The organism is Micromonospora sp. USAFONa4, from assembly GCF_057197825.1.
In genome coordinates this window covers 2,901,898-3,016,119 of the sequence record NZ_CM170072.1, presented here as the reverse complement: position 1 = coordinate 3,016,119, position 114,222 = coordinate 2,901,898, and the positions used below count along the sequence as shown (strand labels likewise).

At 74.8% G+C, this 114,222-nt stretch carries 98 protein-coding genes (2 of these 98 cut by a window edge); 58 read left to right on the top strand and 40 right to left on the bottom strand.

Annotated elements, in window-relative coordinates:
- On the bottom strand, window positions 1–459 hold the 5' portion of the coding sequence (locus tag AC0OO9_RS13105; protein ID WP_484517443.1) for an Rv0361 family membrane protein. The gene continues 288 nt to the left of window position 1, outside the view; the window shows 459 of its 747 coding nt (coding positions 1–459); the start codon lies at window positions 457–459; the stop codon falls past the left edge of the window.
- A gap of 310 nt (window positions 460–769) precedes the next feature.
- Here AC0OO9_RS13105 and AC0OO9_RS13100 point away from each other — a divergent pair, with 310 nt between their 5' ends.
- From AC0OO9_RS13100 to AC0OO9_RS13070, 7 genes are all read left to right on the top strand, one after another.
- The gene (locus tag AC0OO9_RS13100) at window positions 770–1,243 is read left to right on the top strand and encodes a hypothetical protein (RefSeq protein WP_484517442.1); all 474 of its coding nucleotides are present in this window, start codon (window positions 770–772) and stop codon (window positions 1,241–1,243) included.
- Between the two features lie 46 nt (window positions 1,244–1,289).
- A complete protein-coding gene (gene sp36, locus AC0OO9_RS13095; RefSeq protein ID WP_018222171.1) occupies window positions 1,290–1,445 on the top strand; it encodes a Sp36 family protein in 156 nt (51 codons plus the stop codon).
- Window positions 1,446–1,521: 76 nt separating this feature from the next.
- Window positions 1,522–1,983 (top strand): RidA family protein, encoded by a 462-nt coding sequence (locus AC0OO9_RS13090; protein ID WP_421455638.1) that lies wholly within the window; start codon window positions 1,522–1,524, stop codon window positions 1,981–1,983.
- Between the two features lie 121 nt (window positions 1,984–2,104).
- On the top strand, window positions 2,105–2,932 hold the full coding sequence (locus AC0OO9_RS13085; protein ID WP_484517441.1) for an MBL fold metallo-hydrolase: 828 nt from the start codon (window positions 2,105–2,107) through the stop codon (window positions 2,930–2,932).
- Window positions 2,929–6,513: an adenylate/guanylate cyclase domain-containing protein gene (locus AC0OO9_RS13080; RefSeq protein ID WP_484517440.1), complete on the top strand. Its 3,585-nt coding sequence runs from the start codon at window positions 2,929–2,931 to the stop codon at window positions 6,511–6,513. Before AC0OO9_RS13085 ends, AC0OO9_RS13080 begins: the two co-directional genes overlap by 4 nt.
- 125 nt (window positions 6,514–6,638) lie before the next feature.
- Window positions 6,639–7,109 (top strand): hypothetical protein, encoded by a 471-nt coding sequence (locus AC0OO9_RS13075; protein ID WP_484517439.1) that lies wholly within the window; start codon window positions 6,639–6,641, stop codon window positions 7,107–7,109.
- A 30-nt stretch (window positions 7,110–7,139) separates the two neighbouring features.
- Complete coding sequence (locus tag AC0OO9_RS13070; RefSeq protein ID WP_484517437.1) at window positions 7,140–8,645, top strand: serine/threonine-protein kinase; 1,506 nt, start codon at window positions 7,140–7,142, stop codon at window positions 8,643–8,645.
- Here the strand turns inward: AC0OO9_RS13070 and AC0OO9_RS13065 are convergent.
- Window positions 8,622–8,969 (bottom strand): hypothetical protein, encoded by a 348-nt coding sequence (locus tag AC0OO9_RS13065; RefSeq protein WP_484517435.1) that lies wholly within the window; start codon window positions 8,967–8,969, stop codon window positions 8,622–8,624. The two genes, AC0OO9_RS13070 and AC0OO9_RS13065, sit on opposite strands and share 24 nt — an antisense overlap.
- Window positions 8,970–9,067: 98 nt before the next feature.
- On the opposite strand from AC0OO9_RS13065, the gene AC0OO9_RS13060 reads away from it, so the two are divergent.
- On the top strand, window positions 9,068–9,616 hold the full coding sequence (locus AC0OO9_RS13060) for a hypothetical protein (RefSeq protein ID WP_484517434.1): 549 nt from the start codon (window positions 9,068–9,070) through the stop codon (window positions 9,614–9,616).
- 212 nt (window positions 9,617–9,828) lie between these two features.
- A complete protein-coding gene (locus AC0OO9_RS13055) occupies window positions 9,829–11,634 on the top strand; it encodes an alpha/beta hydrolase (RefSeq protein ID WP_484517433.1) in 1,806 nt (601 codons plus the stop codon).
- 49 nt (window positions 11,635–11,683) lie between these two features.
- Here AC0OO9_RS13055 and AC0OO9_RS13050 read toward each other — a convergent pair whose 3' ends face one another.
- The 9 genes from AC0OO9_RS13050 to AC0OO9_RS13010 all read right to left on the bottom strand — a co-directional run bounded on the left by AC0OO9_RS13050 (window position 11,684) and on the right by AC0OO9_RS13010 (window position 22,932).
- Window positions 11,684–12,874, bottom strand: a complete 1,191-nt coding sequence (locus AC0OO9_RS13050; protein WP_484517432.1) for an acyl-CoA dehydrogenase family protein — start codon at window positions 12,872–12,874, stop codon at window positions 11,684–11,686.
- Between the two features lie 16 nt (window positions 12,875–12,890).
- Window positions 12,891–14,906 carry an acetyl/propionyl/methylcrotonyl-CoA carboxylase subunit alpha gene (locus tag AC0OO9_RS13045; RefSeq protein WP_484517431.1) on the bottom strand — a complete coding sequence of 672 codons (2,016 nt, stop codon included), beginning with the start codon at window positions 14,904–14,906 and terminating at the stop codon, window positions 12,891–12,893.
- Window positions 14,907–14,920: 14 nt separating this feature from the next.
- A complete protein-coding gene (locus AC0OO9_RS13040) occupies window positions 14,921–16,522 on the bottom strand; it encodes an acyl-CoA carboxylase subunit beta (RefSeq protein WP_484517430.1) in 1,602 nt (533 codons plus the stop codon).
- Window positions 16,519–17,658 carry an acyl-CoA dehydrogenase family protein gene (locus AC0OO9_RS13035; RefSeq protein WP_484517429.1) on the bottom strand — a complete coding sequence of 380 codons (1,140 nt, stop codon included), beginning with the start codon at window positions 17,656–17,658 and terminating at the stop codon, window positions 16,519–16,521. The genes AC0OO9_RS13040 and AC0OO9_RS13035 overlap by 4 nt, the downstream gene beginning before the upstream one ends.
- A complete protein-coding gene (locus AC0OO9_RS13030; protein WP_484517428.1) occupies window positions 17,655–19,415 on the bottom strand; it encodes an acyclic terpene utilization AtuA family protein in 1,761 nt (586 codons plus the stop codon). The genes AC0OO9_RS13035 and AC0OO9_RS13030 overlap by 4 nt, the downstream gene beginning before the upstream one ends.
- Entirely contained in the window at window positions 19,412–20,206 is a 795-nt protein-coding gene (locus tag AC0OO9_RS13025) for a TIGR03084 family metal-binding protein (RefSeq protein ID WP_484517427.1), read from the bottom strand. The genes AC0OO9_RS13030 and AC0OO9_RS13025 overlap by 4 nt, the downstream gene beginning before the upstream one ends.
- Window positions 20,207–20,259: 53 nt before the next feature.
- Window positions 20,260–20,862, bottom strand: a complete 603-nt coding sequence (locus AC0OO9_RS13020) for a TetR/AcrR family transcriptional regulator (RefSeq protein ID WP_484517426.1) — start codon at window positions 20,860–20,862, stop codon at window positions 20,260–20,262.
- 508 nt (window positions 20,863–21,370) lie between these two features.
- Entirely contained in the window at window positions 21,371–22,114 is a 744-nt protein-coding gene (locus AC0OO9_RS13015; protein WP_484517425.1) for a metallophosphoesterase family protein, read from the bottom strand.
- 140 nt (window positions 22,115–22,254) lie between these two features.
- Entirely contained in the window at window positions 22,255–22,932 is a 678-nt protein-coding gene (locus AC0OO9_RS13010) for a Crp/Fnr family transcriptional regulator (protein WP_089003062.1), read from the bottom strand.
- Window positions 22,933–23,147: 215 nt separating this feature from the next.
- Between AC0OO9_RS13010 and AC0OO9_RS13005 the strand changes: the two genes are divergently transcribed.
- The 6 genes from AC0OO9_RS13005 (at window position 23,148) to AC0OO9_RS12980 (ending at window position 28,612) form a co-directional block, all read left to right on the top strand.
- Window positions 23,148–23,810: an adenosylcobinamide amidohydrolase gene (locus tag AC0OO9_RS13005; RefSeq protein WP_421455596.1), complete on the top strand. Its 663-nt coding sequence runs from the start codon at window positions 23,148–23,150 to the stop codon at window positions 23,808–23,810.
- A gap of 56 nt (window positions 23,811–23,866) precedes the next feature.
- On the top strand, window positions 23,867–25,030 hold the full coding sequence (locus tag AC0OO9_RS13000; RefSeq protein WP_484517424.1) for a CapA family protein: 1,164 nt from the start codon (window positions 23,867–23,869) through the stop codon (window positions 25,028–25,030).
- A gap of 61 nt (window positions 25,031–25,091) precedes the next feature.
- On the top strand, window positions 25,092–25,880 hold the full coding sequence (gene nth / locus AC0OO9_RS12995; RefSeq protein ID WP_484517423.1) for an endonuclease III: 789 nt from the start codon (window positions 25,092–25,094) through the stop codon (window positions 25,878–25,880).
- A 103-nt stretch (window positions 25,881–25,983) separates the two neighbouring features.
- Window positions 25,984–26,607: a TlpA family protein disulfide reductase gene (locus tag AC0OO9_RS12990; RefSeq protein ID WP_484517937.1), complete on the top strand. Its 624-nt coding sequence runs from the start codon at window positions 25,984–25,986 to the stop codon at window positions 26,605–26,607.
- 70 nt (window positions 26,608–26,677) lie between these two features.
- Window positions 26,678–27,370: an NUDIX hydrolase gene (locus AC0OO9_RS12985; RefSeq protein WP_484517422.1), complete on the top strand. Its 693-nt coding sequence runs from the start codon at window positions 26,678–26,680 to the stop codon at window positions 27,368–27,370.
- Between the two features lie 63 nt (window positions 27,371–27,433).
- Complete coding sequence (locus tag AC0OO9_RS12980; RefSeq protein WP_484517421.1) at window positions 27,434–28,612, top strand: MarP family serine protease; 1,179 nt, start codon at window positions 27,434–27,436, stop codon at window positions 28,610–28,612.
- 4 nt (window positions 28,613–28,616) lie between these two features.
- On the opposite strand, the gene AC0OO9_RS12975 is transcribed toward AC0OO9_RS12980, so the two are convergent.
- The 3 genes from AC0OO9_RS12975 to eccCa form a co-directional block, all read right to left on the bottom strand.
- Window positions 28,617–29,387: a phosphatase PAP2 family protein gene (locus AC0OO9_RS12975; RefSeq protein WP_484517420.1), complete on the bottom strand. Its 771-nt coding sequence runs from the start codon at window positions 29,385–29,387 to the stop codon at window positions 28,617–28,619.
- 124 nt (window positions 29,388–29,511) lie between these two features.
- Window positions 29,512–30,906 carry a type VII secretion-associated serine protease mycosin gene (gene mycP / locus AC0OO9_RS12970; RefSeq protein ID WP_484517936.1) on the bottom strand — a complete coding sequence of 465 codons (1,395 nt, stop codon included), beginning with the start codon at window positions 30,904–30,906 and terminating at the stop codon, window positions 29,512–29,514.
- 86 nt (window positions 30,907–30,992) lie between these two features.
- On the bottom strand, window positions 30,993–34,955 hold the full coding sequence (gene eccCa / locus AC0OO9_RS12965) for a type VII secretion protein EccCa (protein ID WP_484517419.1): 3,963 nt from the start codon (window positions 34,953–34,955) through the stop codon (window positions 30,993–30,995).
- Between the two features lie 101 nt (window positions 34,956–35,056).
- On the opposite strand from eccCa, the gene eccD reads away from it, so the two are divergent.
- Window positions 35,057–36,457: a type VII secretion integral membrane protein EccD gene (eccD, locus tag AC0OO9_RS12960; RefSeq protein ID WP_484517418.1), complete on the top strand. Its 1,401-nt coding sequence runs from the start codon at window positions 35,057–35,059 to the stop codon at window positions 36,455–36,457.
- A gap of 34 nt (window positions 36,458–36,491) precedes the next feature.
- Here eccD and AC0OO9_RS12955 read toward each other — a convergent pair whose 3' ends face one another.
- A complete protein-coding gene (locus AC0OO9_RS12955) occupies window positions 36,492–36,998 on the bottom strand; it encodes an inorganic diphosphatase (protein ID WP_101413075.1) in 507 nt (168 codons plus the stop codon).
- A gap of 636 nt (window positions 36,999–37,634) precedes the next feature.
- On the opposite strand from AC0OO9_RS12955, the gene dacB reads away from it, so the two are divergent.
- From dacB to AC0OO9_RS12935, 4 genes are all read left to right on the top strand, one after another.
- Window positions 37,635–39,074 (top strand): D-alanyl-D-alanine carboxypeptidase/D-alanyl-D-alanine endopeptidase, encoded by a 1,440-nt coding sequence (gene dacB, locus AC0OO9_RS12950; protein ID WP_484517417.1) that lies wholly within the window; start codon window positions 37,635–37,637, stop codon window positions 39,072–39,074.
- 180 nt (window positions 39,075–39,254) lie between these two features.
- Window positions 39,255–40,325, top strand: a complete 1,071-nt coding sequence (locus AC0OO9_RS12945) for a zinc-dependent metalloprotease (protein WP_484517416.1) — start codon at window positions 39,255–39,257, stop codon at window positions 40,323–40,325.
- 10 nt (window positions 40,326–40,335) lie between these two features.
- Entirely contained in the window at window positions 40,336–41,328 is a 993-nt protein-coding gene (gene tilS, locus AC0OO9_RS12940; protein ID WP_484517415.1) for a tRNA lysidine(34) synthetase TilS, read from the top strand.
- A 104-nt stretch (window positions 41,329–41,432) separates the two neighbouring features.
- Window positions 41,433–43,073, top strand: coding sequence for a gamma-glutamyltransferase family protein (locus AC0OO9_RS12935; RefSeq protein ID WP_484517414.1), 1,641 nt, complete (start codon window positions 41,433–41,435; stop codon window positions 43,071–43,073).
- Between the two features lie 66 nt (window positions 43,074–43,139).
- Here AC0OO9_RS12935 and AC0OO9_RS12930 read toward each other — a convergent pair whose 3' ends face one another.
- Window positions 43,140–44,096 carry a GlxA family transcriptional regulator gene (locus AC0OO9_RS12930; protein ID WP_484517413.1) on the bottom strand — a complete coding sequence of 319 codons (957 nt, stop codon included), beginning with the start codon at window positions 44,094–44,096 and terminating at the stop codon, window positions 43,140–43,142.
- Window positions 44,097–44,246: 150 nt separating this feature from the next.
- Here AC0OO9_RS12930 and AC0OO9_RS12925 point away from each other — a divergent pair, with 150 nt between their 5' ends.
- The 4 genes from AC0OO9_RS12925 (at window position 44,247) to folE (ending at window position 48,287) form a co-directional block, all read left to right on the top strand.
- Window positions 44,247–44,384, top strand: coding sequence for a hypothetical protein (locus AC0OO9_RS12925; protein WP_192581456.1), 138 nt, complete (start codon window positions 44,247–44,249; stop codon window positions 44,382–44,384).
- Between the two features lie 102 nt (window positions 44,385–44,486).
- Window positions 44,487–45,062: a hypoxanthine phosphoribosyltransferase gene (gene hpt, locus AC0OO9_RS12920; RefSeq protein ID WP_366643717.1), complete on the top strand. Its 576-nt coding sequence runs from the start codon at window positions 44,487–44,489 to the stop codon at window positions 45,060–45,062.
- Window positions 45,063–45,558: 496 nt separating this feature from the next.
- Window positions 45,559–47,583, top strand: a complete 2,025-nt coding sequence (gene ftsH, locus AC0OO9_RS12915) for an ATP-dependent zinc metalloprotease FtsH (protein WP_484517412.1) — start codon at window positions 45,559–45,561, stop codon at window positions 47,581–47,583.
- A gap of 38 nt (window positions 47,584–47,621) precedes the next feature.
- Entirely contained in the window at window positions 47,622–48,287 is a 666-nt protein-coding gene (folE, locus tag AC0OO9_RS12910) for a GTP cyclohydrolase I FolE (RefSeq protein ID WP_121401600.1), read from the top strand.
- Between the two features lie 166 nt (window positions 48,288–48,453).
- Here folE and AC0OO9_RS12905 read toward each other — a convergent pair whose 3' ends face one another.
- Entirely contained in the window at window positions 48,454–49,218 is a 765-nt protein-coding gene (locus AC0OO9_RS12905; protein WP_484517411.1) for a hypothetical protein, read from the bottom strand.
- Window positions 49,215–51,764 (bottom strand): FtsK/SpoIIIE domain-containing protein, encoded by a 2,550-nt coding sequence (locus AC0OO9_RS12900; protein WP_484517410.1) that lies wholly within the window; start codon window positions 51,762–51,764, stop codon window positions 49,215–49,217. Before AC0OO9_RS12900 ends, AC0OO9_RS12905 begins: the two co-directional genes overlap by 4 nt.
- A 195-nt stretch (window positions 51,765–51,959) precedes the next feature.
- On the opposite strand from AC0OO9_RS12900, the gene AC0OO9_RS12895 reads away from it, so the two are divergent.
- Entirely contained in the window at window positions 51,960–52,517 is a 558-nt protein-coding gene (locus AC0OO9_RS12895; RefSeq protein WP_484517935.1) for a hypothetical protein, read from the top strand.
- Window positions 52,518–52,521: 4 nt separating this feature from the next.
- Here AC0OO9_RS12895 and AC0OO9_RS12890 read toward each other — a convergent pair whose 3' ends face one another.
- Genes AC0OO9_RS12890 through AC0OO9_RS12860 form a run of 7 tightly spaced genes read right to left on the bottom strand, consistent with a single transcriptional unit; the run spans window position 52,522 to window position 60,986 of the window.
- On the bottom strand, window positions 52,522–53,124 hold the full coding sequence (locus tag AC0OO9_RS12890; protein ID WP_484517409.1) for a hypothetical protein: 603 nt from the start codon (window positions 53,122–53,124) through the stop codon (window positions 52,522–52,524).
- Window positions 53,125–53,137: 13 nt separating this feature from the next.
- Window positions 53,138–54,304 (bottom strand): M23 family metallopeptidase, encoded by a 1,167-nt coding sequence (locus tag AC0OO9_RS12885; RefSeq protein WP_484517408.1) that lies wholly within the window; start codon window positions 54,302–54,304, stop codon window positions 53,138–53,140.
- Window positions 54,301–54,858: a hypothetical protein gene (locus tag AC0OO9_RS12880; protein ID WP_484517407.1), complete on the bottom strand. Its 558-nt coding sequence runs from the start codon at window positions 54,856–54,858 to the stop codon at window positions 54,301–54,303. The genes AC0OO9_RS12885 and AC0OO9_RS12880 overlap by 4 nt, the downstream gene beginning before the upstream one ends.
- The gene (locus AC0OO9_RS12875; RefSeq protein WP_484517406.1) at window positions 54,855–56,822 is read right to left on the bottom strand and encodes an MFS transporter; all 1,968 of its coding nucleotides are present in this window, start codon (window positions 56,820–56,822) and stop codon (window positions 54,855–54,857) included. The genes AC0OO9_RS12880 and AC0OO9_RS12875 overlap by 4 nt, the downstream gene beginning before the upstream one ends.
- Window position 56,823: 1 nt before the next feature.
- Window positions 56,824–60,246 (bottom strand): ATP-binding protein, encoded by a 3,423-nt coding sequence (locus AC0OO9_RS12870; protein ID WP_484517405.1) that lies wholly within the window; start codon window positions 60,244–60,246, stop codon window positions 56,824–56,826.
- Between the two features lie 49 nt (window positions 60,247–60,295).
- Window positions 60,296–60,658, bottom strand: a complete 363-nt coding sequence (locus AC0OO9_RS12865; RefSeq protein ID WP_357094710.1) for a hypothetical protein — start codon at window positions 60,656–60,658, stop codon at window positions 60,296–60,298.
- A gap of 13 nt (window positions 60,659–60,671) precedes the next feature.
- Window positions 60,672–60,986 carry a hypothetical protein gene (locus AC0OO9_RS12860; protein WP_121401588.1) on the bottom strand — a complete coding sequence of 105 codons (315 nt, stop codon included), beginning with the start codon at window positions 60,984–60,986 and terminating at the stop codon, window positions 60,672–60,674.
- A 343-nt stretch (window positions 60,987–61,329) separates the two neighbouring features.
- Between AC0OO9_RS12860 and folP the strand changes: the two genes are divergently transcribed.
- The 7 genes from folP to AC0OO9_RS12825 all read left to right on the top strand — a co-directional run bounded on the left by folP (window position 61,330) and on the right by AC0OO9_RS12825 (window position 65,961).
- Window positions 61,330–62,250, top strand: a complete 921-nt coding sequence (gene folP, locus AC0OO9_RS12855) for a dihydropteroate synthase (protein WP_484517404.1) — start codon at window positions 61,330–61,332, stop codon at window positions 62,248–62,250.
- Window positions 62,247–62,612, top strand: a complete 366-nt coding sequence (gene folB / locus AC0OO9_RS12850; RefSeq protein ID WP_151456509.1) for a dihydroneopterin aldolase — start codon at window positions 62,247–62,249, stop codon at window positions 62,610–62,612. The genes folP and folB overlap by 4 nt, the downstream gene beginning before the upstream one ends.
- Window positions 62,609–63,136, top strand: coding sequence for a 2-amino-4-hydroxy-6-hydroxymethyldihydropteridine diphosphokinase (gene folK / locus AC0OO9_RS12845; protein WP_484517403.1), 528 nt, complete (start codon window positions 62,609–62,611; stop codon window positions 63,134–63,136). The genes folB and folK overlap by 4 nt, the downstream gene beginning before the upstream one ends.
- Before the next feature lie 19 nt (window positions 63,137–63,155).
- Window positions 63,156–63,698: a DUF3180 domain-containing protein gene (locus AC0OO9_RS12840; protein WP_421455524.1), complete on the top strand. Its 543-nt coding sequence runs from the start codon at window positions 63,156–63,158 to the stop codon at window positions 63,696–63,698.
- 121 nt (window positions 63,699–63,819) lie between these two features.
- Window positions 63,820–65,034, top strand: a complete 1,215-nt coding sequence (locus tag AC0OO9_RS12835) for an ABC transporter permease (protein WP_484517402.1) — start codon at window positions 63,820–63,822, stop codon at window positions 65,032–65,034.
- A gap of 54 nt (window positions 65,035–65,088) precedes the next feature.
- Entirely contained in the window at window positions 65,089–65,403 is a 315-nt protein-coding gene (locus AC0OO9_RS12830; protein ID WP_151456512.1) for a hypothetical protein, read from the top strand.
- A 60-nt stretch (window positions 65,404–65,463) separates the two neighbouring features.
- Window positions 65,464–65,961 (top strand): hypothetical protein, encoded by a 498-nt coding sequence (locus AC0OO9_RS12825; RefSeq protein WP_311413186.1) that lies wholly within the window; start codon window positions 65,464–65,466, stop codon window positions 65,959–65,961.
- 12 nt (window positions 65,962–65,973) lie between these two features.
- Here AC0OO9_RS12825 and AC0OO9_RS12820 read toward each other — a convergent pair whose 3' ends face one another.
- Window positions 65,974–66,975, bottom strand: coding sequence for an ABC transporter ATP-binding protein (locus AC0OO9_RS12820; protein ID WP_484517401.1), 1,002 nt, complete (start codon window positions 66,973–66,975; stop codon window positions 65,974–65,976).
- Between the two features lie 2 nt (window positions 66,976–66,977).
- On the opposite strand from AC0OO9_RS12820, the gene AC0OO9_RS12815 reads away from it, so the two are divergent.
- The 4 genes from AC0OO9_RS12815 (at window position 66,978) to AC0OO9_RS12800 (ending at window position 71,778) form a co-directional block, all read left to right on the top strand.
- Entirely contained in the window at window positions 66,978–67,667 is a 690-nt protein-coding gene (locus AC0OO9_RS12815; protein WP_151456515.1) for an ABC transporter permease, read from the top strand.
- Window positions 67,668–67,840: 173 nt separating this feature from the next.
- Window positions 67,841–68,563 carry an ABC transporter permease gene (locus AC0OO9_RS12810; RefSeq protein WP_484517400.1) on the top strand — a complete coding sequence of 241 codons (723 nt, stop codon included), beginning with the start codon at window positions 67,841–67,843 and terminating at the stop codon, window positions 68,561–68,563.
- Between the two features lie 341 nt (window positions 68,564–68,904).
- The gene (locus AC0OO9_RS12805) at window positions 68,905–69,909 is read left to right on the top strand and encodes a glycine betaine ABC transporter substrate-binding protein (RefSeq protein WP_484517399.1); all 1,005 of its coding nucleotides are present in this window, start codon (window positions 68,905–68,907) and stop codon (window positions 69,907–69,909) included.
- Between the two features lie 156 nt (window positions 69,910–70,065).
- The gene (locus AC0OO9_RS12800; protein WP_484517398.1) at window positions 70,066–71,778 is read left to right on the top strand and encodes a hypothetical protein; all 1,713 of its coding nucleotides are present in this window, start codon (window positions 70,066–70,068) and stop codon (window positions 71,776–71,778) included.
- Between the two features lie 69 nt (window positions 71,779–71,847).
- Here AC0OO9_RS12800 and AC0OO9_RS12795 read toward each other — a convergent pair whose 3' ends face one another.
- A complete protein-coding gene (locus AC0OO9_RS12795; protein ID WP_357577915.1) occupies window positions 71,848–73,017 on the bottom strand; it encodes an NADH-quinone oxidoreductase subunit D in 1,170 nt (389 codons plus the stop codon).
- A complete protein-coding gene (locus AC0OO9_RS12790; protein WP_484517397.1) occupies window positions 73,014–74,174 on the bottom strand; it encodes an SAM-dependent methyltransferase in 1,161 nt (386 codons plus the stop codon). Before AC0OO9_RS12790 ends, AC0OO9_RS12795 begins: the two co-directional genes overlap by 4 nt.
- 224 nt (window positions 74,175–74,398) lie before the next feature.
- Here AC0OO9_RS12790 and AC0OO9_RS12785 point away from each other — a divergent pair, with 224 nt between their 5' ends.
- The 11 genes from AC0OO9_RS12785 (at window position 74,399) to AC0OO9_RS12735 (ending at window position 87,888) form a co-directional block, all read left to right on the top strand.
- A complete protein-coding gene (locus AC0OO9_RS12785; RefSeq protein ID WP_484517396.1) occupies window positions 74,399–75,352 on the top strand; it encodes a Rossmann-like and DUF2520 domain-containing protein in 954 nt (317 codons plus the stop codon).
- Between the two features lie 29 nt (window positions 75,353–75,381).
- The gene (gene panC / locus AC0OO9_RS12780) at window positions 75,382–76,230 is read left to right on the top strand and encodes a pantoate--beta-alanine ligase (protein ID WP_484517933.1); all 849 of its coding nucleotides are present in this window, start codon (window positions 75,382–75,384) and stop codon (window positions 76,228–76,230) included.
- 34 nt (window positions 76,231–76,264) lie between these two features.
- On the top strand, window positions 76,265–76,690 hold the full coding sequence (gene panD / locus AC0OO9_RS12775) for an aspartate 1-decarboxylase (protein ID WP_132238660.1): 426 nt from the start codon (window positions 76,265–76,267) through the stop codon (window positions 76,688–76,690).
- Between the two features lie 189 nt (window positions 76,691–76,879).
- Window positions 76,880–77,761: a septum formation family protein gene (locus AC0OO9_RS12770; protein WP_484517932.1), complete on the top strand. Its 882-nt coding sequence runs from the start codon at window positions 76,880–76,882 to the stop codon at window positions 77,759–77,761.
- 130 nt (window positions 77,762–77,891) lie between these two features.
- Entirely contained in the window at window positions 77,892–79,586 is a 1,695-nt protein-coding gene (locus AC0OO9_RS12765; RefSeq protein WP_484517395.1) for an L-aspartate oxidase, read from the top strand.
- Window positions 79,583–80,479, top strand: coding sequence for a carboxylating nicotinate-nucleotide diphosphorylase (gene nadC / locus AC0OO9_RS12760; RefSeq protein WP_484517394.1), 897 nt, complete (start codon window positions 79,583–79,585; stop codon window positions 80,477–80,479). The genes AC0OO9_RS12765 and nadC overlap by 4 nt, the downstream gene beginning before the upstream one ends.
- 32 nt (window positions 80,480–80,511) lie before the next feature.
- The gene (locus AC0OO9_RS12755) at window positions 80,512–81,270 is read left to right on the top strand and encodes a type III pantothenate kinase (RefSeq protein ID WP_421455491.1); all 759 of its coding nucleotides are present in this window, start codon (window positions 80,512–80,514) and stop codon (window positions 81,268–81,270) included.
- A 128-nt stretch (window positions 81,271–81,398) separates the two neighbouring features.
- Window positions 81,399–82,907, top strand: a complete 1,509-nt coding sequence (gene lysS / locus AC0OO9_RS12750) for a lysine--tRNA ligase (RefSeq protein WP_393170582.1) — start codon at window positions 81,399–81,401, stop codon at window positions 82,905–82,907.
- Between the two features lie 109 nt (window positions 82,908–83,016).
- On the top strand, window positions 83,017–83,367 hold the full coding sequence (locus tag AC0OO9_RS12745; protein ID WP_165947879.1) for a histone-like nucleoid-structuring protein Lsr2: 351 nt from the start codon (window positions 83,017–83,019) through the stop codon (window positions 83,365–83,367).
- A 461-nt stretch (window positions 83,368–83,828) separates the two neighbouring features.
- The gene (locus AC0OO9_RS12740; RefSeq protein ID WP_132238694.1) at window positions 83,829–86,360 is read left to right on the top strand and encodes an ATP-dependent Clp protease ATP-binding subunit; all 2,532 of its coding nucleotides are present in this window, start codon (window positions 83,829–83,831) and stop codon (window positions 86,358–86,360) included.
- Window positions 86,361–87,237: 877 nt separating this feature from the next.
- Window positions 87,238–87,888 carry a C39 family peptidase gene (locus tag AC0OO9_RS12735; RefSeq protein ID WP_484517393.1) on the top strand — a complete coding sequence of 217 codons (651 nt, stop codon included), beginning with the start codon at window positions 87,238–87,240 and terminating at the stop codon, window positions 87,886–87,888.
- A gap of 239 nt (window positions 87,889–88,127) precedes the next feature.
- On the opposite strand, the gene AC0OO9_RS12730 is transcribed toward AC0OO9_RS12735, so the two are convergent.
- Window positions 88,128–89,027 (bottom strand): HhH-GPD family protein, encoded by a 900-nt coding sequence (locus tag AC0OO9_RS12730; RefSeq protein WP_484517392.1) that lies wholly within the window; start codon window positions 89,025–89,027, stop codon window positions 88,128–88,130.
- Between the two features lie 142 nt (window positions 89,028–89,169).
- Between AC0OO9_RS12730 and AC0OO9_RS12725 the strand changes: the two genes are divergently transcribed.
- The 3 genes from AC0OO9_RS12725 to AC0OO9_RS12715 all read left to right on the top strand — a co-directional run bounded on the left by AC0OO9_RS12725 (window position 89,170) and on the right by AC0OO9_RS12715 (window position 91,134).
- Window positions 89,170–89,682, top strand: a complete 513-nt coding sequence (locus tag AC0OO9_RS12725) for a glycine cleavage system transcriptional repressor (protein ID WP_357578645.1) — start codon at window positions 89,170–89,172, stop codon at window positions 89,680–89,682.
- 23 nt (window positions 89,683–89,705) lie between these two features.
- The gene (locus tag AC0OO9_RS12720) at window positions 89,706–90,263 is read left to right on the top strand and encodes a peptide deformylase (protein ID WP_396888740.1); all 558 of its coding nucleotides are present in this window, start codon (window positions 89,706–89,708) and stop codon (window positions 90,261–90,263) included.
- A gap of 148 nt (window positions 90,264–90,411) precedes the next feature.
- Complete coding sequence (locus tag AC0OO9_RS12715; protein WP_484517391.1) at window positions 90,412–91,134, top strand: hypothetical protein; 723 nt, start codon at window positions 90,412–90,414, stop codon at window positions 91,132–91,134.
- A 265-nt stretch (window positions 91,135–91,399) separates the two neighbouring features.
- Here the strand turns inward: AC0OO9_RS12715 and disA are convergent, their stop codons facing one another.
- The 4 genes from disA to AC0OO9_RS12695 all read right to left on the bottom strand — a co-directional run bounded on the left by disA (window position 91,400) and on the right by AC0OO9_RS12695 (window position 96,037).
- Complete coding sequence (gene disA, locus AC0OO9_RS12710) at window positions 91,400–92,581, bottom strand: DNA integrity scanning diadenylate cyclase DisA (RefSeq protein WP_151454105.1); 1,182 nt, start codon at window positions 92,579–92,581, stop codon at window positions 91,400–91,402.
- A gap of 142 nt (window positions 92,582–92,723) precedes the next feature.
- Window positions 92,724–94,178, bottom strand: coding sequence for a DNA repair protein RadA (radA, locus tag AC0OO9_RS12705; RefSeq protein ID WP_484517390.1), 1,455 nt, complete (start codon window positions 94,176–94,178; stop codon window positions 92,724–92,726).
- Window positions 94,179–94,269: 91 nt separating this feature from the next.
- Window positions 94,270–95,058 (bottom strand): hypothetical protein, encoded by a 789-nt coding sequence (locus AC0OO9_RS12700; RefSeq protein WP_484517389.1) that lies wholly within the window; start codon window positions 95,056–95,058, stop codon window positions 94,270–94,272.
- A gap of 139 nt (window positions 95,059–95,197) precedes the next feature.
- Complete coding sequence (locus AC0OO9_RS12695) at window positions 95,198–96,037, bottom strand: UbiA family prenyltransferase (RefSeq protein WP_484517388.1); 840 nt, start codon at window positions 96,035–96,037, stop codon at window positions 95,198–95,200.
- Window positions 96,038–96,082: 45 nt separating this feature from the next.
- Here AC0OO9_RS12695 and AC0OO9_RS12690 point away from each other — a divergent pair, with 45 nt between their 5' ends.
- The 4 genes from AC0OO9_RS12690 to AC0OO9_RS12675 all read left to right on the top strand — a co-directional run bounded on the left by AC0OO9_RS12690 (window position 96,083) and on the right by AC0OO9_RS12675 (window position 100,008).
- Window positions 96,083–96,856, top strand: a complete 774-nt coding sequence (locus tag AC0OO9_RS12690; protein WP_484517387.1) for a methyltransferase domain-containing protein — start codon at window positions 96,083–96,085, stop codon at window positions 96,854–96,856.
- A gap of 44 nt (window positions 96,857–96,900) precedes the next feature.
- Entirely contained in the window at window positions 96,901–98,067 is a 1,167-nt protein-coding gene (locus tag AC0OO9_RS12685) for an acyl-CoA dehydrogenase family protein (protein ID WP_484517386.1), read from the top strand.
- 91 nt (window positions 98,068–98,158) lie between these two features.
- Window positions 98,159–99,247, top strand: a complete 1,089-nt coding sequence (locus AC0OO9_RS12680; protein WP_484517385.1) for a type III polyketide synthase — start codon at window positions 98,159–98,161, stop codon at window positions 99,245–99,247.
- Between the two features lie 2 nt (window positions 99,248–99,249).
- Window positions 99,250–100,008 (top strand): hypothetical protein, encoded by a 759-nt coding sequence (locus AC0OO9_RS12675; RefSeq protein WP_484517384.1) that lies wholly within the window; start codon window positions 99,250–99,252, stop codon window positions 100,006–100,008.
- A gap of 62 nt (window positions 100,009–100,070) precedes the next feature.
- On the opposite strand, the gene AC0OO9_RS12670 is transcribed toward AC0OO9_RS12675, so the two are convergent.
- Entirely contained in the window at window positions 100,071–100,766 is a 696-nt protein-coding gene (locus AC0OO9_RS12670; RefSeq protein WP_484517383.1) for a hypothetical protein, read from the bottom strand.
- A 327-nt stretch (window positions 100,767–101,093) separates the two neighbouring features.
- Here AC0OO9_RS12670 and AC0OO9_RS12665 point away from each other — a divergent pair, with 327 nt between their 5' ends.
- From AC0OO9_RS12665 to AC0OO9_RS12650, 4 genes are read left to right on the top strand one after another with little or no spacing between them, the layout of a single operon-like run.
- Window positions 101,094–101,579 carry a CarD family transcriptional regulator gene (locus tag AC0OO9_RS12665; RefSeq protein ID WP_007073334.1) on the top strand — a complete coding sequence of 162 codons (486 nt, stop codon included), beginning with the start codon at window positions 101,094–101,096 and terminating at the stop codon, window positions 101,577–101,579.
- Window positions 101,580–101,635: 56 nt separating this feature from the next.
- Entirely contained in the window at window positions 101,636–102,331 is a 696-nt protein-coding gene (gene ispD / locus AC0OO9_RS12660; protein ID WP_484517382.1) for a 2-C-methyl-D-erythritol 4-phosphate cytidylyltransferase, read from the top strand.
- 16 nt (window positions 102,332–102,347) lie between these two features.
- Window positions 102,348–102,830, top strand: coding sequence for a 2-C-methyl-D-erythritol 2,4-cyclodiphosphate synthase (gene ispF / locus AC0OO9_RS12655; protein WP_089003124.1), 483 nt, complete (start codon window positions 102,348–102,350; stop codon window positions 102,828–102,830).
- A gap of 10 nt (window positions 102,831–102,840) precedes the next feature.
- Window positions 102,841–103,866, top strand: a complete 1,026-nt coding sequence (locus AC0OO9_RS12650) for a tetratricopeptide repeat protein (RefSeq protein WP_132239895.1) — start codon at window positions 102,841–102,843, stop codon at window positions 103,864–103,866.
- Window positions 103,867–103,986: 120 nt separating this feature from the next.
- Here AC0OO9_RS12650 and AC0OO9_RS12645 read toward each other — a convergent pair whose 3' ends face one another.
- The 6 genes from AC0OO9_RS12645 to AC0OO9_RS12620 form a co-directional block, all read right to left on the bottom strand.
- Window positions 103,987–105,792, bottom strand: a complete 1,806-nt coding sequence (locus tag AC0OO9_RS12645; protein WP_484517381.1) for a thiopeptide-type bacteriocin biosynthesis protein — start codon at window positions 105,790–105,792, stop codon at window positions 103,987–103,989.
- Window positions 105,793–105,805: 13 nt separating this feature from the next.
- Window positions 105,806–108,718 (bottom strand): TOMM precursor leader peptide-binding protein, encoded by a 2,913-nt coding sequence (locus AC0OO9_RS12640; RefSeq protein ID WP_484517380.1) that lies wholly within the window; start codon window positions 108,716–108,718, stop codon window positions 105,806–105,808.
- 16 nt (window positions 108,719–108,734) lie between these two features.
- Window positions 108,735–109,862: a lantibiotic dehydratase C-terminal domain-containing protein gene (locus tag AC0OO9_RS12635; RefSeq protein ID WP_484517379.1), complete on the bottom strand. Its 1,128-nt coding sequence runs from the start codon at window positions 109,860–109,862 to the stop codon at window positions 108,735–108,737.
- A gap of 48 nt (window positions 109,863–109,910) precedes the next feature.
- Window positions 109,911–112,655: a lantibiotic dehydratase gene (locus tag AC0OO9_RS12630; RefSeq protein WP_484517378.1), complete on the bottom strand. Its 2,745-nt coding sequence runs from the start codon at window positions 112,653–112,655 to the stop codon at window positions 109,911–109,913.
- Between the two features lie 142 nt (window positions 112,656–112,797).
- A complete protein-coding gene (locus AC0OO9_RS12625; protein WP_484517377.1) occupies window positions 112,798–112,989 on the bottom strand; it encodes a thiopeptide-type bacteriocin in 192 nt (63 codons plus the stop codon).
- A gap of 297 nt (window positions 112,990–113,286) precedes the next feature.
- A protein-coding gene (locus AC0OO9_RS12620) for a homogentisate 1,2-dioxygenase domain-containing protein (protein ID WP_484517376.1) crosses the window boundary here: on the bottom strand, window positions 113,287–114,222 show its 3' portion. Its footprint extends 261 nt past the window's final position; only the last 936 of its 1,197 coding nucleotides appear in the window; its start codon lies beyond the right edge, outside the window — the gene reads right to left on this strand; its stop codon occupies window positions 113,287–113,289.

The following is a 114,222-nucleotide window of genomic DNA, read 5'->3' as shown; positions in this document are numbered from 1 at the left end:
CTTGAGAAACTCGTCGACCGCGACCGTCGGCTCCTTGGCCCCCGTGCCGCTGTCGGCGTCGCGCAGCGTCAGGAACGCGACGACGCCGCCGCCGGCGCAGAGCAGCAGGATCACGGCCAGGGCGATGGAGGCGATGAGCACGCCGCGCTTCTTCTTCGGCGCGGCGGGCGGCTGGTAGGGCGGGTACCCGGCCGGGGCCGGCGGGATCGACGGATCCTGGGCGGCGGGGCCGGGCGGAGGCGCGGCGGCCGTACCGGACGGAGGCGCGGCAGCCAGGCCGGGTGGGGTGGCCGGACCGGGTGGGGTGGCCGGACCGGGCGGAGGAGCGGCCGGGCCGGACGGGGTGGCCGGGTAGGGCGCGGCGGCCGGGTCGGGTGCGGCGGCCGGGCCGGGAGCCGCCGGGGAGCCGGGCTGGTCGGCCGGCGGTCCGACGGGGCCACCGCTGGGTGGTTGGGTCATCTCATCCCCCGGGTTGCGGCGTCGCCGCCTGACCGGGCGACGAGCGTGATCGAGCTGGCGGCGAGCCGGCGGAGCGCCCGTCCGACCGGAAGGGTAACGGTCGGTTCCCCGCTCCGGGGGGCGGCGGGTGCCGTCAGGTTCCTTACCGATGGTGTGTCGCATATGTGACTTTGGGTGATCGTCTGTGCGCGTCCGGTTGGCGTGTCTGTCGCCGCCGACCTACGTTCGCAGCGGCGCGGGGGGCGGGCCGGGCGGAGGGCCCGGACCCGCGAGTGATGACCTGACCAGGTACGACGTCCGGAGGCAAGGCATGCGCGACGTGGAAAACAATCCTCGGGCCCAGTTCCCGGCGGGCGACCGGGCGCGGCGGCCCGGCTTCCCGGGGGAGGCCGAGGGCGGCGTCGGCCTACCCGTCAACGAACGGTCGTACCGGCGGCTCGCCGAACCCGTCGAGGTGGTGCGCGCGCCCGCCCGGCCGGGGGCCCGGGAGGAGGAGGAGCCCGGCTTCGTCATCCACCTGCCGATCCGGGTCGCCGACCTGAGGGCGGCCACCGCGCTGGCCGGAACGGTCGCCACCTCGCTGAGCTTCCTCAACGAGCTGGACGCCGGCGAGACCACCGTCTCCAGCACCGACGACCAGAACAACCGGCACCGGGTCTTCTGCGACCTGCTGCTGCCGGACCGCTCCCGCTGCCCCCAGCCGTACGGGCACGGCGGCTCCTGCGGAGAGGTGCCGGCGCCCCCGGAGCAGCGTCCCGCGCCCCGCCCGTCCGCCGGACCGTAGGCTGTGCGTCGAGAAGTCGAACTCCAGCCAAGGGAGCCCTCCACCGATGCAGAAGTGGGAATACTCCACGGTCCCGCTGCTGGTCCACGCGACCAAGCAGATCCTCGACAACTGGGGTGAGGACGGGTGGGAACTCGTCTCCGTGGTTCCCGGTCCCAACCCGGAGCAGCTCGTCGCCTACCTGAAGCGGCCGAAGGCATGAGCGAGCGGAGCGAGCGAATCATCCTGAACGGCGCGTCGGGGGCTCATGACGTCGCCGAGCGCAGCGAGGTGGCGGCATGAGCAACGGTCCGCACGCGAAACTCGCCGAACTCGGGCACACGCTGCCCGAGGTGGTCCCGCCGTTGGCCAGCTACGTGCCGGCCGTCCAGTCCGGGCAGCACGTCTACGTCTCCGGGCAGCTGCCGATGGTCGAGGGGAAGCTGCTCGCCACCGGCAAGGTCGGCGCCGGCGTCTCCGCCGAGCAGGCCAAGGACCTGGCCCAGCAGTGCGCGCTCAACGCGCTGGCCGCGATCGACTCGCTGGTCGGCCTGGAGAACGTCGTCAAGATCGTCAAGCTGACCGGCTTCGTCGCGGCCTCCTCCGGGTTCACCGCCATCCCGGGCGTGATCAACGGCGCGTCCGACCTGTTCGGCGCGGTCTTCGGTGAGGCCGGCCGGCACGCGCGCAGCGCCGTCGGCGTGGCCGAGCTGCCCCTGGACGCCCCCGTCGAGGTCGAGGTCGTCGTCGAGGTCTCCTGACCCGCACCACCTCCCCGCGATCTTGTGTTCGGTGCCCGGCAAAAGCCGTGAACCGGGACGTATCAGAGGCGGAGCCTGCAAGATCGCGGGGAGTGGCCGGCGGGGCCGTACGATCGCAGCCATGACCGGGCACTTCACCGCGCCGGCGGCGGCGCTCGCCGACAAGTTGCCGGGTTGGGTGACGCTGCTGCGTGCCCCGAACCCTGGGCCGATGACGCTCGACGGCACCAACACCTGGGTGCTGCGCGCCCCCGGCCGGGAGCACGCCGTCGTCGTCGACCCGGGCCCGGCCGACGAGGGGCACCTGGCGGCGATCGCCGCGCAGGGGCCGATCGGCCTGGTGCTGATCACCCACGGCCACCCCGACCACACCGACGGTTCGAGCCGCCTGCACGAGCTGCTCGACGGGGTGCCCGTACGCGCCGCCGACCCGGCGCACACCATCGCCGGGGAGCCGCTGACCGGGCCGGGCGGGGAGCTGGACGGCCACGGGCTGGGCGTCCGGCTCGTGCCGACCCCCGGGCACACCGGCGACTCGGTCTGCTTCCTGGTCGAGCACGGTGACGAGCGGGTGGTCCTGACCGGCGACACGATCCTGGGCCGGGGGACCACCGTGGTCGCCCACCCGGACGGGCACCTCGGGGACTACCTGGCCAGCCTGGAGCTGCTCTCGACGTACCGGGGGACCCCGGCGCTGCCGGGGCACGGCCCGGCGCTGGCCGACTGCGGCGTCGCGGCGGACTTCTACCTGGCCCACCGCCGGGCCCGGCTCGACCAGGTCCGGGCGGCGGTCGCCGCGGGCGCCACCACCGCCGCCGAGGTGGTCGCGACGGTCTACGCCGACGTCGACCGGTCGTTGTGGTGGGCCGCCGAGTGGTCCGTCCGGGCCCAGCTGGAGTACCTGGGCCGGGAATCCGGCGGAGGCGCCGCGGGGTTGGAGCAAGCGTGACCTGCCCGGTGTGCGGAACCGTCGCCGTGCCCGGCGCGCGGTTCTGCCACAACTGCGGCGCCGCGCTGCCGGCCGCCGCGACGCTGCCCGCGGCAGAACGCCGCGTGGTGACGGTGCTCTTCGGCGACCTGTCCGACTTCACCTCCTGGTCGGAGGACCTCGACCCGGAACGCGTCGGCGCGGTCACCGACCGGGTGCTCGCCGCGCTGGCCGGCGCGGTGAAGACGTTCGGCGGCCACGTCGACAAGCTCACCGGCGACGGGATCATGGCGGTCTTCGGGGCGCCGGTCGCGCACGAGGACGACGCCGAGCGGGCTGTGCGGGCCGCGCTGTCGATGCAGCGGGCGGTCCGCCGGGTGCTCGACGACGAGCGGGGCGGCGGCGCGCCGCTCGGCCTGCGGGTCGGGCTGAACACCGGCGACGTGATCGCCGGCATCCAGGCCGCCATCGAGTACACGGTCATCGGCGACACCGTGAACACTGCCGCCCGGCTGGCCGACGCCGCCGCCGTCGGCGCGGTCTACGCGGGGGCGCGGACCTCCGCCGCCACCCGGCACGTGGCCTCCTGGCGGGCGTTGCGCCCGCTGCGGCTCAAGGGCAAGCGGGAGCCGGTCGAGGCGTACGAGCTGCTCGGTCTCCTGGACGCCCCGGGCACCCGGTCCGGCCTCGGCGACGAGGCGCCCTTCGTAGGCCGGGAAACCGAGATCGGCCGGGTCGCCGGCCGGCTCGCCGAGGTGATCGACCGCGCCGAACCCCGGGTGCTGCTGATGACCGCCGAGGCCGGGATCGGCAAGTCCCGGTTCGCCGCCGAGGTGGAACGCCTCGCCGCCGGCTACGACGTGGGCCCGGGCCGGTACGCCGCGCACACCGGCGCCCGGGTGCTGTCGGTGCGCTGCGCCGCGTTCGGCGAGCGACGCCGGCTCGCACCCCTGGCCGACCTCGTCCGGGCGGCGGTCGGCCTGCCCAACGACGCCGCCACCGCGCTCACCCGCCCGGCCGTCGAGGAACGCCTCCGCCGGCTCGGCCAGCGACTCAGCCGGTCGGGCGAGCCGGCGCCGGTCGCCACCGACCAGCTCCTGGCCCTGCTCGGGTACGCCGAGCTGCCCGGCGGCGGCCCGGCCGACCAGGGCGAGTGGGGCACCGCCCTGCCCGTCGACGCCGACGCCGTGCCGAACGCGGTCGCGGACCTGCTCACCGGGCTCGCCGGGGAGGCGCCCCTGGTGGTCGTCGTCGACGACCTGCACGACGCCACCGCAGAGACCATCGAGGCGCTCGGGATCACCCTGTCCCGGCTCGCCGGCCCGGTGCTGGTGCTGCTGCTCGGCCGGCCCGAGCTGGTGCGTACCGCCGGGGCGCTGACCCGGGTCGCCGACGCCGAGGTGCACGCCCTGCCGCCGCTGCGCGGCGCCGACGCGGCCCGGCTGCTCACCACCTACCTCGGCGGCGGCAGGCTGCCGCAGGCCGACGCCGACCGGCTGCTCGCCACCGCCCAGGGCAACCCGTTCTACCTGGCCGAGCTGGTCACCCTGCTGATGGAGCGGGGCGCGCTCACCACCGTCGCCGAGCGCAACTCCCCGCATCCGGGCGGCTGGCGACTGGTGCCCGGCTCGCTCGGCAGCCGCCTGCTCTCCCGCGACCTGGCCGCGGTGCTCGCCGCGCGCATCGACGCGCTGCCGGCGGAGGCCCGCTCCGTGCTGCGGGACGCGGCCGTCGTCGGCGACACGGTGCCGGACGGTGCGCTGGAGGCGCTGCGCGAGCAGCGGGCCGGCCGCGACGGCCGCCCGGCGGCGGTGGTCGCCGTCGAGCTGGAACGGGCGGTGGAGGAGCTGCTGCAACGCCGGATGCTGCACCGCACCCGCACCGGGTACGCCTTCGCGACCCCGCTGATGCGGGAGGCCGCGTACGCCGGGGTGAGCAAGGCCGAGCTGGCCGAGCGGCACGCGGCGCTGGCCCGGTGGGCCGCGGCCGGCCCGTCGGCGGGGGCGGGCGCGCCGGGCGGCTTCGCCGAGGCGGCCCGGGACGTCTTCGTGGCCCAGCACGTGGAACGGGCCGCCGCGCTGGCCGACGCGGTCGGGCTGCGGCCGGACGCGCCGGCGCGGGCCGTCGTCGGTCTGGGCGTCGCCGCGCTCGGCGGGGCCGCGCGCCGCTCGTTGCAGGCGGGTGAGCCCGCGCTGGCCGTGGAGTACGCCGAACGCGCGGCCGAGCTGGCCCGGGACGGGGTGCCGGCGGCCGACCGGGTGGTGCACGCCCGGGCGCTGCTCCAGGTCGGACGCCCCGCCGACGCGCTCGCCTTCGCCGAGAAGATCGCCGCCAACGCCGGCGACGAGTCCGCCGTCCGGGCCAGCGCGCTGCTGCTCGCCGGGCAGGCCCACCAGACCATGGGCGACCAGGCACGCGCGGTGGGCTGCTGGCAGGAGGCGTTGCAGGTGGCCACGACCGGGGGGCTGCCGACGCTGCGCGCCTCGGCGATGCGCCGCCTCGGCATGGCCGACTTCGTCGCCGGGCGGTTGGGGCAGGCCAGCAGCCGGCTCGCCGCGTCGTACCAGGTCAGCCTCCAGTCGCAGGACCGCCGGGGGCAGGCGTGGTCGTTGCAGAACCTGGCCTGGGTGACCACGACCCGGGGCGACTTCGCCGGCACCGACGCCGTGCTCGGCCGGGCCGCCCGGCTCTTCGCCGAGCTGAAGGACCCGTACGGGCGGGCCTGGCTGCGCGGGACCACCGCGTTCGCCCGGCTGCTCGCCGGCCGGCTGCGCGAGGCGTGCCGGATGGCGCAGGTCTTCCTGCCGTTCGGCGAGCGGGTCGGCGAGGCGTGGGCGGTGGGAACGCTGCGCGCGGTCGAGGCGTTCGCCACCGCCGAGCTGGGCGAGCTGGGCGAGGCGGACCGGGGGGCCCGTCGGGCGTACCGCGAGTTCGCCGCCGCCTCCGACGACTGGGGCCGCGGGTTCGCGCTGGTCGTCCGGGGCGTCGTGGCGCGCGGGCTGGGCGAGCCGGGGCACGCCGCCGACCTGCTCACCGACGCGCTGTCGTACGCGGAGCGGACGTCGCACCCGTTGCTCACCGGGATGGCCGGCACGCTGCGCGGCTTCGTGGCGCTGGACCTGGGCGACTGCGACACGGCCGAGCGGGACGCCCGGTCGGTGCTGACCGCCGTCGAGCCGCACAACCCGCAGGCGCCCGCCCAGGTGGGGCCCCGGGTGCTGCTGGCCACCGCCCGGCTGGCAGCCGGCGACTCGGCGACCGCCGTGGGGCTGCTCGCCCCGGTGGCCACCGCCGCAGCCACCGTGCCCTCGCTGCTCTTCTCCCGCCGCCAGACCATGGCCCGGTACGCGTCCGCCCTGCTCGCCCACGGCCAGTGCGAGCAGGCGCTGGACTGGGCCCGGCGGGCCGTCGCCGCCCCGGCGGAGGACGTGCGCAGCCAGGTGGTCGCCGCCCGGGTGCTCGCCGAGGCGCTCGCGGCCTGCGGCCGGTCCGCGGAGGCGCTCGCCAGCGCCGAGGAGGCGGTCCGCCTGGCGTACGCGACCGAGCAGCGCAGCGAGCGCGCCGCCGCCGACGCCCTGCGGGCGCGCCTGGCCACCCCCTAGTCCCGCGGACCCGGAACCGAAGGTCTGGCGGTTCTGGGGATGCGGTGTGTCGGGGATGGCCGATAGCGTGTCAGGTCCGAGGGGCGGTCCGTCGTGCGACCGCGTCGGGTCTGGGGAGGGCCGTGATGAGGTTGCCGCGTTCGGCCGCCGGATGGACGATCGCGGTCTTCGGCGTGCTGGCCCTGCTCATGGGCGCGGTCGGGCTGGTCTGGCCGGAGGCGCTGCTGCGAATGCTCGGCTTCGAGGTGCCAACGACGCGTGCGGTCGGCGACCACACCGGCACCTTCCTGATCGCCTCCTCGATGGCCTCGTTCAACATGGGGGTCTACTACCTGCTCGCCACCGCCACCGAGTGGCGGTCGTTCTTCCGCTTCACGGTGGTGTTCCGGCTGGTGACGTTCACGGTGTTCAGCATCGCGGTGCTGGCCGACATCGCGCCCGGGCGGTTTCTCGGAGTGGCCGTCTGGGAGGGCCTCGGCGCGGTGGCGACCGCCGTCGGGCTCTGGTGGGACGACCGTCGCGCGGGCCCGGGGGCGGTGGGCGGCGGAGGCGATTCCGCAGCCGGTGCCGTTCCGGCCGCTGATGCGGTTCACTGAGCCGTCGGTCCGGTTGGGTATTTTCGAGCTGTGACCGCGACCCCGCCCGGCGCCCTGCCGACGCCCATTGTGCCCGGTCTGACCGATCTGCACGTGTTTGCCAGGGGAGGCTACGCGACGATCTACAAGGCGACCCAGATCTCGGTGGGGCGCGAGGTCGCGGTCAAGGTGGAGAATCGCACCCTCGACAGCGAGCACGACCAGGCCCGCTTCCTACGCGAGGCGCGGGCCGCCGGGCGGATGTCGTCCCACCCGCACGTCGTCGACCTCTTCGACGTCGGGGTCACGGTCGACCAGCACCCCTACCTGATCATGGAGCTCTGCGACGGCTCGTACGCCGAGCGGATGCGGACCTCGCCGCTCGGGCCCGCCGAGGCGCGCGACCTCGGGGTCAAGATCGCCGACGCCATCGCCCACTCGCACGCCGCCGGCGTGCTGCACCGCGACGTCAAGCCGGCGAACATCCTCTACTCGCACTTCAACTCGGCGGTGCTGGCCGACTTCGGGCTGGCCGTGGTGGCCGAGATGCGTGACGCCTCGGTCGCCCTGGAGGTGCTCACCCCGGCCTACGCGCCGCCGGAGATGTTCAACCACAGCCCGCCGTCGCCCGCCGTCGACGTCTACGCCCTCTGCGCCACCCTCTACGCGGTGATGCACGGCCGCCCGCCGCGCTGGCAGTCCGAACGCAACCCCAGCCTGGTCACGGTGCTGGAGATGTTCCACCAGCCGGTTCCCGGCCTGCCCGGGGTGCCGGCCGAGATGATCGACGTGCTCCGGGCCGGGATGTCCAACGACCCCGGCGAGCGTCCCTCGGCCGTCGAGCTGCGCGACCTGCTGGTCGGCCTGCCGCTCGGTCCCGTCGGCTCCCCGGCGGCCGGCACGGGCATCCCGGGTCCGGTCAGCGGCGTGCCCGGCCCCGTCGGCCCGTACGGCGTGGACCACGCCTCCCGGCCCGCTCCGCGACCGCCGGTGGAGGACCTCCACCCCACGGTGCCCACCGCCGGCCAGCGGCGTCGGCGGCGCTGGTTCCTCGGCGGCGCCGGGATGGTCGCGTTGGCCGCCTCGGCCGGCGCCGGCGCCTGGCTGGCCGGCGCGGTCTCCAGCCCGGTCCCGTCGCCGACGGCCGGCGTGGCGGCGACGAACGCGGTGCTGCCCGCCTGCGCCCTGACGACCGCGTTGCCGGCCGGCGCGGGCTGCGCCGACGAGTTGGAGTGCTTCGGGCCGATGGAGGTGCGCGGCGCGCGGACCCGGGCGCCCCGGGTGCCCTGCGACGGCCAGCACACCTGGGAGAGCTACGCCGAGGGCAGGCTCCCCGACACCCTGGTCGGCGCCGGCCACGACGAGGTCAGCGCGGCCGCGGTGGTACGCGGGGTCTGCAACGAGACCACCTTCCGGCTCACCAGCGGGATCAGCTACGCGGACGGCTGGAACCTGGAGGTGCTGCCCCCGGCCGGGGCCGACGCCGACCGGACGTACCGCTGCCTGGCCGGGCGTGGGCTCGACGCGCTCGCCTCACCCACCCTCACGGGCCGCTGAGCCGCCGCGTCCCCGGTGGCGCTCCCGCATGGCGCGGACGGCCTCCCGGTGGTCCAGCGATTCCAGCGTGTCGGCGTCGACGCCGTACAGTCCCCCGACGGGCTGCCCCGGGCCGTTCGGCGTGACCGCCGGTTCCGGGCCGTCGTCCTGCCGGGCCGCCGCCACGGACACCGCCGCGATCATCGTCGTCAGTACGCAGAGCAGCGCCAACGCCACGCCGACGAGATCCTGGCGCCCCCACACGATCAGCGTCACCAGCAGGGAGGCCGCCACCAGCGCGGCCACCACCGCCTTCGCCCGTGCATCGGGCCTCGCAAGTCTCACCCGTCCAGGATGTCCGAGCGGGGCCCGCTGTCAACCGGGTCGCCGGCACCGGATGCAATGATCTTCACCGTGATCGTCGGCGTGGGAGAGGAGTGCCGGTGACCCGCGTCTTCCGGATCGTCGCCGCCGTGCTGCTGTCGGGTGCGCTGGCCGCGTGCGGGGCGGACGGGGCGCCGGAGCCGGCGACCGCGCCGCCCCCCGCGACCGCCGCCGCGCCGACGTCCCCGGCCGCTCCGTCGGCCGCTCCCGCGTCCTCGGCCGCCCCCGCGTCGCCGGCTACCCCCGCCTCGGCGGCCGCCCCCGCGTCGCCGGCTACCCCCGCCTCGGCGGCCGCCCCCGCGTCGCCGGCCGCCGGTCGTGGCGGGTATGCCAACCCGGACGAGGCGATCGCCGAACACCTGTCGGCCGTTCCCGGGGTCCGCTACCTCGGGCTGTGCAAGAACGCGAAGCGCGATCCCGCGGCGATCTGCGCCCTCCGGATGGGCTTCGTCGACCGGGACGAGGTCTACGGACTGGGCGCCCCGCACAGCGAGATCGTCGGCTTCCTGCTGCTGCGCAAGGGATCCGCCGGCTGGCGGGTGGCGGACGACTACGCGCCCGGCGGTGCGAAGGCCACACCGCCGGTGTGGATGGCCGGCATCGGGTGAGCCGGCGCGCCGGCTGACACCGGGCCACTGCACCTGGCCGCCGTCAAAAGCGTCGCCGTCAAAAGCGTCGACGGTGAACAATTCGTTACATCGGTCAGCGGTTTGTCGGATATGCGGCCGTTCGCCGGCCGGTAATCCTGGTCCGTCGTTCCTAGAGTGACGGAGGTCGAGCCACGGCTCGACCGTCCTGTCGCCCACCGGAAGGCGTCCACATGCCACGACGAAACCGGTCCCTCGCCGCCGCGGGAATCGCCGGCGTGCTCCTCGCCGGCGCCGCGGTCGCACCCGCCGCCGCCGCACCGTCCCCCGCTGGCGGGGACCGTCCGGTCACCTCCGACCGGACCAGCCCGCAGGAGGCCCGCCGGGTCGACCGGGTGCCCACGCCCGAACTGGACTGGTACGCCTGCTACGACTACGCCGAGTGCGCCACCGTCCGGCTGCCCCGCGACTACGACAAGCCGAACGGCCCGACGACCGAGGTCGCCGTGCTGCGGGTCAAGGCCCGCGACCAGCAGCGGAAGATCGGCAGCCTCTTCGTCAACCCGGGCGGCCCCGGCGGCTCCGGCACCGACGTCGCGCTCGCCGCGCCGTACTTCCTCGGTGACGAGGTGCTGGACCGCTTCGACATCGTCGGCGTCGACCCGCGGGGCGTCGCCGCCAGCCAGCAGGTCAGGTGCTTCCCCTCCGTCAAGGAGCAGACCCGGGCGTACGCCGGGCTGAACGTGGCGTTCCCGTTGACGAAGGCCGAGGAGAAGGCCTACGTGGCGTCCTCGAAGGCCGTCGGCAGGGGCTGCTCCACCACGGGCAGGCCGCTCACCGGCGCGATGTCGACCGCCGAGGTCGCCCGTGACATGGACGTGCTGCGCCGCGCCGTGGGGGACCGGAAGCTCACCTTCCTCGGCTTCAGCTACGGCAGCATCCTCGGCCAGTACTACGCCAACATGTTCCCGGACCGGGTCCGTGCCCTGGTGATCGACGGCGTGCTCAACCCCAACGAGTGGGTCGGCCAGGGCAGGGCGCGCAGCCTGCCCCAGGAGGACCGGATGCGCAGCGCGCAGGGCGCCTACAAGGCGCTGCGGGAGATCCTGGTGCGCTGCGACAAGGCCGGCGCGGAGGCGTGTGCGCTGGCCGAGGGCGATCCCGTCGCGTCGTTCGACCTGGTCGCGAAGCGGCTGCGGGCCAAGCCGGTGGTCATCGAGGACCCCGACCTCGGCCCGGTCACCATCACGTACGCCGACTTCATCGCGGCCAACCTCAGCATGCTCTACGGCCCGACGGGCTACGCCGAGGTCGTCGACCTCACCGCCGCCCTGCTGGTGCTCACCGACCCGGCGTCGTCGCCGGCCGCCCGCCGCCCGGCGACGGCCGACGTGACCCGCCAGGCCGTCAAGGCCCGCGAGCAGGCCCGCCGGTACGACTTCCCGTACGAGAACGGGTTGGAGACCTTCCTCGGCGTGGACTGCACCGACGCGTACCACCCGAAGGACGCCGGCTCGTTCCCGGCGCTGGCCGCGAACGCCGACAAGCGCGACCCGTACTTCGGTCGGCTGTGGACGTGGGTCACCTCGCCGTGCGCCCGCAAGAGCTGGACCGTGCGGGACGAGGACGCCTACACCGGCCCGTTCAACCGGCGGACCGCCGCGCCGGTGCTGGTCGTGGGCAACTACTGGGACCCGGCGACCAACTACCGGGGCGCGGTCAGCTCGGCCCGCCTGCTGCCGAACAGCCGCCTGCTCAGCAGCGACAGCTGGGGGCACACCGCGTACGGGACGTCGGCCTGCGTGACCGGCGCCGTCGACGCGTACCTGCTGCGCGGGGCGCTGCCGGCCAACGGCAAGGTCTGCGTGGGCGACGTCCAGCCGTTCGCCGAGCTGCCGGCCGAGCCGGAGGCGACCCGCCGGGCGGAGGCGTCGAAGGGCGCGCTGGCCGCCGAGGGCGCCCCCGTGCGGGGCGAGCCGAAGCGGCTCCCGCCGGTGGTCGCCCCGCTGCCGGCGGTCGGCACGCTGACCGTCCGCTGAGGACCCGGGGTGCGGCGGGCGATCGGGCGCCCGCCGCACCCCGGCCCGCTCAGTAGGACTTGTCCTGGCCGAGGACGTGCTGGGCGACGAAGTTGAGGATCATCTCGCGGCTGACCGGGGCGATCCGGCCGGCGCGCACCGCACCGAGCAGCGTGGCCACGCCGTACTCGGTGGTCATGCCGGCCCCGCCGAGCACCTGGACGGCCGTGTCGACGGCCAGCGCGGCGGCCTCCCCGGCGGCGTACTTGGCCATGTTGCCGGAGACCCCGGCCTCCAGGTCGCGGCCCGCGTCGTAGAGGGTGGCCGCCTTGTGGATCATCAGGCGGGCCAGCTCGACCTGCACGGCGGCGTGCGCGAGCGGATGGGCCACGCCCTGGTGGGAGCCGATGGTCCGGCCGCCCCAGACCTTGCGGGTGGCCGTGTACTCGCTGGCCCGCTCGATCGCGTACCGGCCGGTGCCGGCGCCCATCGCGGCGACCGTGATCCGCTCCGGGTTGAGCCCGGCGAAGAGCGCCGGCAGGCCGGCGTCCAGCGACTCGCCGACCAACGCGTCGGCGGGCAGCCGCACGTCGTCGAGGTAGAGCAGGAACTGGTTCTCCGGGGAGACGATCTCCATGTCCAGCTTGGAGCGGGTCAGCCCAGCCGCGTCGGTCGGCACGATGAACAGCGCCGGCTTCAGTCTCTGCGGAGTGGCATCCCCTGTGCCGGCCTGGCCGTCTTCGGCAGCGACGCGGGCCACCACCAGCACGTACGACGCCTCGTCGACGCCCGAGATGTAGCACTTGCGGCCGGAGAGCAGCCAGTCGTCGCCGTCGCGGCGGGCCACCGTGCCGAGCCGGTGGAAGTTGGAGCCGGCCTCCGGCTCGGTGATCGCGAAGACCACCTTCAGCGAGCCGTCCGCGAAGCCGGGCAGGAAGCGCTTGCGCTGCTCCTCGGTGCCGTGCCGGGCGATCACCGTGGCCGCGATGGCGGGGGAGACCACCAGCAGCAGCAGCGGGCAGCCGGCCGCCGCCAACTCCTCGCAGACGATGGCCAGCTCGGTGATCCCGCCCCCGCCGCCGCCGTACTCGGTGGGGATGTTGACCCCGAGGTAGCCCAGCCGGCCGGCCTCGTCCCACAGCTCGGTGGTGTGCTCGCCGGATCTCGCCTTGGCGACGAAGTATTCGTGGCCGTACCGGCGGCCCAGCGCGCGCACGGCGTCGCGGAGCTGGTCCTGCTCGGGGGTGAGGTCGAAGTTCATCGGGGGGCCTCCAGGATCACTCGGGGTTGACCACGGCCAGCACGGCGCCCGTGTCGACCTGCCCGCCGGCCGCGACCGGAAGCTCGGCGACCACGCCGTCGGCCGGGGCGAGCACGGGATGTTCCAGCTTCATCGCTTCCAGGGTCAGCAGCAGGTCGCCGGCCGCCACCCGCTGACCGACCTCGACGTGCACCCGGGTCACCGCGCCGGGCAGCGGTGCGACCAGGGACCCGGCCGCCAGCTCCGCCGTGGGCTCGGGGAAGCGCGGCAGCTCGGTCAGGCTCGCCGCCCCGTCCGGGCCGTCCACGAAGACGTCCGGAGACACCCGGTGTACGCGGTACGCCCGCCGCACCCCGTCGACGTCGAGCACCACCCGGTCCGGGGCGGCCTGGACCAGGCTCACCACCGGCGTCGGCGCGTCTGCCGGGGCCGCTCCGTCGGTGCGGGCGGTGGAGCCGGCGCCCGGCGAGGTCGACCACTCGGCGAGGCCGCCCGAGCGGTCCAGCCGGTAGCGGACCTCGATCTCGCCGTCCGGTCCCGCATAGCGGGTGACCTGCGGGAAGGCGGGCACGTTGCGCCAGCCCGACGGGAGGCCGGCGAGCACCGGCGCGGCGGCGCGGCGGGCGGCGGCGGTGGCCAGCGCGGCGGCCAGGGCCACCAGGGGGAGCTGGTCGGCCGGCAGCAGCGGGGCGAAGACCTCCCCGTGCCGGTCCAGGAAACCGGTGTCGATCTCCACGGCGCCGAACTCCGGGCTGCGCAGCACCCGGACCAGCAGGTCCCGGTTGGTGGCCACGCCGTGCAGCTCGGCCCCGGCCAGCGCGCCGGCCAGGGCGCGGGCCGCCTCGGCGCGGGTGGGCGCCCAGGCGATCACCTTGGCGAGCATCGAGTCGTAGTGGACGCCCACCTCCGAGCCGTCCACGACGCCGGAGTCGAGCCGCAGGCCGACCGCCCGGAGATTGCCGAACTCCCGGGCCACCCCCGGGACCGCGAACCGCTGGAGGGTGCCGGTGGCGGGACGCCAACCCTGCGCAGGGTCTTCAGCGCAGAGCCGCACCTCGATCGCGTAACCGCGCATCCAATGCGGGTCGGTGGCGCTCTCCGGCAGGGGCTGGCCCTCGGCGACGAGCAGTTGCAGCCTGACCAGGTCCAGGCCGGTGGTCAGTTCGGTGACCGGGTGCTCGACCTGGAGGCGGGTGTTCATCTCCAGGAAGTAGATCTCCCCGTCGGGCGCGAGCAGAAACTCGACCGTGCCGGCGCCCACGTAGTCGACGGCCCGGCCGGCGGCCACCGCCGCCTCGTGCAGCCGCTCCCGCACCTCGTGCGGAAGGACGCCGGGCGCCTCCTCCACGAGCTTCTGGTGCCGGCGCTGGATCGAGCACTCGCGTACGCCCAGGGCGGCCACCGTACCGTGCGTGTCGCCGAAGATCTGCACCTCGACGTGCCGGCCGCGCTCGACGTACCGCTCGACGAAGACCGTGCCGTCGCCGAACGCCGCAGCCGCCTCGCGGCGCGCGGAGGCGACGGCCTCGGCCAGCCCGGCGGCGTCGCGGACGATCCGCATGCCGCGCCCGCCGCCCCCGGCGGACGCCTTCACCAGCACCGGGAAGTCGGTGATCCCGTCGGCGTCGGTCCAGGTGGGCAGCATCGGCACGCCCGCCTCGGCGAGCAGGGCCTTCGCCGCCACCTTGTCGCCCATCGCGGCGATCGCCTTCGCGGGCGGGCCGACCCAGGTCAGCCCGGCGTCGGTCACCGCGGCGGCGAACTCGGCGTTCTCGGCGAGGAAGCCGTAGCCGGGGTGGACGGCGTCCGCCCCGGTCCGGCGGGCCGCGTCCAGGATCAGGTCGATGCGCAGGTACGTCTCGGCGGGCGTGTTCCCGGGCAGCCGGACGGCGTGGTCGGCCTCGGCGACGAACGGCGCGTCGGCGTCGGCGTCGGAGTGCACGGCCACCGTCTCGACGCCCAGCGCCCGGCAGGTGGCGAAGACCCGGCGGGCGATCTCGCCCCGGTTCGCGACCAGAAGTCTCGTGATCATGGCGTTCCTCGCGCTCACATGCGGAAGACGCCGAAGCCGTCGGCGCCCCTGACTGGTCCGTTGTGGATCGCCGACAGGCAGAGTCCGAGGACGGTACGGGTGTCGCGGGGGTCGATCACCCCGTCGTCGTAGAGCCGGCCGGAGAGGAAGAGCGCGCCGGACTGCGACTCGATCTGCTGCTCGACCATCATCCGCATCGCCGCGTCGGAGTCCTCGTCGTAGTCCCGGCCCCGGGCGGCGGCGGCCTGCCGGGCCACGATGGACAGCACGCCCGCGAGCTGCGCCGGCCCCATCACCGCCGACTTGGCGTTCGGCCAGGTGAACAGGAACCTCGGCTCGTACGCCCGCCCGCACATGCCGTAGTTGCCGGCGCCGTAGGAGGCGCCCAGGTTGACCGTCAGGTGCGGCACGGTCGAGTTCGACACCGCGTTGATCATGAGTGCGCCGTGCTTGATGATGCCGCGCTGCTCGTACTCGGTGCCGACCATGTAGCCGGTGGTGTTCTGGAGGAAGACCAGCGGGGTGTCGGCGGCGTTGGCGAGCTGGATGAACTGGGCCGCCTTCTGCGCCTCCTCGCTGAACAGCACGCCCCGGGCGTTGGCCAGCACCCCGACGGGATAGCCGTGCAGCTCGCCCCAGCCGGTCACCAGGGCGGTGCCGTAGGCCGGCTTGAACTCGTCGAACTCGCTGCCGTCGAGCACCCGGGCCAGCACCTCGCGCGGGTCGAACGGCACCTTCAGGTCGGCGCTGGCGATGCCGAGCAGCTCCTCCGGGTCGTACTTCGGTGGAGCCGGGAACGGGTTGCGCGGCGGCGGGCCCTGCTTGCGCCGGTTCAGCCGGCGTACGCACTGCCGGGCCAGCCGGATGCCGTCGGCCTCGTCCTCGGCGAGGAAGTCGGCCAGCCCGGACGTGCTCGCGTGCATGGCGGCCCCGCCGAGGGACTCGTCGTCGGTGACCTCGCCGGTGGCCATCTTCACCAGCGGCGGCCCGGCCAGGTAGACCTGCGACCGGTCCCGGATCATGATCACCTGGTCGGACATCCCCGGCACGTACGCGCCTCCGGCGGTGGCGTTGCCGAAGACCACGCTGACCGTGGGGATCTTCGCGGCCGAGAGCCGGGTCAGGTCGCGGAACACCCGCCCGCCCGGGATGAAGATCTCCGCCTGGGTGGGCAGGTCCGCGCCCGCCGACTCGACCAGGTTCACCATCGGCAGCCGGTTGGCCAGGGCGATCTCGCCCGCCCGGCGGGTCTTCGCCAGCGACCACGGGTTCACCGCGCCGCCGCGTACCGTCGGATCGTTCGCGACGATGAGGCACTCGACGCCCTCGACCACGCCGATGCCGGTCACCACGCTGGCGCCGACGGGAAAGTCGGTGCCGTACGCCGCCACCGGCGACAGCTCCAGGAACGGGCTGTCCGGGTCGAGCAGCAACTCGATCCGCTCCCGGGGCAGCAGCTTGCCCCGCTTGTGGTGCCGGGCCACGTACTTCTCGCCGCCGCCGGCGCGGGCCTGGTCGAGGGCCGTCTCCAGCTCGGCGAGGCGCTCCAGCAGCGCCTCCCGGTTGGCGCGGTGCCCCGGCGAGGACGCGTCGACCGCGCTGCGCAGTGTCGTCACAGGCCCATGCCCTTCGCGATGATCTCGTTCATGATCTCGGTGGTGCCGCCGCCGATGCCGAGGATCCGGGCGTCGCGGTAGTGCCGCTCCACCTCGGCGTCGCGCAGGTAGCCGTAGCCGCCGTGCAGCTGGAGCGCCTGGTCGACCACCTCGGCGCAGGCGGCCACCGCGACGTTCTTCGCCATCGCCACCTCGGTCACCACCGGCTCGCCCGCCGCCACCCGCGCCGCCACCTGGTGCACGTACGCGCGGGCCGCCTCGGCGCGGGTGTGCATCTCGGCCAGCCGGTGCCGGATCAGTTGTCGGCTCGCCAGCGGGCGGCCGAACGTGGACCGGTCCCGGCACCAGCGCACCGCCAGCTCGACGGAACGCTGCGCGATGGCGTACGCCTGGGTGGCCAGCGAGAGCCGCTCCGCGGCGAAGTTCTGCATGATCGCCAGGAAGGCGGTGTCCTCCGCGCCGACCCGGTTCGTCACCGGCACCCGGACGTCGACGAAGGACAGCTCGGCGGTGTCGGAGCAGTGCCAGCCGAGCTTCTCCAGCCGACGTCCGACCGTGAAGCCCGGCGTACCCTTGTCGATCACCAGCAGGGTCAGGGCGCCGGTGCCCGGCGGCAGGGTGCAGACGGCGGTGGTCACGAAGTCGGCCCGGACGCCGCTGGTGATGTAGGTCTTCGACCCGTTGACCACGTAGTGGTCGCCGTCGCGCTGGGCGTGGCTGCGGATGCTCGCCACGTCCGAGCCGCCGTCCGGTTCGGTGATCGCCAACGCGCCGATCATGGTGCCGGCCAGCGTGGGCCGGACGTACCGGTCGATCAGCTCCGCGTCGCCGGAGGCGACGATGTGCGGCAGCGCGATGCCGTGGGTGAAGAGCGCCGCGATCAGCCCGGACGAGCCGCCGGAGCGGATGATCTCCTCGGTCACGATGATCGAGTCGAGCAGGTCCCCGCCGCTGCCGCCGACCGCCTCCGGGAAGCCGATGCCGAGCAGGCCGAGCTTGGCGGCGGTGGCGTGCAGCTCCCGGGGGATCTCGCCGGCCCGCTCCCAGACGTCCAGGTGCGGCAGCACCTCCCGGGTGACGAAGGCCCGGGTCAGCTCCCGCAGTTGCCGGCGCTCCGGCGTGTCCACGATGGTCATCGGCCCTCCCGGGGCGCGCTGTCGTCACCAAGGCCGGGGGTGTCGTCGGCCGCTGGGCCGGGCGTGCTGTCGACTGCCGGGCCGGTCGTCAGTTCGGCGGGCAGGTCGACGAGCCGGGAGCGGAGCAGCTCGCCGAGCGCCTTGGCCTGCGGATCGAACCGGGTGGAGGCCGCCACCCCCTGCCCGAGCAGGCCCCGGACGACGAAGTTGACGGCCCTCAGGTTCGGCAGCTCGTACCGCTCCACGGTCAGCGGCGCGGTCTCCGGCAGCAGCTCGCGCAGCCGCGCGGTGGTCAGCCAGCCGCGCAGCCACGACCAGGTGGCGTCGGTGCGGGCCCAGACGCCCAGGTTGGCGTCGCCGCCCTTGTCGCCGGAGCGCGCCCCGACCAGCTCGCCGAGCGGCGCGCGCCGGGTGAGGTGTGAGGAAGGGCCCCCGGCTGTCGCCTGCGGATGTGCAGGGGGCGCTTCCTCAGACGTCGTCGGTGGGGGAGCGATCGGCACCCGCTCGCCGGAGGGGAGCACCGCGACGTGCGGCACCGCGTCCTGCGGCACGGCGTCGGCGGTGAAAACCCCGTAGGGCGTGGCGTCGCCGGGCAGCGTGGTCAGCGTGCAGCCGGGGTAAGAGGCCAGGGCCAGTTCCACCGCGGCGGCCGAGAAGGCCCGCCCGGCCCGCGCCCTGTCGCCGTCCCGCAGGTGTACGTGCAGCAGCGCGCTCGCCGCCTCGGTGTCGACCGCGTCGACGTGGTCGGTACGGGCCAGGGTGAACTCCAGCCCCTCCGTGCCGACCGCCGCCTCGATCTGGCTCCGCACCAGGGCCGCCTTGTCGGGGATGTCGAGCCCGCACAGGACGAAGGTCATCGAGTTGCGGAAGCCGCCGAGGTTGTTGACGCCCACCTTGAGGGTGCCCGGCGGGGGCGTGCCCCGGACGCCGCTCACCCGTACCCGGTCCGGCCCGTCGGCGCTCAGGGCGACCGTGTCCAGCCGGGTCACCACGTCCGGCCCGAGGTAGGCCGGGCCGCCCACCTCGTAGAGCAGCTGGGCGGTCACCGTCTCCACGGTGACCGCGCCGCCCGTGCCCGGGTGCTTCGTGATCACACAGGAGCCGTCGGGGTGCAGCTCGGCGACCGGGAAGCCGGGGTGCCGCCCGCCGTCGGGCAGCTCCGTGAAGAAGCTGAAGTTGCCCCCGGTCACCTGCGCCCCGCACTCGACCAGGTGACCGGCGACGGTCGCCCCGGCCAGCGCGTCCAGGTCGTCGCGGCCCCAGCCGAACCGGGCGATCGCCGGCCCGACCACCAGGGACGCGTCGGTCACCCGGCCGGTGACCACCACGTCCGCCCCGCCGTCCAGGCAGGCCGCGATGCCGTACGCCCCCAGGTAGGCGTTCGCCGTCAGTGCGTCCGGGCGGGCGAGGGCGTCGCCCTCGACGTACCCGACCCGGACGGTCAGGCCGAGCCGGTCGGCGAGCGAACCGATGGCGGTGGCCAGGCCTGCCGGGTTCAGCCCGCCGGCGTTTGTCACGATCCGTACGCCCCGGTCCAGCGCCGTGCCGAGGCAGCCCTCCAGTTGGCGGAGGAAGGTCTTCGCGTAGCCGAGGGAGGGGTCGCGCAGCCGGTCCCGGCCGAGGATCAGCATGGTCAGCTCGGCGAGGTAGTCGCCGGTCAGCACGTCCAGGTCGCCGCCGTCGAGCATCTCCCGCCACGCCGTGAACCGGTCGCCGTAGAAGCCGGAGGCGTTGCCCACCCGCAGCACGTCCCTCACGCCGGCACCCCGCTGGGGGCCGTCGGCGGGCGGCCGGGACCCGGTGGGCCGGCGAAGGCCTGCGCGACGTCCAGCCAGGCGTCGGCGACCGGGCCGGTCGCCGCCAGCGCCAGGTCCGCGCGGTGCCTCCGCTGGGTGACCAGCAGGCAGAAGTCGAGCGCGGGGCCGGTGACCCGGTCGGCGGCGTCGGCCGGCCCGTACGTCCAGGTGTCGCCGTCCGGCGCCGCCAGCTCGACCCGCACCGGCACCGTGGGCACCGGCCGGCCGTGGGCGGCGAAGCTGTGGCCGAGGGTACGGAAGCCGAGGTGCGCCACGTGCCGCAGCCGGGCAGTGCCGGGGCGGGTGACGCCGAGCGCGTCGGCCACGTCCGTGCCGTGCGCCCAGGTCTCCATGATCCGGGCGGTGGCCATCGAGGCGGCCGACATCCGGGTGCCGAACCAGGGCAGCTTCCCGCCCGCCGGCACGCGTGCCAACGCGTCGGCGAGCGTCGCCCGGCCGGCCCGCCAGCGGGGAAGCAACTCGCTCGGCGGGGCGAGGAACTCCGCCACTCCGACGTCGACGAGCCGGGCCGGGTCGGGGGCGGCGAGCACGACGGCGAGGAACGCCTCGGCGTCGGTGGCGGCGAGCAGCGCGACGTGGTCGGTCCAGGCGAGGTGGGCGATCTGGTGCCCGACGCTCCAGCCCGGGGACGGCGTGGCACGCCCCCAGCCGGTCGGCGGGCCGGTCACCAGGTCGTCGAGCTGCTGGGACTCGTCGGCCAGGTCCGCGAGCAGGTCCTTGAGGTCGACCATGGTGCCTCCGGGGGCTGGGCGGGCGGCCAGGGCGGGCCGGTCGGGGCGGGCGGTCAGGGGGTGAGCAGGATGGCGAGCTGGCGCTTCCAGGTGTGCAGCAGGGCGGCGCGGCGGGACGAGTCGTCGTTGAGCAGGTTGGCCACGCCGAGCCCGCGGAGCAGGTCGAGGGTCGCCTGCACCGCCTCGCGTACGCCCGGACGGCGTTCGTCCACGTCGAGCAGCGCGACGGTGAGCCGGTGCATCTCGCGGCCGACCCGGGCCTCCAGCGGCACCAGGGCCTCGCGCAGCTCCCGGTCGGTGCGCGCGGCGACCCACAGTTCGAGGGCGGCGACGAAGAGCGGGCCGGTGAAGGCCGCGCCGAGCAGGTCGATCACCCGGTCGAGCCGCTGCGGGCCGGGCGGCAGCGCCTCGGCCTCGGTGCGCAGCTCCTCCGCCCGCCGCTCCGCGAGGTGGGCGACGGCGGCCGTGACCAGCGCGGCCTTGGTGGGGTAGTGGTGCAACTGGGCGCCGCGTGAGACGCCGGCACGGGCCGCGACGACGGTGGTGGTGGTGCCGGACCAGCCGTGCTCGACCAGGCACTCGACGGTCGCCTCCAGCAGCCGTGCCTGGGTGGCGCGGCTGCGTTCCTGCTGAGGGACGCGGGTCGATGCGGGCACGGGGACAGCCTGCCGCCGCGGAAACAAACAGTCAAGACTGACTTTTTCTTGTCGGATCGGGACTGCGCGTGGCGGGTGCCGGCCGTGACGTTCCCGCCGCGATCGAACTGGTGACGGTCGGTGCCCACCGCGTGCTCGCGGTCAGATCGGCCGCGGCCGCCCCCCGGGCGTGCCGACGCAACGCCACCGTCGCCGCCAGGGCCGCGATCCGGCGTGTGTCGCCCTGGGGCCGGGGGTCAGGCAGTCGGGCCCTGTCGAGCTGCCCCTATGGATGGGGCAATCGCCCATGGTCAGGCCAGAGGCGCACTCGGACATTCGGACAGGTCGGTCGGTCCTATGGACGGGGCAGCTCGACAGGGCGCAGCGAGTGCCGTCCGCGCCCCGGGCTGGTCCCGGTCGATCACCAGGAGCGGGCGACGACCACGAGCGGGGAACCGGGAGCGGGGAACACCGGGGCGGGCGATCAGCGGGGCGGGCGATCAGCGGGGCGGGCGAGCGCCGGCGGTGCTCAGCGGCCGTCGCGCGGGGCGAAGACCGCGAGGGCCGTGGCGTCGCTGTGTCGGGAGCGCAGGTACTCGTCCGCCCAGTTGGCGGCGTCGGGAAAGCCCGACTCGGCGGCCACCCGGGCACAGGCGGCGTCCACGTCGAAGGGGGTACGCCGCAGGTCCACGCCGGGCCCGATGAGCGCCCAGTAGGCGCCGGGGCCGCCGTAGGGCATCCCGACGCTGCCCGGGTTGACGATCAGCCGCCGATCGGCCAGCCGGGTGAACGGCATGTGGGTGTGCCCGCAGACCACCGTTCCTACCTCGGCGGGGACGCCGGCGAGCACTTCCGCCCAGCGTTCCATCCGGGAGTCGACGAGCACGACCTCCTCGTCGTCGCGGGGGGTGGCGTGGCAGAACAGCACCGGACCGAGGCCGGCGACCTCCAGGGTGACCGTCAGCGGCAGCGCCGCCAACCGGGCCACCTGGTCGTCGCGCAGCTGCTCGGCCGCCCAGTTGGAGACGTCGACCGGGGAGAGGTGCCCGGCCCGGGCCTCCACCAGCTCGCGGTCCGCGTTGCCCCGGACCCAGCAGGCCCGGTCGCCCAGGTCGGCGAGCACGTCCAGTACCTCGACCGGCTGCGGGCCGGCCGCGATGTCGCCGGTGAGCACGATCAGGTCGGCGGCGGCCACGTCCGGCTCGGCCAGCACGGCCTCCAGCGCCGGCAGCGCACCGTGGATGTCGGAGAGAACGGCGACCCGGTTCAGCATCGCTCCAGACTGCGGGAGGGGTCGGGCCCAGGTCCAGGAATTCTGCGCCCGGCAGACGGAGAGACGGAACCGGCCCGGACCGACGAGGCGGTCCGGGCCGGGTGCGTTCCGGCAGCCGTGGACGGGCCACGGCCGGGAGGTCAGACGCGGGCGCGGCGGGCCAGGCGCTCCGGGTCGAGGATGATGATGCTCTTGCCGTCCAGGCGCAGCCACCCACGCGAGGCGAAGTCGGCCAGCGCCTTGTTGACGGTCTCCCGGGAGGCGCCGACGAGCTGGGCGATCTCCTCCTGGGTGAGGTCGTGGGTCACCCGCAGCACGCCGCCGTCGCGGGTGCCGAAGCGGCCGGCCATCTGGAGCAGGTTCTTGGCGACGCGGCCGGGCACGTCCGTGAAGATCAGGTCGGCCAGCGAGTCGTTCGTCCGCCGCAGCCGGCGGGCGAGCACGCGGAGCAGCTGCTCGGCGATCTCCGGCCGGTTGTTCAGCCACGGGCGCAGGGCCTGCTTGCGCAGCCGCACCAGTCGGGTATCGGTCACCGCGGTGGCGGTCGCCGTGCGGGGGCCGGGGTCGAAGAGCGACAGCTCGCCCACCATGTCCGACGGGCCCATCACCGCGATCAGGTTCTGCCGGCCGTCGGCAGCCCGCCGACCCACCTTGATCTTGCCGGACAGCAGGATGTAGAGACTGTCGCCGGGCTCGCCCTCGTTGAAGACGATCTCGCCCTTGCGGACCTCGAGCGTCTCCATCTCCTTGGCGAGCGCCTCGGCAGCCTCCGGGTCGACGCCCTGGAAGATCCCGCTGCGGGCCAGTACCTCGTCCATCGCGCACCTCCGCCTGCGCGTGCCGTCCGTCGGCCGGGTCCGCCGTCCGCTGATCCCTCGCGCGTCGCCAGTCTAGGCGCACGTGAGCAGCAATCAGAGGTGCACCCCTGGAAACTTGATCGTTGGGCGTAACCTGCCGGGCCTGATCAAGCAGTAAAATCGCGCGCCTCCGGAGGCCGATCATGCCCTCGGCACCCGGGTCGTAGGGTCACCACGTGCTGAGTGAACCCGTGCTGACCGCCCGCCAGGAGGACGGTCGGGACGTCCCGCTGCTGTTCTGGCGCGCCGACCGCCCGTTGCGCGCGGTCAGTTCCGCGCCGCTGGGCGGCGGGATCGGCGTCCGGCACTGGGTCGTCAACGCGACCGTGCCCATGTCGTACGACCGGGACGACCCCGCCGACCACCTGGCCGAACTCGCCGACCGGCTCGGCCTCGACGGGCCCGGGGTGGGCCTGCTGACCGGGGTGGACGTCGCCGAGGTGGTCGCCCGGACGGACACCGGCGTGCGGGCCTGGGCGACGGTCGGCCTGGGCACCCCCGTCCGGGCGGCGGAGCCCGCCCCGGCGGCGCTGGCCCAGCGGGTCGGCACCGTCAACATCGTGGTGTACGTCCCGGCGCGGCTCGGCGACGCCGCCCTCGTCAACGCGGTGGCCACCGCCACCGAGGCGAAGGCGCAGGCGATCGCCGAGTTGGGCGTGCCGGGCACCGGCACCCCGACGGACGCGGTCACCGTGCTCTGCCCGGTCGACGGCCCCGAGTCGGCGTACGGCGGACCGCGCTCCACCTGGGGCGCCCCGCTGGCCCGGGCCGTGCACGCCGCCGTGACGGCCGGCGGGGCGGGCACCGTGGTCCCGTGGTCGGACCGACTGGCGGGCTGAGACTCCGTCCGATCGGCTCTCGTTTCGGCGTTGCCCAGCCGATAAGGTCGCGCTCGATGTACGCTGCCGCCTCCTCTCCGCGTCGCCGGGCCGCACTCGCCCTCGGCGGACTGCTCGCCGTCCTGCTCACCGCCGGCTGCGGGGGGCCCGGGTCCGGGTCCGACGCGGTCTGGCAGCCCGGCGCGGGCGGCGGCAACACCGGCGCCCCGGTCCGCTCCGGCGAGCCCACGAGCACCACCCGGCCCGCCGAGCAGGCGATCTCGCTCTCGGCGACCGGCGACATCATCATGGGCAACGCGCCGAACCGGCTGCCCCCCAACGGCGGGAAGGGCTTCTTCGACTCGGTCGAGAAGGCGCTCGCCGCCGACCTGGTGATGGGCAACCTGGAGGAGCCGCTCACCGTCGACACAGGCACCGGCAAGTGCGGCCCGAACTCGACCCGCTGCTTCCAGTTCCGGGCCCCGCCGGAGTACGCCGCGCACCTGCGCGACGCGGGCTTCGACCTGCTCAACCAGGCCAACAACCATGGCTACGACTTCGGGCCGAAGGGCTACGAGAACACCCAGAAGGCGCTGGAGAAGTACGACCTCGCGCACACCGGGGCGCCCGACCAGATCACCGTGGTCGACGTCAAGGGGGTCAAGGTCGCGGTCGCCGGCTTCTCGTCGTACGTCTGGTCCAACAGCCTCACCGACATCGCCGCCGCGAAGAAGGTGATCACCAAGGCGGCCGGGATGGCCGACATCGTGGTCGTGCAGGTGCACATGGGCGGCGAGGGCTCGGAGAAGACGCGGGTCAAGCCGGGCACCGAGATGTTCCTCGGCGAGAACCGGGGCGACCCGGTCAAGTTCTCGAAGGCGATGATCGACGCCGGGGCGGACCTGATCGTCGGGCACGGCCCGCACGTGCTGCGCGGCATGGAGTTCTACAAGGGCCGGCTCATCGCGTACAGCCTGGGCAACTTCGCCGGTGGTGGCAACTCGCTGAGCAACGCCGGCCGGCTCGGCTGGGGCGGGGTGTTGAAGGTCTCGCTGAAGCCGGACGGGAGCTGGGCCGGCGGCTCGTTCGTCTCGACGTACATGAACTCCATCGGCAAGCCGACCATGGACAAGGACGACCGCGGGCTGGGCCTGATGAAGCAGCTCACCAAGAGCGACTTCCCGGAGACCGGGGCCGGCTTCGACGACTCGGGTGAGATCAGCGCGCCGCAGGGCGGCTGACCGGGGCGGCACGGCGCGTGGACCCGGCCGACCGTCGGCCGGGCGACGTAGGCTGGCCGGCGTGACCACGAGTTCCTCCGGCTTCACCGAGACCGACCTCGGGCGCACCCGTCGCGCCCGGCGGATCGGCCGGGCGCTGACCGACACCCACCCCGACGCGCACTGTGAACTGGACCACTCCAACGCCCTGGAGCTGGCCGTCGCGACGATCCTCTCCGCGCAGTGCACGGACAAGAAGGTCAACGAGGTCACCCCCAAGCTCTTCGCCCGCTACCCGAGCGCGGCCGACTACGCGGGGGCGGACCGGGCGGAGCTGGAGGAGCTGATCCGGCCCACCGGCTTCTACCGCAACAAGACCGACTCGCTGATCAAGCTCGGCCAGGCCCTCGTGGAGCGGTACGACGGCCAGGTCCCCGGCAGGCTCGCCGACCTGGTGACGCTCCCCGGCATCGGCCGCAAGACCGCCAACGTCATCCTCGGCAACGCCTTCGACGTCCCCGGGATCACCGTCGACACCCACTTCCAGCGGCTGGTCCAGCGCTGGCGGCTGACCGCCGAGACCGACCCCGTCAAGATCGAGCACGCGATCGGGGCGCTCTTCCCCAGGCGCGACTGGACCATGCTGTCGCACCGGATCATCTTCCACGGCCGGCGGGTCTGCCACGCCCGCAAGCCGGCCTGCGGCGCGTGCACGCTGGCGAAGCTGTGCCCGTCATACGGCACCGGCCCGACCGAGCCGGCGGCGGCCGCGAAGCTGCTCAAGGGCCCCCGGGCCCGGGACCTGGCGGTGGCGGCCGGGGTCGACCCGGAGCTGGTGCCGGTCCAGGCCGTCGTGGCGGCGGCACCGTGAGCGCGAGGAGTGAGCGGGTCTTGCGAGCCCCGCAGTCGCGAACCGAGGTATCGCCGTGAGCGCGAGGAGCGAGCCGGTCTTGCGAGCCCCGCAGTCGCGACCGGTGAAGCGCCGGCTCGTCGCCCTGCTCGTACCCGTGCTGCTGGCCGTCGCGGGGTGCACCGCCGGCAACGAGGAGAAGGATCCGGGCCCCACCGACCGGCAGAAGGCCGCCGCCAGCCGGCCGTCGCCCTTCCAGGACTGCTCCGCCCTCGGTACGCCGCCCGCGTCTGCCGCACCCGCCGCCCCGTCGGGGGGCGGGGGCCAGGCGCTGCCCGAGCTGACCCTGAACTGCTTCACCGGCGGCACCCCGGTCGCCCTGCGCGACCTGCGCGGCCCGGCGGTGATCAACGTCTGGGCCTCCTGGTGCCCGCCCTGCCGCAAGGAGCTGCCCGCCTTCCAGCGGCTCAGCCAGCGGGCCGCCGGTCAGCTCCAGGTGGTCGGGGTCAACAACCAGGACGGCCGCGAGGCGGCCCAGGCCATCGGCGAGGACTTCGGCGTCCGCTTCCCGGTGCTGGTCGACCAGGGTGAGCGCCTGAAGCGGGAGCTGAACCGCAAGGCCATCCCCCTGACCGTCTTCGTCGACGGGCAGGGCCGCATCCGGCACGTGGACTCCAGCGGCGCCCTCGACGACGCCCGGCTGGCGGACCTGGTCCGCCAGCACCTCGGCGTGGCGGTGCCGGCATGAGCCGTCCGGCACCCGCCACGGGGCGCGGAGGTGCGGGCACGGGCCACCGGCGGGGCGCGGGGGTGCGGGCGTGAGCCGGCGTCCGCCGGGCTGGTTCGACCCGCTGCTGACCCGGCTCGGCAGCGCGCGCAGCGAGGACTTCACCCGGCTGGTCACCCCGGAGAGCGGGGGGCGGGAGAGCGCGGTGCTGGTGCTGCTCGGCGAGGAGCCCGGCGCCGGCCCGGACGTGCTGATCCTCCAGCGGGCGGCCACCCTGCGCAACCACGCCGGTCAACCCGCCTTTCCCGGCGGCGCGGCCGACCCGGAGGACGCCGACGCCCGGGCGACCGCGCTGCGCGAGGCGAACGAGGAGGTCGGCCTCGACCCGACCAGCGTCACCGTCCTGGCCGAGCTGCCGAAGCTCTGGATCCCGGTCAGCGACTTCGTGGTCACCCCGGTGCTCGCCTGGTGGCACGCGCCCCACCCGGTGCATCCCCGGGAACCGGCCGAGGTGGCGCACGTGGCCCGGCTGCCGGTCGCCGAGCTGGTCGACCCGGCGAACCGGATGCGGGTCCGCCACCCGAGCGGCTGGATCGGCCCGGCCTTCTCGGCGCGCGGGATGCTGGTCTGGGGCTTCACCGCCGGGGTGCTGGCCGCCCTGCTCGACATGGGCGGCTGGGCCCGGCCGTGGCCCCGCGACCGGGTCGTGGACCTGCCGCCGACCGCGGCCACCCCGGCGCCCTCGGCCGGCACCGACGCGGTCGACGAGACCCCGGTGCGCTGACCGGACGGTCACCTTCCGCAAGCGATGGTCATCTCGCGAGCCCGGTGCCCGTACGCTTGACGCGTGTCCGCCGTGGATCTCGTACTGCTGCTGCTCATGCTCGTGTTCGCGATCAGCGGATACCGCCAGGGCTTCGTCATCGGGGTGCTGTCGTTCTCCGGCTTCTTCCTGGGCGCGCTGGTGGGCCTCCAGCTGGGGCCGCTGCTGGCACAGCAGTTCGTCGACAGCGGCACCCGGGTGCTGATCTCCCTGGTGGCGATCTTCGGGCTGGCGGTGGTCGGCCAGGCGCTCGCCGGCTGGATCGGTTCGCACCTGCGCAAGACGATCACCAGTGACGTCGCCAAGCGGGTCGACGACGTCGGCGGGGCATTCGTCTCGCTCTTCGCCGTCCTGCTGGTCGCCTGGCTCGTCGCGGTGCCGCTCGGCTCGTCGTCGCTGCCCTGGCTGGCCTCCTCGGTGCGCAACAGCGCGCTGCTCACCGTGGTCGACCGGGTCCTGCCCGACCAGGCGCAGCAGCTCTCCACGGCGCTGCGGGACACCGTCGACACCAACGGCTTCCCCGACGTCTTCGGCGACCTGGCGCCCACCCGCGCCCGTCAGGTGTCCCCGCCGGACCCGGCGCTCGCCGGCTCCCAGGTGGTGGTCAACAGCCAGCGTTCGGTGGTCAAGGTGCTCGGCTCCGCCCCGAGCTGCTCGCGCCGGATCGAGGGCTCCGGCTTCGTCTACGCCGACGACCGGGTGATGACCAACGCCCACGTCGTCGCCGGGACCCGGTCCACCGTCGTCGAGCTCAACGGCGACCGGTACGACAGCAAGGTGGTCGTCTACGACCCCGACCGGGACCTGGCCGTCCTGCACGTGCCCGGGCTGCCCGGCCCGTCGATGCGCTTCGCGGCCGGCAACGCGGGCAGCGGCGCGGACGCGATCGTGCTGGGCTTCCCGCTCGACGGGCCGTACAACGCCCAGTCGGCGCGGATCCGGGACGTCGACCGGATCACCGGGCCGGACATCTACTCCGGCGGCAACGTGACCCGGGAGGTCTACACGATCCGGGCGCTCGTGCAGAGCGGCAACTCCGGCGGCCCGCTGGTCTCGTCGAACGGGCTGGTGCTCGGGGTGATCTTCGCGGCGGCGGCCGACGACCCGAACACCGGCTTCGCGGTGACCGCGGCCGAGGCCCGTCCCGTCGCCCTCGCCGGCGCCGAGCGCACCCGCGCCGTCGGCACCGGCGAGTGCACCTGACCGGTCAGCTCCCCGTACCCGTCGGCCCGCGACCCGTGGACGACGCCGGGCGGCCGGGCGGGTCGGCCCGCCAGACGGTGAGGGCGGCGGCGGTCGCGGCCACCACGGCCGCGCCGAGCAGCCAGCCGGCCAGCACGTCGCTCGTCCAGTGCACACCGAGGGCCACCCGGCTGAACCCGGTCACCAGGGCGAGCAGCAGGGCGACCGCCCACACCAACCGGCGCCCGGCCGGCCGGGCGTACGGGAGGAACACCACCAGCAGCACCCCGGCGGCGAGGGCGGCGTTGAGCGCGTGCCCGGACGGGAAGGCCAGGCCGGGCGCCTCGGCCACCGGGTCCGGCAGGTCCGGCCGGGGCCGGCCGACGAGCAGCTTGAGCAGCGGGCTGAGCAGGCCGCCGACGGTCATGGTGACGGCCACCCAGACCGCCAGCTGCCGGGCGCCCCGGCGGACCAGCCAGAGGACCAGGACGAGGGCCCCGACGCGCAGCGGCATCGGGGCGAACACGTCGGTCCAGAGGGTCATCAGGCGTACCCACGCCGGGTGGTCGGCGGCGTAGCCGACCAACGCGTCGGTGACCGCCGTGTCCAGCCGGCGCAGCGGGGACCAGTCTCCCAGGACCAGGACGGCCAGCAGCGTGAACGGCACCGCGACCAGGAACGCGGCCGCCGCGGCGAGGGTCAGCCGCAGGCCCCGGGCGTGGTCCGGGTGCAGGCGGCGGCCCCGCCACGAGGAGCGCGGCGGGGCGGCGAGCGTACGCGGGCCGGACGGGCTCATGACAGTGGTCCTACCCGGGACACGGCCCGGTCAGACCCGTTCGGGGGCGTCCACCCTGGGCCGGTCGCCCGCGCGGGACGACGGCGGCTCCTCCCGGCAGGGCGACGACGACCGGGCCGGCCGGTCAGGGCGCCGGCGGGCGACGCCACGTCCCGGTGGTGCGCCGGGGCGAGGCCAGCGGGGTCCACTGGCGGAACCGGCGCACCATCAACGCCGCCCCGGTCAGCAGGGCGACGAAGAACGCGGCCCCGGTCCACAGCTGCTCCGGCGTGGTCTCCTCCTGCGCGCCCGCCGGCTGCGCCGCCCACCGGGACTGCTGGCGCGGCACCGTGAAGCCGCGCGGGTCGCCGCCGACCCCCGCCACGTCGGGCTGCGCCGCCCCCGGGGCCGGGCCGAACCCGACCACACCCGGCGAGGACTCGTCGTCCAGCGGGTTGCGGCCCACGGGACTCACCTCGGCGTCCAGCGCGGCGACCGGGTTCACCATGCCGTACCCGAAACGGTCGTCCCGGCCGGTGGGGCCGATGTCGCGGGCGGTGGCGAGCAGGCGGTTGACGACGTCGCCGGCGGACATCTCCGGGTAGCGGGCCCGCACCAGGGCGGCGGTGGCGGCGACCAGCGGCGCCGCGAAGCTGGTGCCCTGCACCCGCCAGTAACCGCCCGGCCGGGCCCCGACCAGGCCGGTCGCGGGGGCGGTGAGCACGGTGGCCCGCCCGGTGATCGAACCCGACCAGAGGTTGTCGCTGTCGCGCTCCGACCCGGCGACCGCGATGACGCCCGGCTCGCGGGCCGGGTACCAGACCTTCGCGTTGGACGAGTTGCCCAGGTTGCCGGTGCAGGCGACCACGACGACGTCCCGGGCGAAGGCGTAGTCGAGCGCCGCCGCCAGGGCGGGGCTGTCGCCGCTGCCGCCGAGGGACAGGTTGATCACGCGGGCGCCGTTGTCGACGGCCCAGCGCACGCCCTTCGCGACGATCAGGGCGTCGTCGTAGCGGTTCTCGGCGTCGAGGACGCGCACCGGGAGGATCCGGGCGTCCGGCGCCAGGCCGACGGCCCCCCGCGCGTCGTCGTTGCGGCCGGCGATCAGCCCGGCCACGGTGGTGCCGTGGCCGACCGGATCGGGGTCGCCGGCGGCTCCCCGGGGCGCGACCAGGTCGAGGCCGGGCAGCACCTGGCCGGCCAGGTCGGGATGGGCGGCGTCCACGCCGGAGTCGATCACCGCGACGGTGACCCCCCGCCCGGTCGAGCTGCGCCACGCGGTCTTCGCCTGCAACACGTCGAGCTGCCACTGCTCGTCGCGGACCTGGTCGGGGCGGTTCTTGCTGTCGGGCGCCGCGAGCGCCACCGGGACGACGACGGCCGGCGGGTCGAGGACCGGCCGGGCGGCGGGCTGCGGAGGGGCGGCGTCGGCCGCCGTGACCGGACCCGCGACCGACACGACGGCGGCCGCCAGACCGAGCAACGTACGTCCGGCGATCCGCCGAGCCGCTGGCGGACAGCTGTGCCGCACGGTCGTCACATCCTCAGGCATTCATCGCGACGCAAACATGACGATCGGAGATTACCGGTTCCTCGCCGCCTTGCGGGGCGTTCCCGGGACACCGGTCACGGCGGCGGCAGATGGGCCAACTGGACGAGGCGTACGCCCTCGCGCCGGGTGACCAGCCGGCCGCGGCCCGGGGGCAGCGGACCGGGCCGGACCGGGCCGACCAGCGCCCCCTCCTCCGGGCTGCCCGCCATCACCAGACCCGAGGTGGAGAGCTCCCGCAGGCGCTGCACGAGCGGCTCGTACTGGGCCCGTCCGGCGCCGCCCGAGCGGCGGGCGAGCACCAGGTGCAGCCCGACGTCCCGGGCGTGCGGCAGGTGCTCCTCCAGGGCGCGCAGCGGGTTGGAGGGCCCGCCGGCGACCAGGTCGTAGTCGTCGACCAGCACGAACAGCTCCGGCCCGGACCACCACGACCGCTGCCGCAGCTGCGCGGGCGTGACGTCGGGACCGGGCACCCGCCCCGCCATGTAGCCGGCGGCGGACTCGACCAGGTCGGTGGTGTGCGCCGCGGCGGAGCCGTAGCCGATCAGGTGCGCCGACGCCGACTCGGTCAGGTCCACCAGGCTGCGGCGGTAGTCGACCAGGATGATCCGGGCCTGCTCCGGGGTGAACCGGGTCATGATCGAGATGGCCAGCGCGCGCAGGAACGACGACTTGCCGCACTCGGCGTCGCCGAAGACCACGAAGTGCGGCTCGGTGGCGAAGTCCAGCACCACCGGGCGCAGGTCCGCCTCGGCGATCCCCACCGGGATGCGCAGCCCGGTGGCCGCGGCCAGGTCCAGCTCGGCGTACGGGAGCACCGGCGGGAGCAGCCGCACCGGGGGCGCGACCGGGCCGGCCCAGCCGCCGACGGACCGCTTGACCAGATCCGTGGTGTCCCCGCCCGAGGCGGCGAGCTGCGGCAGCGCGGTGAGGAAGTGCAGGCTCTCCGCCGTGACGCCCCGGCCGGGGGTCTTCTCCGGCACGTTCGCCGCCGCCCGGCGGGCCACCAGCGAGTCGGCCGGGTCGCCGAGGCGCAGCTCCAACCGGGAACCGAAGAGGTCCCGGATCGCCGGCCGGAAGTCCAGCCAACGCACCGCCGTCGCCACCACGTGCACCCCGTACGACAGCCCCCGGGTGGCCAGGTCGGTGATCAGGGGCTCCAGGTCGTCGTACTCGCCGCGCAGCGTGGCCCAACCGTCCACCACCAGGAACACGTCGCCGAACGGGTCGGCCCCGGGCTGGCCGGTGCCCGCGAGCGCGGCCCGGCGCTGCCGCCAGGCGGCCATCGACTCCACGCCCAGCTCGGCGAAGCGCTGTTCCCGGTCGACAAGCAGGGTCGCGATCTCGCCGACCGTACGCCGGACGGCCGTCGGGTCGGCGCGGCCGGTGACCCCGCCGACGTGCGGCAGGTCGCGCAGCGCGGCCAACCCGCCGCCGCCGAAGTCGAGGCAGTAGACCTGCACCTCGGTCGGGGTGTGGGTGAGCGCCAGGGCGCAGATCAGCGTGCGCAGCGCTGTCGACTTGCCGCTCTGCGGGCCGCCGACCACCGCGACGTGGCCGGCGGCGCCGTCCAGCGCCAGCCAGAGCACGTCGCGGCGCTGCTCGAAGGGCCTGTCGACGACCGCGACAGGAACCTGGAGCGCGCCGTGCAGCTCCGGGTTGCCGAAGGTGAGACCGCGCGTCGGATCCACGCCGACCGGCCCGAGCAGCTCGTCCAGCGCGGGCGCCCGGCCGAGCGGGGGCAGCCAGACCTGGTGGGCGGGCGGCCCCTGCCCGGCGAGCCGGTCGACCATCAGCTCCAGCAGGCTCTCCGTGCCGCCCTCGTCGGCCGTCGCGGGCAGGGCGGGCGGCCCGACCGGCTCCGGCTTGGGCACGAGATGGGTGGAGAAGGCGAGCAGGCGCGGGGCCCCGGTGCCGCCCGCGCCGGGCGCCGCACCGCGCCGGCGCAGCGCCCCCGAGACGTACGCGGCCTTGAACCGCACCAGCGGCTCGGTGCCGAAGCGCAGGTAGCCGTGGCCGGGGGAGCGGGGCAGCTCGTGCGCGTCCGGCACCCCGAGCACCGTGCGGGACTCCAGCGCCGAGAAGGTCCGCAGCCCGATCCGGTACGACAGGTGGGTGTCCAGCCCGCGCAGCCGCCCCTCCTCCAACCGCTGGCTCGCCAGCAGCAGGTGCACGCCGAGCGACCGGCCCAGCCGGCCGATCTGCACGAACAGGTCGATGAAGTCGGGCTTGGCCGAGAGCAGCTCGGAGAACTCGTCGCAGATCAGCAGCAGCGACGGCAGCGGCGCGAGCGGGGTGCCGGCGGCGCGCGCCCGCTCGTAGTCGCGCAGGCTCGCGAAGTTGCCGGCCCGGCGCAGCAGCTCCTGGCGGCGGACCAGCTCGCCGTTGATGGCGTCGACCATCCGGTCGACCAGCGGCAGCGCGTCGGCCAGGTTGGTGATCACCGCGGCGGTGTGCGGCAGCCGGTCGAACGAGGCGAAGGTCGCGCCGCCCTTGAAGTCGATCAGTACGAAGTTGAGCTGCTCCGAGCTGTGCGTGGCGGCCAGCCCGAGCACCAGCGTGCGCAGCAGCTCGGACTTGCCGGAGCCGGTCGCCCCGATCAGCAGGCCGTGCGGCCCCATCCCGTCCTGCGCCGACTCCTTCAGGTCCAGCTCGATCGCGCCGCCGTCGGTGCCCACCCCGATCGGCACCCGCAGCCGCTCCCGGGCGGACCGGGGCGCCCACCCCTGCTCGGCGGTGAAGCTCTCCGGGTCGCCGAGACCGAGCAGCTCGGGCAGGCCCAGCTCCGCGCCCGGCGGGGCGTCGGGGCCGCGTGCCGCCGTGGCCAGCCGCAGCGGGGCCAGCCGCCGGGCGACGGCCTCCGCGTCGACGAGGTCCAGCCGGTCCGCCGTACCGACCTCGGCGTGCCCGTCGGCGGAGTGGGAGTGCAGCCGGCCCCCGCGCAGCTCCAGCAGCAGCGCGAACCGGTCCAGCAGGCGCGGCGGCGGGGTGTCCAGGTCGATGAGCGTGACCGCGTCGATGCCGCCGTCGCCGGTCAGGTCGGTGGCGCCGGTCAGGTCGCCCCCGTCGAGCACCACCACCACGTGCGGGCCGTCGGTGGCCGGGCCGGCGGGGCTGAACCGGGACCGGCTGGCCAGCACCTCGTCCAACAGCCCCTCCAGCTCGGCCCCCGCGCTGGTGACCAGCCGGACCGGGCCGAGCGCGTCGGTGCGGGTGGGGTGATGGGCGTGCGGCAGCCACTTGACCCACTCCCAGGCGGCCCGCCGCTCCGGCCCGGCGCAGACGGCGACGAGCAGTTCGTCCGGGGCGTGGAAGACCGCGAGCTGGGCGAGCATCGCCCGGGCCAGGGCCTGGGCGGCGGGTCCGTCGCCGGCCGGACCGACGTCGCGTACGAAGACCCGGGTGAAGCTGCGCAGGGAGAGCGCCACCGGCAGGTCGGGCACCACGGAGTACGCGTCCAGGAACCGGCGCAGCGAGCCGGCGGTCATCGGTTCCAGCTCCTCCAGCGGGCGGGTGACCGGGGGAACCAGCGGCGTGGCGAGGGTCTGCGGGCCGACGGCGACCCGGACCACCGCGAAGTCCGGGTCGGTGGGGCGGCGTTCCCAGACCCGGTGGCTGTCGACGGTCGACCAGAGCCGGCCGGGATCCGGGTGCCGGTAGTAGAGCCCGGCGCGCTGCTGCCCGGCGGTCTGCCGGACGCGCCGCCGCAGCACGGTCAGGTGCCGCAGGTAGTCCCGCCGGGCGGCCATCATCTCCGACTTCTTCGGCGTGCCGGAGGCGCTGCCCCACGAGGTCACCAGCATGGCCAGCGAGGAGAGCCCGAACATCCCGCCGACCACGTACGAGTAGGCGCCCCCGCCGCGGCCGAACATCATCGCCATCGCCACGGTGCCGCCGAGCATGGGCAGCACCATGAGCAGCTGCTGCCAGCGCCCGCCGGCGACGGCGGGGATCTCCGGCGGCGCGTCCACCGGCAGCTCACCCACCGGAATCTCCGGCGCCGGTCGGCGGGGCGGCCGCTTGATGACGACAGTCGACACTCGACCTCCTGACAGCGCTCGGTAACCCGAGCCTGGCTCATGGTAGGTAAAGTCCTGTCGTCCGCGCAGCCACCAACCCCGCCGAACATGGAGATCAGTCGATGACGATCGGGCTGGCCCGGGTCACCATCAGCGCCCCCCAGCGGCGGGTCGACGTCGCACTGCCCGAGCAGGTGCCACTGGCCGAGCTGCTGCCCGAGGTGCTGCGGCACGCCGGCGAAGGGCTTGCCGACGACGGCGAGCGGCACGGCGGCTGGGTGCTGCGGCGCACCGACGGCGCGGTGCTGACCACCGCCCAGGCCCTGCTGCCGCAGGGGGTCCGCGACGGCGAGGTGCTGCACCTGGTGCCGGCCCGCGCGCAGTGGCCCGAGCTGGAGTACGACGACGTGGTCGAGGCGATCGCCGACGGCGCCCGGCGGCGCGGCGGGGCGTGGTCACCCGCCGCCACCCGGGCCGCCGCCCTCGCCGGGGCCGCCGTCCCGCTGGCCGTCGGGCTGCTCGCCGTGGCGGCCGGCGGGCCGGCGTACGAATCGGCCTGGCCGGCCGCCGCCGTGGTGGCGCTCCTGCTCACCCTCGCAGGGGTGGTGGCGTCCCGGGCCCACGCGGACGGGCCGGCCGGCGCGACCCTGGGCGGCTACGCCCTGCCGTTCGCGGCGGCGGCGGGCGCCCTGGCGGTCAGCTCCGGCGATCCGGTCGGGCCGGTCCCGGGGCTGCGCTGGGTCGGCGCGCCCGAGCTGCTCGCCGGGTCGGTGGCGCTGCTGCTGGTGTCGGTGCTCGGGCTGGTCGGCGTCGCCACCCGGCTGCGGGTCTTCGTGGCGGGCGCCACCGCCGGGTTCGTGGGCGCGCTGGCGGCCCTCGGCGGACTGCTGCTCAGCCCGGCCGGCACGGCGGCGGTCCTGCTCTGCGCGCTGGTCTTCGCCGTGGGGGCGGTGCCGCTGCTGGCCATCCGGCTCGGCAAGGTGCCGCTGCCCCCGATCACCCTGCCCACCGGCGAGCCGGGCGACGCCGACCGGGTCCGCGACCTGCCGGACCGGGACCGGGTCTACGCGGCGGTGGCCCGCACCGAGGAGATGCTCACCGGGATGCTGCTCGGGCACGCCGTGCTGGCGGTCGCCGCCGCGGTGGTGCTGGGCCTCTCCGGTGGGACGGCCGGCCGGCTGCTGGTGGCGGTGGCCGCGGCCGTGCTGCTGCTCCGCTCCCGGCTGTTCGTGTCCCTGCGCCACCGGGTGCCGACCGTCGCCGCAGGCCTCGCCGGGTACGCCGTGCTGGGCGCCGTGCTCGTCGACCGCTCCGGCCCGACCGGTCGCCTCGCGCTGGTCGCCGGCGGGCTGGCGCTGGCCCTCGTGGCGGTGGTCGCCGGCACCACGTACGCCCGCCGCCCGGTCTCCCCGTACGTCGGCCGGATCGCGGACCTGACCGACACCGCCCTGGTGGTGTCGGTGGTGCCCGTCGCCTGCGCGGTGCTCGACCTGTACGAACGGGCCCGGGGGCTGCTCGGCTGAGCGGCCCCCGGGCCCGTCGGTGGTCTGTGCCGGGTCAGTGCGTGGACTCGCCGCGCGCCTCGGCCTCCTTGGCGCGCCGGTACGACGCCACGATCTCCGCCTCGGCCTCGATCCGCCCCACCCACGTGGCGCCCTCGACCGACTTGCCGGGCTCCAGGTCCTTGTAGACCTCGAAGAAGTGCTGGATCTCCAGCCGGTCGAACTCGCCGAGGTGGTGGATGTCGCGCAGGTGCTCCTGGCGCGGGTCCTCGTAGGGCACGCAGAGGACCTTGTCGTCGCCGCCCTTCTCGTCCGTCATCCGGAACATGCCGATGGTGCGGCACCGGATCAGGCAGCCCGGGAAGGTGGGCTCGGGGACCAGCACGAGCGCGTCCAGCGGGTCGCCGTCCTCGCCCAGTGTCCCCTCGATGAAGCCGTAGTCGGCCGGGTACTGCGTGGAGGTGAAGAGGGTACGGTCCAGCCGGATCCGGCCGGTCGCGTGGTCGACCTCGTACTTGTTGCGGTGACCCTTGGGGATCTCAACCGTCACGTCGAAATCCATCTGCACGCTCCCTCGTTTGCCCACGCTGGCCAACGGAAACCAGCGGCACGCCGCTCCCGCACGGGTGAATGCCCACCCGCGGGCTCCGGCCGCCGCATAGTGTTCGGACCGAAGTAGTGTCACCCAAGCAGATTTTCACGGGGCGAGGAGGGGGCCGTGGGGAGGGAAGATTCACACTACCGTCCGGATGCCGACGCTGGACGGGGTACCGGGGGATCTGCTTCCGGCGAGGCGACCGGGCGGTTCCCGGTGCCCGACGCCTACCTTCCCCACCCGCCCGCGTCGCCGGGCGCTCCTGCCCTGACGCCGGTCCCGCCCCCGGGCAACGACGCCCCGGCCGGCGCCGACGCCGCGACCGGTCCTGACGGTCCAACGGCTCCCGGCGCCCCAGCCGGTCCCGGCGGTCCGTCCGGTCCGGGCGCCCCGACCAATCCGGGCGGCCAGTCCGGCGCAACGGGCCCGACGGGCCCGACCGGCCCGGATCCCTCGTCGGGCTCGACCGACCTCTGGGCCGCCGCCGCGAACCGACCCGCCGGCGGCCCATCCGGCCCCGGCGGTCCATCCGGCACCGGCGGCCCGGGCGACCCCGCCGCGTCGCCCGTGCCGGGCCCCCGCCGCCGCCGGACCCTGCCCGTCGTGCTGGCCGCGGTGCTCGTGCTGGTGCTGGCCGCCGTCGGGATCGCCGTGGTCCGTCCGGGACCGGTGGCGGACTGGCTGGGCACCGAGCCCGCCGACCGGGGGGCCGCCGAGACGGCGGCGGAACCGGCGCCCGTGGCGGTGCTGGCCGGCGCGGACGCGAACGCCCCGATGCCCACACCCGAGGGCGTACGCGCCGCGCTCGCCCCGCTCGTCGGCGTGCCCGCCCTCGGCGACCGGGTCCACGTCTCGGTGGCCGACGTGACCACCGGCCAGCCGCTCTTCGGCCGGGGCGAGGACGACGGCACGGTGCCCGCCTCGGTGACCAAGCTGGTCACCGGCGTCACGGTGCTCGCCGCGCGTGGTCCGGCGTACCGCATCCCGACCCGGGCGGTGGCCGGCGCGACCCCGGGCGAGGTGGTGATCGTCGGCGGCGGGGACCCCACGCTGGCGGTCGACAAGAACGGTTTCTACCCGGGCGCGGCCCGGCTGGACGACCTCGCCGGTCAGGTGCGCGACGCCCTCGGCGGCACGAAGCCGACGAAGGTGACGGTCGACTCGTCGCTCTACTCCGGTCCGCTCTTCGAGCCGGGCTGGGACGACGACATCCCCACCGGCGGCTACGGCGGGGCGATCACGGCGCTGATGACCGACGGGGCCCGCAGCGACGTGACCCGCGCGAAGAAGGACGAGGCGACCGGCAACCACTGGGCCGAGCGGGTGTCCCAGCCCGACCTCGCGGCCGGCAGGGCCTTCGCCAGGCTGCTCGGCGTGCCGGCCGGCGCGGTCGCCCGGGGCACGGCCCCCGCCGGCTCCGCCCCCGCTGCCGACGCGGGCAGCACCCCCGCAGCCGCCCCCGGGCCCGGCGCGGAGCTGGGCAGGGTGGAGTCGCTGCCGATGGTCCGGTTGGTCGACATCATGATCAGCGACAGCGACAACATCGTCGCCGAGGCGCTGGCCCGGCAGGTCGCGTTGGCCCGCAACCAGCCCGCCTCGTTCGCCGGCGCCGGTGCGGCGATGGACGCCGTCGCGGGGGAGCTCGGCCTGCCGGCCGACGAACTCACCCTCGCCGACGGCAGTGGCCTGTCGCGCAGCAACCGGATCAGCCCCTCGCTGCTCACCGACCTGATCGCGCTCGCCGGCGACGGCAGCCGCCCCGAACTGGCCGCGATCTTCGGCGGCCTGCCCGTCGCCGACTGGTCCGGCACCCTCGCCGACCGCTACGAGACGGCGGCGACGAAGGCCGGGGCCGGGGTGGTCCGGGCCAAGACCGGGACGTTGACCAAGGTGCACGCCGTCGCCGGCCTGGTCAGCACTGCCGACGGGCGGCTGCTCACCTTCGCCGTGCTCACCGACGCGGTGCCGCCCGACGGGCTGACGGCCGCCCGGGGGGCGCTGGACCAGATCGGCGCCGCCCTGGCCGGCTGCGGCTGCCGCTGACCGTCGCCTGGCGGGACGGGCGGCGCGCGCCGGCCTGAGGGACGGGCGACGCGTACCGGCCTGGGCAGGACCGGCGTCACGCGGTGCCGGGCCCGGACGGGACCGCGCCTGGCGGGACGGGCGTCGATCGCCGGGCGCGAGCCCGGGCCGGGGTGTCGCGGCGCGGGTACGGTGGGGTGCATGGCGCAGTTCGTGGACTGGGATCTGGCCGCCGCGACCGCGGGGGCGCTGAGCAAGTCGGGCCCCCGGGTTTCGTACACCGAGGCCACCGACGTGGTCAGTGACCTGCGGCGGTTGACCGACGAGGCGGCGGGGCACGTCGCGGACTACACGGGCCTCCGCTCGCAGGTGTCGCACCCGCCGGTGCGGGTGGTGGACCGGCGGGACTGGGCGGCGACGAACATCGCCGGGCTGCGCGAGGTGATCACCCCTCTGGTCGGCCGGCTCACCAAGGACAAGCAGCCGGGCGCGCTGACGGAGGCGATCGGCTCCCGGGTCACCGGCGTGCAGGCCGGCACCGTGCTGGCCTACCTCTCGGGCCGGGTCCTCGGCCAGTACGAGGTCTTCTCCGCCGACCCGGGGCAGTTGCTGCTGGTCGCGCCGAACATCGTCGAGGTGGAGCGCAAGCTCGGGGCCGACCCGCGCGACTTCCGGCTCTGGGTCTGCCTGCACGAGGTGACCCACCGCACCCAGTTCACCGCCGTGCCGTGGATGCGGGCGTACTTCCTCAGTGAGGTGCAGGCCTTCGTGGACGCGTCGTCCAGCGGCGGCGAGCACCTGCTGGAGCGGCTGCGCCGGGGCGTCGCCACGCTCTCGGACGCGGTGAAGGACCCGGAGAGCCGCACGAGCGTGCTGGACATCGTCCAGACCCCGGGGCAGCGGGCCGTGCTGGACCGGCTCACCGCGCTGATGACCCTGCTGGAGGGGCACGCCGAGTTCGTCATGGACGGCGTCGGCCCGCAGGTCGTCCCGAGCGTGGATCGGATCCGGGCGGCGTTCAACCGGCGCCGGGAGGCCGGCAACCCGCTGGAGAAGGCCATCCGCCGGCTGCTCGGCATCGAGGTCAAGATGCGCCAGTACGCCGAGGGCCGCAAGTTCGTGCACGGCGTCGTGGACCGGGTCGGTATGGCGGGCTTCAACAAGATCTTCGACTCGCCGCTCACCCTGCCCCGGCTGGAGGAACTCGGCGACCCGGACGCCTGGGTGGCGCGGGTGCACGGGCCGGTCGGCCCGGCCCCGACCGCCGGCTGACCGTACGCCCGTGGCCGCGCTCGCCCCGCCGGTGGCCGCGATCCGGGTCGCGGTCCGCCGGGCGCTGGCCGACCTGCCGCCCGGGGGGCCGGTGCTGGTCGCCTGCTCGGGCGGCGCGGACTCGCTCGCGCTGGCCGCCGCCACCGCGTTCGTGGCGCCCCGGCTGGGTCGCGCCGCCGGCCTGGTGACGGTCGACCACGGCCTCCAGGAGGGCTCGGCGCAACGGGCCGCGGCGGTGGTGACCTGGGCCCGCGAGGTCGGTCTGGCCCCGGTCGAGTCGGTGCGGGTGGAGGTGGCCGGGCGACCGGGCGGGCCCGAGGCGGCCGCCCGGGAGGCGCGCTACCTGGCGCTCGCCGAGGTGGCCGGCCGGCTCGGGGCGACGGCCCTGCTCACCGGGCACACCCGCGACGACCAGGCGGAGACCGTGCTGCTCGCGCTCGCCCGGGGTGCCGGCCCGCGCGGGCTGGCCGGGATGCCCGCCCGGCGGGACCTCGACGGGGTGCCGCTGCTGCGCCCGCTGCTGGAGGTCGGCCGGGAGCAGACCCGCACGGCGTGCGCGGTGCTCGGGCTGAACCCCTGGGAGGACCCGCACAACGCCGACCCGTCCTACGCCCGGGCCAGGGTCCGGGCCGACCTGCTGCCCGCCCTGGTCCGCGCGCTCGGGCCGGGGGTGCTGGACAACCTGGCCCGGACCGCCCGGCTGGTGGCGGCGGACAACGCGGTCCTCGACGAGTTGGCCCACGGCGCGCTGGCCGACGTCCGCCATCCCGACGGCGGGCTCGCGGTGCGGGCGCTGGCCGAGCTCCCGCCGGCGGTACGCGGCCGGGTGCTGCACGCCTGGGCGCGGGAGCTGGGCGCCCCGCCCGCCGCCCTGTCGCACCGGCACGTGACCGCGCTGGACACCCTGGTCACCGGCTGGCGGGGGCAGGGGGCGGCGCACCTGCCGGGCGGGCTGCGGGTGCTGCGCCGCGACGGCAGGCTCGCCGCCATCGGCCCCCGCTGATCCGCTCCGCCGGACGGTGACCCCCGTGGACCCGTCGCCGGTCCGTCGGCCCGGGGCCCGGTTCCGGGGCCGCGGGATCCGCCGGGAGGCGGTAGACATGGCGCATGGCGTACCCCCGACAGCCGCTCTTCGCGCCGCACGGCGCGGTGGCGACGAGCCAGCCGCTGGCCGCGGCGGCCGGCCTGGCCGTGCTGCGACGCGGCGGTAACGCCGTCGACGCGGCCCTCGCCACCGCGATCACCCTGACCGTGGTGCAGCCCCCGTCCAACGACATCGGCGGTGACCTGTTCGCGATCGTCTGGGACGGCGAGCGGCTGCACGGCCTCAACGCCTCCGGCCGGTCCCCGGCGGCCCTGACCCGCGAGCTGGTGCTCGCCGCGACCGGGGGGCGTGGCGCGGCCCCGGTCGACGCCCTGGGCGGTGCGCAACGGGTCGGGCCGGCGATGCCCGCCCGGGGCTGGCTGCCGGTGACCGTCCCCGGCGCCCCGGCCGGCTGGCGCGACCTGCACGACCGGTTCGGTTCGCTGCCCTTCGCGGATCTCTTCGCCGACGCGATCGGCTACGCCGAGCACGGCCACCCGGTCTCCCCCGGCGTGTCGAGGATCTGGTCGCGCGCGCTGGCCGCGCCCGGCCCGACCGGCGCGGAGTTCGTCGAGTTCGACCGCGTGTTCGTGCCCGAGGGCCGGGCGCCCCGGGCCGGGGAGCGCTGGCGCAACCCGGACGCCGCGCGGACCCTGCGGCTGATCGCCGACACCGGGGCGGAGGACTTCTACCGGGGCGGGATCGCGGAGGCGCTGGCCGCGCACGCGGCCCGCACCGGCGGCCTGCTCACCGGCGACGACCTGGCCCGGCACGCCTCGACGTGGGTGACCCCCGTGTCCGCCCACTACCGGGGCCACGAGGTCTGGGAGCTGCCGCCCAACGGGCAGGGCCTGGCGGCGCTGCTGGCGCTGCACATCCTCGACGGCGCCGACCTCGCCGGGCTGCCGCTCGCCGAGCGGCTGCACCGGCAGATCGAGGCGATGAAGCTCGGCTTCGCCGACGCGCACGCCCACGTCGCCGACCCGGAGCGGGTGCCGGTGCCGACGGAGGCGCTGCTCTCGCCGGCGTACGCGGCGGCCCGCCGCGCGCTGATCACCGAGCGGGCCGGGGAGCCGACGGCCGGCGATCCGGAGCGCGGCGGCACGGTCTATCTCTGCACCGCCGACGCCGGCGGCATGATGGTCAGCCTGATCCAGTCGACCTACCTGGCGTTCGGCTCCCGCGTGGTGCTGCCCGGGCACGGCTTCGCCCTGCAGAACCGGGGGCTCGGGTTCCGCCTCGATCCCGCCCACCCCAACGCGGTGGGGCCGGCGAAGCGGCCCTACCACACGATCATTCCCGGCTTCCTGACCCGGGACGGGCGGCCGGTGGGCCCGTTCGGGGTGATGGGCGGGCACATGCAGCCGCAGGGGCACGTGCAGCTGGTCTCGGCGACCCTGGACGGCGGGCTCGATCCGCAGGCGGCGCTGGACGCACCACGCTGGTACTGGCACGCCGGCCGGTCGGTGCTGGTCGAGTCGGAGCTGGTCGCCACCGCCGAGGGGCGGGCGGCGGTCGACGAGCTGCGGGCCCGGGGGCACGAGATCACCGTCGCGGAGGAGCCGGGGGTCTTCGGCCACGGGCAGGCGATCTGGCGACTGCCCGACGGCGGCTACGCGGTCGGCTCGGAGCCCCGCGTGGGCGGGGGGATGCTCGGCTGGTGACCGGAGCCCCGGGCGTGCCGTCGGTCCCGGTCCCGGTCCCGGTGCCGCGGTCCGACGTCGCGGGGCTCAGGCCTCCACGCGTTCGCGGAACGTGGTCCGGTAGGTGTGCGGGGTGGCGCCGACCCGGCGGGCGAAGTGGTGCCGCAGCGCCGCCGAGTCGCCGAAGCCGGCGCGGTCGGCGACGGCCTCGACGCTGAGCCCGGTCTCCTCCAGCAGCCGCCGGGCCAGCAGCACCCGCTGGTTGGTCAGCCAGTCGTGCGGCGTGGTGCCGGTCTCGGCGCGGAACCGCCGGGCGAACGTGCGCGGCGACATCTCCGCCCGCGCGGCCAGCTCGTCGACGGTGACCGGGCGGTCGAGGTGCCCCATCAGCCACTCCAGCACCGGCTCCAGCGTCGGCGCCTCGGGGGTCTCGGGGATGGGCGCCTCGATGTACTGCGCCTGCCCGCCGTCGCGGTGCGGGGGCACCACCATCCGGCGGGCCAGCCGGGTGGCCGTCGCCGAGCCGTGCTCCTGGCGGATCAGGTGCAGGCAGGCGTCGATGCCGGCGGCCGTTCCGGCGCTGGTGAGCAGCCGGCCGTCCTGCACGTAGAGCGAGTTGCAGCGGACCCTGGCGGTCGGGTGGCGGCGTTGCAGCTCGTCGACGTACCGCCAGTGGGTGGTGCACTCCCGGCCGTCGAGCAGGCCGGCCGCGCCCAGCACGAACGCGCCGGAGCAGACACTGAAGACGTACGCCCCCCGGTCGGCGGCGCGGCGCAGCGCGGCGAGCACCGTGCCGGGCACGACGGTGCCGTGGTGGGCCGGGACGGCGACCAGGTCGGCCTCCTCCATCGGGCCGAGGTCCGCGTGCGGGGTCAGGTGGAAGCCCGACGAGGTGCGCACCGGGGCCCCGTCGGGGCTGCACACGTGGAAGCGGTGGTCGGGGAACCCGTCGGCGGTGCGGTCGGTCCCGAAGACCTCGGCGAGGACCCCGAGCTCGAACGTGGCGACCTGGTCCAGGACGAGGACGGCGACCGATCTGAGCATGTGACGAGGGTAACCGCCCGGTTGGCAGGAAATCGAGGGGGCGTGGCATTCCTGCCACTGTCCGGGTGGTGGTGGCCGGCGGAGACTGGTTCCAGTCCGGTGCGCACCGGCGGCGAAAACGACAGCAACCATGCGAAAGCGAGCGCCGCCATGGAGATCCTGCTCTTCCTCTTCTTCTTCGTCCTCCTCGCCCTGGCCTCGGCCGCCGGCCTCACCGCCGACAGCCGGGACTCGGCCGACTGGAAGCCCTCCGACGACGGTCGCCGCTGGCGGTCGCGTGCCTGCTGAGGTGGTTCGAGGCCTTCGTCAGGATTCATCCGGGGTGGGACCGCGCCCAGAAGGGGCGGCCCCGCCGACGGAGGCCATCCGGCGTACGGCAGGCTAGGAGCCATGGCTGACGGCTCCTGGTACGACGCCGACATCGACCACGTGATCATCTCCGAGGCGCAGATCCGCGAGAAGACCGCGGAGCTCGCCAAGCAGGTCTCGGCGGACTACGCCGACGTCGATGACGGGCTCCTGCTGGTCTGCGTCCTCAAGGGCGCGGTGATGTTCATGGCCGACTTCGCCCGGGCGCTGGGCCGCAGCGGGCCGCCCGCCGAGCTGGACTTCATGGCCATCTCCTCCTACGGCCAGGGCACCACCTCCTCCGGCGTGGTCCGCATCCTCAAGGACCTGGACCGGGACATCGCCGGCCGGCACGTGGTCGTGGTCGAGGACATCGTCGACTCCGGCCTGACCCTGTCCTGGCTGCTGCGCTACCTGGAGTCCCGCTCGGCCGCGAGCGTCGAGGTGGTCGCGCTGTTCCGTAAGCCGGACGCGGTCAAGGTGCCGGTGCCGGTGAAGTACGTCGGCTTCGACATCCCGACCGAGTTCGTCGTCGGCTACGGCCTCGACTTCGGCGAGCGCTACCGCGAGCTGCCCTACGTCGGGGTGCTCAAGCCCGAGGTGTACGCCCGGAGCTGAGCTCTCGCCGGGTCCGGTCGCATCGGCACCGGTCGAGCGGACGTTCAGCGGGCTCTCAGCGATTCGGACTACGGTAGAGGCCGGTGGCGTGGAGGCACCCTCCACGCCCGACCCCTCGAACCGCGGGACCGGGCGGACGGGAGGCCGGGCGCGGAGCTCCCGTCACGCCGGCTGGACCCGGTTCGCCCTACGCGTAATTGTTGGGCTCGCAAGCGCGCTCCACGCGCGCACGATGATCGGATCGTGCGCGATCGCGGGGTTCGCAAGCTCGCTCGGTGTGTGCACAGCTGTTCCCTTTGTGCGCGACTGCGGGGCTCGCAAGCTCACTCCTCGCGTGCACGGTGTACCGTCGAATGACCGCGGCGCGGCAGTTTTCGTGCCTCGGGGTCGGGCCGGCCCGCACGGCGGCCACGGCCGCCGCCACAGGGCGGCGACACCATCAGACGGTCAGGACGTCGATCAGGAGGATGCGGGCGCCTCGGCGCTCGACAACAGTATGGAACGTACGCGTTTCTTCCGCCGACCGGTGGTCTGGATCATCCTGGTCATCCTCGGCGCCGTTGTGCTCAGTCAACTGTTCACCGCTGGTCCCAGCTACCACCGGGTGGACACTTCCATTGCGCTCGACCAGCTCAACAAGGGCGGCATCGACAAGGTCGTCTTCCAGGACAAGGAGCAGACGCTCCGGCTCGACCTGAAGGACAAGGCCAAGTTCGGTGACACCGACACCGACCGGATCGAGGCGCAGTTCCCCTACGAGGTCGGCGACGAGGTCTGGAACGAGGTCCTCGAGGCCAAGGCGAACAACCGGGTCACCGGCCCGGCCAACGTCGAGGTGTCGTCCGACAGCATCTGGGTGAGCCTGCTGGTCAACCTGCTCCCGATCGCCCTGCTGGTGCTCCTGCTGCTCTTCTTCATGTCGCAGATGCAGGGCGGCGGCTCCCGGGTGCTCAACTTCGGCAAGTCCAAGGCGAAGATGATCACCAAGGACACGCCGAAGACCACGTTCGCGGACGTGGCCGGCGCCGAGGAGGCCGTCGAGGAGCTGCACGAGATCAAGGACTTCCTGCAGAACCCGGCGAAGTACCAGGCCCTGGGCGCCAAGATCCCGAAGGGCGTCCTGCTCTTCGGCCCGCCCGGCACCGGTAAGACGCTGCTGGCCCGCGCCGTCGCCGGCGAGGCCGGGGTGCCCTTCTACTCGATCTCCGGCTCGGACTTCGTGGAGATGTTCGTCGGTGTCGGCGCCAGCAGGGTCCGCGACCTCTTCGAGCAGGCCAAGGCGAACGCCCCGGCCATCGTCTTCGTCGACGAGATCGACGCCGTCGGCCGCCACCGCGGCGCCGGCATGGGCGGCGGTCACGACGAGCGCGAGCAGACCCTCAACCAGCTGCTCGTCGAGATGGACGGCTTCGACACCAAGGGCGGGGTCATCCTGATCGCCGCCACCAACCGGCCGGACATCCTCGACCCGGCGCTGCTGCGCCCGGGCCGCTTCGACCGGCAGATCCCGGTGGACGCCCCCGACATGGAGGGCCGCAAGGCGATCCTGCGGGTGCACGCCAAGGGCAAGCCGTTCACCCCCGACGTCGACCTCGACGCGGTGGCCCGGCGCACCCCGGGCTTCAGCGGTGCCGACCTGGCCAACGTGATCAACGAGTCCGCGCTGCTCACCGCCCGCAAGGACCAGCGGGCGATCACCAACGACTCCCTGGAGGAGTCGATCGACCGGGTGATCGCCGGTCCGCAGCGCCGGACCCGGGTGATGAGCGACCAGGAGAAGAAGATCACCGCGTACCACGAGGGTGGGCACGCGCTGGTCGCCTGGGCGCTGCCGCACGCCGCGCCGGTGCACAAGGTGACGATCCTGTCCCGCGGTCGGTCGCTGGGCCACACGCTGGTCCTGCCCACCGAGGACAAGTACACCCAGACCCGCGCCGAGATGGTCGACACCCTGGCGTACGCGCTGGGTGGCCGGGCCGCCGAGGAACTGGTCTTCCACGAGCCGACCACCGGCGCCGGCAACGACATCGAGAAGGCCACCCAGCTGGCCCGCGCGATGATCACGCAGTACGGCATGAGCTCCAAGCTCGGCGCGATCAAGTACGGCACCAGCGGCGACGAGCCGTTCCTCGGCCGCAACATGGGCCACGAGCGGGACTACTCCGACGCCGTCGCCGCCGAGATCGACGGCGAGATGCGGGCGCTGATCGAGCTGGCCCACGACGAGGCCTGGGAGATCCTGGTGGAATACCGGGACGTCCTGGACAACATCGTGCTGGAGCTGATGGAGAAGGAGACCCTCTCCACCGCCGACATGGCCCGGATCTGCGCCCGGGTGGCCAAGCGGCCGCCGATGGCGCCGTACAACGGCTTCGGCAAGCGCCAGCCCTCCACCGAGCCGCCCGTGCTCACGCCGGCGGAGAAGGACGCGCTCAAGGTGCAGGCCCAGGCCGACGGCGCCCAGGCGACGGTGGGCGGCGGCACCTCGAACAACTCCAACAACTCGGACGGTACGCACTGAGCACGGACCCGACGGCCAGTTCCCGGGAGCACCGGGAACTGGCCGTCTCCGCGACCGAGCCGGACGGCGACGACACCCTCGACTACGTGGCCGCGCGCCTGATCAGCGGCAAGCTCACCGGTCGGCCCGTCGAGGAGACCATGGACCTCGGGCGGATCGAGAAGGCGGTCCGCGAGATCCTCATCGCCGTCGGGGAGGACCCGGACCGCGACGGGCTCCAGCAGACGCCGGCCCGGGTCGCCCGGGCGTACGCCGAACTCTTCGCCGGCCTCCGGGTCGACCCGGCCCAGGTGCTCAGCACCACCTTCGAGGCCAACCACGAGGAGCTGGTGCTCGTCCGGGACATCGACGTGATGAGCCTGTGCGAGCATCACCTGCTGCCGTTCCGGGGCAGCGCCCACATCGGTTACATCCCGGGGCCGGACGGTCGGATCACCGGCCTGTCGAAGCTGGCCCGGCTGGTCGAGGTCTTCGCCCGCCGGCCGCAGGTCCAGGAGCGGCTCACCTCGCAGATCGCCGACCTGCTCATGGAGCGGCTCGCGCCGCGCGGCGTGGTGGTGGTGCTCGAATGCGAGCACATGTGCATGGCGATGCGCGGCATCCAGAAGTCGGGTGCCAAGACCATCACCTCGGCCGTACGGGGCACCCTCCAGCGCGACGCCAAGTCGCGCGCCGAGGCGATGGCGCTGATCATCCCCCGCTGACCGCGACAGACCGGCCGGCCGAACCCACACCCGGGTCGGCCGGCCGTCGCGCGTCAACCCGCCGACGTGGGCCTGGCAGGCGGGAACCTGGGTAGACGCGGGTGTGGGAGGCGTGGGCCCGGGAGGCGCGGGCCTGTGAGGCGGGCCCGGGAGGTGCGGGCGCCGCTCAGCCGGCCAGCATCGCGAGCAACAGGCCCGCGCTGACCAGCACCGCCGGGACCAGGCACACCAGGGCGCCGAGCCGGGCCGTGCGTTCCACCCGGCCGCCCGGCGGCGGCGGAAAGAGTCGCCCGACGCCGATCCAGCCCGCCACGAACGCCACCGCCGGCATCGGCAGCCCACAGACCAGCGCGGCCACGCTCGCCGCCCCGGTGCCGGTCGCCACGAACAACACCAGCTGGACCGCCGGCACCAGCAGCGCCAGCGGCCCGTACACCAGCAGGTTCCGCAGGTGCGGCGGCCAGGCGGCCAGGCGGGGCAACCCACGCGCGGCGAGCGTCGCGTCCGCGGCGTCCGCCCGGCCCCGGGCGGTGCGCAGAGCGGCCAGCACCGCCGCCGGCCCGCCCGCCATGGCCCGGGTCGCCTCGGTCAGCTCCGGCGGCGTCGGCATCAGCGAGATCGGCGGTACGCCCCGCTCGTGCAGCCGGGCCTCCTGCGACGCCAGCCGGGTGCGTACGGCGGTCAGCTCCTCGCGGGCTGCCTGCACCGACCGGGCCTGCTCGCCGGCGGCGGTGGCCGCGTCGCGGCGTACCCCGTCGAGCTGACGGGCGGCGGCGAGGTACTCGGTCCACGCGGCCCGCACCGGGTCGACGCCCCCGACGCTCTCCGCCTGCCCGGCAGTGTCGGCGCTCTCCGGCGTCGGGTCGGCGCCGGTACGCTGCCGCCCCGGCGCGGCGTGCCCCGTCGTGGTCCGTGCCCCGCCAGGGGTCATCCGGGCTCCCCCTCCTCGCCGAACGGCACCAGCACGGTGCCCTGCTCGCCGGGACCGTCCCAGAGCACCGCCCGGCCGGGGCGGGGCCGCCACTGCACCTGCCGCCCGAAGACCGACGTCAGCTGTGCACCCGGCAGGTCCACCACGGCCACGGCGGCGAGCTTGTCCACCTCGCCCTCGGGTTCGAGCAGCGCCGCGAACGACGGCACCGTCCGCCAGCGGCCCAGCAGGTGCCGGCCGGCGGGCGGCCCCTCCCGCAGCAGCGCGCGCAGCCGCTCCGGGGGCAGCTGCTCCGGGGTCGGCACGTCCAGCCCGAAGACCACCAGGTAGGCCGGCACGGCGTCGTCCACGGCGGCGAGCAGGCCGGCCAGGTCCGCCATGTCCACCGGGTGCCGCCCGGCCAGCTCGGTCGCCAACGCCTCGGCCACCGGCCGGCACTCCTCGTCCGGCGCGGCGAGCACGAAGCGGGCGGCCCCCGGCGCGTGGTGCACCGCCACGCTGCGCGCCGCGGTGACCAGCAGCCGGGCCGCCTCCGGACCGGGACCGAGCACGGCCAGGTTCCGCCCCGGGGCCGGCCCGAGCGACACCGCGACGGTGCTCCGGGGCACGTCCACCGCCCGGCCCAGCAGGGCGGCGGGACCGGGCGCCTGCCCGGCGAGCGCGGCCCGGTGCCGGGGATCGTTGCGCAGCAGTGGGCGGGCGTAGCCGGCGAAGACCACCGGCGGGGTGGCCCCCTCCGGGCGGGCCGACCAGAGCCGGTGCCGCAGCGCCTCCACCGTGTCGGGGTGGTCCTGCGGATCCGGGAACCGGACCATCCGCTCGTGCCCCCGGATCGCGCCCCGGGGCCCGCCGAGCCCGCCGGCGGTGTTCACCACCGCGCTGCCCACCGGCAGCCCGGCGGCCGAGTCGTTCGTCGGCTCCAGCACGGCACCCCCACCGGGCAGCGCCACCCGCACCGGGAACTGCCCCAGCACCGAGTCCCGGTCCGTACGCGAGCCCAACCCCAGGTCGCCCTCGCCGGCCAGCACCAGGTGCACCCCGTACGCGCGCCCGGTGCGGGCCAGCGCGTCCAGCCGGACGGCGGCGTCGGCGGCCAGCCGGTCCCGCTCGGCGAAGAGCAACGGGAGGTTGTCGAGCACACACACGATGCGGGGCATGGCCCGGTGCTGTCGCAGCTCGGCGAAGCGCTGCCCGCCAGCCCGGGCACCCGCCTCCTCGCGCCGGCGCACCTCCGCCACGAGCTCGTCCAGCAGGCTCAGCACGTACTCCCGGTCGGCAGCCATCGCGGCGGCCCGCACCTGCGGGATCCACGACCGGTCCCGCTCGGTCTGGAGGAACTCCACGAAGGACTCGGCGTCGGCGAGATCCGCCAGGTAGAGAGCCAGCTCGTCGGGGCCGTACCTGGCGCTCAGGCCGAGCAGCGCGGTGGTGAGGAACGTGGAGCGACCCGTCCCCGAGCGGCCGCTGACCAGCCAGTGCGGCGTCAGCTCCGTGAAGCCGAGCGACACGGGACGGCCACCGGCGTCCCCGACGGTCGTGGTCAGCCCGCCCACCCCGCTCGCCGTCCACAGCTCCTCGCCGGCCGCCGGCAGCAGATCGGTCAGCGCCAGCCGGGAACCCGCCTCCACCTGCGCGGCCAGCCGACAACAGACCGCGTCGACGAGTTCGGCCGGCGGATCCGCCTCGATGAAGACAGGCGAGTTCAGCCCGCCCGGCGGCTCCGCGCCCGGGCCGGCGAACGACCCGCCCGGCGGGTCACCCAGCAGCGCGTACGCGGTCCGGACCGCCAACGTCGTCGCCCGCGGCAGCGGCTCCCGGTCGCCCGCAGGGGGCCAACCCGCCACCACGAGGTGCAGCCCCGCGGACCGGCCCGGCTCGGCCAGGGCCTCGATCCGGGCCAGATCGGTGGGACCGGTCGACTCGGGCAGCGCGGCGACCACCAGTAGCAGCGTCCGGTCGTGCCGGCGTCGTCCGCTCGCCCCCGGCGCTACCCACTGCTCGGCCTCGGTGAGCACGGCCCGTAGCCCGGCCACGTCCACCGCCGGGGGCGGCAGCAGGCCCGCGTCCGCGAGCGGCGCGAACGGCGCGAGGGCCGAGCCGGTGGCGTCCACCGCGCGGACCAGCAGCGCCCCGGCCGGGGTCGCCGCCAACAGCCGCAGCAGTACGCCCCGCAGCAGCCCCGCCACCCGGGGATCCCGGGCGTCCACGTTTACCGAGAGGTGACCCGTGCCGAGCAACGGCACCAGCGCGGGGAACCGGGCGTCGTCCAGCGGCGCCGCCGTACCGACCCGGACGAAGGGAGGCGGCCCCTCACCGGCCGGTGTGGTCGGTGCGACCGTCTCCAGAGGAGCGCCCGCCCAGCCGGGGGCCAGCACCGCCGCCGCGGAACGGAGGCGGTCGGCCAGTTCGTACTGGCGGCGCTGGTCGGCGGGAACGGGCCGGGTGTCGTCGAGGACGCTCGCGGCGGCGGTGGCAGTGGCGGCAGCCCGCCGGTGCAGTGCGGCGGCGCGGTTGGTGCGTGCCTTCGGACCGGCCACCGCGTCCACCCCCTCCGCCCGAGGTCGACAACCCCTCCCCGCGCAGAGACCGTAACCCAGTCGGGCCGACTCGTCCGGGATGCGCGGCGGCACTGCGCCGGGGATGTCGTGGATCTCACCGATGGGGAGTGGTCCGTCACGATCCGCTGGATCTGGGGCATTGGGTCTACCGCGTCCAGCCGCTAGCCTCAGAGGGTGGAATCAGTGCAGCCCCCCGCCGGTTCCCAGGTCTCCCGCGTACCGGCGCAACGGCCCCCCTCCGACCACCTGGCGCCGCCCTCGCCGGCCCCGGTGCCGGAGCGGCCACGGCGGCGGCTGCGCACCGTGGTCACCGTGGTCGCGAGCGTCGTCGCGGCACTCTGCCTCGGCGGAGTGGCCGCCGGATTCGTGCTCTACAACCGGGCTGCGGCCCCCGACCGCAGCGCGCCCGACGTGGTGGTGGACAACTACCTACGTGCCTTCCTCGTGGACCGCAACGATACCCGCGCCAACCTCTTCACCTGTGAGAACGCAGATAAGGCCGGCCAGCTGAAGGCGTTACGCGACGATCTGGTCGCGCGCGAAAAGCGTTTCGCGACTACCTTCACGATCAGTTGGGGCAGTCTGCAGGTGCAGCAACAGGGCAGTGGCGCCGAAGTTCAGGTCGAGCTCGTCATTTCCGCCCGCGTCGACGGAATTTCCCAGAGTGATCGACAGGCGTGGCAGTTCACCACCCGATTGGACGACGACTGGCGGGTCTGCGCAGGATCTAGGGTCCCCTGACCCGCTACTCGACCCAGAGCAGATGCACAGGAACCTCCAGCGTGGTGGGTGACTGGCCCCGCCAGGCCCAGCGGTACCACTCCACCTCCGGCGCGACCCGGACGCAGATGTCGCCGTCCGCGCCGGAGTAGGTCTCGGTGACGGCTCGCAGGTCCCGGTGCTCGACGGAGTCGACGACATGCACCACCCGGCGACCCGTGACGGCCTGCGACTCGAAGACCGGGGTCGGGGCGCGGTGCGGCGGGGCGTCCAGCGATACCAGGCGGACGCCCGTCTCGCGATCCATCGACGCGTCCGGCCGCCGGGCTCCCACCGTCTCCACCCACACCCGCTCGACCGGGACCAGCGGGGCGAAGACCTCCACCTGGTCGGACTCCGCCCGGTACCACTCGTGTTCGGGTATGACCGGCACGTAGGTCCGGCTGCCCTGCACCACGCGGTCGTCGGCGCGGAGGTCACCGCGCCAGCCGAGTCCGGGCAGGCCGACCAGCACGCGCTGCCCGCGGAGCTCGACGCGTCCGGTGGCCGGCACGATCTCGATCGGTCGGGGCGGTCGGGGCGCCCAGTCCGGATGGTCGGCGAACGGGTCGGGAAGCGGATCGCTCATGACGGCGAGCGTCTCATCCCGCGCCCTTGAGCGGCGCACCCCGCGACCGCATGAACGGCACCGGGTCGATGGCGCCCCGGCTGCTCCTGTCTCCGTCCTCGTGCACCTCGAAGTGGAGGTGGGGACCGGAGGAGTTGCCGCTGCTGCCCACTTCGCCGATGACCGTTCCGGCCTCGACGAGCTGGCCGACCTTGACGCGGGGTTTGCTGACCATGTGGCAGTAGCGGGTGATGAACCCGCCGGCGTGCAGGACGTCGACGAACCAGCCGCAGCCGCCCTTGTTCGGCCAGCCGTCGACGTCGCAGGTGCGCCGGCCGCTCTTGTCCGGGTCGCACCGGGAGATCAGGACGCGTCCGGTGGCCGCTACCCGGATATCGGTGCCCTTCGGCGCGGCGATGTCGACCCCGTTGTGCCTGGGACGGCTCGCGGTTCGGAAGCCCGAGCCGACGCCGCCGGGGATGGGAGCCGTCCAGCCCGAGGCGGCGATCTGCCCGGCGGCGGCGCGGTCGCAGGCCTTCCTACCGTCGATCAGCGCGATCCGGGCAGCTCCGCCGGCCAGCGCGTTGACGATCTGAGCGGCCACGTCCTCGTGCTTGGCGTACGCGTCCGGGAAGGCGCTGATCTGCACGGCCTGCGCGGCCCGGGTCAGCGGCATCGTCTCCCAGCCGGGCACCTTGACCAGCTTCTCGTAGAACTTCCGGGCGGCGTATTCAGGCGTCATCCGCTGTGCCACGGTGCCCCAGCCGGCTCGCTGCTGAAATAGCCCGACGGAGTCGTGGTCGGCACCGACGCCCTCGTTGGGGATGTCCTCCGACTCGCCGACGGTCCGGTTCGCCAGGTTGCGCAGCCGGGACTCCTGCATGGCGGTCGCCACGGCGATGACCCATCCGCGCGGCGGCACCTTCATCTCCTGCCCGACCTTGATGATCCGAGCGGCGTTACGAAGCTGGACCTGACCGTAGCCGGACATCCGGGGGATCTTGCCGCGGACATCGACCCGGTAGTTCTCCTTGCAGTCCATGCTCACCGGGGCCATGTCCGTTGACTCGCCGCCCAGTTCCGTGAGGAAGAAGGCCCCCGCACCGCCGGTGCAGCAGAGCAGGGCGAGCGTTGCCGTCAACGCGGCGGCCAGTGCGCCGAGTCGGAGCTGTCGACCGCGCGGTCGCGTCCCGTCGCTCATTTCTGCTCCCAGTCCACGGCATCGACCAGCCACCGCCCGTCGGGCGCCACCAGTTCGAGGCGGAGCTGACCCGTGTCGAGCGGAACCCTCGCCTCGACGAAGTTCTCGGCCCGGGGCTGGAGAGTGACGTCGCCGTCGACCTGACCGGTTGGCACCCCGGACGGGTCGGCGCCGGCCAACTTGTCGGTCAGCACCGGGGTGGAGAGGGGACGCAGGCCCTCCTGCCACTGCTCCGCCGTGGTGCCCGGCTTGCCGAGCCAGGCGGCGACGAAGCGTTCGGCGGTCTGCTCCGGCGTCAGTTCGCCGGGGCGGGTGACCGGGGAGGGGGGAGCGCCCGTGGAGAACGCCCCGTCGTCGCCGGCGGTCGGGTCGACCGTGGTGATCGGTTGGTTGGGGCGGTTGCTGAGCCCGGAGGTGGGGTCACCGGGCCCGGAGACCAGCCGTGCCGCTCCGATGATCCCGAACACGAGGACGGCGATGCCGATCGCGACGCCGAACCGGGACCGGAGGACCCGGGTTACCAGGAATTCGATCGCCCGCCGCACCGCGCTCACCGCGCCTCTGAGCGGATCCGGGGAGTGGGCCGGTCAGGCTCGCGTTCCGTGGACCCGGGACGGTAGATGACGAACGAGGGGTTCTCGTCCGGCACGTCCGGCTCCGTCCAGGTGGCCGGCTGCCGCCGCCGGGGTCGAGGGGCGACCGGGCGGGAGGCGTCCCTCTCCTCGGAGGGCGCCCCCTTCTCTGCGGCCGACTCGCGGCCGTCGGGCCGCTGCCGCTCCTCCCCGCCGGGGTTGGCGGCATGCCCACCGCGGGTGGCGGCCTGCGCCGGATCCTCCCGCCTGGCCTCGGGCCGGAGGGTGGGCTGCTCCGCCACGACAGCCCGACGCCGGCCCATCGCCGGCTCGGCCGTGCCGCCGGGTTCAGCGACGTCGAGCCGGGCGGCGGTGCGCATGTCCCGGAAGAACCGCCGGTGCCACGAGCCGGCCGAGCTGACCGCCTCGCTGCTGTCCTTGCCGCCGAGCTGGGTGATCCGTCGGTAGGGACGCAGCAGTAGCCAGCCGACCACCCCGCAGAGCCATACCAGCACCACCTGGAGCCAGCCGGGCAGGGTCGGCGTGCTCATGATGAGGTCGACCGCGAAGAGATAGATGGCGGCACCGGTGCCGAAAATGGCGATGTTGAAGACGGCGGCGACCACCGCGTTCGCCAACCGCCGCAACCCGGCGCTGGCCGGGCGCATCAGGCCCACCGTGCCCAGGATCGGCGCGGCGATCACCGCCCAGCGGAAGATCAGGAAGCCCAGCAGCACCAACAGCGAGGCGGTCAAATCGAACATCGCGAAGAGCACGGCGGCCAGCACCGCGATGAATCCGGCGCCCACCCGGTCCATGTCCCGGACGCCCTGGAGATACTCGTACGCCTCCGGGTCCTCGGTCTCGATCTGCTGCGCGACCCGCGCCCACTGCTGCTGCTTGGCCTTGATGGTGGCCTCTCGCGTGGCCGGATTCGACCGGAGCTTCGCCGCCTCCTCCCAGGAGAGCGACTTCGCGTCGTAGAGGGCCGGACCGTACTTCTTCGCGGTCTCGCTGTCCGCCGAGCCGAGCACGCCCCGCAGCCAGTTGCGGTAGAGCATCGCCTCGGTGGCCGTGTCACTGGCCCGCACGGCAGGCGGGCGCTTGTCGACGCAGGCGTCTGGATTGGGCAGCGTGCACTTTTCTGGGGGCGTGTCCTTGGTGGCTGGGCCGACCGCGTCGTGGACCACGCCCAGGGTGGTGACGAGGGTGCCGTCGGCGATGTTGGCCGACTTGACCGGCCAGGCGGCCAGGGCGGTCACCGCCACCATCACCAGTAGAGCCCAGCCCGCCGTGGTCATCGCGTTGCTCATGTCCGACTGGCGGGAACGCCAGAGCAGGTACAGGCCGACCACGCACAGCGTGACGATGCCGAAGACGCTGAACACCTTCTGGTAGACGGCCTTGGTCGCCTGGTCCACCAGCGGATCGGCCCAGCCCCACATCGAGCGCGGATCCCAGGCGCGTTCCCGCAGCGCGTTCGAGGCGCCCACGATCGCCGTGGCGATCATGAACTCGCCGTTGGCGACCGTGTTGGTGAACTTGTAGTCGGGGTGCAGCACCGCAGTTGCGCAACCGCTGTCGATGTCGTACGTGGAGTAGCTGTATCCGGCGTAGCCGTAGTCGCTGTAGAAGCCCTTCGGGCCCGGCTTCGTGGCCGACTCCGGGCGGGACGCGAACCAGCCGGCGAGCCCGGAGTCGGGCGCACCGGGAGTCGGGGCGTTCCGGCACTTGACCTCTGAGTCGGCGACTTCCTTCAGTTTGGCGACGCAGGCGCGGAAGTCGGCCTGCCACTCTGGCGTGGTGCAGAGCTCGGCCTTCGCCTGGGCGGTCAGCGGCGCGGGGGCGGCCGCCATGGCGCCGACGGCCGGCCAGCCGATCGTGGCCCCGGCGAGTACGCCGAGCGCGAGCAGGAACGCCGCCAACCGTGCCCGGGCCCGCGCCATGTCACGCCTCCATGTTCGGCAGGATGGCCGGCAGCACCCCGGCCGCCGCGGCGATCGCGGCGGGGGTGGTGTCGAGGTGGTCCAGCAGCCCGTCGACGTACGAGACGTCGACCCGGACCTTCTGCACCCGGCCGTCGACGTCCCGCATGACGAATTCCCGGAAGCCGAGCCGGCTCGAACTGGTGGCGTCGGCGGTGGAGAGGGAGGCCAGGGTGGCCTCGTAGCCGTCGTTGACCGGCACCCGCAGCAGGCGGAGCGCTTCGGAGGCGATCTCCGCGTCCTCGGCGATCCGGCCGACGAAGACGGTCGAGACCAGGTTCTGCACGTCGAGGCCGAGGATGTCCCGCGGGTTCTGCGAGGCGACCAGCGCGGCGAGGTTCCACTTGCGGGAGTCGCGTGCGAGCCGGACCAGGAACGAACGTCCGGAGCGCCACCCCTCCATGAAGTGCGCCTCGTCCAGGCCGACCAGCTTCCGTGACGACATCGAGCCGCCGTAGCAGCGGCGTACGGCGAGCCGGTGTGCGGTGTGCAGCATCGGCAGGGCCAGCGCCTCCTCGGCGGACCAGTACTCCCGCTCGATCTTCAGGTCGGGCAGTCGCAGCCCGGCCATGGTGATCACGGTGAGGGCGGCGTCCGCGCCGAGCAGCCCTTCCGGGGGGCGGCCGAAGAAGAGCATGGCCAGCGGCATCTCGGCGGTGTCGAGCAGCAGGTTGGCCAGCTCCTTGCCGGCGTCGTCGTCGAGCTGGCTGAGGCAGGCGACCACGTCGTCCAGGGTGGAGGTCTCCTCCGCCGGTACCTGGCGTACGGCGTGCCGGAAGAGGGTGGCGGTGGACGCCTCCCGGGCGACCTGCGGGGGCACCAGCATCATGCAGATGTCCTGCACCAGCATCCGCCGCTCGGCGCGGGCGTTGGAGACCGCGATCTCGAACTCCCGGTCGCCCGAGGCCCCGGTGCCGAACTCGCTGCGCAGCGGCGTCGGGATGAGCGAGTACGGGGCCAGGGTGCCGTGCTCGGAGCCGGTCAGGTTCAGCACCCGCGCGTACGGCCGCAGCTCCGGCATGGCGCAGAGCCGGGCGAGCGGGCCGGACGGGTCGAGCAACGTCACCTGGACGCCGCGTCGGGCCGCGAGGTAGCCGAGCGCGCCGAGCAGTGTGGACTTGCCGCCGCCCGGTTCGGCGACGAAGACGGCGAGCCCGGAGCGTTCACGTACTTCCATCGGGAAGTGCAGGTCGAGGAAGACGGGCCGGCGGCAGGTGCCGGCGGTGCGCCCGATGAGGTCGCCGCGCCGGTCGCCGACGGTGGAGGCGGCCTGGGGGAGCGCGGCGGCGAGCAGGTTGACCGGCATCCGCCGGACGTAGCCGGTGTTGGCGATCGGCTCGCCGGGGATGAACTCGCGGGCCAGCCAGTCCTGGTTCTTCGGGTGTTGCAGCGAGATCCGCAGCTCGCGGGAGTAGAGCTGGATCAGCCGGCGGGCCCGCTCCAGACACTCCTCGCGGTTGCGACCGCCGACGGCGATCCGGTGCCAGCCGTGCGCGCGGGCGGAGTCGACCGGCAGCCCGGTGGTCATCTCGTCGCCGATGACGAGGGCGCGCTTGGCCAGCCGCTCCAGCTCGGGCGGGGCGTCGATGCCGTGTTCGGCGTAGTCGAGCTGCTGCGAGCGGATCATCCGCAGCCGGTGCTCCAGGTTACGGAAGGAGTCGCCGGAACCGAGGATGTCGACGCGGGTGGAGAGCTCCATCGGCCACGGCAGCCGCTCGTGGAAGTGCAGCCAGGGCTCGTGCCGCTCGGGGATCTCCAGGGGCTCCATCCGGCCGACCGCCAGCACGGCGACGTGCCGTTCCTCGCCGGTCATCCGGTTGACCAGCTTGACGGTCGAGCCGTACGGGGTGCGGTAGCGCTCGACCTGCTCGGTGAGGGCGAGCAGGTCGCCGCGTTCCCACTGCCCGTCGGTGAGCGGGGAGAGCTGCCCGGGCGGCGCCATGCAGAGCGCCACCGAGCGGTAGAGCAGCCATTCCAGTTCCTGTGCCGTGACCCGCCGGCCGCGCATGCCGAACGCGCCCAGCACCTCGTCGAACTGCTCGACGGTGCGGCCGAGCTTGCGGCGCTCGCCCTCGGCGACGCCCCGACCGAAGGTGCGCAGCAGCCGCTCGGTGAGCGAGTCGCCGAGGGCGCGCCGGGCGAACGTTACGCCGAGGTAGGTCTGCCCCTCGGCGTGGTTGACCGAGAGCAGGTGCCGCTGCGCGGCCACGAGGTGGTCGCCCCAGCCGGCGGTGCCGGGCACGTCGGGCAGCGGCGCGGCGGTGTGCGCGTCGATGGTGCGGGCCCACTCGTCGGCCGGGAAGGGTCGCGTGGTGCGCCGCAGGTGCAGGCGGAAGCCGGCCAGCCCGGCGTACTGCTCGGAGATCGCCGACAGCAGCGCCTCCCGTTCGGCGTCCGGCCGGAACGCCCAGCGCACCTCGGGCAGCCAGTACCAGGCGGTGACGGTGTTGGGGGTGAAGGTCAGGTGGCCGGCGATCTCGGTGATGGCCAGCTCGACCGCCGGGTCCCGGTCCCCGAACTTGATCTTCGGCGGCTTGACCCGGGTGGGCTTGACGGGCTTGGTGGGCTGGCCGCGCCGGCCGGCGGAGCGCTGGCGCGGCGGCGCCACCTCCCGGCCGGCCCGCTCCGGCGGGCGCTCCCCGGTGCGGCGGGACGTCGGCTCGGGCGCTGGTTCCGGCGCGGGCGGGTCGAGCGGTGCCGCGTGCTGGCGGGGCGCCGGGTGGGACGACGGCGGTGCCGCCGCGACGGCCGGCACGTCCTCCGCCTCCGCCGGTGGGCGGAGCGTGGGCAGCCGGTCCCCGGACTGGTGCGGTACCCGGGACCGGGCCGGTCGGGCGGGCGGCTCGTACGCGTCGACCGGGGGCTGGTCGGCGGCCGGTGTCACCCCCGGGGCCGCCCGGTGGGCTGGCTGGCCGGTCCGGGAGGTCGCGTCGGCGGGGTGGCCGGTCCGGTGGGCGTCGGCCCCGTGACCCGCGCGTGGGGGCGGCGGAAGGGGGGCGGGAGCCGGCGGGAGCGCCGCCGGGGCCGGCGCGGCGGCGGCCGGCTGCTGGCCGATGGCGGGTTGCTCCCGCCCGCCGGCCCGCTGCGGGGGCGCCGTCGGCCGGGTCGCGCCGGGACGCGTGCCGCCGAACAGGTCGAGGAAGGGTGAATCGATGTCGGCGCTGTCGGCGGGTTGCGGCTCGGCCGGCGGCGGCGTCCGGCGTGGCGCCGGACGGGGGGCCTGGAAGACGCCCACGCCACCGTGCCCGGGTGTCGTCACCAGGGCCGGGTCGAGGGCGACCTCGTCCGTCTCGGGATCATCAGGGTAGTCGAACGACCGCGCACGGTTACCGTGCGGGACGGTCGGACGCCCTGCCGGGGAACCCGGCGTGGAACTGCGATTCATGCGACCGCCTCATCCGCGTCGTTCGACTGCCTGGTCGGGGTGCGACCGGTCATGCCAGTTCCTCCCGGATCCTGATCCGACTGCCGACCAGGCGGGGGTCCCGCTGCTCCGCGGCCGGCTCCCGGGTCCGTCGCCAGTCGGTCAGCGCGGTGCGGATCACCATGCGCGCGGGCCGGTCCGGATCGACGTGCCGGAAGATGAACGAGGTGCTCACGATGGCGAGCGCGATCTCCCAGGCGGGGAAGAGCTCGACCTGCAACGTGAACAGCCAGTGGATGAACATGTAGAGGGGAACGAGCAGCATGAACAGCCCGTACTGGGCGTACGGCAGGTGGACGGGAAGGGTGTAGCCGGGCGGCCCGAGGTAGACCAGGCGAGCCCGGTAGATGTCGTCGTCGGTGCGCAGCCGCATCTCGTGCCCGCGCCTATTCGAAGATCAGGTCGATCAGGTAGTCGCCGATGAAGAAGAGTGTGGCGGCTCCGGCGATGAAGGCGAGCCCGACGATCGCGATCGCCGAGCTGGTGAGGACCTTGGAGATCTCACCCCGGCTGGCGCGCCCGATGAAGATGACGCCCAGCACGGCCAGCAGGATCGGAGCGATCTTGCTGGCGAAGAACGTGACGACACCCTCGGTGTCGATGCCCTTGGGCGCAGGCTCGGCGAGTGGAGTCGACGCCAGGGCGGAGAGCGTGTGGGCGGCGGCGGACGTCGCCGTCTCCATCAGCTCGATGGCGATCACTGGAACCTCCCCAAGTCGCGGCCGGCGGCGCCGCGGTGGTGCAGTAGACATGCCTGGCGGGAACGGTGCTCCCTGTGCGCAGCGTCGGCGACCCTGCGTTCGTTACCCACCACGGAGGGTGGTGGACTTTGGGCGGATTCTCCCGCTTCGGCCCTCCCTCCAGGCTTCGCCATCTCGATGCCGGGCAGTTCCAAAGCGTACGGGCACCCACTGTTTGCGACAAGCCGCGAAGAGTCTGCCCGATCCGACCGGGACGACCGATCGTACACCCGTTCGAATGCGCATGTCACCGCCCTCGACCCGGTCCGCCCGGGGCGCTCCGGCCGACCGGTACCGTCTAGCCGTGACCGATCTGGTACGGGGCTCGGCCCCGGTGGTGATGGGCGTCCTCAACGTCACGCCCGACTCCTTCTCCGACGGCGGACGGTACGCCGACCTCGACGCCGCCGTCGGACACGGCGTGCGGCTGCGGGCCGACGGCGCCGACCTGGTGGACGTCGGCGGCGAGTCCACCCGGCCGGGCTCCGACCGGGTCGACGCGGAGACCGAGACGGCCCGGGTGGTGCCCGTGATCCGGGAGCTGACCGCCGCCGGCGTGCCGGTCAGCATCGACACCACCCGCGCACGGGTCGCCGAGGCGGCCCTCGCCGCCGGCGCGGCCGTGGTCAACGACGTCTCCGGCGGCCTCGCCGACCCCGACATGGCCCGGGTGGTCCGCGACGCCGGCTGCCCATGGGTGCTCATGCACTGGCGGGGCCACTCCCGGGAGATGGGTGAGCTGGCCCGCTACGCCGACGTGGTCGCCGACGTGCGCGCCGAGCTGGGCCGCCGCGTCGACGAGGCGCTGCGGGCCGGCGTCGGTGCCGACCGCATCGTCGTCGACCCGGGGCTCGGCTTCGCCAAGACGGCCGCGCACAACTGGGAGTTGAGCACCCGCCTGTCCGAGCTGCTGGACCTCGGCTTCCCGCTGCTCTTCGCGTCCAGCCGCAAGTCGTATCTGGGGCGGCTGCTGGCCGGTCCCGACGGCACCCTCCGCCCCACCGACGGCCGCGACGTGGCCACCGTCGCCACCAGCCTGCTCGCGGTGGCGGCCGGCGCCTGGGGCGTACGCGTGCACGACGTCCGGGCCACCGTGGACGCCCTCGCCGTCTGGCAGGCCACGGGCGCGCCCCGCCTGGCGCCCGCCGCCACCGGTGGGGCCCGGGCGGCCCACGCCGGCGCCGGCCGGGTGGACCGCACCACCGACCACGGAGGAGACCGATGACCGACCGGATCCAGCTGACCGGCCTGCGGGCGCACGGCCGGCACGGGGTGTACGACTTCGAGCGCGCCCAGGGCCAGGACTTCGTGGTGGACGCCGTCCTGGAGATGGACCTCGCCCCGGCGGCCCGCTCCGACGAGGTGGGCGACACCGTCCACTACGGCGAACTGGCGGAGCGGCTGGTCGCGGTGGTGACCGGCGAGCCGGTCAACCTGATCGAGACGCTCGCCGACCGGCTGCTTGCCGTCTGCCTCGCCGATCCCCGGGTCGAGGCCGCCACGGTCACCGTGCACAAGCCGGAGGCACCCGTCCCGCACGCCTTCACCGACGTGGCCGTCACGATGACGCGGCGGCGGGACCGGTGACCCGCGCCCTGCTCTCGCTGGGCAGCAACCTCGGCGACCGGCTCGCCCACCTGCGCTCCGCCGTCTCGACGTTCGGCGACAGCGTGCTCCTGGTCTCCGGCGTCTACGAGACTCCACCGTGGGGGGACGCGGACCAGCCCGCGTACCTGAACGCCGCGCTGCTCGCCGAGGACCCGGCCGCCACCCCGTACGACTGGCTGGAGCGCGCCCGGGCGGCGGAGCGCGCCGCCGGGCGCACCCGCGACCCGCAGCGGCGCTTCGGGCCGCGCACCCTGGACGTGGACGTCATCGCCGTGTGGGCCGACGGCGACGAGCCGGTGCTCAGCGACGACCCGGAGCTGACCCTGCCGCACCCCCGGGCCCACCTGCGGGCCTTCGTGCTGCGGCCGTGGATCGACCTCCAGCCGTACGGGCGGCTGCCCGGGCACGGCTGGCTGACCGACCTGCTCAACATGCCTCCGGTGGCCGACGACGCGCTGGATCTGCGTCCCCGGCCGGATCTGGCGATAGAGTCGACGGCATGACCCAGTGGAGCCGGCCGGCATGACGCAGGCGCAGTCCCCGCGACCGGGCGGGACGGGCCCCGAGCGGTCCCGGATGGGCCCCACCCGGATCTCCACCCTGGTGGTGGCCGCCCTCGGCGCCGCCGCGGTGGCCTGGTTGCTGATCAGCACCCTCTACTACGACTACCTGCCGCAGCTGCCCTGGCTGCCGGTGGTCACGCTCGCCGCGCTGGCCGTGCTTGAGGCGTACGCCGCCGTGAACACCCGGGGGCGCATCGAGCGCAGGCCGGGCCGCGAGCCGGTCAATCCGCTGCTGGTGGCCCGGTTCGTGGTGCTCGCCAAGGCCTCCGCGCTGGCCGGCGCGATCTTCACCGGGTTCTACGCCGGGCTGACCGGCTGGCTCTTCGTGGAGCGCACCGACGCCGCGATGGGCGACCGGCCGATCGCCGGCGCCGGCCTGCTCGCCGGGTTGGCGCTGACGGGGGCGGCGCTCTGGCTGGAGCGCTCCTGCCGGGTTCCCGAGCAGGAGGACGACGAGGACCGCGAGCCCGGCGGCCGGGAGGGCCGCCCCGGCCCACGCTGATTCCGGGGGGTTACGCCCGGCCTCCCGCGCGGGTACGGTGCCTGCGACCGGAGAGCAACGCCGCCCCGGTCCGCCCGCGCGTCGGACCTGGCTGGACGGCGGCCACGTGGGAGGCGGCGTCATGCGGTACGACGAACCGGGGCGTGAGCCGTCCCCCGAGCCCTCGTCCGGCATCCCCGCCTCCGTCCTGGAGAACGTCTTCGACGACCCGGCGCACGGTGAGCCCGGCCGCGACCGGTTCGCGGTGCACGTCGTCTGGGAGCTGCTGCTCCTGGCGGCGTCGGTCGTCCTGGCGTACCTGCTCTGGCGGGAGGAACCGGCCGCGCTGCGGGGCGACGGGCTGCGGTCGCTGCTCCTCGACGCGGTCGTGCTCGGGTTGCTGGCGCTGGCCGCCGGGCTGACCCTGCGTACGGCCGCCGTGAACCTGGCCGTCGGCCCCGTGGCGGTCGCCGCCGCGCTGCACGTCGCCGAGCAGGGCGACCGGGGCGTCAGCACAGCCGCCGGCCCGGGCCTGCTGGTCGCCGCGCTGGGCGGGCTCGCCCTGGCGCTGGTCGTGGTGGTGCTGCACGTGCCCGGCTGGGCCGCGTCCCTGGCCGCCGCCGCCGGGGTGGTCGTGTACATCCAGCAGCGCTCGGCGGCGGTCCTGCCGCAGGGCGACTACGACCCGGAGCGCGGCGCCCTGCACCTCTTCGTCGGGTTCGCGGCCGTCGCGGTGCTCGGCGGTCTGTTCGGCTCGGTGCGGGCCGTCCGCCGGGTGGTCGGCCGGTTCCGCCCGGTCGTGGATCCCGCCCGCCGCCGGGGCGCGGTGGCGGCGGTCGTCACCTCCGGCGCGCTCGTCGGCTCCACGGTCCTGGCCGCGCTGGCCGGCATGCTGACGGCCAGCCGGGACGCCGCCCCGGTCGCGCCGGACCCGGGGCTGGACTGGACGGTGCTCGCGGTCGGCCTGGCGCTGCTCGCCGGCACCAGCGCCTACGGCCGGCGGGGCGGCGTCTTCGGCACCCTGCTGGCGGTCTGCCTGGTCGCGGTCTTCTCCGCGTACGCGCAGGCGCGGGGCTGGACGGTGAGCCGGTGGGCGGTCGGCGCGGCGGCGCTCGGTGTCGGGCTGCTGGCCACCCGGCTGGTCGAGGCGTACGGGCGGCCGGCGACCGGCGCGGCGGCGGAACCGGTCCCCGCCGGGGACGGCCGGATCGGCACGGGCTGGACGGCGTCCCCGACGGACCCGGTCGGCGACTGGCCGCCCGCCGTGCCGAGGCGGTCCCCCGAGAGCCCGGTGGACCCGTGGAGCGACCCCGGCTGGGAGAGCGGCCCGCGCCGGTGGGACGCCGACGAGCGGTGAGCCGGCGCCGCGTCCACCGGGCCGGGAGTGATCTCGCCGGTTAGGCTCGGCGGCATGACCGACACACCATCGTCCTCCGCCGGCCCGTCGTTCGAGGAACTCGACGCGCTGTCCACCGAGGAGCTGCGGGAGCGGGCGTTCGCGGTCGCCCGGGAGCGCCACGACGTGCGCTTCTTCTGGTCCGTGCTGCGGCACCTGCCGAACGCGGACGAGGCCGCCGTCCTCGACGGCGCGCCCAACTCGGTCGGGCCGACGATCGACGAGGCCGCGGCGCTGTGGCGGGAGCTGACCGGGCACGGCTACGAGGAGTCGGCGCCGCTGCTGCGGGCCGCGTTCATCGACTACCTGATGAAGCACCCGCGACAGTGACGGCGACCGCCGGCCCCGGGCAGGTTTGCCCCCCGCGGTCCGCCGGGAACTGAGCCGATCATGGCGCTCACCAACCCGTCACGCACCGGCGGTCGCTACGGGACGGCGGCGGGCACGGGCGCGCTCGCGGCGCTCCTCCTGGTCGCGGTCTGCGGCAGCCCGGCGTACGTCGGCTGGGCCGCCGGCACCGACCCGAACTCCGCCGGCGGCTGGTACCTGCAACTGCTCTCCTGGCCGGCGTGGCTCTTCAACGGTGACGGGGCGACCGGCAACCTGCTCGTGGCGAACCTGCGGGCCGTCCTGCTGGTCATCCTCGCGGCGCTCTTCCTCTACCTGCTGCCCACCTCGCAGGTGGCCCGGGTGCAGGGGTCGGGGACGCAGTTCTTCTCCGGCTGGGCCGCGTACGTCCTGGCCGGTGGCTTCGCCTCCCTGATCGCCGCCTTCCTCGGCCCGGAACCGTCGCTGCTCACGGCGATCCAGGCGGGCGGCGCCGGCGCGACCTACGGCTTCCTGTCCGGGTGGATCATCGGCGCGGCCAGCCTCGGCGGGCGCGCCTGACCGGGCTGTGCCTCACCGCTCGGGCGCGCCCAGTTCGAGCAGCCGCGCCCGGCTGAGCACGCCGACGGGCCGGCCCCCGTCGGTCACCACGATCCGGTCCGCGGCCGAGGTCAGCAGCACCCCCAGCGCGTCGTACGCCGAGCCGCCGAGCGGGATCGTCGGCAGCTCGGCCACCCCGGTCTCGGGCAGCGGTTCGACGGCCTCGCCGGTGACCGGGGTGACCGCCAGCCGGCGGATGCCCCGGTCGGCGCCCACGAACTGCCGCACGAAGGGCGTGGCGGGCGCGCCGAGCACGGCGGCCGGGGTGTCGAACTGCTCCAGGCAGCCGCCCTCGGAGAGCACCGCGATCCGGTCGCCCAGCCGGACCGCCTCGTCCAGGTCGTGGGTGACCAGCACGATGGTCTTGCGCACCTCGGCCTGCAACCGGAGGAACTCCTCCTGCAACCGGGTCCGGGCGATCGGGTCGACGGCCGAGAACGGCTCGTCCATCAGCAGCACCACCGGGTCGGCGGCGAGGGCCCGGGCGACCCCGACCCGCTGCCGCTGACCGCCGGAGAGCTCGTGCGGGTAGCGACGGCCGAAGGTGGCCGGATCGAGGCCGACCAGTTCCAGCAGCTCGTCGACCCGGCTGCGGCTGCGCTGGCGGGGCCAGCCGAGCAGCCGGGGCACGGTGGCGACGTTGGCGCTGACCGTCTGGTGCGGAAAGAGCCCGACGTTCTGGATCACGTAGCCGATCCGGCGGCGCAGCCGGACCGGGTCGACCCGGGTGACGTCCTCGCCGCCGAGCAGGATCCGGCCGCCGGTCGGCTCGATGAGGCGGTTGACCATCCGGAGCACCGTGGACTTGCCGCAGCCCGACGGTCCGATCAGCACCGCCAGCTCGCCGGCCCTGATGTCCAGGCTCAGCTCGCGTACGGCCTCGGTGCCGTCCGGGTACTGCTTGCGGATGCCCTCGAGCGTGATCGACGCCGCGCGCGGTTCGGCGGGGGCGGTGCCCTCCGGGGTAACGTCCACACATGTCCTTCCGCCTGAGCTACCGGGCCGACCCGGGTAACCCGTGGTTCTCCTGGCAGTACGTGCGGGACAACTCTGACACGATCCTCGCCGCCGTGCGTGAGCACACCTCGCTGACCGCTCGCGCGGTGCTGATCGCCGCCCTGATCGCGCTGCCGTTGGCGGTGGCCGCCTACTGGTACCGCTCGCTCGCCGGGCCGGTCCTGGCCCTCACCGGGGTGCTCTACACGGTGCCGTCGCTGGCGCTCTTCGCGTTCGTCGCCCCCTACCTGGGCATCGGCGCGGCGACCGCGCTCAGCGTGGTGGTCCTCTACGCGCTGCTGGTGATCGTCCGCAACGCCGTCGCCGGGCTCAACCAGGTGCCCCCCGAGGTCCGTGAGGCGGCGGAGGGGATGGGGTACGGCCGCTGGGGCCGGCTGTTCCGGGTCGAGTTGCCGCTGGCCCTGCCGGGCATCCTCACCGGGCTGCGGCTGGCCACCGTCTCCACGGTGGCCCTGGTGACCGTGGGCGTGGTCATCGGGCGCGGCGGCCTCGGACAGCTCATCTTCGCCGGCTTCCAGAACAACTTCTACAAGGCGCAGATCATGACGGGGACGCTGCTCTGCGTCCTGCTCGCCCTGGTGCTCGACCTGGTCCTGGCCGGTGCTGGCCGGCTGTTGACGCCCTGGCTGAGAAGAAGGGCGGCCCGGTGAGCGCGAGGAACGCAGCGCAGCGGAGTCCCGCAGTCGCGAACGGAAGGTTGGCTCGGTGAGCGCGAGGAACGCAGCGCAGCGGAGTCCCGCAGTCGCGAACGGAGGGTTGGCTCGGTGAGCGCGAGGAACGCAGCGCAGCGGAGTCCCGCAGTCGCGAACGGAAGGCTGACTCCGTGAATCCGGTCGAGGCGGCAGTGGTCTGGCTCAACGACCCGCTCAACTGGACGAACCCGGGCGGCGTCCTGGAGCGGCTCGGCGAGCACCTGTCTATGTCGGCGGCGGCGGTGGCGCTCGGCTGCCTGGTCGCCTGGCCGATCGGGCTCTGGCTCGGGCACACCGGCCGGGGCGGCGGCCTGGTGGTGCTGGTGTCCAACGTGTCGCTCGCCATCCCCACGCTCGCCCTGCTCACCATCCTGCCGCTGACCTTCCTCGGTTTCGGCCGGCCGTCGGTGGTGGTCGCGCTGGCCGTCTTCGCCGTGCCGCCGCTGCTGGCCAACGCGTACACGGGAGTGCGGCAGGCCGATCCGGAGGCCCGGGACGCGGCGCGCGGGATGGGCTTCTCGGGGTGGCAGTTGTTGCGCCGCGTCGAGCTGCCGCTGGCGGTGCCCTACCTGGCGGCCGGGTTCCGCACGGCGGCGGTGCAGGTGGTGGCGACCGCCGCGCTGGCGTCCTTCGTCAACGGCGGCGGCCTGGGCCAGATCATCCGGGCGGGCTTCGGCCTGGACATCGCCGCCGGCGGCGGCCAGATCATCGCCGGTGGTGTGCTGGTGGCCGGGCTCGCCATGCTGCTGGAACTGGTGCTGGCCCTGGTCGAGCGGCTGGTCACGCCGCACCCGCTGCGGGCGGGCCGCCGTCGGGCGCGCCGCCGGGCGGCGCAGGCAGTGGCCGGCGGCTGAGCGTCATCGGCCCACCCCGGGCTTCCGTGCCGGGCGGGTCGCGTGCCGTACCCGGCCATCGACGCTTCGAACCGGAACGCCTCGACGCTTGGGACCGGAACGCCTCGACGTCACGGACCGGAACATCCCGATGACGGGTCGGCGCGGCTGACTTCCGGTGACGATCCGGTGACAAACCTCGCCTCGGGTTGTCGGTCCCGCGTGGAAGATGTTGGGGTGGGAAACCGGGCGGCCGCAACGAGAGCCGCCCGTGGGACACAGCGGGCGGCCGGACGGAGATCGCCCGTCGGACACGCGGCCGGCCCGGCAGGGTCGCGCCGGGACACGGAAGGCGGGCACTGATGCGCGCTCGTACACGCCTGGCCGTCGGTGCGGTGGGAGCCCTCGCCGCGGCGGGGCTGCTGACCGGCTGCGGCGACGCCGGCTCCTCCGGCACGGACGCCCCGGAGCAGGCGGCCTCGGGCGCCGGCTGCGCGCCGGTCGCCGGTGACCAGCTCGTCGTCCTCGACGACGACAAGAAGCTCCAGAACACCGACAACGTCATACCGGCGGTGAACGCCGACGCGGCCAACCCGCAGTTGATCGCGGCGCTGGACAAGGTCTCGGCCGCGCTCGACACGCCGAAGCTGATCCAGCTGAACAAGGCCGTCGACGTCGACCGCAAGACGGCCCAGAAGGCGGCCGAGGAGTTCGCGGCGGCCAACGGCATCACGGCGGGCATCGCCAAGGGGCCCGGCGGGAAGATCGTGGTCGCGGCGGCCAACTTCACCGAGAACCAGATCCTGGCCGAGCTCTACAAGATCGCGCTGACCGCCGCCGGCTACGACGTCAAGGTGCAGCAGGTCGGCAACCGCGAGCTCTACGAGCCGGCCCTGGAGAAGGGCGAGATCCAGGTCGTCCCGGAGTACGCGGCGACCATGGCCGAGTTCCTCAACACCAAGGCCAACGGCAAGGACGCCCCGCCGGTGTCCTCGCCGGAGCTGGAGAAGACCGTCGCGGCGCTCAAGGCGGCCGGCGACAAGGCGGGCCTCGTCTTCGGCACGCCCGCCGCCGCGCAGGACCAGAACGCCTTCGCCGTGACGAAGGCGTTCGCCGACAAGTACGGCGTCAGCACGCTCTCCGAGCTGGCCGCCAAGTGCTCGGGCCAGGCCACGGTGCTGGCCGGCCCGCCGGAGTGCCCGCAGCGGCCGAAGTGCCAGGCGGGGCTCGTCCAGGTCTACGACTTCAAGGCCGGCTCGTTCAGCTCGCTGGACCAGGGCGGCCCGCAGACCAAGAACGCGCTGAAGACCGGGGCCGCGAGCGTGGGCCTGGTGTTCTCCTCGGACGGCGCACTGGCCGTCGGCTGATGCCCGACCGGCCGCCGGTGGCCCCGTGCCACCGGCGGCCGACAGGCGGGCGGCACAGTCGGCGGTCGACGGCGGGTGGGGCGATCGGCGGCGAAGGTGCCGGATGCCCCGTTCACCCTTTCCCGGGCGGGGCAGCTCTCGGTAGGCTCCGGACCCATGCCAGCCCCGGTCGCCCCCGCCGACAAGCGCAGTCCGTCACTGCTCACCGTCCTCTTCTGGATCGGTGTCGCCCTGGCGCCGGTGGCGGCGTTGATCCTGCTCGTCGCCGACGGCAACGGCCCGCTGCGGTTCGCCGCCGTGCTGGCGATCCTGGCCGTCGTCCTGATCGGCCTGTCGATCGCGTTGCGCGCCGACGGCGCGGGCCCGGCCCGCACCGACGAGCTGCTGGACGAGATCGAGGAACTCCGCCGCGAGTTGCGCGGGGAGATCGTGGCCGCCGCCCAACGCGGCAACCAGGCGCTCGACCACGCCCAGCGGGCACAGGACGAGGTCGCCGCGCTACGTCGGCGGCTGGACGCGAGCAGCGCAGCGCTGGCCGGCGTCGACGCCCCGGCCGGCGCCGGCCGGGCCCGGGCGTCCGTCGACGACGCGGTCGCCGGCCGCCGGCAGTTGCCGGAACACGACGACGCGGCGTCCCGCCGGGGACGCGCGGACCGGCACGACGAGGAGCCCGCCGGCAGGCCGCAGCCGGCTCCGCGTGCCGCGCGGCCCGTGCCCGGCCCGGCCGCCGGGTACGGCACGGACGAGCCGGCACCGGGCTTGACCAGCGGGTACGGCCCGGACCGGCCGGCCGCCGGCGGAACGGCCGGGGTGTACGGGGCGGCCCGGCCGGCGGAGCCGACGAGCCAGCCCTCGGCCCGTTCGCTCGGGGTGGTGCGGCACACCGAGACCGTGCACGTCACCACCCGGCACACCATCGTGGACGGCGCCGCGTCCGTTCCCGGTGACCGAGGGGCCCGCTACGGCGGCGGGTACGCGGGACGCTGGTCGCCGGAGCAGGAGGAGCGGCCGTGGCCGGGTGAGCCGGACGACCGTTCCTGGGCTGGTCACGGGCACGGCGAACCGGACGACCGGTCGCGTCACGACGACCGGTCCCGCCGGGACGACGACGTGTCGCGGCCGGGCCCCGGGGCTGCCCGGGACGACCGGCCCCGGCCCACCCAGCCCGCCGACCGGGAGTGGTCTGCCGAGCCCGGCGAGCGGGAGTGGTCCGCCCAGCCCGGCGGCCGGGAGCGGGCCGGCGGGCGCGACGAGCGGGAGTGGCCGGGGCGGCACGACGAGCGCGCACAGCAGCGGGACGACCCGGGTCGGGGCGTCGCGGGGGCACCGGGCTGGGATGCGCCGGCCGAAGCGCGCGGGCGCGGCCGGGCGTACCCGCCGGACGAGGCGGGGGCGGAGAGCGGGGAGTACTGGTCGCAGTTGCGCGCCGGGGACCGGTGGGCCGCCGTGCGCGACGACGACCGGGGCCGGGAGCTGCGGGTCGGGGAGCGGCGTGCCGAGGTGCATGCGGACGCCACCGGCACCGAGTACCGGGTCGCGGACCGCTGGGCGTCGGTCCGACGGGACGAGCCGCGCCGGGGTCCGGACCGGGCGGACGACGGGTGGCGCGGCGGCTGGTCGGAGCCGGACGGCGCTCCGGCCCTGCCGGCCGGCGGGGTGCCGGTGCCCGACGAGTGGCGTGCGCCCCGTCAGCGGGCACAGCAGCCCGAGGCGCGGCACGACGCCGGTCAGCCCGAGGCGCACCGCGCCCGTCGGGCGGAGCCCGAGCCGCAGCGGTACGGCCGGCGGCAGGAGGAGCCCTACGGCTACCCGCCGCAGGACGACGAGCCCCGCGCGGGCGGCACCCGCAACGCCGACCGCTGGCGCTGACCCGGACGGCGGTTCCGACCGGCAGCCGCCGCGCCGCCCGCCGCGACCGGACGGGCGTACGCGGCCGGGTCACTTGTCGATGTCGCCCACCACGAAGAACATCGAGCCGAGGATGGCGATCAGGTCCGGCACCAGGCAGCCGGGGAGCAGGGTGGCCAGCGCCTGCACGTTCGCGTACGACGCGGTGCGCAGCTTCAGCCGCCACGGCGTCTTCTCGCCCCGGGAGACCAGGTAGTAGCCGTTGATGCCGAGCGGGTTCTCGGTCCAGGCGTAGGTGTGCCCCTCGGGGGCCTTGAGCACCTTCGGCAGCCGGGTGTTGACCGGCCCGGTGAGCCGGTCCACCCGGTCCAGGCACTGCTCGGCGAGGTCGAGTGAGGCGTACACCTGGTCGAGCAGCACCTCGAAGCGGGCGTGGCAGTCCCCGGCGGTCTTCGTCACCACCGGCACGTCCAGCTGGTCGTAGGCCAGGTAGGGCTCGTCGCGGCGCAGGTCCAGGTCGAGGCCGGAGGCCCGGGCGACGGGCCCGGACGCGCCGAACGCGGCGGCGTCCGCCGCGGAGAGCACCCCGACGCCGACCGTACGGGCCAGGAAGATGTCGTTGCGCCGGATGAGGTTGTCCAGGTCCGGCATCCGCCGGCGGACCTCGGCGATGGCGGCCCGCGCCCGACCGGTCCAGCCGGCGGGGATCTCCTCCTTGAGCCCGCCGACCCGGTTGAACATGTAGTGGATCCGGCCCCCGGAGACCTCCTCCATCACCGCCTGGATGGTCTCCCGCTCGCGGAACGCGTAGAACATCGGCGTGATCGCGCCGATCTCCAGCGGGTAGGAGCCGAGGAACATCAGGTGGTTGAGCACCCGGTTCAGCTCCGCGAGGGCCATCCGCAGCCAGGTGGCCCGCTCCGGCACCTCCATGCCCATCAGCCGCTCGACGGCGAGCACCACGCCCAGCTCGTTGGAGAAGGCCGAGAGCCAGTCGTGCCGGTTGGCCAGCACGATGATCTGCCGGTAGTCGCGGACCTCGAAGAGCTTCTCCGCGCCCCGGTGCATGTAGCCGACGATCGGCTCGCAGGCCACCACCCGCTCGCCGTCGAGCACCAGCCTGAGCCGGAGCACGCCGTGCGTGGAGGGGTGCTGCGGCCCGATGTTGAGCACCATGTCGGTGCCGAGCTGATCGCCGCCGGCCCCGGTGCCGACGGTCAGCTCGCGGAGGTCGCCGGCATCCGTGGTCATGACCGTCATCGTGCCATGAACCGCGCGGGGTCGACGCCGACCGGTTGCCGCAGCCACCAGTGCCCGCCCAGCCCGGCAGGGTCGGTCAGTTCGGCCACCGCCGACGCGGCGGCGAGCGCCCGCACGTACCCGGCCGGGTCGCTGGCGGCCAGGCTGAGCGGGGGCCGGCCGCCGTCGGCCCCGAGCGTCCGCAGCGCCTCCCGCTGCGACCCCAGGTCGTACGCGCACCGCGCGACCCGGCCACCGGCGGAGGCGACCGAGTCGACGGCGACGTGCGCGGTGACGTCGCGGCTCCCGTCCGGCACCGGCGGCACCTGCCGCCCGCCCCGGTACCCGGTCAACGTCCCGTCCACGGGCCGGCCGTCCCGCAGGTGCCCGTAGTCCACGGCCAGCGCCAGCCCCCGGTCGAGCTTTCCCACCGCCCCGGCCCAGGCGTCGTCGCGCGTCCGGCCGATCTCGGCTCTGACTGCTGTCAGGGGTTCCGGGCGGCTGCTCCGGACGGTCAGGCTCGATTCCTCCGCCGATCGGGCCGCCCGGAACCCCGACCCGGTCGGGCCGGTCCCGTCGATGCCGGCCACCGGCACCGGCCACCATCGGGCCAGCCAGTCCGCGTCGGCGGGGTCGACCGGGTCACCGACGGTCTCCTCGCCGGTGGCCGGGTCGACCAGCAGGTAACGCCAGCCCTCGGCGGTGTGCACCGCCACGTCGAGCGGCACGTTGTCCAGCCACTCGGTGGCCACCAGCAGCCCGGTGATCCCGTCGGGGATCTCGTCGAGCCAGTCGATCCCGTCGGGCAGGTCAGCCGGTCGGGGAGCCTTCTCGACCGCGGTGAGGCGTACCCGGGAGGCGAGCGGAGCCGACGCGGAGGGCGCGGGACCGGCGGACGGCGGGCCGGACGAGGCCGAGGGCCGGGCGGCGACCCCCAGCGCGGCGGAGAGGGCGCGCAGCAGCTCGCCCCGGCCCGCGCCCACGTCGACCACGTGGAGGTCGGCGGGGTGGCCGAGGGCGGCGTCGACCTGCTCGACGAGCCGCAGCAGCGCGTCGGCGAAGGCCGGGGACGCGTGCACGCTGGTGCGGAAGTGGCCGGCGGGGCCCGACCCGGAGACGAAGAAGCCGCCCGGCCCGTAGAGCGCCCGTTCCATCGCGTCCCGCCAGCGCTCCGGCATCAGTTCGTTCCTCCCGAGCTGCCTGTCCTGCCCGCCACCGGCTGGCCGTACGGCGTGCGTCACGGTCCGACCCTACGGTCAGCCGGCGGAGCGGACACGCCGTCCCCGGGCGTGCCGCCGGTGCCCGCCGGTGAACGTTTTCACACATCCTTGTCCCGGTTCCGTGACCCCGGCGCATACTTGCCATCGACCGGTACCCCTTCTCGAGGACTGGATCGTCGCCCATGAGCGCACCCCTGCGCCCGCGCCCGGCCGCCCCCCACGGGGCCGCCGTACCGCCGGCCGCCACCCCCCGTCTCCTCACCGTCGGCGTCGTCGGCTCCGGCCGGGTCGGCACCGTGCTGGGCGCCGCACTCGCCGCCGCCGGCCACCGGGTCGTCGCCGTCACGGCCGGGTCCGGCGCCTCCCGGGCCCGGGCCGCGCTGCTGCTTCCCGACGCGCCCCGCCGCTCCGCCGCCGCCGTGGCGCGGGTGGCCACCGACCTGCTGCTGGTCGCCGTACCCGACGACGCGCTCGCCGGGGTGGTCGCCGCCCTGGCCGACGGCGGCGCGCTGCGCCCCGGCCAGGTTGTCGCGCACACCTCCGGCGCGCACGGGCTGGCCGTGCTCGCCCCCGCCGCCGCGGCGGGCGCCCGCCCGCTCGCCCTGCACCCCGCGATGACCTTCACCGGTACGCCGGACGACCTGGCCCGGCTGGCCGGCATCTCGTACGGGGTGACCGCCCCGGCGGAGCTGCGCCCCCTGGCCGCCCGGCTGGTCGCCGACCTCGGCGGGGTGCCGGAGTGGGTCGGCGAGGCGGACCGGCCGCTCTACCACGCGGCGCTGGCGCACGGCGCCAACCACCTGGTGACCCTGGTCAACGAGGCGGCTGACCGGCTGCGCGACGCCGGGGTGGCCCAGCCGGAGAAGGTGCTCGCCCCGCTGCTGCGGGCCGCCCTGGAGAACGCGCTGCGCCTCGGCGACGACGCGCTGACCGGGCCGGTGTCCCGGGGCGACGCCGGCACGGTCGAGCGGCACCTGGCCCGGCTCGCCGCGACCGCCCCCGAGTCGGTCGCGCCCTACCTGGCCCTGGCCCGGCGTACGGCCGACCGGGCGATCGCCGCGGGCCGGTTGCGGCCGGTCGACGCGGAGTCGCTGCTCGGCGTGCTCGCCGGCGACCGGCGCGAGGTGGCGGCGTGACCGGGCCGACGGTGGACGGAGGGGGACAGGTGACGGAACTGGTGCACACCCGCGCCGAGCTGGCGGCGGCGCGCGACGGGCTCAAGGGCACCGTGGGCGTCGTGATGACCATGGGCGCGCTGCACTCCGGGCACGAGACGCTGCTGCGGGCGGCCCGGGAGCGCGCCGACCACGTGCTCGTCACGATCTTCGTCAACCCGTTGCAGTTCGGCCCGAACGAGGACTTCGACCGCTACCCGCGCACCCTCGACGCCGACCTGGAGATCTGCCGGCGGGCGGGCGCGGACGTGGTCTTCGCCCCCTCGGTGACCGACATGTACCCGGACGGCCAGCCCCGGGTGCGGGTGAACCCGGGCCCGCTGGGGGAGGACCTGGAGGGGCAGAGCCGCCCCGGGTTCTTCCACGGGGTGCTCACCGTGGTGCTGAAGCTGCTCCAGCTCACCCGCCCCGACCTGACGTTCTTCGGCGAGAAGGACTACCAGCAGCTGACCCTGGTGCGGCGGATGGCCCGGGACCTCGACGTGCCGGTCGAGGTGGTCGGCGTGCCGACCGTACGGGAGCCGGACGGGCTGGCCCTGTCCAGCCGCAACCGCTACCTGTCCCCGGCCGAGCGGGAGGCCGCGCTGAGCCTGTCGGCGGCGCTGCGAGCCGGGGCCGAGGCCGCCGACGGGGGTGGTGACGCGGGGGCGGTGCTCGCCGCCGCGCACGCGGCCTTCGGCGCCGGTACGCCCGGCGCGCGCCTCGACTACCTGGTGCTCACCGACCCGGACCTGGAACCGGGGCCGGTGTCCGGGCCGGCGCGGCTGCTCGTGGCCGCCTGGGTGGGCGCCACCCGGTTGATCGACAACGCGGCGATCCGGCTCGCCCCCCGTTCCTGAACCCCGCCCCCCAACCTTCGCGAAAGGCATCCCGATGCTGCGCACCATGCTCAAGTCGAAGATCCACCGGGCCACGGTGACCCAGGCCGACCTGCACTACGTCGGCTCGGTGACCGTCGACGAGGACCTGCTCGACGCCGCCGACCTGATTCCCGGCGAGCAGGTGGCGATCGTGGACATCACCAACGGGGCGCGGCTGGAGACGTACGTGATCCCGGGCGAGCGGGGCAGCGGCGTGATCGGCATCAACGGCGCCGCCGCCCACCTGGTGCACCCGGGAGACCTGGTCATCCTCATCTCGTACGGGCAGATGGACGACGTCGAGGCCCGCGCCTACCGGCCGCGGGTCGTGCACGTCGACGCCGACAACCGCGTCGTCGAGCTGAACGCCGACCCGACCACCGCCGCACCCGGCACCGCCGGCGCCCCGATCCCCAATCCCCTCGCCGCCGCCGTCTGACCGCCCGTTCCCGCCTTCCGCCCGTCCGCCGGGGCATTCGGTGGGCTTTCGTACCCTTCGTGACCGCAGGATCATGGCGGTGCGGGGAGCAGGCGTGCGTGCGGTCTGTCACCGGAAGGTCATCCCTGGGTAGTCTGATTGCCCGTCGATAGACGCGGGTGGCTGGGGGAGGCCGCTGTGCGCCGTGCGATGACCACCCTGCTCGCCGCCGTCGCCACGGCCGCGCTCCTGGCCGGCTGCGCCGACGCCGGCGGGCTGGACGGTGACCTGGTCGACGACTGGGCGGCCCCACCCGCCGCCGGGCCCTTCACCCCGGCCGCAGGGGTGTGCCAGGTCGCCGACTTCGTCGACGTGGTGACCCTGGCGGCGTACGCGCCGGTGGACTGCGCGGTGCCGCACCGGGTCGAGACCGTGCACGTGGGCGCCTTCCCGGCCGGGCGGCCCGCCCCACCGCCGGGCGGCTCGGCCGAGCTGCGGGGCGCCTTCGCCGACTGCGACGCCCGGGCGACCGGTCACGTGGGCGCCGACTGGCGGGCGGGGCGGCTGCGGCTGGCGGTGGCGGTGCCGTCCGGGGCGGGCTGGACGGCGGGCGCCCGCTGGTACCGGTGCGACCTGACCGAGGTGAGCACCGCCGAGGCCGCCGCCACGGTGGTGGTCCGCACCGGCAGCCTCCGGGACGCGCTGCGGGGGCCGTCCCCGCTACGCCTGGGCTGCCAGCAGGCCCGCTCCCGGGGCGGGTCGGTGCGGACGCTGCTCCCGGTCGACTGCGCTGCCCGGCACGACGCCGAGTTCGTCGGGGTGTGGCGGGCGCCCGACCGCCCGTACCCGACCCGGGCCGCCGACTGGGCCCCGCTGTACGCCGGCTGCCGCTCGGTGCTCGGCCGCTACGTGGGGGTGCCCGACGACGCCGACCTGCGCTTCCGCAGCGGGGTGGTGGTCCGTCCGCCGGGGCAGGGCCGGTGGCGCGTCGGGGACCGGGGCGTCCGCTGCTACCTCTGGCTCGACGACCGTACGGTGACCGGCTCGCTGCGGGGCGCGGGCCCGGCGGCCCTCCCGGTCCGGGCGAGGTAGCGCGCGCCGGTCCACGCAGGGCGGCCCACGCGTGGCGTCGGCCGGCCCGCCCGGCTCGGGACCCCATGGCCCAAACCACTCGTCCCGCCCCCGCCGCCCCCCGCGAGGGCCCTTCGGGTTGACTGTGGGCATGGACCTTCCGACCGTCGACCTGCCGGCGCTGCCCAGACTGCTGGCCGCCCCCGCGCCCGGCTGGGTGGAGACCACCGACGTGATCGTGGTCGGCTCCGGGGTGGCGGGCCTGACCGCCGCGTTGCACCTGCGCGAGGCGGGGCTGCACGTCACCGTGGTCACCAAGGTCGACATCGACGAGGGGTCGACCCGCTGGGCGCAGGGCGGCATCGCCGCCGTGCTCGACCCGCGGGACACCCCGACCGCGCACGCCTCGGACACCGAGATCGCCGGCGTCGGGCTCTGCGACCCGGCGGCGGTGCGGGTGCTGGTCGAGGAGGGCCCCACCCGGCTGCGCGAGCTGATGCGGATCGGGGCGGAGTTCGACCGCAACCCGGACGGCTCACTCATGCTGACCCGTGAGGGCGGGCACCGGGCCGACCGGATCGTGCACGCCGGCGGCGACGCCACCGGGGCCGAGGTGCAGCGTGCCCTGCACGCCGCCGTGCGCCGCGACCCCTGGATCCGGCTGGTGGAGCACGCCCTGGTGCTGGACCTGCTGCGCGCCCCCGGGGACTCCCCGGAGGGGCTCGGCCCGGCCTGCGGCATCACCCTGCACGTGCTCGGCGAGGGCAGCGAGGACGGCGTGGGCGCCATCCTGGCCCGGGCGGTCGTCCTGGCCACCGGCGGGATGGGCCAGATCTACGCGGCCACCACCAACCCGGCCGTCTCGACCGGGGACGGGGTGGCCCTCGCGATGCGGGCCGGCGCGGCGGTGACCGACGTGGAGTTCGTCCAGTTCCACCCGACCGCGCTGATCACCCCGGGCGGCGCCGGCGTGCCCGGTGCAGGGCACGCCCAGCAGCCGCTGGTCTCCGAGGCGCTGCGCGGCGAGGGCGCCCACCTGGTCGACGGCGACGGCAAGCGGTTCATGGCCGGGCAGCACGAGCTGGCCGAGCTGGCGCCCCGGGACGTGGTGGCCAAGGGCATCCACCGGGTCCTGCTGGCCACCGGGGCGGACCACGTGTTCCTCGACGCCCGGCACCTGGGCGGTGACTTCCTGGCCCGGCGCTTCCCGACCATCGTCGCGTCCTGCCTGGCCATCGGGGTCGACCCGGGGACCGATCTGATCCCGGTCGCCCCGGCCGCGCACTACGCCTCCGGCGGCGTCCGCACGGATCTGCGCGGCCGCACCTCCATCCCCGGGCTGTACGCGTGCGGCGAGGTCGCCTGCACCGGCGTGCACGGCGCGAACCGGCTGGCCAGCAACTCGCTGCTGGAGGGGCTGGTCTTCTCCCGGCGGATCGCCGAGGACATCGCGGCCGGGCTGCCCGAGCAGGCCCAGCCGGCGGCGACGGGCGCCTGGGTGGGCGGCGAGGGCTGGGTGGTGCCGGCCGAGGCGACGCCGACGCTGCAACGGGCGATGACCCGGGGCGCGGGCGTGCTCCGCTCGGCGGAGACCCTCGCGGCGACCGCCGGCGTGCTGACCGGGCTCGGCGAGGGCCGGGGCCGGCCCCGGACGGCCGACTGGGAGGCGACGAACCTGATCACCGTGGCGTCGGCGCTGGTCGCCGCCGCGTACGCCCGCCGGGAGACCCGGGGCTGCCACTGGCGGGAGGACTTCCCGACGGCCGACGAGCGGTGGCACGGCCACCTGGTCGGCGCGGTCGGGGTGCAGGGCCGGCTGACGCAAGCGTGGGAGGGGACCCGATGACGGAGTCGACGGAACGGGCACTGCGGGACGCCGGCCTGGATCCGGCGCAGGTGCGGCGGACGGTCGAGGCCGCGCTCGCCGAGGACCTGGGCCCGGACCTGCTGGACGTCACCAGCGTCGCCACCATCCCGGCCGGGCAGACCGACACGGCCGACCTGGTGGCCCGCGCCGACGGCGTGGTGGCCGGGCTGGCCGTGGCGGCGGCCGTGTTCGAGCTGGTCGGCGAGGCGACCGGCGCCGGTCGCACGGTCGAGGTGTCGGTGGTGGCCCGCGACGGCGAGCGGGTGGCGCGCGGCGACGTGCTGGCCACGGTGACCGGCCCGACCCGGCTGCTGCTCACCGCGGAGCGCACGGCGCTCAACCTGCTCTGCCGGATGTCCGGCGTGGCCACCCACACCCGGGCCTGGGCGGACGCCCTGGCCGGCACCAAGGCGATGGTGCTGGACACCCGCAAGACGACCCCGGGCCTGCGCGCCCTGGAGAAGTACGCGGTCCGCGCGGGCGGCGGCACCAACAAGCGGATGGGCCTGCACGACGTCGCGATGATCAAGGACAACCACAAGTTCGCGGCGGGCGGCATCACGGCGGCCTTCCGACGGGTCCGGGAGACCTTCCCGGACGTGCCGGTCCAGGTCGAGGTGGACACGGTCGCCGAGGCGGTGGAGGCGGTCGAGGCCGGCGCGGACTTCCTGCTGCTGGACAACATGACCCCGGAGATGCTCACCGAGGTGGCCGCCCTGGTGGGGGACCGGGCGGAGCTGGAGGCGACCGGCGGGCTGACCCTCGACGTGGCGGCGCGGTACGCGGCGACCGGCGTCGACTTCCTGTCGGTCGGGGCCCTGACGCACTCCTCGCCGATCCTCGACATCGCCATGGACCTGCGCACCGGGTGAACCGGCGGCCGGGCGTTGTCTAGGCTGCGAGCGTGCTGCTCTGCATCGACATCGGAAACACCAACACCGTGCTGGCGACCTTCGACGGCGACAAGCTGGTGCACTCCTGGCGGATCAAGACCGATGCGCGGGCGACGGCCGACGAGCTGGGCCTGAAGTTCCGGGGCCTGCTCGCCGCGGACGCCGTCGAGATCACCGGGGTCGCGGCCTGCTCCACGGTCCCGGCCGCGCTGCGCTCGCTGCGCAACATGCTCGCCCGCTACTACGCGGACCTGCCGAGCGTGATCGTCGAGCCGGGGGTGCGCACCGGGGTGCAGCTCGCCATCGACAACCCGAAGGAGGTGGGCGCCGACCGGGTGGTCAACACCCTGGCCGCGTACACCCTCTACGGCGGGCCGTCGATCGTGGTGGACTTCGGCACCACCACCAACTTCGACGTGATCAGCGGCCGGGGCGAGTTCCTCGGCGGCGCCTTCGCCCCGGGCATCGAGATCTCCTTCGACGCGCTCGCCGCCCGGGCCGCCCAGCTGCGCAAGGTGGAGGCGACCAGGCCCCGCTCGGTGATCGGCAAGAACACCGTCGAGTGCCTCCAGTCCGGCCTCTACTTCGGCTTCGCCGGGCAGGTGGACCGGATCGTCGAGCGGATGATCGAGGAGATCGGCGAGGTGAGCGCCGTGATCGCCACCGGCGGGCTGGCCTCGCTCGTGATCAACGAGTGCCGCACGATCACCCACCACGAGCCGATGATCACCCTGATCGGCCTGCGGATGGTCTACGAGCGCAACGTCTGAACCCCGGCCGCCGGGAGGGCGCGAGTGGGGCCGGTCATGCGGGCTGGTTATCCCGTAACGCCCTCCGGGGGCCTTGAGTACGCTCGGGGCCTGACCCCGCCCGAAATCTCCTTCTGAGGAAGCGTGCCGTGACCGAGCAGAACCCCGTGCCAGTCGATCCCGCCGACGACCTTCCCGAGCAGATGAAGGTCCGCCGGGAGAAGCGGGACCGGATGCTCGCCGAGGGCGTCGAGCCGTACCCCATCGGATTCCCCCGGACCAGCACGCTGGCCGAGATCCGCGAGAAGTACGCCGAGCTGCCCACCGACACCGCCACGGGGGACCAGGTCTCGGTCACCGGTCGGGTGATCTTCGTACGCAACACCGGCAAGCTCTGCTTCGCCACCCTCCGGGACGGCGACGGCACGGAGTTGCAGGCCATGCTCTCCCTCGACCGGGTCGGCCCCGACCGGCTCAACGACTGGAAGCGCCTGGTCGACCTCGGTGACCTCGTCGGCGTGACCGGCGAGGTGATCACCAGCCGGCGTGGCGAGCTGTCCGTGCTGGTCGAGCAGTGGGCGGTGACGGCGAAGGCGCTCCGTCCGCTGCCGGTGGCCCACAAGCCGCTGAGCGAGGAGGCGCGGGTCCGGCAGCGCTACGTGGACCTGATCGTCCGGCCGCAGGCCCGCCAGATGGTGCGTACCCGGGCCACGACCGTGCGCAGCCTGCGCGACTCGCTGCACGGCCGGGACTTCATCGAGGTGGAGACCCCGATGCTCCAGCTGCTGCACGGCGGCGCGGCGGCCCGGCCATTCGTGACCCACAGCAATGCACTCAGCACCGATCTGTATCTGCGAATCGCGCCGGAACTGTTTCTCAAGCGGGCCGTCGTCGGCGGCGTCGACCGGGTCTTCGAGATCAACCGCAACTTCCGTAATGAGGGTGTCGACTCTTCGCACTCGCCCGAGTTCGCGATGCTCGAGGCATACGAGGCGTACGGCGACTACGACACCATGGCCGAGCTGACCCGGAATCTCGTGCAGCAGGCGGCGATCGCCGTCAGCGGCTCGACCGTCGTGACGCACGCCGACGGCCGGGAGTTCGATCTCGGCGGCGAGTGGCGCTCGGTGACCCTCTTCGGGGTGCTTTCCGAGGCCCTCGGCGAGGAGGTCACGGTGCGCACCGAGCGCGCCCGGCTGGTGGAGTACGCCGACAAGGTGGGTTTGGCGGTCGACCCGAAGTGGGGGCCGGGCAAGCTCGCGGAGGAACTGTTCGAGGAGCTGGTGGTGCCGAGCCTCCAGGCGCCCACCTTCGTCCGTGACTACCCGGAGGAGACGAGCCCGCTGACCCGGGCGCACCGCAGCGAGCCCGGGCTGGCCGAGAAGTGGGACCTCTACGTGCTCGGTTTCGAGCTGGGGACCGCGTACTCCGAGCTGGTGGACCCGGTGGTGCAGCGGGAGCGGCTGGTGGCCCAGGCACAGCTCGGCGCCCGCGGCGACGACGAGGCCATGCGGCTGGACGAGGACTTTCTCCGGGCGATGGAGTATGGAATGCCGCCGGCCGGGGGTATGGGAATGGGAATCGACCGGCTCTTGATGGCGCTCACCGGCCTGGGAATTCGGGAAACCATCCTCTTCCCCCTGGTTCGCCCGGAGTAGCCGCGCATCTCCACCGGGTCGTTACCGCATCCTATTGACGCGGCAAGCGCCGCGCGGGTTATTGTGCTTACAGTTTGCAGGAGCACCCTGCTCGAAAGGAATGTGGGACGTGGCCAAGCAGATCATTCATAAGCTGGTCGATGACCTGGACGGCGGGGACGCTGACGAGACGGTCAAGTTCGCGCTCGACGGCGTTCAGTACGAGATCGACCTGTCTAGCTCGAACGCCGAGAAATTGCGCGACGTATTCGCCTCGTACATCGCCCACGGCACCAAGGTGGGCAGGGGCGGCGTCGTCGTCGGCGGCCGGGCCGCGCGCGGCCGGGGTGGCGCCACCGCCGACCGGGAGCAGAACAAGGCGATCCGCGCCTGGGCCAAGAAGGCCGGCAAGGACATCTCCGACCGGGGCCGGATCCCCCAGGAGATCGTCGACGAGTACCACGCGAAGGCCGGTCACTGACCGGGAGCGCCGACGGGCGACACCGACGCCGGGCCGGAGCACGACTCCGGGCCGGCGTCGCCGTATCCGCCCGGGGTCGCGTCCGAGCGGGAAGAATTCCGTCCCGACGGTCGTTGTCCACAGCCGGTGGAGAGTCTGTCCACAGCCTGTGGACGACTCCCGGACGGCCCGGATCCGGGCCGCGTCGGCACCGGCGCGACCCGCACGAGGGGTCCACGACCGGGGTCGAATTTCGCTCTGCGCGTACAGGCAGGGGTACCGGAACACCCCCTGAGCGCGGACGGTTGTGCAAAACGACGCGTACACGGCTTCCGGCGGGGACACACGACCTCAGCGGAGTCGGTCCGCGGCGATAGAGTAAGGAGGCACGGACGCCCGTCCCGGTCGTCCGCGCACCGGCCCCGCCACGACTTCTTGACCATCAAGATCGAGTGCGCACGGCACGTGAGGAGCACGAGGGCATGTTCGAGCGGTTCACCGACCGAGCGCGACGGGTTGTCGTCCTGGCCCAGGAAGAGGCCCGGATGCTCAACCACAACTACATCGGTACGGAACACATCCTGCTGGGCCTGATCCACGAGGGTGAGGGCGTCGCCGCCAAGGCTCTGGAGAGCCTCGGCATCTCCCTGGAGGGTGTGCGGCAGCAGGTCGAGGAGATCATCGGCCAGGGCCAGCAGGCGCCGAGCGGGCACATTCCGTTCACGCCGCGGGCCAAGAAGGTGCTGGAGCTGTCGCTGCGCGAGGCGCTGCAGCTCGGCCACAACTACATCGGCACGGAGCACATCCTGCTCGGCCTGATCCGCGAGGGCGAGGGCGTCGCCGCCCAGGTGCTGGTCAAGCTCGGCGCCGACCTCAACCGGGTCCGCCAGCAGGTGATCCAGCTGCTCTCCGGCTACCAGGGCAAGGAGCCGGCCGCGGCGGGCGCCACGCCGGGCGAGGCCGCGCCGTCCACCAGCCTCGTGCTGGACCAGTTCGGCCGCAACCTGACCCAGGCCGCCCGCGAGGGCAAGCTCGACCCGGTCATCGGGCGCGAGAAGGAAATCGAGCGGGTCATGCAGGTGCTCTCCCGCCGCACCAAGAACAACCCGGTCCTGATCGGTGAGCCCGGCGTCGGCAAGACCGCCGTGGTGGAGGGGCTGTCCCAGAAGATCATCAAGGGCGAGGTGCCCGAGACGCTCAAGGACAAGCAGCTCTACACGCTCGACCTCGGTGCCCTGGTCGCCGGCTCCCGCTACCGCGGTGACTTCGAGGAGCGCCTCAAGAAGGTGCTCAAGGAGATCCGCACCCGCGGCGACATCATCCTCTTCATCGACGAGATCCACACCCTGGTCGGCGCGGGTGCCGCCGAGGGTGCGATCGACGCGGCGAGCATCCTCAAGCCGATGCTGGCCCGTGGCGAGCTGCAGACCATCGGCGCGACCACGCTCGACGAATACCGCAAGCACCTGGAGAAGGACGCCGCCCTCGAGCGCCGCTTCCAGCCGATCCAGGTGGGTGAGCCGTCGCTGGCCCACACCATCGAGATCCTCAAGGGCCTGCGCGACCGCTACGAGGCGCACCACCGGGTCAGCATCACCGACGCGGCTCTCGTGGCCGCCGCGACGCTGGCCGACCGGTACATCTCCGACCGCTTCCTGCCGGACAAGGCGATCGACCTGATCGACGAGGCCGGCGCCCGGATGCGGATCCGCCGGATGACCGCGCCGCCGGACCTGCGCGACTTCGACGAGCGCATCGCCCAGGTGCGTCGCGACAAGGAGTCCGCGATCGACGCGCAGGACTTCGAGCGCGCCGCCCAGCTGCGCGACAAGGAGAAGCAGCTCCTCGGCCAGAAGGCGCAGCGGGAGAAGGAGTGGAAGGCCGGTGACCTGGACGTCGTCAGCGAGGTCGACGACGAGCAGATCGCCGAGGTGCTCGGCAACTGGACCGGCATCCCGGTCTACAAGCTGACCGAGGAGGAGACCTCGCGCCTGCTGCGCATGGAGGACGAGCTGCACAAGCGCGTCATCGGCCAGGAGGACGCGGTCAAGGCGGTCTCGAAGGCGATCCGGCGCACCCGGGCCGGCCTGAAGGACCCGAAGCGTCCGTCGGGCTCGTTCATCTTCGCCGGCCCGTCCGGTGTCGGTAAGACCGAGCTCTCCAAGGCGCTCGCCGAGTTCCTGTTCGGCAGCGAGGACGCCCTCATCCAGCTGGACATGTCCGAGTTCCACGACCGCTACACGGTCTCCCGGCTGGTGGGTGCCCCTCCCGGCTACGTCGGCTACGACGAGGGCGGCCAGCTGACCGAGAAGGTGCGGCGTCGGCCGTTCTCGGTGGTCCTCTTCGACGAGATCGAGAAGGCCCACCCGGACGTGTTCAACACGCTGCTCCAGATCCTGGAGGACGGTCGGCTCACCGACGGTCAGGGTCGGATCGTGGACTTCAAGAACACGGTCATCATCCTGACCACCAACCTGGGCACCCGCGACGTCGCCAAGGCGGTCTCGCTCGGCTTCCAGGCGTCGGAGGACTCCGAGTCCAACTACGACCGGATGAAGCAGAAGGTCAACGACGAGCTCAAGCAGCACTTCCGGCCTGAGTTCCTCAACCGGATCGACGACACCATCGTCTTCCACCAGCTGCGCCAGCTGGAGATCCTGTCGATCGTCGACATCATGATCCAGCGGATCGAGGGCCAGCTGCGGAACAAGGACATGGGTCTGGAGTTGACCGACAACGCCAAGAAGTACCTGGCGAAGAAGGGCTTCGACCCGGTGCTCGGTGCGCGTCCGCTGCGTCGCACGATCCAGCGCGACATCGAGGACAACCTGTCCGAGCGGATCCTCTTCAACGAGCTGACCCCGGGTCAGATCGTGGTGGTGGACTGCGAGGGCGATCCGGAGGACATCGACAAGTCCAAGCTCATCTTCACGGGCGCGGACCGGCCGGCCACCGTGCCGGACGCCGTCCCGGCCGACCTCGGTGGCACCGCCGCCGCAGGCGCGGACGAGTAGGACCGAAAACAGCACGAGGGCGGCGGCCCGGTGGCACCAGCCACCGGGCCGCCGCCTCTTTCCCCACCCCCGCCCCTGCCCGCGCCACCCCCGCTCACCCCGCCCCCTGCCCGGCGCCACCCTCTGCCCGCGCCACCCCATGCCCGCGCCCCCTGCCCGCGCCGATCATGCAGTTGTGGTGCCGGGTAGGCACCCATTCAGGCGTTTTGACCCCACCGCAACTGCATGATCGTCCACCGTCAACGCCGCCGTGACCGGCGTCCACGCCAGCGTTCCCGGCTGGGCGTCCCGGTTGACGGTAGTGGCGGCGGGTGTCGGGCGGGCTCCGGAGACTCCGGCGGGTGATGGGCCCACGCGGAAGGCCGCCCGGGGCGGTCAGGTGGGGCGGGCCGCTGTCCGCCAGCGCGTAGGCCGCGACAGGAAGGCCGCCTGGTTTCGCCCCGGGGCGGGCGTGCACCGCTGCCGTCAGTACGTCGACCGGGAACCGTCCCGACGCGCAGCGGTCGGCGGCGTCACGGCCGGTCTGGGGCGCGCGTCCGGTTTCGTGGCGGTGCCATCGGTAGGACCGATCGGGCTGTTCATCCGTTTCGTGGCGGTTTGTGGTGACCGGCGGCACGGATGTGGTGGGCATGGGTCGGGGGCGCGGGTCGTTGTAACCACCGTGAGCGCGTAACCCCGGGCCCCCAGGCCCCCGAGCCCCTCCGGGATGGTCGGGTCGCCGGTCGGAATGCCGGCCGGGCCCGTGTCGTTACATCCCCCGGACGCGCCCCACCCTCTCGTCGAGGGCGTACCTGGTTCGACCTTTCCCTCAGCCCGCGACGCCACCGGTCCCCCCGTGGTGTGTGTCGCGTACCCCCGATCGAAAGGTGCTGCCATCATGCGTACCGACATCCTGCGTAAGACCGCCCTGACCGCTGCCGGGCTCGCCTTCACCGGCGGCGCCATCGCCGGCCCCGTCACCACCGCCCTCGCCGCCCCCACCACGCCCGCGTCCGCCACCGTCACCCAGGACCGCAAGGGCAGCGAGCGCGAACTCGGCGTGCGCTACGAAGCCCAGCCCAACTTCTACTACTGCGGCCCCGCCGCCGCCCGCAACGCCCTCAGCGTGCAGGGCAAGAACATCGACGTCGACGGCATGGCCCAGCGCATGGGCACCACCGAAGCCGGCACCAACTCCATCAACGACATCACCCCCGTGCTGAACAAGGAGACCGGCACCGACGCCTACCAGTCGGTGGAGATCCCCGGCGCCAAGGCCGACGACAAGCAGACCGACAAGCTACGCAGCGACATCGTCACCGCCATCGACGAAGGCCACGCCATCGTCGCCAACATCGCCGGCACCGCCACCGACACCGACGGCACCACCCACTCCTTCGAAGGCGGGCACTACATCAGCGTCGTCGGCTACCGCGACAACGGCAACACCGTCACCATCGCCGACTCCGCCAACCCCAACCAGGCCTCCTACCGCATGAGCGTCGACAACCTCGCCGACTGGATCGCCACCCGCGGCTACACCGCCTGACCCAAGCAACGGCGACACGCACCACCCAGCTACACCCAACCGGCGAAAGCCCAACGACAAGGGCCGGCCCCCACAAGGGGCCGGCCCTTTCGTCACGCCCGGGGCTGGCCCACGCCGACTCGGCGCCGCCCAGCGTCCTGCGCCGCCCAGCGCCCACGCCGCCCACGCCGCGCGGCGCCGGGCCGTGCGCCGCCGCCCCGCGCCGTGCCGTGCAGCGCCGCCCCAGCGTCCGTGCCGGGTCAGCCCACCGGGACCGGTGGCCCGTCGCCGATGAGGCGGAACGAGGATTCGCCGACCGGTTCCACGAGACCGTCCCGCACCAGTCCGGCGAGCGCCCGGGACCGCTGGACGTCGTCGGCCCACACCTGGTCGAGCCGCTGGTGCGGCACCGGCCCGGTCGTCTCCCGCAGTACGCCGAGCAGCAGCCCGCGTACCTGGCGGTCGGTGCCGGCGTACCGCTGGGGGCGGCGCGTCGGACCCGCGGGCGCCTCGCGGCCGGACGCGCGCCAGGCGCAGACCGATTCGACGGGGCAGACGCCGCAGCGGGGCGACCTGGCGACGCAGATCACCGCGCCCAGCTCCATGAAGGCCGCGCTGGCCAGGGCGGCGGCGGCCGGTTCGACGGGGAGCAGCTCCTCGGTGGCGACCAGGTCGGCCGGGCGGGTCGCCGGGCCGGCGTCCGGTTCGCCGGCGATCGCCCGGCAGACCACCCGCCGCACGTTGGTGTCGACCACCGGGTGCCGCTGACCGTACGCGAACGCGGCCACCGCCCGGGCCGTGTACGTGCCGACGCCCGGCAGCGCCAGCAACTGGTCCAGCCGGTCGGGGACCTGCCCGCCGTGCCTCTCGACGATCGCCAGCGCGCAGTCGCGCAGCCGCACCGCCCGACGGGGATAGCCGAGCCGCCCCCACATCCGGATGGCCTCGGCGGGGCTGTCCGCCGCCAGCGCGGCCGGCTCGGGCCAGCGCGCCAGCCAGGCCTCCCAGGCGGGGAGCACGCGCACGACAGGCGTCTGCTGGAGCATGACCTCGCTGACCAGGATGGCCCACGGGCTCACGTCGGGTCCGCGCCATGGCAGGTCGCGGGCGTTCTCCTCGTACCACCGGCTGACCAGGGTGGCGAAAGTGGGCTCAGACATCGCGTCGCCGATGATGTCACGCGGCCCATGGCCGGGGCGGCGCGGGCGACGGTGCCAGGACGGGCGCCACTACCGTCCCGCTGGCTGGGCGGTCCGGGCGGGGCGCTGCTGCGCCGGCGGACGGATCGGGCAGAATGCCCGGATGAACGAGCTCGCGATCACCGTCATCGGCCGGGACCGGCCAGGCATCGTGGCCGACGTCGCCGAGCTGCTCGCCCGGCTCGGCGCGAACCTCACCGACAGCACCATGACCCGGCTGCGGGGGCACTTCGCGATGACCCTGATCTGCGTGGGCCCGGCCGCCGCAGACGTCGAGGCCGCGCTGGCGCCGCTCTCCGCCGACGGCCAACTGCTGGCCACCGTACGCGCGGTCACCCCCGACGGCGAGACGGCTCCCGCCGGCGAGCCGTACGTGATGGCGGTGCACGGCGCGGACCGGATGGGCATCGTGGCGGCCATGACCCGGGTGCTCGCCGACGCCGGCGGCAACGTCACCGACCTGAGCACCCGCCTCACCGGCTCGCTCTACGTGGTGGTCGCCGAGGTGGAGTTGCCGCCCGGCACGGCCGACGGGCTGGCCGGGCGGCTGGCGGCGACGGCCGAGGAGTTGGGCGTCGGGGTGACTCTCCGGCCGGCCGATCCGGACCTGCTGTGACCGGCGCCGGGCGCGGACCGGAGATCGAGGCGTACGTCGGCCTCGGCGACTGGACCCCGGAGTCCCTGGCCGTGCCGGGGGAGGTGCGGCCGGTGGTGTCCGCGCCGGAGCAGGTGCTCAGCCGCTCCGGCGGCGAGGTGGATCCGACGGCGGCGGAGACGGTACGGCTGGCCGCCGACCTGATCGCCACCATGCGGGTGTCCCCGGGCTGCGTGGGGCTGGCCGCCCCGCAGGTCGGCGTGGGTGCGCAGGTCTTCGCGGTGGACGTGACGGGCCACCCGAAGGCGCTGACCGTGCACGGCACCTTCGTGCTGTGCAACGCCCGGGTCGTCGAGGCGAGCCGGTGGAAGGTGGCGCGCGAGGGGTGCATGTCGGTGCCCGACCTGACCGGGGACGTCAAGCGGGCGAGCCGGCTGGTGGTGGAGGGCGTCCTGCCCGGCACCGGCCGGCCCGTACGGCTGGTGACGGACGGGTTCGAGGCGCGGGCCCTCCAGCACGAGATCGACCACTGCGCCGGCCTGCTCTTCCTGGACCGGGTCGCGGGTGCGCATGCCATCTACCAGCGCAAGGTGTACCTCTGAGTGCCGGCGGCGCGGCGACCCGGCGTCGCCGGCGGGACACGGTCGGCAGTCGGAGCCGTCGCGTGTGGAGGGTCGGTGCGGTGAGCGGAGGGCGACTCGGCGCGTCGTGCGGGGCTGGCGTGCCCCGCGCCGCTACGGTGGGGGCATCATGCGTCTGACGGTCGGCCCCCTGCCCCCCGCCGTGTACTGGCGGCGTCGCGCCGTCGTATTCGGAGCGGGGCTTCTCTTCCTGATTGTCCTGCTCTATTCGTGCACCGGATCGGACCGGAACGCGAAGAAGGGCGGTGACGCGCAGCCCACTCCGGGCGCGACGTCCTCCGGTGCCTCGCCGGAACCCACCGGTTCGGTGCTCGCCCCGCAGACCGGGGGGCCCTCGCCGGGTGCGGCGGACGGCCCTGACGCCGACGACCCGTCGGGCGAGCCGGTCACCACCGACTCGCCGCCGGTGGCACCCGTCGTGCCGGCCGCCGGCGACGGCGCCTGCACGGACGCCGAGATCACGGTGACTCCGGTGGCCCAGCCCGCCTCGGTGGTCCGGGGGGCCGTGGTGGACCTCCAGCTCAAGATCAAGAATCGGTCCGAGCGGACGTGCAGCCGCGATGTCGGCGCCTCCGTGCAGGAGCTGTTCATCAAGTCGGGGGCCGAGAAGATCTGGTCGTCCGACACATGCGGCACCGCCCAGGGTTCCGACGTGCAGTCCTTCACCCCGGGCTTCGAGCGCGCCTACCAGGTGGGCTGGAACGGCCGCGACACCACCAAGTGCGCCAACGGGGTGGCGGCGGGCCCCAACCCGCCGGCCGGCACCTACCAGGTCTATGCCCGGGTCGGCACCAAGCTCAGCGAGCCGGTCAAGCTCACCGTCACCGACTGACCACCCGTGGGCCGGGCGGCCAGCCTGGGCGCCGGACACTGCCGCGTGACGGAACGGCGACCGAGCCGCGACCGGGCCGCCGGACAGACGGGCCGCCGCGGTCGGCCGGGCCCGCCCGTCGGATGGCGGTGCCGGGCGCGGCCCGGATGGCGGTGCCGGGCGCAGCCCGGATGGCGGTGCCGGGCGCAGCCCGGATGGCGGTGCCGGGCGCAGCGCGGAGCTGTGCCCGCGGGGGACCGGGCCGGCGCCGGCGTACGGGGCCGGGTCAGACGTAGCGTTCGAGGATCGACGCCTCGGCGAGCCGGGACAGCCCCTCACGGACGCCCCGGGCGCGTGCGTCGCCGACCCCCTCGACGGCCTGGAGATCCTCGACCGTGGCACCCAGCAGCCGCTGGAGACTGCCGAAGTGCACGACGAGGCGGTCGACCACGGCGACCGGCAGCCGGGGCACCTTCGCCAGCAGCCGGAACCCGCGCGGGCTGACCGCCGCGTCGAGGGCGTCGGACGCGGCCGGGTAGCCGATGGCCTTGGCGACCGCGACCAGGTCGATCAACTCGGTCGCGCCGAGCAGATCCAGCTCCACCAGGGCCTCGTCGAGGGTGCGGGACTTCCGGCCGGCCGGCAGGTAGTCCCGGATCACCAGGGTGCGGTCGGCATCGACGCCGGCCATCAGCTCGTCGAGCTGGAGGGCGAGCAGGCGACCGTCGGTGCCCAACTCCACCACGTAGCCGGCGATCTCGTCGGCGATACGGCGGACCATCTCCAGCCGCTGCACCACCGCGACCGCGTCCCGTACGGTGACCAGGTCCTCGATCTCCAGGGCGGAGAGGGTGCCGGAGACCTCGTCGAGCCGGAGCTTGTAGCGCTCCAGCGTGGCCAGGGCCTGGTTGGCGCGGGACAGGATCGCCGCCGAGTCGTCCAGCACGTGCCGCTGGCCGTTGACGTAGAGGCTGATGATCCGCATCGACTGGCTGACCGAGATGACCGGGTAGCCCGTCTGCCGGGCGACCCGCTCCGCCGTGCGGTGCCGGGTGCCGGACTCCTCGGTCGGGATGGTGGGGTCGGGCATCAGGTGCACGGCGGCCCGCACGATCCGGGTGCCGTCGCTGGAGAGCACGACCGCGCCGTCCATCTTGCACAGCTCCCGCACCCGGGTGGCGGAGAACTCGACGTCGAGCGGGAACCCACCCGTGCAGAGACCCTCGACGACCTTGTCGTAGCCGAGGACGATCAACGCGCCCGTCCGGCCGCGCAGGATGCGCTCGAGGCCGTCGCGCAGCGCGGTGCCCGGGGCCATCAGGGCGAGGTTCGCCCGCAACGGGTCGCCGGCGCCCCCGGCGCCGCCGGTCACGGTCACGCTGATCGCGCGGGCGGGGGAGCCCACGGCGCCGGTGCGGGCGTGGGGTGTCGCGCCAGCAGGCTTGGCGGTGTCGCGGTCGATCGGCACGGGCACAGTCTACGGACTGCCCTGCGGTGGGTGCTGTCGTGGTTACTGTGATGTGTCACGATGCCCCAGCTCGCCCGGACCGTGGCCCTGCGTCCGGGCTGTCCGGTATCGGACCGGGCGCTCCGCCGGCCACCCCCGGCGGTCACTCGGCGGAAGCCCGGGCGACGGCCTGGAGCGCCGAGCGTACGTCGGTCACCTCGATCACCCGCATGTGCTCCGGCGTGACGCCGGTGCTCTCGGGGCCGCAGCCGGTCGGCACCAGCGCGAGCCGGAAGCCGAGCCGGGCCGCCTCGGCCAGCCGGCGCGGCACCGCGCCGACACGGCGCACCTCGCCCGTCAGGCCGACCTCGCCGATCGCCACCAGGTGGGGTGCGATGGCCAGGTTGAGCCCGCCCGAGGCGACGGCGAGGGCCACGGCGAGGTCGGCCGCCGGCTCCACCACCCGGATGCCGCCGACGGTGGCCGCGAAGACCTCCCGGTCGTGCAGGGTCAGGCGTTCGGTGCGCCGCTGGAGCACGGCCAGCACCATCGCGAGCCGGGCCGAGTCGAGCCCCGAGACCGTCCGCCGGGGCGAACCGGCCACGGTCGCGCCGATCAGCGCCTGCACCTCGGTGACGAGTGCCCGGCGCCCCTCCATCGCCACCGTGACGCAGGTGCCGGGGACCGGCTCCGAATAGCGGGTCAGGAAGAGCCCGGACGGGTCGGCCAGGCTGCTGATGCCGCCCTCGTGCATCTCGAAGCAACCCACCTCGTCGGCGGCGCCGAAGCGGTTCTTGACGCCGCGCACCATGCGCAACGAGGAGTGCTTGTCGCCCTCGAAGTGCAGCACCACGTCGACCAGGTGCTCCAGCACCCGGGGCCCGGCGACCTGGCCGTCCTTGGTGACGTGGCCGACCAGCACGGTGGCGATGCCCCGCTCCTTGGCCACCGAGACCAGGGCGGCGGTGACCGCCCGCACCTGGGTCACCCCGCCCGACACGCCCTCGGCGTTGTTGGTGGAGATGGTCTGCACCGAGTCGAGCACCAGCAGCCCCGGCTTGACCGCGTCGAGGTGACCGAGCACCGCGGCGAGGTCGCTCTCGGCCGCGAGGTAGAGCTGGTCGTGCAGGGCGCCCATCCGCTCCGCGCGCAGCCGGACCTGGCTGACCGACTCCTCGCCGCTGACCACCAGGGAGGGGCTGCCGGCGCCGGCGGCCCACTGCTGGGCCACGTCGAGCAGCAGGGTGGACTTGCCGACCCCCGGCTCGCCGGCGAGCAGCACCACCGCGCCGGGGACCAGGCCGCCGCCGAGGACCCGGTCGAGCTCGCTGACCCCGGTGGGACGGGCCCGGGCCGGTGCGGCGCTGATGGTGGCGATCGGCCGGGCCGGCTCGGCCGGCATCCGGGAGCTGACCACCTTGCCGGAGACCGTCGGGCCGGTCACCGTGCACTCGACCACCGAGCCCCACTCGCCGCACTCCGGGCAGCGCCCGACCCACTTCGGCGGCTGGTGCCCGCAGGCGTCGCACTCGTAGGCCGGCCGGGGCTCGCGGGCGGCGGCGCGGCCGCGCCCGCCGGCCCCGCCGGCGCGGGAGGAGGTCGATCGGGAGGTGGTCACACCGGGACGTTAGTCCTCCGGTACGACGAAGACACCGTCGGCGTGGCGGTCACCACGCCGACGGTGTCGTCGGAAACAGCGGGGCGGAGGGTCAGTGACCGCCGCCCTCGTTCTCCTCGTAGCCGCCCAGGCGCTCGACGATCTTCGACGGGGGCGCGGCCGGGGTGAGCGGCACGGCGACCGGGGCCGGGCCGGTGACCGTGGCACCGTTGCCGAAATCGAAGGTCAGGGTGACGTTCTGGCCGGAGCGCAGCGCCTCGTTCAGGCCGATGAGCTGGAAGACCCGGTTGGACTGGGTGTTGAGCTGCACGTAGCTCAGCGGCGCGATCTCGATCCGGGCCGGCTCGCCGGCCGGCGCGGCCGGGCTCTCGGGGGCGGGGCTCTCCGGGGCACCGGGGCTGACCGACTCCGACGGGCTCTGGGAGGCGCCGGGGCTGGCCGATCCCGACGGGCTCTCGGAGGCGCCGGGGCTGACCGACTCCGCCGGCGAGGGCGACCCGGACGGGGCGGGCGACTCCGACCCGCTCGGGGACGCCGACGGGCTGGCCGAGGCGCCGGTGCCGGTGATCACCACCTCGCGCGCGCTGTCGGTGGTCACGGTCACGGTCACCGGGTTCGGCGAGTCGTTGTAGATCACGGCGCTCAGGACGGCGTTGGCACCCGCCTTGTAGCCCTCGGTGCCGGGGAACTCGACCAGCAGGCCGCGGACCGCGTAGGCGCCGTTGCCGGCCGACAGGTTGACGCCCTGGACCGACGGCTCCTTGTTGGCGGTCTCGGAGACCTGGCCGGCGCCGCAGCCGGACAGCAGCAGCCCGGTCGCCGCGGCCATCCCGGACAGCAGCAGGGCCGCCCGCCGGGAACCCCTGATCGAGCGCGTCACGTCGGTCCTCCTCGTCACGATCCCACCCGGTGCTCACGCCGGGCGTGGTGGCCATGCCCGCGCAGACCGCGCTCCAGGGTAGTTGGGCCTGATCCGCCCCCGCACGCCGACCCGGAGATGGCACCCGGGGGGACGCGCGTCACACCAGTCGGCCGCTCGTGACCAGCAGGACGACGTCGATGAGGGCGACCAGCATCACGGCCCGGAAGGCGGCCACCTGCCGGCCGCCGGCCCGGGCGGCGGCGCGTCCCGCGTACCAGCTCAGCGGCGGCACCACGACGGCGGCCGCGACCGCGGCGAGGCCGACCCCCGACGGCGGCCCGGGCGGCCCGAGGACCAGCGTGGCGGTCGCCGCGAGCAGCAGCAGCGCGGCGGCGGCCCGGCTGCCGGCCGGACCGAGCCGGTGCGGCAGCCCACGCACCCCCGTCAGGGCGTCGTCGGCCAGGTCGGGCAGGACGTTGGCGAAGTGCGCCCCGGCGCCCAGGCAGGCGGCGGCGGCGACCAGCCAGACCGGCGGCACCACCGCCCCGGGCAGCGCCAGCACGACGAAGGCGGGCAGCGAACCGAAGGAGACCGCGTAGGGCAGCACCGAGACCGCTGTCGACTTCAGCGGCCAGTCGTAGAGCAGCGCGGAGACCAGCCCGAGGGTGGCGCAGAGCGCGGCGGCCGGGCCGGTGGCCAGCGCCAGCGCCGGGGTGGCGAGCGCGGCCACCGCCGCGGCCACGGCCGTCGCGCGCCGGCCGACCGCGCCGGCGGCGACCGGCTTGTCGGTACGCCCCACCGTGGCGTCCCGGTCGGCGTCGAGCGCGTCGTTGGCCCAGCCGACGGCGAGCTGGCTGGCCGCCACGGTGAGCACCACGGCGAGGATCCCGCCCGGCCGGTGCCCGACGCCCCACGCGAGCAGCCCGGCCACCGTGGTGACCGCGGCGGCCGGCTCCGGGTGACTCGCCCTGACCAGCCCTAGCACCGTTGGCGACATAGGGAAAGTCTGGTCGTTACCGGGCAGTCGTGCCACGCTCGGTCCATGCCAGACGCGGGCCGCACCCTGCCACGCAACGATCCGCGCCAGTACGACGACCTGGCCGGCGAGTGGTGGCGGCCGGACGGCGCGTTCGCGATGCTGCACTGGCTGGCCGAGGCCCGCGCGGCGCTCGTGCCGCCGGCGTCCCGCCCCGGCGCCCTCCTCGTCGACCTCGGCTGCGGCGCCGGGCTGCTCGCCCCGCACCTGGCCGGCAAGGGCTACCGGCACGTAGGCGTCGACCTCACCCGGTCGGCCCTGGCGCAGGCCGCCGCGCACGGGGTGACCGTCGTCAACGGCGACGTGACCGCCGTACCGCTGGTCGACGGCTGCGCCGACGTGGTCGCTGCGGGCGAGTTGCTGGAGCACGTGCCGGACTGGCGGCGCGCGGTCGCCGAGGCGTGCCGGCTGCTGCGGCCCGGTGGCCTGCTCGTCCTGGACACGCTTAACGACACGGCGCTGAGCCGCCTGCTGGCCGTGCGGATCGCCGAGCGGCTACCCACGGTGCCGAAGGGCATCCACGATCCACGGTTGTTCGTGGACGCCCGGGCGCTGGTGGCGGAGTGCGCCCGGCACGGGGTCGTCCTGCGCCTGCGGGGCATCCGGCCGGGGATGCCGGGCCTGCTCGGCTGGCTGGTCCGCAGGATGCGCGCCGCCGGCCGCCCGGACGCGGTCCCGGCCGACCGTCCGCAGGCGACGGTCGCCGGCCCGCCGCCGCGGATCGTGCCGACCTGGTCGACGGCCGTGCTCTACCAGGGGCGTGGCACGCGGAGCGGATAGCGGTGCCCGTTCCTGGGTAGGGAGAGGGCCGAGAAGGGGGCTGTATGACGCAGCACGCGTTGGAGGCGGCTCGCCGCCTGGCACCGAGGCTGGCCGCCCGGGCGGCCGAGCACGACCGGGACGGTTCGTTCCCGGTCGAGGACTTCCGTGACCTGCGCGAGGCCGGGCTCTTCGGCCTGATGGTGCCCACCGCCCTCGGCGGGATGGGCGCCACCTTCGCCGAGTACGCCGCGGTCGCCACCGAGCTGGCCCGGGGCAACGGCGCGACGGCCCTGGTCTTCAACATGCACGCCTCGGTCACCGGTGCGCTCGGCGCGGTGACCGAGGAACTGGCCGAGGCGCTCGGCGTCCCGGACGAGGCGCTGGCCGCCCGGGACCGGCTGCTCACCGCCGCCGCCCAGGGCTCCTGGTACGCCGTGGCGATGAGTGAGCGCGGCGCCGGCGCCCGACTCTCCCAGCTCAGCACCGTCTACGAGCCGGCCGACGGCGGTTGGCACCTCAAGGGCAGCAAGACGTTCTGTTCCGGGGCCGGGCACGCGGACGGCTACCTGGTGGCCGCCCGCAGCGCCGCCGACCAGTCGGTGGTCTCCCAGTTCCTGGTGCCGGCCGGCGACGGGCTGACCGTCGAGCCCACGTGGGACTCGCTCGGCATGCGCGCGACCTCCTCGCACGACCTGCACCTGGACGTGACCGTGCCGGCCGACCGGCTGCTCGGCGGCGTGGAGGGGCTGGCCCTGGTGGTCGCCCAGCTCATGCCGCACTGGCTGGTGGCCAGCTACGCCGCCGTCTACGTCGGGGTGGCCCGGGCGGCCGTCGACGCGGCGGCCGAGCACCTGAACGCCCGCAACCTCGCCGGCCTGCCGGCGGTCCGGTCCCGCCTGGGCCGGGCCGACGCGGCGGTGGCGGCGGCCCAGCTGGTGGTCGCGGAGGCGGCCCGCCGGGTGGACGAGGCGCCTGGCGACGCGGAGACCAACCGCTGGGTCTGGCGGGCGAAGCTGCTCGCCGGCACCACCGCCGCCGACGTGGCCGCGTCCGTGCTGGAGGCGGCCGGCACGTCCGCGACCCGGCGGGGACATCCGCTGGAGCGGCTCTACCGGGACGCCCGGTGCGGCTCGCTGCACCCGGCGACGTCGGACGTCTGCGCGGACTGGCTGGGCGTCGCCGCGCTGGGCGGTGACCCGGACCGCGACGGATCGGTGCCTCGTTGGTGAGCGTGGGGGGTCCGCCGGGTCGGCGGACGCGCGGGCGCACGGCCCGTCCAGGGGCGGGTTCGACCGCCCGGTGCGCAAGGCCGGACGAGAGGTGGGCATGGTGTCCGTACCGGTGATCGCGGGGCTGGGGACGGCGCACCCGCCGTCGGCCGCGCAGGACGACCTGTGGGAGGGCTTCTTCTCGAAGCACTTCTCCGGCAGCACGCGGGCGCTGGCGCAGCGGATCTTCGCGCACTCGGGGGTCACCCGCCGGCAGGCTGCCGTGAACCCGCTGCTGGAGGACGTCTCCGACTGGCCCACGGAGCGGCGGATGCGCCGCTACCTGGTCGAGGCGCTGCCGCTGGGCAAGGAGGCGGTGGGCCGGGCGTTGACGGCCGCCGGTCTCTCCGCCGGCGACGTCGGGCTCTTCGTCGTCTGTTCGTGCACCGGGTACGCCACCCCCGGGCTGGACATCCTGCTCGCCCGGGACCTGGGCATGGCCCCGGACACGCAGCGCCTGTTCGTCGGACACATGGGCTGCTACGCCGCGCTGCCGGGCCTGGGCGCGGCGAGCGACTTCGTCACCGCCCGGGGCCGGCCCGCGCTGCTGCTCTGCGCGGAGCTGACCAGCCTGCACATCCAGCCCTCCAGCGCCCGGGTGGACACCCAGCAGATCGTCTCCCACGCGCTCTTCTCGGACGCCGCGGTCGCCGCCGTGGTCGTTCCCGGCGGCCGGGGGTACGCGCTGCGCGAGGTCACCTCCGTCACGGACACCTCGACGGCCGACCACATGACCTGGGACGTCACCGACACGGGTTTCCGGATGGGGCTGTCGCCGAAGGTGCCGCAGGTGCTCTCCACACACGTCCGGGGCCTGGTCGAGGGGCTGCTGGCCCGGCACGGCACGACGCTGTCCGAGGTGGACGGCTGGGCGGTGCACCCGGGTGGTCCGCGCATCCTGAACGTGGTCGAGCGGGAGCTGGCCCTGCCGCCGGAGGGCCTGGCGGCTTCCCGCGCGACGCTGGACGAGCACGGCAACTGCTCGTCGCCGACGGTGCTGCTGATCCTGGACCGGCTGCGCCGGGTCGCGTCGCCGCCGCGGCGGGTGGTGATGCTGGCGTTCGGCCCCGGCCTGACCCTCTTCGCCGCGTTGCTCGAACGGACAGGAGTGGGCGGTTCGCCCGGCGCGGTTACCCTCTGATGATGGACGCCGATGCGGCAGACCGGCCGGAGACCGGGCCGGACGCGGGTGGGCACACGACTGACGTCGGGGCCGACGATCGGCTGCGTGGTGCCGTACTGGCCGTGGCGGGGCTGGCCGCGCTGGTCGGCGGCGGCTTCTGGTGGCAGGCCGAGGCGCCCCGCACCGGACCCGTGCCGGACCTGTCGAACGTCGCACCGGCGGACCGCGCCCGGCTCGCCGCCCCGCCGGACGCCCACGCCCGGTTCGTCGTGCCTGCTGAGGGATCCGGACGGCCCACCAGCTTCTGGCTCGTCGACCCGCGCAGTGGCGCGGCGGTCCGGACGGATCCGCGTGGCGGCGCGACGGTGCGGACGGATCCGCGTGCGGGCGCGACGGTGCGAGTGGACGTCGAGGACCCGGAGCAGCGCCGCGCCGGGGACGACCGGCTCCAGGCGGGCGACGGGCGTCGGGGCAGGCTGGCCAGCTTCCCCGACACGGTCTGGACCGCCCGGGCCGTGCTCAGTCCGGCGGAGGGTCTCGTCAAGCAGGCCTCCGCCGAGGGCGGGGCGCGTCACCTGCTCCAGTACCGCTGCGTCGGCCCGGGAGAGCTGCTGATCGTGGTCGAGGGGGCCTGGGCGGCCGACCCGATCACCAGCGCCTGCGACGGCTCGGTCACGTCGACGGAGGTCACCGGCAGGGGCGGGCCGTTCCAGGTCTCGCTGTCGAGCGCCAACGCGGAGCCACTGCGGGTCGAGGCGCAACTGGTCGCCCTGCCCTGACCCCTCCTTCCCGGCGGTGCGGCGGTGGGCGCCGAACCGGCGCTCGAGATTGGCCGCGCTGCTCAGGCGGCGAGGCGGGTCAGGTCGGCGCGGTAGTCCTCGGCGGAGCGGATCTCGGGCACCACCTTGACGAGTACGCCGGACCGGTCCACCAGCAGCGCGCTGGTGGTGCCGGTGCGGACCGGCAGGTGCAGGAACGCGCGCAGCCCGCCGGCCGGGTCGGCGAGCGGTCGCACGGTGGCCCCGCCGGGCGGCGGCGTGGCGCGTACGGGCCGGGTGCCGGCGACGGTGACGACCGTGACGCCGGCCGGTGCCAGGGCGGCGGCGGTGGCCACGTCGGCCGGGCAGGGACAACCGTCCACGAGGATGATCATCGCTGGCACCAGTCCGCGCAGGGGCACCGGTGACTGGCCGGCGTCGACCAGGTCCAGCGCGGGCAGCGGTCGACCGGCCGCCCCGGCCGACGGCGCGTACGGGGTGGGGGCGGGCTCCGGGGTGGACCGGCCGGGTCGGGGCCAGGTGACCGCCGCGAGGCCGGCGAGGGTGGTCAGCACCGCCACCAGCAGCACCAGCAGGGCGAGGGCGTACGGGGACCGGGCCGGCGGAGGCGGGACGGCGCGCCGGAGCGTGCCACCCAGCTCGCGGCGGAGCTGTTCGGCCTCGGCGGCCAGCGCGGAGGCGTCGTCCGGCACGACCACCCGGCCCCACTCCGGTGGCAGGTCGGGCAGTCCGGGGCCGTCTGCGTCGGGCTTGCCCATCGGACCCCCAAGGACGTCTCGGCGAGCGGACAGCGGCTCGGTCTCCAGCGTCCCGCACGGGGCGGGCTGCCGCTACACCTGGGCGCGTACCCGGCCGGCGGGCTACCATGGGAGGAGCGCATAGCCCTTGATCTCGACGTTCGCGTCACTCGTACCGGGACGTCATCTGAGCGTTACGGAGCGTGGTCAAACCACTGGTTTGGCGGTCTGTCAAGCTGAAGAAAGACCTCTCACAGGGCCCCTGAGCTGCGCCAACGGTCAGGACAGCGGTGAGACATCGGTGCCTGAGCGTGTTACCCTAGACACAGCGAAAGGGGTTTCGAACCTATGGTTTTCAGTGTCGGCGAGACCGTTGTTTACCCCCACCACGGGGCCGCACTCATCGAGGCAATCGAGACTCGGGTGATCAAGGGCGAGCCTAAGCAATACCTCGTCCTAAGGGTCGCACAGGGTGACCTGACGGTCCGGGTGCCCGCCGAGAACGCCGAGATCGTGGGTGTGCGCGAGGTGGTCGGCGAAGAGGGCCTCGGCAAGGTCTTCGACGTGCTCCGTGCACCGCACACCGAGGAGCCGACCAACTGGTCGCGGCGTTACAAGGCGAATCTGGAGAAGCTGGCCTCCGGTAACCCGCTGAAGGTCGCCGAGGTCGTGCGCGACCTGTGGCGTCGGGAGCGGGAGCGCGGTCTCTCCGCGGGTGAGAAGCGCATGCTCGCGAAGGCCCGCGACATTCTCGTCGGCGAGGTCGCGCTGGCCGAGAAGAGCACCAAGGACGAGGCGGAGACGCTGCTCGACAAGGTCCTGACCGAGGCCTAGTCCCCGCAGCATCGTCGTACCCGATTCGTAGCGAACAAACCACCGAGGACCGCGACGTGACCGCGCAGCTCAATCCGTGCGGTGACGTCGCGGTCCTCGTGCCTGCGGCCGGTGCCGGCGTACGGCTCGGCCCCGGCCGCCCCAAGGCGTTGCGCCTGCTCGGCGGGGAACCCCTGCTGGTGCACGCGGTCCGCCGGCTCGCCGCCGCGCCGTCGGTGCACACCATCGTCGTGGCCGCCCCGGCCGCCGAGGTGGCGGCGGTACGCGAGCTGCTCGCCCCGGTCGCCCCGGTGACCGTGGTGCCCGGCGGCGCAGAGCGGCAGGCGTCGGTGGCCGCCGCCCTCGCGGCGGTGCCCGCCGGCCCGGAGATCGTCCTCGTGCACGACGCCGCCCGGGCGCTGACCCCACCCGACCTGGTGGAGTCCGTCGCGGCGGCCGTCCGCGCCGGGCACGACGCGGTGATCCCGGTGCTGCCCGTCGTCGACACGATCAAGGAGGTCGGCGCCGACGAGGTCGTCCTCGGCACCGTCGACCGCTCCGCCCTGCGCGCGGTGCAGACTCCGCAGGGCTTCCGCCGGGCGGTGCTGACGGCCGCGCACGCCGCCGCCGGTGACCCGCTCACCGACGACGCCGGCCTGGTCGAGAAGCAGGGCGTCCCGGTGTCCTGCGTCCCCGGCTCCGAGTACGCGCTGAAGGTCACCCGCCCGTTCGACCTGGCGCTGGCCGAGCACCTGCTCGCCATGGGCGCCTGACGCGTACCCTCTTCTCATGATCGTTCCCCGGGTGGCCATCGGCACCGACGTGCACGCCTTCGAGGCGGGCCGGCCGTGCTGGGTGGCCGGCCTGCACTGGCCCGACCAGGACGGCCTGGCCGGGCATTCGGACGCGGACGTAGCCGCGCACGCCGCCTGCAACGCGCTGCTCTCGGCGGCCGGCCTCGGGGACCTGGGCGCCAACTTCGGCGTGGGCCAGCCCGAGTGGGCCGGCGCGTCGGGCGTCGCCCTGCTCACCGAGAGCGCCCGCCGGGTGCGGGCCGCCGGTTTCGCGATCGGCAACGTGTCCGTGCAGGTGGTCGGCAACCGGCCCAAGATCGGCCCGCGCCGCGAGGAGGCCCAGCGGGTGCTCTCCGAGGCGGTCGGCGCGCCGGTGACCGTCTCCGCGGCCACCACCGACGGCCTCGGCTTCCCCGGGCGCGGCGAGGGGCTCACCGGCATCGCGGTGGCCCTGGTGTACGAGGCTCCGGCCGCCTAGGCTCGCCGCGATGTCCAGCGACGCCACCTCAGACCGGTCCGCCGCCGACGGCTACCTCCAACGCGCCCAGCTCCTCGCCGAGCTGGGCCGCTACGACGAGGCCGCGGCCGAGGTCTCCTACGCCGTCGCCCTGGACCCGGCCGACGCCGGGGCGCTGACCATGCTGTCCCGGGTCCACCTCGCGGCCGGCCGGCCGACGGAGGCGCGCACCGCCGCCGACGCCGCAGTCGCCGCCGCCCCCGACAGCGTTCCGGCGCTGGTCGCCCGCGCCCTCGCCCTCGGCGATCTGGAGGAGTACGCCGAGGCGGCCCGCACCGCCGACCGGATCCTGGCGTTGGGGCCCGACGACGCGTACGCGCAGAGCAGCGCCGCGGCGATCCTGGCCGGCTCGCGCAACGGTCAGCCGGCGCTGAACGCGGCCTGGCGCGGGGTCGAGCTGGCACCGGAGAACCCCCAGGCGCACCTGGTGCTCGGGCTGGTGGCGGCGAACATGCAGATGTTCGACCTGGCCGAGCGCGCCTACCGGGAGGCGTTGCGGCTGGACCCGCAGCTCGCCGAGGCCCGGCACGACATCGGCGTGCTCCGGCTGGAGCAGCGGCGCTGGAGCGAGGCGCTGGAACACCTCGCCGAGGCCGCGTCGATGAGCCCCGGGCGGGTCGACTCCGGCCGGACCATCTCGCTCGGCCTGCGCCAGCTCGTGGTCTACGGCGCGGGCTGGACGATGATCACCGCCGTGCTGATCGCCTGCATGGCGCCGGGCAGCCCCGGGCTGTCCCGCGTCGCGGCGGCGTTCGCGGCGCTCGGCGGGGCGCTGGTGGTCTGGCGCTTCGCCGCCCGGCTGCCCGGCCTGTCCCGGACAATCCTGCCGAGCCTGCTCCGCTCCGACCGCACGCTGGCCCTGGCCGTCTATGCGGCGGCCGCCGCCCCGGCCCTGATCCTGCTCTACGCCCTGGTCGGCACCCCGTGGCCGCTGGTGCTCGCCATCCTCGCCGCGGTCGCCGCCGAACTCGCCGTGCTGTCCCGCACCACGGCGTGAGCCGGCACCGGCCGGTCGGCACCACCCGGTCCGTCGGCTGGTCCGGCGGGGCCACCTGATTCTTCGGCTGGTGGTCCGACGGGGCCGCCCGGTCCGTCGGGCTGGCCCTGGCGACCGACCTCAGCCGAGGGCGAGGGCGTAGAAGGCGCTGGCGTCGAGCCCGTCGAGCAGCAGCAGGTGGTTGAGCTCGTCGTCGAAGAACCCGCCGAGCGGGGCGGCGGAGAGCCCGAGGGCCGTCGCGGCGAGCAGCAGGTTCTGGGCGAGGTGGCCGGTCTCCATGGCAGAGAACCGGTAGCCGCGCAGCCCGTACCGGGCCCGGGCCCGGCGCAGGTCCGCTACCACGAACAGCCAGAGCGGCACCGTCTCGACGTCGAGCCCGTCGGCGCCGGGGACGACGCCGGGACCGGTGGGCGCGAACTGCGGGGCGACCCGGGACAGCCGGTCGGTGCCCGGATCGGGTGCCACCTGCCGGAGGGCGTGCCGCTCCGGCAGGTACTCGTAGAGTGCGGGCCGCACCGAGGCGATCCGGCGGGGCAGCACCAGCAGCCGGGTGGTCGCCAGGGCGCCCGGCGTCGGGTACGCCAGTCGTCGCTGGCCGTCGACCGCCGGCGCGGTGTCACCAGCCGCGTAGCGCAGCAGCCGGCCCAGGTCCGCCACGCCGGTCTCCCCTCGGCCGAAGTCGTACCGGGTGCGGCGGTCGAGCAACACGGTGGCGAGCGTGGTGTCGGCGAGCGCGCCCGGCGTCGGCTCGGGCAGCGCCAGGGTCACGGCGTCGGACGGGAGGGGGCGGACCGCTGCGGGCTCGACGGTACGGGGACGCTGGCTCGGCCACCGCGTACGGACGAACTTCGACGCCTCGTGGTACGCGCGGTCCGGGGCGTCGATCCCGTCGGCGTGGAAGTCCGGCGCTGCGGCCGGTGCGCCGTACGCCAGCGACGCCAGCCAGGCGAGGTGGCACTCGGCCGGGATGCTCAGCCCGAGGCGGTTGTGCAGCATGTGCAGCTGCGACGCGAGGATGCCGGGCACCGTGCCGTGCAGTCGGCCCTGCCCGTCGAGCGCCCGCAGCCGCTCGACGTAGGCGGCGACCTCGTCCGCCCAGTAGTTCACGGAGGTGGCGGCACCCCTGCCGCGCTTGACGATGTCGGCGATGAGCCGCTGCCGGGCCGGGTAGACGGACGCGTCGGCGTGGAAGTCGCGTTCCGCCGCGATCAGGGCCAGGCCGAGGTCCCGACCGTTCACCTCGGGCACCAGCGTCCACCCGTTGGCGTAGCCGCGCAGGAACCGGACCGCCTCGTGCCCGGTGAGGCCGCTGGCGGCGAGGAACCCGAACAGCAGGTCCACGGCCGTCGACCGGCGGCGGGCGGGTGGCGCGCCGAGCAGGGCCGCCGCGACCCGGCTGGACGCGGCGAAGAGTTCCTCGGCCGCGCCGATCGCGTCCGGGCCGCCGTACCGGTCGACCTCCGGCCGGTACGGCTGTTCGACCACGGTGCCGTGCGGGTGCCAGCCCAGCTCCGGCCCATCGCCGGCCCCGTGCCCCACGCCGGTCTCCTGCCCCACGCCGGTCTCCTGGCCCGCGCCGGACCGGTCGGGCCGGTCGGTCTCGCCGGGCTGGTCGGTGCCCTCGGAGGTGTGCACTCCGAACTGGGCGTACCAGTCCGCCGGACGCAGTTCCCGGGCCGGTGGCGGCAGCGCGGCCACCGCTTCGACCAGCCCGGCGCGCATCCGCCGTACCGTCTCCGGCGTCGCGTCGGCGACCCGCCAGCGCAGGTGCGGACCGCCCTCCCAGTACCGGACGAAGAACCAGGAGGAGATCTCGCCCCGGGCGAGCAGGTCCGTCGTGGTCGGCACGATGTGCTCCCGCAGCACCGTCTCGGTGCACTCGGGGCCGGCGTGCAGGTGGACGTGCAGGGCGGACCAGCGAGCCATGCTCGGCTCTCCTTCAGGGGAACGGGTGGGGCAGGATCAGGTGGTCGGGGGCGGCTAGCCGGGCCTGCCGCAGGCGGGGCAGGTCGACCCGCCGGTTGAGGTGCCCGAAGGTCATCGGCACGGCCCCGGGGGCGAGGACCTTCACGGCGGCCAGGCCGAGGCGGCGTTCGGCCGGTCCGGTCTGGTCCACCACCAGCGGCGGCGTCCCGGCGGCGGCCATCGCGTCGACGACCCTGCGCAGCACCTCCGTCAGGTCGGGGTGCAGCCACCGCTCGCGCCAGCCGGCGAAGTGCTCGTCGAACGGTCGCGCCGGGCCGGCGGCGGCCTCCCGCAGCGCGAAGTCGAACCGGGGCACGGTCTGCGGCAGCAGGTGCAGGGCGGCGTGGTCCCCCAGTTCCCCCACCAGGTCGGCATCGGCGAGCATGGCGAGCAGCCGGTCCCGCGGCGGGCGGGCCACCTTCGGCGCGACCGTCACGTTCACGCCGACCTCCAGGACCGCCGCCGCGGCGGCCCGGCGGGGATCGGGATGCGCCCCGGCGGCGGAGAAGGTCGCGCCCCGGTCGGGTCGGTCGGTGACGGCGAGGGCCCAGACGGCCGGTATCCCGACGTCACTGGTGATGTCGAGCAGGTGCAGCCGGTAGCCCTCCGCCGCGATCCGGTCCGCGAGGTGCCGGGTCAGCGGATCGACGTCGGGCGGCAGCGCCAGAGCCGGCGGCGTACGGCCGGCGTACCAGGTGAGCAGGAGGGCGTCCCGCTCGATCGTCTCCAGGCAGGCGTGCAGGATCGCCTCCTCCAGGCAGCCGCCGACGGCGCAGCCGCTGGAGGACTCGTAGAGGAACCGGGCGGCCCCGGCACGGTCCACCCCGTAGTAGGCGGCGTGCTCCGGCACGAGGACGGGCCGGTCACCCACCAGGTCGTACGCCCACACCCAGGACGTCACCGCGTCCGGGGTGAAGGGGTCCAGCCGGTACCCGGGGTGGCGGACCGCCTCCGGCTCCGGCAGGCCCAGCCGGGCGGGGTCGACGGCGTCGGCGGCGAGTTCCCGGTAGCTGCCCAGCGTGGTCGTCCGGCGGGCCTGCGGGTAGCGTCCGGCCTCCCGTTCGACCGCCTCCAGCAGGGCCAGCACCTGCGCGGTCGGTTGGTCCGCCGCGCGCCCGTATCCACCGACCCGACCGGAGCGGCCGGGCACGGGCATCTCGGCCGCCGCCAGCGCGAGCGGGCCCTGCCGGTCGGTGTGGACGTGCGTCACCGGCCCGTAGCGGGGATCGACCAGTTCGGCGCGGAGCACGGCCAGGTCCGGCGGTCCGGGACGGACCCGGAGGCACTCGGGTGCGGCCTGCCGGCGGGGGCGCAGGGCAATTGTGGCGGCCCCGGCCGAGTCGGATGGCAGGGCCCCGCAGTCCGCACAGTCCGGCACCGCTCGGATCAGGTGCCGACTGATCGCGCCGTCGCGGACCGCCAGCACGCGGGCCAGGCGCGGGTCGGCGTCGTCGGCGAGCTGACCGGCGACCAGCTCGCCGACCAGCCCGTGCCAGTACGGCGGCAGCGGCAGCGACCGGCCACCGGCGAGCAGCGTGGCGGTGCTGCCGGCGCCGAGGACGGCCTCCTGCCGGGTGTCGGCGCACCGCAGGCAGCCGCCGGCACCGGGGTTGCTCAACGGGCCGATCTCGATCGCCGTCCCGCGCGCCCGCACCGGCAGGTACGCCCTGCCTACCGCGTGGGCGGCCCGCTGCTCGGCCAGGTGCCGGGCCACCGGCCAGTCCGCCGCGACGCCCACCACCACGGGCCGATCCGTCCGCCGTACGGTCGAGGTGCTGACGGCGATCGCCCGGACCAGGCGGTCGTCGTCCCCGACGACCCGCACCGGGCCGTCCTCTGCTGCGCCCGAACCGAGGGACGCGGTGCCGGGGCCGACCGGTGGGCGGGCCGGCACCGCGGCCGTCGGTCCGGTGCCCCGCGCCACGTCACCGGTGGGTGCCCCGGTCCGTGCGGCGGGTGCTCCGGTCCGTGCGGCGGGCGCTGCGGTCCGCGCTGCGGGCGGCCAGGGCTGCGGGCCGGTCGGCTCGCCGACGCGCTGGACGACCCCGCCGCGTAGCGACAGCGCTGTGCCGTCGGCGAGCCCGGCCAGCACGCGTACCGCCTCGTGCGCCACGAGGAACGGCAGCAACCGCTGGTCGGTCGCCGGCACGGCCGGACCGGCGTCCGTGGCTGCGGCGGCCCGGCGTGCGGTGGTCTGGCCCGGGGCGGTGTGGCCTGCGGCGGCCCGGCTTGCGGCGGCGGGGTCACCGGCCGGGTCCAGCGGGCCGATCAGTGCACCGTCCGGACGGATCGTCACCGGCAGCACCGCGGGCCGCAGGGAGCCGGGGTGCCGCGGTGCCGCCCCCGGCCACGGGGGAACGGGCAGCTCCCGGCGCTCGCCGGGGTCCTCCGTCCGGACCCACACGACCAGGTCCGCGCCGCCGCCGTCCCCGGGCACCTCCCCGAGGGCGTGGAGAGCCTCTCCCGGCGCGGTGGAGAGCCCGGAGGCGGCCAGCGCCGCCCGTACGGCCGGTGGGAGGTCGCCCTCGCCGGTGACCGCCACCGCGCACCGCGACACCGCGTCCAGCGCGCCGGCCGGATCCTGCGCGAGCCCCGCCAGCCAGGCCGCCAACGGATGGCCGTCCAGCGGCACCCGGACGTCGACCAGGACGCCGTGCTCGGCGAGGAGACCGAGCAGCCAGTCCACCGCCCGGGCGGTCCGGTCGGGCAGTCCCAGGGTGGCGGTCGCCGGGTCGAGCCCCCGGCGGAGGGAGGGCTCCAGCCGTTGCCACAGCTCGCCGGCGACCGGCGGGCAGGTCACCACCGAGCTGGACCGCCAGCCGCTCACGAGGAGCCCGCCCTCGACCGCCCGGACCAGGGTGCCCGGTCGCAGGGTCACCTCACCCACGTCGCCTCCACCCGGGTCACCCGGTGCGGGCGGTGAGGGCGTCCTGCCATGTCACGCCGTGGATCTCCTGGGTGGCCTCGGCGAGCAGATAGGCCCCGAGGTACCGCTCCAGCGGCGCGACGTCGCAGAGCGTCAGCAGCTGGTAGAGCATGTTCGTGCAGAACCGGTAGACCTGGAACTCCCGGCTCGCGGCGACCCGTTGGAAGCCCGACGCCTCCAGCGCCTGGTGGTAGGCGCTCGCCCCGCGACGGCTCAGGTCCCACCGGATCGCGGTGGCGTCGTCGAACGAGGTGGTACGCCGCCGGAACTCGGCGGAGAACGCCCCGTCGAGCGCGCCCGCGTCGTACGCCCGCTCGGCGATCCGCCACGCGGCCGCGCTCCACGCCCGCCACGCCGCCGCCACCGGCTCGGCGGTGTCCGGCGTGGACGCCTGGCGGACCAGGTCGTGGTACCTCCCGCCGGCCCGGTCGGCGAAGGCGGCGAAGCGCGGGCGCAGGAGGTCGTCCCGCTCGCCGAAGAGGAAGTCCTCCAGGTGCGACAGGAAGGTGTGGTAGCCGGACAGCAGCCGTCCCGGCCAGGTGTCGGCGTGCGCGGCCATGGCGGTGACCACGACGCCCACCCGGGCGGCCTGGGCGTCCTTGACGAGGGCGAGCTGGTCGAGCGACACCCGCACCGGAGCCAGCCCGGCGGCGAGGACGTCGGCACGGCACTCGACCGCGCCCGGCGTGCCGAGCAGCGCGGCCAGCGCACTCTGGTCGCCGTCGGTCACCAGCACCGTGTTGTCCGGGTGGATCGGGTCGTAAGGGGGCGGTACGAGTTCCGCCCGGCCGGCCGCCTCGGACCGGCGCAGCAGCAGCTCCTCGTCGAGCCCGGCCCGGGACGGCGCCACCGCCAGGTGACCACGCAACCGTTCGGCGGCCTCGGCGGCGGCCGTGGCCCGTTGCGCCTCGGGGCCGCGTAGCCGCAGGCGCACGTGCGGGCCGTGCAACCAGTGCCGTTCCAGGTGGACGGCCAGCCCGGCACCGCGCAACCGCTCCGCGACGGGCAGGACGGCGTCGCGCAGCAGCGATGCCTTGGCCTCCTCGTGGTAGTGGCACACGACGTCGGTGGTCGGAGTCAGTCCGGTCGTGCTCGGCTCGGTCATGGCTGGGCTCCACTCGGCTCGATGCTGCGGACGGACGGCCGGCGCCGGTCAGTCACGGGAGGCCGCCGGGAGGTAGGTCTCGACGACCAGTTCGGTGACCCGGTGCGGCCGGTCGTGGCCGGCGGGGCGGGGCAGGGCCTCCTCGACGAGCAGCCGGCCGGTGATCCGCCCGAGCCATCGGGGCACGCAGCGCAGGTGCAGCGGGCTGGCCAGGTCGACGAACTGCGGCTTGGGCCGGGCGATCGCCTCCCGGAGCCCGGCGATCGCCGGGGGAGGCGGGGCGGACGGACGTACCGGCGGCTGCCGGGCCTGGGCGCCGGGGTGCTGCGCGGCGTGGCCCGGTGTGGGCGGCTGCCCGTCGCGCCGGCTGCCCTGGTTGAGGAAGACCTGGTCGGGCAGGTCCCAGCCCGCCCGCAGCGCCGCGGCGTCGGCGACCGACGGCGCGCCGAGCCCGCGAAGGTGCTCTTCGGCGCCCTCGTCGAAGCGCCAGCTCCGGCGGGCGAGGACGACGCGGCCACAGCGGAGCCGGTCGGAGACGACGGCCTGCCCGCCCGGGCCGGCCACCGTCCGCGTCGCGGCCAGGTGGCGGAGCCCCACCTCGCCGCTGCCCAGGTCGCCGAGCAGCGCGGCCACCCGGGCCGGTAGCGCCGGTGGCGAGAGGAACCCGAGGTACAGCACGTCGAGCAGGTCACCCGTGGCCGGATCGCGCAGCCGGATCTGGTCGCCGGCCAGGTCGTGCACCAGTTCGACCGAGGCGAGGTCGAGCCCGCCCAACCGCTGGTCGTCGCCGATGTCCTCGCCGAGCAGCAGCGGGTGCAGGTTGGCGTTGAAGCCGTGCACCGGCCGGAACTGGGCCACCCGGCCGGGCAGCACCCGGCGGAGCTGGGCGGCCACCGCGGCGCGCATGCCGGTGTCGCCGAAGAGGTCCAGGAAGCGGCTGGTGAACCGGCCCCAGCCGCCGTAGACGTGGTTGAGGTGCAGCGACCCGTCCGGGCCGTGCTGGCCGAAGAAGGCGTACGACACCGGCCGGGCCCGCAGCCAGCGGGGCAGTGCGGCGGCCACCTCGGCGACCAGGTCGGCACCGATGACGGTCTCCACGCCGTCGTTCCCGCCGTCGGCGCGTACCGCCCGGACCACCTCCTGCCGCAGCGTGGCCAGCTGGGCCAGCTCGGGCACCCGGGCGACCGGACCGCCGGCCAGGGCCCCCTCCGGGGTCACCGTCGGCAGGTCGTCGAAGCCGGCGCCGATCTCGGCGAAGAACTGGCCGAGGTCGGCACAGCGGGCCCCGGGACCGTAGCGCTCGACGAACCGGTGTCGCAGGAGCCGGCGCAGCACCTGGTCCTCGTCGAACAGCAGCGCGAGGCTGGTCAGCGCGGTCAGGTCGGCGATGTCCGCGGGCCGGCGGGTCAGGCGTGCCGGCCCGGGTAGCACGACATCCTCGGTGACGGGCGCCTGGGCCGGTGCGGCGGCCCCGAGCTGCCGCAGGGCCTCGTGCCAGCCGGCGTCGATCCGACGTACGAGGGGGCCGCGCTGCGCCGCGTCGACGTCCGCCAACGACCGGATGTCCTTGTCGAGGTGCCGTACCTGGTCGGCGAGGGCGGGGGCACCGGTGTCGCCGAGCCAGTCGGCGATCGCCGCCAGCGCCGCCGGGTCGTGCTCGGTGGTCGGCGGTACCGGGATCAGCAGGCGTTCGTCGCAGAGCTGGGTGACGAGACGCCGCGCGAGCCGCTCGGCCTCGGCGGAGTCCGTGGCGGGGCGCGCGGCGCCTCGGCTGAGGGCCGCCACGAGCTCCGCCGGCGGGTGGCCGTCGGGTGCGGCGCGGAGCACCCGGATGATCGCGGCCAGCGCGGGCCGCAGCGGCATCCGGACCCGTTCCTCCCGGATCACCGGCGTGCCGTCGGCGCCGGTCGTCGGGTGCTCACGGTAGAACACCACATGCCCGTCCTGCACCCGGGTGCCGGGCGCGAGCCGGTGCGGGGTGCGCAGCACCTGGTCCGGGCGGCTGGTCCCGGCCAGGAAGAGGCTGGCGACCAGGCTGGCGGGCGGGCGGGTAACCGCCACCGGCTCTCCGGTCACCGTCAGATCCAGGCCCGCCGCGAGGTCCAGGTTGGTCAGCAGCGCCCGGTCGGGCGGGGCGGGGACGGCTCCGTCGTCCGGCCAGGGGGCCCAGCCGACGATGGTGAACCAGGAGAGGGGGCTGGTCCGGGTGGTGGCCCGCAACGCGTAACGGAGCACGGTGGGTTCGGACTTGCGACCCCGGGCGTCCGGCGCGCCGCCGCGCGCCGCCGTCCGCTGCACCGCTGCCAGCAGCTCGGGGCTGGTCAACGCGACCGCCCGGCCGAACGGCTCGCTGCCGCACAGGGCGGCGAGTGCGACGCGCTCCTCGGCCAGCGCCGCGGCCGACCCGCCGTCGACGGCGTCGGTGAGCCGGTCGATCTCGGCCCGGGCCCGCAACCAGCGTCCCAGCGTCGGCAGCCGGTCGGGCAGGTCGCCGAGCCGGGCGCGCAGGTCGCTGGCCGGCGACCGGTCGTTGTGTACGTCCCGCCGCAGCGGTAGCAGGACCGACCGGCGGTACGCCGTCGGCGCCTGACCGCCGAGCCGGTACAGCTCCTCGGTGAGTTCGGGTCCGAGGGCCTGGCACTCGACCAGTCGATCGACGAGCTGGTCCTGGAGGCGACGCAGGTGCCGTCCGGCCGGACCGGCAGCCGGCAGGTCGACCGCCGTCCTGCGGATCAGCACGTACGGGGCGACCTGGACCTCCGGCGCGACTCGGCCGCCCGGTGCCGGGGACACCGGCGGGGCAGGGGATTGGCGGGTGGTAGTCACGGTCTCCTCCGTACGCGGTCGTCGGCACCGACCCCGGTCGAGCCGGTGAGGCCGCGGAACGCCGGTGCCGGCGCTCCCGACCCCACCGGTCAGCCCCGGTCCGGAACGACTACTGGGGAAGCTGGGCGGCGCAGGACGAGTAGCCCAGCCACCGCCAGACGGCGGAGGTGCTCGCCGAGGCGCCGGTCTCCGGCAGAGCCACCGCGTCACGCACGGCGTGCACCTCCAGCAGGTCGGACACCTCCAGGTCGGCCAGGTTGAGGTCTTCGAGGTCGGCCAGCGTGGCCGTCATGTCGCGCATCGTGTACTCCGATTCCAGGGGATGTCGTCGACGAAGAAGCGCACTTGTCGATGACAAGATGGACAGTGCGCAAGATGTTAGTCAGCTCCGCCCACGAACTATTCGTCCGAGCGTCCAGTCGCCGATGACCGTACGACGGCTGTGGACGGACGATGAGGAGGAAGTGCGCTCCCGCGGCTGATGCGCGGGAGGCCGGAGGCGCTGCGGACGCGGCGGTCGACGCCCGCCCCCGCGCGCACGAAGGTGCCGCGGCCCGCCCCTGCCGGACCGCGGCACCGCTCACCCGGAACCGTCCGCCTAGGGGCGGCGGGCCCAGGTCCAGGCGTAGCCGTCGTCCTCGCACGCGGTCGCGGCGTCGCAGAGGTCCAGCGGCCGGAAGGTGTCGACCATGACGGCAAGTTCGTCGAAGAAGTCGGCGCCGATGGAACGCTCGGCGGCGCCCGGCTGCGGGCCGTGGGTGAAGCCGGACGGGTGCAGCGAGATCGAGCCCTGCTCGATGCCGGAGCCGCGCCGGGCTTCGTAGTTGCCGCCGGTGTAGAAGAGCATCTCGTCGGAGTCGACGTTGTGGTGGTTGTACGGCACCGGGATCGCGTCCGGGTGGTAGTCGACCTTGCGGGGCACGAACGAGCAGATCACGAAGTTGGGGCCCTGGAAGGTCTGGTGCACGGGCGGCGGCTGGTGGATCCGGCCGGTGATCGGCTCGAAGTCGTGGATGGAGAACGCCCACGGGTACATGTGCCCGTCCCAGCCGACCACGTCGAACGGGTGGTGGGCGTAGACATGACGTGTCCATGCCGTGCCGCTGCCATCCGGTCGTGCCGCCCGCGACCGGTGCCGGACCAGCACCTCCACGTCCTCGCCGTCGACCAGCAGCGGCGCGTCCGGCCCCCGGACGTCGCGCTCGCAGTAGGGCGAGTGCTCCAGGAACTGGCCCCGCACGGAGAGGTAGCGCTTGGGCGGGCCGATGTGGCCGGCCGCCTCGACGGCGAGCAGCCGGGTCGGCGCGTCGCCGGTGGGCACCAGCCGGTGGATGGTCGAGGTGGGGATGACGACGTAGTCGCCGGGCACCGCGTCGAGCACCCCGAACGTGGACTCGACCCGCAGGGTGCCCGACTCCACGTAGAGGCAGTGGTCGCCGGTGGCGTCGCGGAACAGCGGGGACGGTCGGTCCGCCAGCACGTACGCGATGCGCACGTCGTCGTTGGCGAGCAGGTACTGCCGGCCGAGCACCGG

Bases quoted from the DNA above. Each gene is read 5' to 3' on its own strand.
- AC0OO9_RS12785 (WP_484517396.1), top strand. From the start codon at position 74,399: ATGAGCGCACCCCTGCGCCCGCGCCCGGCCGCCCCCCACGGGGCCGCC.
- AC0OO9_RS12945 (WP_484517416.1), top strand. From the start codon at position 39,255: ATGGCGCAGTTCGTGGACTGGGATCTGGCCGCCGCGACCGCGGGGGCG.
- ispF (WP_089003124.1), top strand. From the start codon at position 102,348: ATGATCGTTCCCCGGGTGGCCATCGGCACCGACGTGCACGCCTTCGAG.
- AC0OO9_RS12865 (WP_357094710.1), bottom strand. From the start codon at position 60,658: ATGCGGCTGCGCACCGACGACGACATCTACCGGGCTCGCCTGGTCTAC.
- AC0OO9_RS12715 (WP_484517391.1), top strand. From the start codon at position 90,412: ATGCGTCTGACGGTCGGCCCCCTGCCCCCCGCCGTGTACTGGCGGCGT.
- AC0OO9_RS12870 (WP_484517405.1), bottom strand. From the start codon at position 60,246: ATGAATCGCAGTTCCACGCCGGGTTCCCCGGCAGGGCGTCCGACCGTC.
- AC0OO9_RS13075 (WP_484517439.1), top strand. From the start codon at position 6,639: ATGAGGTTGCCGCGTTCGGCCGCCGGATGGACGATCGCGGTCTTCGGC.
- AC0OO9_RS13090 (WP_421455638.1), top strand. From the start codon at position 1,522: ATGAGCAACGGTCCGCACGCGAAACTCGCCGAACTCGGGCACACGCTG.
- AC0OO9_RS12805 (WP_484517399.1), top strand. From the start codon at position 68,905: ATGCGCGCTCGTACACGCCTGGCCGTCGGTGCGGTGGGAGCCCTCGCC.
- ftsH (WP_484517412.1), top strand. From the start codon at position 45,559: ATGGAACGTACGCGTTTCTTCCGCCGACCGGTGGTCTGGATCATCCTG.
- AC0OO9_RS12740 (WP_132238694.1), top strand. From the start codon at position 83,829: ATGTTCGAGCGGTTCACCGACCGAGCGCGACGGGTTGTCGTCCTGGCC.
- AC0OO9_RS12790 (WP_484517397.1), bottom strand. From the start codon at position 74,174: ATGCCGGAGCGCTGGCGGGACGCGATGGAACGGGCGCTCTACGGGCCG.
- AC0OO9_RS12930 (WP_484517413.1), bottom strand. From the start codon at position 44,096: ATGCTCAGATCGGTCGCCGTCCTCGTCCTGGACCAGGTCGCCACGTTC.
- AC0OO9_RS12905 (WP_484517411.1), bottom strand. From the start codon at position 49,218: ATGACCCCTGGCGGGGCACGGACCACGACGGGGCACGCCGCGCCGGGG.
- AC0OO9_RS12800 (WP_484517398.1), top strand. From the start codon at position 70,066: ATGCCAGCCCCGGTCGCCCCCGCCGACAAGCGCAGTCCGTCACTGCTC.
- panD (WP_132238660.1), top strand. From the start codon at position 76,265: ATGCTGCGCACCATGCTCAAGTCGAAGATCCACCGGGCCACGGTGACC.
- AC0OO9_RS12840 (WP_421455524.1), top strand. From the start codon at position 63,156: ATGACGCAGGCGCAGTCCCCGCGACCGGGCGGGACGGGCCCCGAGCGG.
- AC0OO9_RS12955 (WP_101413075.1), bottom strand. From the start codon at position 36,998: ATGGATTTCGACGTGACGGTTGAGATCCCCAAGGGTCACCGCAACAAG.
- AC0OO9_RS12650 (WP_132239895.1), top strand. From the start codon at position 102,841: ATGTCCAGCGACGCCACCTCAGACCGGTCCGCCGCCGACGGCTACCTC.
- AC0OO9_RS12975 (WP_484517420.1), bottom strand. From the start codon at position 29,387: ATGAGCCCGTCCGGCCCGCGTACGCTCGCCGCCCCGCCGCGCTCCTCG.
- AC0OO9_RS13000 (WP_484517424.1), top strand. From the start codon at position 23,867: ATGTACGCTGCCGCCTCCTCTCCGCGTCGCCGGGCCGCACTCGCCCTC.
- AC0OO9_RS13010 (WP_089003062.1), bottom strand. From the start codon at position 22,932: ATGGACGAGGTACTGGCCCGCAGCGGGATCTTCCAGGGCGTCGACCCG.
- AC0OO9_RS12875 (WP_484517406.1), bottom strand. From the start codon at position 56,822: ATGGCGCGGGCCCGGGCACGGTTGGCGGCGTTCCTGCTCGCGCTCGGC.
- AC0OO9_RS12830 (WP_151456512.1), top strand. From the start codon at position 65,089: ATGACCGACACACCATCGTCCTCCGCCGGCCCGTCGTTCGAGGAACTC.
- AC0OO9_RS13045 (WP_484517431.1), bottom strand. From the start codon at position 14,906: ATGATCACGAGACTTCTGGTCGCGAACCGGGGCGAGATCGCCCGCCGG.
- sp36 (WP_018222171.1), top strand. From the start codon at position 1,290: ATGCAGAAGTGGGAATACTCCACGGTCCCGCTGCTGGTCCACGCGACC.
- AC0OO9_RS13050 (WP_484517432.1), bottom strand. From the start codon at position 12,874: ATGAACTTCGACCTCACCCCCGAGCAGGACCAGCTCCGCGACGCCGTG.
- folB (WP_151456509.1), top strand. From the start codon at position 62,247: ATGACCGACCGGATCCAGCTGACCGGCCTGCGGGCGCACGGCCGGCAC.
- AC0OO9_RS12670 (WP_484517383.1), bottom strand. From the start codon at position 100,766: ATGGGCAAGCCCGACGCAGACGGCCCCGGACTGCCCGACCTGCCACCG.
- AC0OO9_RS12675 (WP_484517384.1), top strand. From the start codon at position 99,250: ATGGACGCCGATGCGGCAGACCGGCCGGAGACCGGGCCGGACGCGGGT.
- AC0OO9_RS12925 (WP_192581456.1), top strand. From the start codon at position 44,247: ATGGAGATCCTGCTCTTCCTCTTCTTCTTCGTCCTCCTCGCCCTGGCC.
- AC0OO9_RS12765 (WP_484517395.1), top strand. From the start codon at position 77,892: ATGGACCTTCCGACCGTCGACCTGCCGGCGCTGCCCAGACTGCTGGCC.
- AC0OO9_RS12625 (WP_484517377.1), bottom strand. From the start codon at position 112,989: ATGCGCGACATGACGGCCACGCTGGCCGACCTCGAAGACCTCAACCTG.
- AC0OO9_RS13025 (WP_484517427.1), bottom strand. From the start codon at position 20,206: ATGGTCGACCTCAAGGACCTGCTCGCGGACCTGGCCGACGAGTCCCAG.
- AC0OO9_RS13015 (WP_484517425.1), bottom strand. From the start codon at position 22,114: ATGCTGAACCGGGTCGCCGTTCTCTCCGACATCCACGGTGCGCTGCCG.
- AC0OO9_RS12770 (WP_484517932.1), top strand. From the start codon at position 76,880: ATGACCACCCTGCTCGCCGCCGTCGCCACGGCCGCGCTCCTGGCCGGC.
- AC0OO9_RS12885 (WP_484517408.1), bottom strand. From the start codon at position 54,304: ATGAGCGACGGGACGCGACCGCGCGGTCGACAGCTCCGACTCGGCGCA.
- eccD (WP_484517418.1), top strand. From the start codon at position 35,057: ATGACGATCGGGCTGGCCCGGGTCACCATCAGCGCCCCCCAGCGGCGG.
- AC0OO9_RS13035 (WP_484517429.1), bottom strand. From the start codon at position 17,658: ATGACCATCGTGGACACGCCGGAGCGCCGGCAACTGCGGGAGCTGACC.
- AC0OO9_RS12645 (WP_484517381.1), bottom strand. From the start codon at position 105,792: ATGGCTCGCTGGTCCGCCCTGCACGTCCACCTGCACGCCGGCCCCGAG.
- AC0OO9_RS12665 (WP_007073334.1), top strand. From the start codon at position 101,094: ATGGTTTTCAGTGTCGGCGAGACCGTTGTTTACCCCCACCACGGGGCC.
- nadC (WP_484517394.1), top strand. From the start codon at position 79,583: ATGACGGAGTCGACGGAACGGGCACTGCGGGACGCCGGCCTGGATCCG.
- AC0OO9_RS12690 (WP_484517387.1), top strand. From the start codon at position 96,083: ATGCCAGACGCGGGCCGCACCCTGCCACGCAACGATCCGCGCCAGTAC.
- AC0OO9_RS12635 (WP_484517379.1), bottom strand. From the start codon at position 109,862: ATGACCGAGCCGAGCACGACCGGACTGACTCCGACCACCGACGTCGTG.
- AC0OO9_RS12835 (WP_484517402.1), top strand. From the start codon at position 63,820: ATGCGGTACGACGAACCGGGGCGTGAGCCGTCCCCCGAGCCCTCGTCC.
- AC0OO9_RS12685 (WP_484517386.1), top strand. From the start codon at position 96,901: ATGACGCAGCACGCGTTGGAGGCGGCTCGCCGCCTGGCACCGAGGCTG.
- AC0OO9_RS12815 (WP_151456515.1), top strand. From the start codon at position 66,978: ATGTCCTTCCGCCTGAGCTACCGGGCCGACCCGGGTAACCCGTGGTTC.
- hpt (WP_366643717.1), top strand. From the start codon at position 44,487: ATGGCTGACGGCTCCTGGTACGACGCCGACATCGACCACGTGATCATC.
- AC0OO9_RS13055 (WP_484517433.1), top strand. From the start codon at position 9,829: ATGCCACGACGAAACCGGTCCCTCGCCGCCGCGGGAATCGCCGGCGTG.
- AC0OO9_RS12890 (WP_484517409.1), bottom strand. From the start codon at position 53,124: ATGAGCGATCCGCTTCCCGACCCGTTCGCCGACCATCCGGACTGGGCG.
- AC0OO9_RS13100 (WP_484517442.1), top strand. From the start codon at position 770: ATGCGCGACGTGGAAAACAATCCTCGGGCCCAGTTCCCGGCGGGCGAC.
- AC0OO9_RS13085 (WP_484517441.1), top strand. From the start codon at position 2,105: ATGACCGGGCACTTCACCGCGCCGGCGGCGGCGCTCGCCGACAAGTTG.
- AC0OO9_RS12725 (WP_357578645.1), top strand. From the start codon at position 89,170: ATGAACGAGCTCGCGATCACCGTCATCGGCCGGGACCGGCCAGGCATC.
- AC0OO9_RS12695 (WP_484517388.1), bottom strand. From the start codon at position 96,037: ATGTCGCCAACGGTGCTAGGGCTGGTCAGGGCGAGTCACCCGGAGCCG.
- AC0OO9_RS12935 (WP_484517414.1), top strand. From the start codon at position 41,433: ATGGCGTACCCCCGACAGCCGCTCTTCGCGCCGCACGGCGCGGTGGCG.
- AC0OO9_RS12825 (WP_311413186.1), top strand. From the start codon at position 65,464: ATGGCGCTCACCAACCCGTCACGCACCGGCGGTCGCTACGGGACGGCG.
- AC0OO9_RS12730 (WP_484517392.1), bottom strand. From the start codon at position 89,027: ATGTCTGAGCCCACTTTCGCCACCCTGGTCAGCCGGTGGTACGAGGAG.
- AC0OO9_RS12735 (WP_484517393.1), top strand. From the start codon at position 87,238: ATGCGTACCGACATCCTGCGTAAGACCGCCCTGACCGCTGCCGGGCTC.
- AC0OO9_RS12795 (WP_357577915.1), bottom strand. From the start codon at position 73,017: ATGACGGTCATGACCACGGATGCCGGCGACCTCCGCGAGCTGACCGTC.